This window comes from Achromobacter sp. 77 (assembly GCF_020541125.1).
GTDB classification, from domain to species: Bacteria; Pseudomonadota; Gammaproteobacteria; order Burkholderiales; family Burkholderiaceae_B; genus Achromobacter; species Achromobacter mucicolens.
The window spans coordinates 4,747,833-4,863,175 of the sequence record NZ_CP059848.1; the positions used below are offsets into that span (position 1 = coordinate 4,747,833).

A 115,343-nucleotide genomic window follows, 5' to 3' on the forward strand; every position below is an offset into this window, starting at 1 on the left:
CCACGTTGAACACGCCATCGGGCAGACCTGCCTCGCGCAGCAGTTCGGCGATGTGCAGCGACGGACTGGGATCCGTCGGGCTGGGCTTGAGCACGAACGTGTTGCCCGCGGCGATCGCCACCGGAAACATCCACATCGGCACCATCACCGGAAAATTGAAAGGCGTGATGCCGGCCACGACGCCCAGCGGCTGGCGCAACGTCCAGTTGTCGATGCCGGTGGAAACCTGTTCGGTATGCGCGCCCTTGAGCAGTTGCGGAATGCCACAGGCGAACTCCACAATGTCGATGCCGCGCGCGACTTCGCCTTGCGCATCGCTGAACACCTTGCCATGCTCGGCGGTAATCAGGCGAGCGAGCTCGTCGCGGTGGCGGTTCAGCAGTTCAAGAAATCTGAACAACACGCGCGCACGGCGGATCGGCGGCGTGTCGGCCCATGCCGGGAAAGCGGCCTGCGCGCTGGCTACCGCGCGCTGCACCTCGTCGGGCGTGGCCAGCGTGACGTGACGGGTGACGGCGCCCGTGGCCGGATTGAAGATGGGCTGGCGCGCGCCTGTCCCATCGACGCGGCTTCCGGCGATAAAGTGTCCGGCGATGGATTCGCCGGCGCTGCGTGGGGTTGCATGCATGGTGTTCTCCTGTGCTCAAGCGTGAAGTGCGGGTGCTGGCACTATGTCGTGCCGCCCGTCGCGCGTCGAGACCAGAAGGCTGGAATCAGTGTTTGCGGTTCTGAACAATGGAAATTGGCATGACAAAGACAAGACGCCTGGAAGACCTGTGGTCGCACATTCACTGCCTGGGCGTGCTGGCCGACACCGGAAGCTTCACGGCCGCCGCGCGCCGGCTGCAGATCAGCAAGGCGTCGGTCAGCCAGCGCATCGTGGAACTGGAGCAGGCGGCCGGCGTTCCCCTCGTGCGGCGAACCACGCGCAGTGTCAGCCTGACCGAGGCGGGGGCAAGCCTGGTCGACCACACCGCGTCGGCCTACCAGCGCATCGAAGCGGGATTCTCCGCGGTCCGCGACTTGTCCGACGGCCCGCGCGGCGTGTTGTCCGTGACGGCACCCGTCGCCTTGGGGCGCCAGGTCATCGCGCCGCTGATACCCGGTTTCCTTGCGCGCTTTCCGGACGTCCGGATTCAGCTTGAACTGAGCGACCACCTGGCTTCCCTGGCCACCGAGGGATTCGACCTGGCGATCCGGCATGTCGCCGGCGTGCCCGACACCCATGTCGCCTCGTTGATCTGCGAGACGCGCTCGGTGCTCGTCGCCACGCCGCAGTATCTGTCGGCGCACGGCACGCCGCGCACGCCCACGGATCTGGAGGGCCACAATTGCCTGCACTACCTGCGTCGCAGCGGCGGCGCGACCTGGTCGTTCGAATCGCTTGATGGGGACAAGCGCGTCGCCGTGCCGGTGCGCGGCAGCTTCACGGCCAACAACAGTGAAGTCCTGCGCGAGGCGGCAGCCGGCTCGGTCGGCATCGCGCTGCTTCCGGATTTCAGCGCGGGCCAGGCGCTGCAGCGCGGCACACTGGTCGAGGTCCTGCCAGGATGGCGCGTCGTCGGCGACTATGCCGAACGGCTCTATGCAGTCAGGCCCTACACGCCGCGCGTGCCCCTGACCGTGACCTCGTTCGTCCAGTATCTGCGCCAGGCGATTCCGGCCGCCGAAGGCCTGGCGGCCGGCATCGCCCCGCATGCCCACGGCTAATTGACCTGCAACCCCGCCTTGGCCACCAGCTCGGCATAAATGGTGGCGCCCTGATCGACGTACTTTGCCGTATCGGCGGGCGACAACACATGCGGAATGCCGCCGAAGTTGGCGTTGCCTTCGATCCACTTCGGGTCCTTCGAGATCTGCTGAAGCGCGGAGGCCCACTTGTCCACCGCTTCGGCGCTCATGCCCGGCGGCCCGAACAGACCGCTCCAGCCGATGACGGCCTCGAGCTGCGGCAGATTCGATTCGCGTGCGGTCGGAATGTCCGGAAACTGCGCAAGGCGTTCCGGCGTCGTCGTCAGCAAGGCGCGCAACTTTCCACCCGCAAGAATTCCGGTCATCGAGCTCAAGTTGTTGCAGGCGAAGTCCACATCGCGGCTCAGCACCGCCATGGCCACCTCGCTGCCGCCCTTGTACGGGACGCTGACGGCCGCGTCGGGCTTCAGTCCCAGACTGCTGAGCAGCAGTTGCGGGGCAAGGTTCTGCACGGTCGCGGGGCCGGAATGGCTGTAGTTCAGCTTGCCGGGCCTGGCCTTCAATGCCTGGGACAGATCGCCGATGGTCCGGTAGGTGCTATCCGGATGCACCACACAGACCACGGGGTTCAGCTCCAGCAGCCCGATGAACGTGAAATCCTTCGAGGTGTAGGGCGTTGTCTTGGGCTGCAACGCGGGCAGGAGGACCTGGGAACCAATGCGTCCCATCAGCAGCGTGTACCCGTCGGGCGCTGCATTCTTGACCGCGGCCGATCCGATCGCGCCGTTGGCCCCGGCCTTGTTGACCACGACCACTGGCTGCCCAAGAACGCCTTGCGCGGCGGCGGACAGATTGCGGGCCGCCATGTCGGCGTCGCCGCCCACGCTGAAAGGCACGATGAGCTGGATCGGTTTGGCAGGGTAAGCCTGGGCAGCGGCCAGGCCGGGACAGGTGAGAAGCAGGCAAAACGCGGCGCGAGCGGACCCGCCCGGGCGGATGCCGGTGAGGCTGATCATGGGATGTCTCCTGGTCGTTCTACGGGACGAAACCGGACTGCGGCAACGCTCGATGCCTTGAGCTCAATGACCGGTCGTGGACTGCATTGATGCTGCGTGGAAAACCGGCGCGGCCTCGCCCGCGAGAGACACGTTGATGCAGGCTGGCAGGCCGCTGGCGGCGGCCTGGCGCAAGGCGGTGGTCAGGCCTGCGGCGTCGTGCGCCGCAAACCCCGCGCCGCCCAGCGCCGAGGCGACATCGTGGTAGCGAGCCGCCGGAGAAAGCTCGCACCCGATCAGCCGCTGCGGGCCGTAGGTGCGCATTTGAATCAGGTGCTCGGCGTTCCAGCGCAAGTCGTTGCCGATCACCGCCGTGATCGCCGCGCCTTCGCGCACCGCCGTGTCCAGCTCCATCAGGTGGAACCCGGCGGTGCCGTCGCCCATCATGACGACCACCGTGGCGCCGGGCCGTGCGATCTTTGCGGCGATCGCATAGCAGACCCCTGCGCCGATCGCCCCGGACATGCCGTTGATGATGCGGACCGGCGCCTGGCAGAAGGCTTGCGCCCATTGGCCAAACTCGCCGCCGTCGCAGATCAGGATCGGATCGGGCGCGGACGCCAGAAACGCCTGCACGGTCTCGCACAGCGCGCGCGGATCCAATGCGCCCTGCGCCGGTGCGGACGGCGTCTTCACCGTCCGGCTTTGCAGCGCTTCATCGACCTGGGCGCGCCACGCAAGGCGTTCGGCCGAGGGTTGCGCCGCCGCCACCGCCGCCAGTGCCGCCGACGGGTCGGCCTGCAATGCCAGGACCAGACGCGCGCCAAGCAGCCGGCCCGCGCGTTCCAGCATCGCGGGGTCGGGGTCGATGACCGCGACGCGGGCCGCTTCTCCAAGCGCGCCGGTGCTGCCGAATCCCAGCGTGAAGTCCAGGCACTTTCCCGCCAGAACGATCAGGTCGGCGCTTGGGATGATGCCGGCCAAGGCCCCCAGCGACGGATCTTTCAGCCCGCGGGGGCTTTCCATCGGGATGATGCGCAGCCCCAGCGCGGCTTCGGCTGCCGCGCGCGCGGAACGTCCTTGCGGCCGCGCGCTCGCCGGGCCGGCCAGCACCAGCGGACGCTGCGCCGAATGCAACAGGTCTGCCAGTTGGTTCACGCTGGAAGTATCCACCGAGGCAACCGGCGGCTGAACGGCTGGCGCGTCGGGAAGGTCCGCCATGCCCGACTCGGCGGTCAGCAGGTCAAAGGGCAACGCCAGGTGGACGGGGCCGCGACGCGGCGCAAGCGCCTGCGAGATCGCCGCTTCAAGCGCAGGGCAAAGCTCTGCCGCGGACCGCGGGCGGACCGACAACTTGGTCAGCGGACGGGTGATGGAGACCTGGTCCAGTTCCTGGAACGCGCCAGAGCCATCTTCCGACACCGAAGAGTCGCCCGAGATGAGCAGCACCGGGCTTTCCGCCTGCGAGGCCGAATAAAGCGGCGCGAGTCCGTTGGTCAGGCCCGGCGCGGCGGTGATCAACGCCACGCCGAGTTCGCCGGTGATCTGCGACCACGCATCGGCCATGAAGACCGCGGCCGCTTCGTGCCGGACGTGGATGATGCGGATGCCTGCGTCGATACAGGCATCGTATAGCGGCATGATCTGGTTGCCGGAGAGGCTGAAAATGGTATTGACGCCCCGCCGACGCAGCGAGCGAATGATCAACTCAGAACCAAGCACGTTTGTCTCCCCCGAGGTTGCGCTTGGCTGTGCCCTGCAACCTTTTATTGATCCGACATGTTTCTTTGACGCATTTGCGGCTCAGTGTATCGGGTAACAGCGGCGTTTAGGTTGATGTTTTTTGAACCAAGGATCACGCCCGCCGACGCGTGGCGGCATGCCCTCACACGCTGAAAGCGGATCCCTCTATACAGATCGGCGCGCCTGGTGTTTCATACCGTCTTGGCGATCCATGACATTGCGCGGCCGTCGCGCGGCACTCTTCGAAGGCGACACCATGGCAAAAAGACACCTTGGCGCGGCACTTGGCCTCATGACCTGGATGATGACGATGACCCCCAGTTTTGCCGGTTCCATTGGTTACCTGGGGCCCGCGGGCTCCTGGACCCATCAGGCGTGCCTGGACCTGTTCGGGCCCAACGCGCTTGTCCCGCTCACGCGCGACGAACTCTTTTCTGGCTACGCATCGGGCAAGCTGACCCAGGCGTGCGTCCCCGTGACGACGTCGGTCGTTGGCGTCACGCCCTATCTGGACGCCGTGCTGGATCTGCCCGATGCCGTGGTGGTCGGCGAATACCCCAAGATGCTGGGCTACAGCCTGCTGGCGCGTCCCGGCGCGACGCTGCAAGACATCAAGGAAGTGTTCGCTCACCCGGTGGCATTCGAGGAAGTGAAACCCTGGCTGGACCGGGAAATGCCCACGGTGAAGCGCACCGAGTCTGCAAGTGGCGGCGCCGCGGCCAAGACCGTTGCGGAAAGCGCCACCCTCGACAAGGCCTCGTTCGGTCCGAAGGTGGGCGCCAGCGTGTATTCGCTGAGCGCGCTGGTCGATGGGATCGAGGAAGGACCGCACAATGTGACGCGCTGGTGGGTGCTGGGCCGCGACCTGCCCGCGCCCACGGGACATGACAAGACCTCGCTGGTGCTCTCGACTGCGGACGACAACCTGAATGATGCACTGCGCGCCCTCGTGCAGGCCAACGTTGCCGTGCTGACGATCTATGAGCGTCCCAGCAAAAAGACGCTGGACACGCATCGGTATCTCGTCGAGGTCGCGGGCCATGCCGCGCAGGAACCCCTGGCCGGGCTTTTGAAGGCGCATCCCGAATTCCGGTTGCTGGGTTCCTATCCGCGCAAGTGAGCGGCGGTTGATTCCCCATGCGGTGTTGCGCGCGCGCCGCGCCCCGCCACCTAACAACTCTAATTAATAGTATTTCTTATTCGCATTCGGTAGACTGCAGGGCATCTTGCAATCTCCCGACTCCCTATCCCTCCCCGCAGTCGAGCAGCTTTATCGCCATCACCATGGGTGGCTGCAAGGCTGGCTCCATCGCAAGCTGGGCGACAGCGGCGACGCGGCCGATCTGGCGCAGGACACGTTCGTTCGGCTGATGGCCGCGCGCCGTCCGCCCGTGCTGCGCGAAGAGCCGCGCGCGCTGATCACGCATATTGCCAAGGGGCTGCTGGTTGACCATTGGCGCCGCCGCGCCGTGCAACAGGCCTACCTGGACGCCATCGCGCACCTGCCTGAGCCGCAGGTACCGTCTCCGGAAACGGGACTCATGATCGTGCAGACGCTGGTGGCGATCGACGCCATGCTGCAGCGCCTGCCCGCGGCCACGCGCGACATGTTCCTGCTGGCGCAACTGGACGGTCTGACGCTGCAAGAGATCTCCGAGCAGACCGGCAAGCCCGTGATCACGGTGCGCCGCCATCTGCGCAAGGCCCTGATGGCCTGCATGACGGCCGCCGCATGAGCGCGCCGGGCGATCTATTGCTGGAGGAAGCGGCCGACTGGGTCATCCGGCTGCGCTACGAGACCTCCGACGCGGCCACGCGGCGGGCATTCGAGCGGTGGCTGGCCCAAGGCGAGGCCCACGCGAAGGCCTGGGCCCGCGCCGAGCAGGTGCTGGGCGTGTTCGAAGACGTACCCTCCTCCATCGGACATCGCGTGCTGCGCGCCACCCGCAAGCGCCAGAGCCGCCGAACCGTGCTGCGCGCGGCGCTGGGGCTGGGCGTGCTCGCCCCGGCCGGCTGGATGGCGTGGCGCGAGGCGCCCGCCTGGCGCGCCGACCTGCGCACCGCGGCGGGCGAGCAACTGACACGTCTGCTCGACGATGGCACGCAGCTGGTGTTGAACAGCGGCAGCGCCGTCGACCTGCGCTACGGCGCGGGCGAACGCCGTCTGGTCCTGGTGGCCGGGGAAGTGCTGGTGACGACCGGCCATGAATCGCAGGCCGCGTACCGGCCCTTCGTGGTGCAAACCCCGCAGGGCGAGGTAGAGGCGCTGGGCACACGATTCTCGGTGCGTCTGACCCACGACCGCACCGAGGTCATGGTGTTCGAGCACGCCGTGCTGGCGCGCCCCGCCAGCGGCACGCCCCTGCGCATCGACGCCGGGCAACGCAGCAGCTTCACGCTTGGCCAGGCCGGCGTGCTGACGCCGGTGGACGACAGCGCGGCGCTCTGGGCGCAAGGGATGCTGGTCGTGCGCGACCAGCGCCTGGCCGACGTGGTGGCCGAACTGGCGCGCCATCGCCCGGGCTTTCTGCGCTGCGCGCCCGAGGTCGCCGACCTGCGGGTCTCCGGCGCGCTATCGCTTCGAGATACCGACGCAGCCCTGCAGGCGCTGGCCGAACGCCTGCCCATCGACGTGCAACGGGTCACCCGCTACTGGGTATCGGTCGGTCCCGCCGGCGCTTGAGCCCCCGCCGGGAAAAATATTTTGCGTCGAGGTGATCACTTTTTCGATGTCGTGCGGAGTAGGAAGTAAGACCGCATCAAGGGGATGCGGGCGCTTCTTGCTTGACGATGTAAGGATGAAAGAGTGATGGCACGTGTACGCGCAGCGCGGGACAGAGGATCCCGCAAGGCAATGATCTGGACGGCGCTCTGGTGCGCGGCAGCGGCAAGCGCGTCGGCGGGCGCACAATCCGCAGCCCCGGCTGGCACGGCGCCGTCCTCGCAGATGCGCTCCGTCGCGATTGGCGCGGGCCCGCTCGACAACGTGCTGGCGCGTTTCGCCGCCGCAGCTGGCGTGCAGATCGTCTACGACCCCTCCTGGCTCGCTGGCCGCCAAAGCCCCGGCATTTCCGGCGAGATGACCGTGCAGCAAGGGTTCGACCGTCTGCTCGCGGGCACCGGCTACCGCGCCCAGCCCAGCGCGGCCGGTACTTACTCCCTGCAGGCCGTCCAGCAAGGCGCGGTCACCCAACTGGCGCCCGTCACCGTGACCGGAACGGCAGAACGCGCCACCAGCGAAGGCACGAACTCGTACACCAGCAATGCGGTCACGCTGGGCAAGGGCGTGCAAACGCTCAAGGAGATCCCGCAGTCCGTGTCGGTCGTGACGCGCCAGCGGCTTGACGACCAGAACCTGAACAGCCTGTCTGACGCAATGCGCAACGTGACGGGCATCACGGTCGAAACGCTCTCCAGCGGCGGCAACATGTCCGGCTTCATCTCACGCGGCTACACGCTCGACTCGATCCAGGTCGATGGCATGCGCGCCCCCGCCGGGGCAGGCAACCTGTCGGCGGGTTTCGACCTCGCCATCTACGACCGCATTGAAGTGCTGCGCGGCCCGTCCGGCCTTTACCAGGGCACGGGCGAACCGGGCGGCAGCGTGAACCTGGTGCGCAAGCGTCCGCTACAGGAATTCGCATTCGGCGCGCAAGCCAGTGTGGGGTCGTGGGACTACTACCGGGCCGTGGCCGACCTGAGCACACCCTTCGATAGCGAAGACAAGGTCCGCGGGCGCTTCATCGCGGCCTACGAGGATCGCGGCTCCTTCGTGGACCGGGTGAGTTCCGAGCGGCCCACGCTGTACGGAATCATCGAGGCCGATCTAACGCCAAGCACCACGCTGGCGGCCGGCCTCACGCATCAGCGCTCCCGCATCAAGCCCGCGTTCGGCCTGCCCGCCTACGCCGATGGCTCGCTGCTCGACGTGCGCCGCGGCACCAATCTCAGCGCGGAATGGAACCGCATCGAAGAAGAGACCGCCGAGATTTTTGCCGACCTCTCGCATCGCCTGGACGGCGGCGGCGCCGTGAACGCAAGCGTGTTCCATCGCGACACCGACACTCCCACCCGCCTGACCACCTGGCCCAACCGCGCCGTCGATCCGCTTACCGGCGACACCAACCTCATCGCCTGGTCGTACCGCAACCACTGGAAGACCACCGGCGCGGACGCGCACGTGAATCTGCCCTTTGAAGCCTTCGGCCGCGAGCACAGCCTGCTCATGGGCGCCGACTACAGCTACACGCGCAAGCAGTTCAACTACGGCGGCGGCACGATCTTCCCGACCAACGTGTACGACCCCGTCATCAACATGCCGCTGCCGGAGATGGAACAGGTCAACGGCAACGACGGACGCACCCGCGAATTCGGCCTGTACACGCGCGCGAACATCCAGGCAACCGACCACCTGAAGGTCATCGCGGGCGCGCGCCTGTCCTGGTGGAAGAACGACGCGCGCAACGATAACCAGTACTTCGGCGACTTCAGCCAGACAACGACCCGCATATCCGCGCGCACATCGCCCTACGCCGGGCTGGTGTACGAGCTGACGCCGCAGCTGTCCGCCTACGCAAGCTACACCAGCATCTTCCAGCCCCAAACCGAGATCGATGCGCAAGGCAACACGCTGTCGCCACGCGTGGGCCGCCAGATCGAAACCGGCCTGAAGGGCGCGTTCATGGACGGCGCGCTCAACGCGCATGCCGCGCTGTTCCAGATCGTGGACCGCAACCGCGCGATGAGCGACCTGAACAATCCCATGTACTCCGTCGCTGCGGGCAAGGTGCGCAGCCAGGGTTTCGAAACCGAAGTCAGCGGCTTGCTGCTGCCGAACTGGGACATCGTGGCCGGCTACGCCTACACGCAGACCAAGTACCTGGAAGCGGCCCAAGCCCAGCAGGGACTGTCGTACAGCACCATCACCCCGCGCCACGCCATCAATCTCTGGACCCGTTACCGCTTCACGCAGCCGGCCCTGGAAGGTTTCAGCGTGGGCACTGGCGTGCGCTGGAACAGCGGCAACTATCTGCAAAGCGGCAACGTGCGTTGGGAACAGGGCAGCTACGCGCTCGTCTCGGCACAGATCGGCTACCGCTACAACCGGCACCTGGAAGGTACGCTCACGGTCGATAACCTGTTCGACCGCAAGTACTACGAAAAGCTGGGCGGCGCCTCCCGGCAAAACTACTATGGGCAACCGCGCAGCGTGATGCTGACCCTGCGCTATCAGTATTGATTCAGCGCGCTTCCTTCAGCAGCGTCCGGACTTCCTCCCGCCTGCCCTCGTCAGCCACTTCGCGGCCGGGGCGGGGCGGCGCCTTCAGCGCCTTTTCCAGGTAAGGAATCGCTTCGGACTTGCGGTTCCGGTACACCAGGTAATCCGCATAGAAGTAGTTCGGATCGATGCCGTCCGGGTTGATGGTCAACGCCTGCTGCAGCAAGGCCTCGGCGCGCTTGTTGTCGCCGAATCCCACCGGCCAGCCGGGCACCTTGTAATACAGCACGCCCAGGCTGTTCAGTGCGGACCCGTCCAGCGCCTTGCTGTCGATCTGGATGGCGGTTTCGTACTCGGCCTTGGCCTGTTTCGCCAGGCTGAGCGCCCCCATGCCGCCCTTGGCGCCTGCCCACGAGCTCAGGATGATGCCTTCCCAGATATGCGGTTCGGCTTTGTTGGCGTAACGCTGCGTCAGGTCGTGGGCCTGCTTGGACAGTGCCTCGAAGCGCTTGGCGCGATCGTTGGGCGGGGTCTTGTACTGAACTTCCGCCCAGCCGTTTTGCAGCTCGCGGATACCCTGGTCCATGTCGGCGGGTGCCGCGAGGGTAAAGGTGGAAAACAAACACGCCACGCCCGCCAGCAAGCCGGCGGCCGCATTGCGCAGGCCGATATTCTGATTCATGACTAGGCTCCAGTAGGAAATTTCAACGACATCAAGGCGCGGCGATGCTTCGCAAACGCGCCGTCCAACCATTCAGGGCAAAGACCATTGACCCGTGCCGCGACGGATTCGATTCCGCCCGCGAAGCGTTGGCGCGATTCGCTTTGCAGCATGCGCGATACCGCCTCTGCGATTTCTTCCGGGCTATCGCTGGCCGAATCGGTTTCTTTGTTGAACGCCAGCACTTCGGGCGAGTTGAACGGCGTGTCGATGGCCCGGGGCGCGTAGTACTGCACCCGGACGGACGAGTCGGCCAGTTCGCGGCGCAAGGCTTCGGAGTACATCCGAAGCGCGGCCTTGCTTGCCGCATAGGCCGAGAACCCCGGCACGCCCAGACTTCCCAGCGTCGATCCGATGTTCAGCACCTGTGCGTGCGGCTGCGCCAGCAACAGCGGCAGCATGCCGGCGGTCAGCATCATGGGCGCGACGACATTCGTGTCCATGAGCTGGCGCAGCGCTTCGGTCTGCAGGGACTGCGCCGGCCCAAATGCGGCCAGCGCCGCATTGTTGATGAGCACGTTGGCATTGCGGGCGCCGGCGGCATCGATGACCGCGTTGCGGCCGGCGTCGGTGGTCACGTCCACCACCAGCGCGTCCACACGCGACCGGTCGCGCGCCCCGGCGCTCAGCGACTGCGCCAGCGCCAGCAAGGGCGCTTCGCTGCGGCCGACCAGCAGCAGGCTCGCGCCTTCGTCGAATAGCCGGCGCGCAATCGCGCTTCCGAGGCCGCCCGCAGCGCCCGTCAACACGACGGAGGCATCGCGCGGGCTCATGCGCCCTGTCCTTGCGAAGACGAGCGCGGCAGGGAACGGAAGATCGCCCCATAAAGCCCGTAGAACATGTTGGCGGCATGGACCACGGCGGCGCGGTCGGCGTCGTCGTCCAGGCGGTTGACCAGATCGGCGAAATGCGCGGTGTGCTCCTGGTCCAGCGTGCCGTGGGACCGCAGATAGCTGAAGGCGCTTGGCGGCAGCGCCAGCGCGCGCTGGATCTGGTCCGCGGCGTTCAAGGCCAGCGTGACGCTGGTGCCCTCCAGCACGTGCACCATGCCGAAGAATCCCACCGGATTCTTGCGCGCGATGGTGTCGTAGGCGTAGGCCACCATGATTTCGGTGGCCGGCCCGGGTCCGGCGCGGCGAACTTCGTCCGCATCGTGTCCCAACGCACGCAGGTCATTGAGGATCCAGGCATCGTGGCCGGTCTCCTCCTCGATGTATTCATCGATCGCGGGCAGCATCCATGCCAGGCGTGCCGGCAAGCGCGCGCGGCACGCGTGCATCAGCGGCACGGTGTGGCTGACGTGGTGATAGGCCTCGCGCAGAAACGCCGCATAGGCGGGCCGCGCAACCTGGCCGCGCAGGCAATCCTGGATGATGGGCGTGGCCACCAGGGACTCCCGGGCCTCGCGCGTCTGTTCAAGCAACTGTTCGAAAAAGGTCATGATGGGTCTACATCGATAGGTGAGCGGTAACCCGCGGAAAAGAGATCGGCATGCAATTGGGCAACGGCCTGCCGGCGCGGACGCCCATTCACCGTCGCCAGGCCGCTGGTGGCAGAAAACCCGGCCCGCGCGCGCATCCAGGATCCGATCCGGGCATAGTCCGGCAGCCCCTGGTTGACCTGGTCGACGCACGCTTGAATGGCGCTATCGCTCGGATTGCCCAGCGGCCAGATCACGGCGCCCAGCGCTGCCTGGCCTTCGCCCAACACGACGCAGTGGGCGATGACGGGCTGGTTCGCCAGGCGCAGCTCGACCCATTCGGGCGACACATTGCGTCCGTATCCGGTAATCAGCACATTCTTCTTTCGACCGCGGATATGCAGGAATCCGGCATCGTCGATGCGGCCCAGGTCGCCTGTCGGCAACCATGTCGAGGGCATCGCGGGCTGCCCCAGATAGCCCAGCGCCAGCGCGCCGGCCACCTCGATTTCACCGTCGGCAGCGACGCGCACGCGCGCATGCGGCAAGGGGCGGCCCGCCGATCCGGGACAGTCCGCGCCGGGCAGGTTCAGGGTCTGCACCGAGCAGGCCTCCGACAGCCCGTAGCCTTCATAGGCGGGTATCCCCTGCGCGCGGGCGCTTTCCAGCAGGTCGCTTCCCACCGCCGCCCCGCCCACCGCGACGAAACGCAGCGTGCCGGGGCCGGCGAGGCCAGCCGCCCGCAGCCAGCCCGCATAAGCGCGCAACATCTGCGGCAGCACGATGACGCTTTGCGCGCGGCCCGCCACGAGGGCTTGGTGAAACACGGCCGGATCGAAGCGCGACGATCCCTGAAGCCCGATGTCCTTCAAGGGGTTGACGCAGATCGCCGCACCCTCGATCAGGGGCGCGTAGACGCCCGCAATGTTCTCCAGCAGCACGGGCAGGGGCAGCGCCGTGAAATGGCGCGCAATGCCTAGCGGCCGCGTGGCGGCCGCAAGCCCCCCCGCCACCGCGAGCATCTGGTCCGCGCCCAGGCACACGCCCTTCGGGCTGCCGGTCGACCCGGACGTAAAGGTGATCTTCGCGGTTCCAGCGGGCAACGGCACCTTGGCGAAAGCGCGCCGGAAAAGCGCCGACTGGCCCTGCGCTTGCGTGGCGATCTCGAACCCGAAGGCTTGCAGCATGGGCTGCAGAGACGCAGGCCCGACGACGGCGTTCACGCCCGCGGCATCCAGGGTCTCGCGCCACTGGCCAGGCGTGAAGAACAGTGGCAGGGGCACGTGCACCACGCCTGCTTGAAGACAGGCCAGATCCCGCACGATCCATTCAAGACCGTTGTCCATCAGCGAGGCCACGACCGTCGCCCCGCGCGCCGCGAGGGCGTCGGCAAGCGAGTCCACGCGGGCGAGCAGCGCCGCGTAGTCCAATCCCTCTGACGGGGTCTGGACCGCAACGGCACGCGCGCGGGCAGGTTCCCTCAACAGCGAGAAAAAGTGGGACACGTTCATACGTCCAACTCCGGAAGGCGGCCAAGAATGGCATTGAGCCGCCCCGCGAACACCGTCGGCGCATGCGCGTAGTAATTGCCCCAGTCCTTGCGCTCGGCTTCGTTCAGGTGGTCCGAGGTGGCCGCCGAGATCGGCTGATGCGCCAACCCCATTCTCTGGAACAGATGGTGCAGTTCGATGGTGAGCGTGCTGACCGCCCAATCAAAACCCTCGGCGTGCAGATGCCGTGCCAGAAGCGGCACCAGCAACCTGCCGCCGCCGGGACGCACGGCGGCGAACTGCCCGGCTTCAACGATGAGACTGCGCGCAACAGGCGCGCCTTGATCGCGCACGTATTGCTCGATGGGCGCGGACAGGTAGCGTTCCAGAAAAAGCGGATCGCTCGCGCTGCGATAGCCCGCCGCCGCCAGGATCTCGCCGTCGCGCTGCACGCTGACCAGCGTGGGCAGCCACTCGGTCAGCCGGGCGCCGAAGCGCTGTTGATAACGTTGGTGAATGTAGGACTCGATCCGCGCGCGCATCGGATCCTCGATGGGATGGATGTGCAGCGTGGCGGGCATGGGCCGAGGCCGCGCGGCCATCGCCGTCCAGGCGGACGGGGCGAAACATTTGTTGTGGGGCATGCGGTATTCCATGCTTAGGAATTGATTTTCCCGATACGATGGAGCGCAGCTTAGGCATGGAACCTTAATGAGAAATTAACCACCCGGGCGGTGTTAACCTCAGTCCTGCACGGCGAAAAGACGATAAATGAGAATTCTCATCATTGAAGACGACCCGCTCATTGGCGATGGTCTTAAATCCGGCTTACGGCTTCTGGGCTATGCGGTCGACTGGTTCTCCAGCAGCCGCGAAGGCGATCAGGCGATCAGCGTCGTGCATTACGACGCCGTGGTCCTCGATCTGGGCCTGCCCGGCGAAGACGGCGTATCCCTGCTGGGCCGCTGGCGCCGCGAAGGGCGCACCGTGCCGGTTGTCATCCTGACGGCGCGCGAAGCGGTCTCAAGCCGCATCGCGGGCCTGGATGCCGGCGCGGACGATTACCTCATCAAGCCCATCACCCTGGATGAACTGGCGGCGCGGTTGCGCGCGGTGACGCGGCGCGTGGCCGGCAAGCCCGAGCCCGTCTGGCGTCATGGCGATCTCGACTACCACCCCGCCCTGCATGAAGTGCACTGGAAAGGCCAGAAGGTGGACCTCACGACACGCGAAGCGCTGCTGCTGGAACTGTTCCTGACGCATCCGAATCGCGTGCTGACGCGCGACTTCATCCGCGACAAGCTCTACGACTGGGAAGCCGAACTCGAAAGCAATGCGCTGGAGGTGTTCGTGCATCATCTGCGCAAGAAGATCCATCCGAAGATCGTGCGCACCGTGCGGGGCTCGGGCTACGCGCTGGGCCAGGTGGAAGTCGACTCATGACGTTGCAACGACGCCTGATCATTGCCGTGCTGCTGGCGGCGCCAGTCGCGTGGCTCATCACCATCGCCGGCACGTACTGGCGGGCCGCCCACGAGATCAACGAGCTCTACGACACCGACATGGTGCGCCTGGCGCAGCAGACCATCGCCATATCCGCGCTGATCCCGCCTTCCGCCCAGACGCAGCCGGCGCGCGCGCAACTGCCCGCGTCGGACAGCGCCGGCGATGCGGGCCTTGGCGATCTGTCGGTGGCCATATGGCGCGGATCGCAAGCCCCCCTGGTGCTCGACCCCGAAGCCCTGCAGTTTCCTCGCAACGAGGACCGCGAAGGGTTTGCGGAAAGCATCGTCAACGGCGAACGCTGGCGCCTCTTTTACCTGGACGATCCCTCGGGCCAGACGCGGGTCGGCGTGGGACAGCGCATCGGAGAACGCGACGACCTCGTGATCGCCTACGTGGCCGGGCAGATCCTGCCGTGGCTGTTGGGCCTGCCGGTGCTGATCGCACTGCTGATCTACGCGGTGCGCCAGGCGATGGCCCCCGTGCGCAGGCTGTCGTCCGACCTGGAACGGCGCAGCCCGGACGACGCCAAGCCCTTGCCGCTGTCCGGCGTGCCGGGCGAGCTCAAGCCGCTGATAACGTCCATGAATGGCCTGCTTGCGCGGGTCGGTACGCTGATCGAACAAGAGCGCCGGCTGACCGCGGATGCGGCGCACGAGCTGCGCACGCCGCTGGCTGCCGTGCGGGCGCAGTGGGACGTGATGCGGCGCACGCAAGACCCGCAGGCGCTGCAACAGGCGCAGACCAGCGTGACGCGCGGGATGGAGCGGCTGGACCGGCTGGTCTCGCAGCTGCTGACGATGGCGCGATTGGACAATGCCAATCACACGGACTTCGGCGGCGCTGTCGACTGGGGCGGCGTGGCCGAGCAGGCCGTCAGCGACTGCCTCTGGATCGCCAACCGGCGGGACGTGGACATCGCGGTGGAATGGCCCGCGCCGGGCGTGCTGCCGCTGCCCATGGCCGGCGATGCCGACGCGCTGGTCATCATGCTGAAAAACATCCTGGACAACGCCATCCGGTACGGCCCGCGCCATGGCCGGGTGCGTCTGGCGTTCTCGCCCTCGCAAATATCGGTCGACGACCAGGGGCCGGGCGTTGCGCCCGAGGTGCTGCCGCGGCTGGGCGACCGGTTCCTTCGCGCCGCCGGCAACGAGGAAGCCGGCAGCGGCCTGGGCGTCTCCATCGCCCGCCGCATCGCCCATGCGCACGGCATGCGCATCGCATTCGCCATGCGCGATGCGCAAAGCGATTTCGGCCCGGGCCTGCGGGTGACGATACGCCGCGGCGCGTAGATGGCAAGCCCGCGCGAAGGCACTAGAATCTGCGCTTCACGTTTCCCTTCAGGCCGGCCCGGACGGCGGCCGCTGGTCTCATCATGACCTCCACGCCCGCACCGCCACCGCCAACGACAGGCACGCAGCTTTCCCTGCGCGAAGCCCTGCAACAGGCCCACGCCCATTGGAACGCCGGACAGGCGGTCCAGGCAGAGGTTCTCTGCCGCCGCATTCTGGCCGCATCGCCAGGACAGGCCGATGCCTCCCACCTGCTGGGCCTGATCGCGCACGCGCACGGCCAGCCCGCGCTGGCGCTCGACCTGCTGCGGCACGCTTGCCGGACCGACGCCGCGCCGGCGGTCTACTTCGGCAACCTGGCTGAAATCTGCCGGCAGCAAGGCCTGCTCGCTGAAGGCGAGGCCGCCGCGCGCCATGCCACGCAACGAGAGCCCGGGCTGGTCATGGCGTGGAACAACCTGGGAATCATCCTGCAGGAATCCGGGCGCCACGCCGACAGCGTCGAGTGTCTTGAACGGGTGGCGCAACTTCAGCCGCACAGCCCCGAAGCCCTCAACAATCTCGGCAACGCGTACACGGGCGTGAATCGCCTGGACGAAGCGCGTCAGCATTACGTCCGGGCGCTCGCATTGCGCGGCGACTACGCCGAGGCGCACAGCAACCTCGCTTTCGTGCTGCGCGAACTGGGCGATTACGAGGCCGCGGCAAACGCCGGGCAGCGCGCCATCGAATGCAACCCGCGCCTGGCGAACGCGTACATCAATCTGGCGGAAATCGAAGCGGCGCGGTCGCAGCCCGCACAAGCGCTGCAATGGACCGAAGCGCTGCTGGCCTTCGCGCCCAGCCACCCGCAGGCGCTTGAACTGCGCACGCGCTTGCGGACGGCATGCGGCTCGCAGGCTGGAACAGCCGAAGCGCAAGACTCGGAAGACTTGGCACGCCGCGTCCGCGATCTGCTGACTGAGCGACAGAACGCCGAAGCCGAGCGGCTACTGCGCGAGAACATGGACCCGCGCGGCGCTCCCGCCGTACTTTGGCGCCTTCTCGGTCTGGCAGTGAAATTTCAAGGGCGCGTTCAGGAAGCCGCTGACATTCAGGCCATGCTCGCCACAGCCATGCCCGGCAACCTGTCCGCCCGATTCGATCTGGCCGAAACGCGCTTGCTGCAAGGGGATTTCGAGCGCGGCTGGACGGAATACCGTTGGCGCTACAGCCTTTCCCATACCGCGGCGATGGACCGCAAGGTGCAGCGGCCGCGCTGGGACGGCAGCCGCATCGATGGCCAGACGCTGCTCATTCATGACGAGCAGGGGTACGGCGACACGCTGCAATTCATGCGGCTGATCGGCGCGGCCCGGAGCCGCAGCGGCGCGCGTGTCGTGCTGGAAGTCCATCCCGACCTGCTGTCTTTCGCCCGGCGCCTCGTCGGCCCGGACGCCTTCCCGCGCGGACAGATCCCCCCGCCGTTCGACCAGCACTGCGAACTGATGTCCCTGCCCATGGCGATCGGCCTGCGCATGGCCGACCTGCCGGGCCAGGTCGGCTACCTGTCGGCCGATGCGGCCCGCGTCGAGAAATGGCGCAAGCGGCTGGCCGGCTTGCCACGGCCGTGGGTGGCGCTGGCCTGGGCAGGCAGGCCCACGCATTCGAACGACGCCAACCGGTCTCTTGCCTTGGCGGACATGGCGCCCCTGGCCGTGCCCGGCATCACGTACCTGGCCATCCAGAAAGGCCCCGCCGCGGCCCAGGCCGCCACGGCCCCGCCCGGCATGAACATCGTGCCGCTGGATGCCGAGATCGCCGACTTCGAGGACACCGCCGCAATCCTGTCCCTGGCCGACCTGCTCGTCTCGGTCGATTCGTCTCCCGTGCATCTGGCCGGCGCATTGAATCGGCCCGCCTGGGTGCTGCTGCCTTTCCTGCCCGACTGGCGCTGGCTGTTGCAGCGGTCCGACTCCCCCTGGTATCCGTCGCTGCAATTGTTTCGCCAGCCCGCGCCGGGCGATTGGAAGCCGGTCATGCACGACGTGGGCCAGGCGCTGGAAAGCCGGTTTCACCGCGGCCAGGCCTGAACATGCGGGCGCAACCGGCGCGCAAGCCGGCACGCCCCCAGTGTCAACCGGAAAAAGGCCTGAATTTCGGCATTATTGCGGCCTTTGAGACCGCGCCATCGCCAGTAATGTGCGGGGTGAGATAGTACGCCCCAGCAAAAGGCCGCCTGTCTAGCCTCATACCCTGGCACCGGCCGCGCGGATAGTCCATAGCTCCAACGGTTGCCGCACATTCCAACCGACATCGCCCCAGGCGGGAGCTTGCCTTGAAGCTGAAACACCGAAAAAAACGTACCCCCTCTTTTCCCGCGGCATCCGCGCGAGCCGGCTCGAGGCCGGCGCTTGCCCGGTCGACGCAGATTCTGCCGGTTGTTTCCCTGGTGGCCGCCAGCCTGCTTCCCGGCATGGTCCAGGCAGCGGCGTGCCTCACATTTGGGAACAACACGACGCTCTTCGGCTCCACCGACTGCATCGAATGGACGGGCGGTAACTTTTTGGTCACCGGGACCGGCACGCTCTCCGGCGCCGACATCGGTCTGCACGCCTCCGGCACCATTTCCGGCCGCACGCTGACGAACCTCGGCACCATCGTTGGCACACTGGCGGGCATGCAGAACGACGCCGTTCTGGCTCAGGTGCAAAACGCTGGCCTGATCTGGTCCACCGGAACGGGCGTCACCGTGGCCGGCATCCTGAATACGGGGTCTGGAAGCATCACCAGCGTGGTCAACAACACGGGCGGCTCCATCGCCGGCGCACGCGCCGGGATCTTCAATGAGGGCAGCATCGCCACGATCAGCAATGCCGGGATGATCAGCAGCAACAGTTCCTTCGGCGGCACGATTGCAGCCATCTGGAACGACGGCGGAACGATCACCAACCTGACCAACACCGGCACCTTGCAAAGCGCCAAGATCGGCAGTTTCCTCACGGGGTTCGGTGTGGTCACCGAAAATGGCGCCATCGAAACGCTGCAAAACGAGGGGACCATCGTCGGCCAGCTAGGCATCCTGGCTCAGGACAACGCCCGGTTAGGCACGCTCACGAATTCCGGGACCCTCTCTGGCGACATCGCAGGCATCTTCATGGATGCCAGCACGGCCGGCACCATCACCAACACGGGCCTGATCGTGGGTGCGCCCAGCAGCGCCATGGGCGGGTCGTTCGATGCCGGCATTTACCTGTCCCGCGCCAGCAGCGTAAGCCTGCTCGCCAATAGCGGCACCATCACCGGCCGGAATGCGGCGATCCAGCTCGATAGCAACAGCTATATCAGCACGATCACCAACAGCGGCCTCATCGCGGGCGACCTGACCTCCGCCAGCGTCATCCCCCTTTCCATCGCAGGCGGCAGCGGCAACGTCTTCGGCACCCTTACCGGCGCGAGCGGCGGCCTGGGCGTGGCCGACAAAGGCCTCATCAAGGTGACGGGCGCAAACCTGGTGTTTTCGGGCGGAAACCTGCTGCTGAACAATGACATCGCTGCGGTGGGCCGTTCCGTCCTCAACTATGGCGCGACCCTTCAGGTCAACAACCCCATCACCATCACAGGCAACTATTCGCAGACCGGCGGCGGACTGGCCTTCAATGTCGTTGACACCAGCAGCTATGGCTACCTGGACGTGAACGGCTCGGCGGCCATCAGCAGCGCGGCGATCAGCCTGGGCGGCACGGGGTTGGCCAATGGCCAGTCCTACACGGTCGTGCGCGCAACCGGTTCCGGCACCTATGCCAACAACACGGCCTTCGTTTCCACCAACAACGGCCTGCTCGCCCAACTGAGCAACGTGAACGGCGCGCTGACCGTGACCATCGCGCCCGATGCCCAGACCCACTATTGGGACGGCGCCAACACCGTGGCCGACGGCACAATTGCCGGTGGCTCCGGCACCTGGACGGCCAACGGCAAGAACTGGACCTCGACCGACGGCACCGCCAACGGCAAGCTCGATCAGACCGACGTGCGACCCGTGTTTGGCGGCGCGGCGGGCACCGTGACGGTCGACGCCAGCCACGGCGCAATCGCCGTGAACGGCATGCAGTTCTCCACCGATGGCTACCGCGTCACCGGCGACGCCATCGGGCTGGCGGCGGCCACCTCGGCCATCGAGGTCGATGCCAACACCACCGCCATCATCGATTCCACGCTGAACGGCAGCGGCGCGCTTGCCAAGACAGGCAGCGGCATGCTGATCCTGAACGGCGTGAACACCTACTCGGGCGGCACCTCGGTGTCCGCGGGCACGTTTGAGATCGGCGATGCCGCGCATCCCACCGCCAGCATCCTGGGCGACGTGGCCGTCGGCAGCGCCGGCACGCTGCGCGGGCACGGCTCCATTGGCGGCAATGTGACCAACGACGGCGTCGTGCGTCCGGGCGGCTCCATCGGCACGCTGACGATCCTGGGCAATTACACGCAGTCCCCGACCGGCACGCTGTTCATCGACGTCAGCCCAACGGCTGCTTCGCAACTGAAGGTGAGCGGCACCGCCACCCTGGCCGGCACCCTGAACGTGCTGTACGGCCCGGGCACCTACAGCGCGACATCCTTCCGCATCGTCGATGCGACCAGCGTCACCGGCCGTTTCGCGTCCGTGACCAGCAACGCGCCGGCCGAACTGGCGCAAAGCGTGCAGAACCTGGCCGACGGCAGCACCCTCACGCTGGCCGCCAGCGGCACGGATAACGGCGGCGGCACAGATACGGGCGGCGGCACGGATAACGGCGGCGGCACCGACACCGGTGGCGGCACGGACACGGGCGGCGGGACGGTCGTCATTGCCCCCACCAACGCCACGATCTTCGGCGCGGCCGCCTCGGCCGCCATCCGCGAAGGCCAGCGCGTGAACGACACGCTGCTCGCGCGCCTGGGTCAGGATTGCGCGGACGCCGCGACGCCCGCCAATTGCGCGCGTCCCGGCCGCCAGGCCTGGGCCCAGATCGTCTCCAACAGCGTCAACGTGCGCGGCAACGACGACGCGCCCAGCTACAAGGATCGCCATTACGGCTTTCTGGCCGGGCTGGATCAGCAGGTTGGCGCCTGGACGCTGGGCGTCGCGGGCGGCTACAGCCACGTCGATGTGACCGAAGATGAGGCCAGCGGCAAGATCGACACCCTGCGCATCGCCGGCTACGGCAGCCGCCGCGTGGGGGCCGTGACGCTCGCCGCGACGGTCGGCGCCGCCTACGACTTCCTCAAGACGAGCCGGTCCTTCCCCGGCCCGGGCAAGGCCCGCGGCGACACCGACGCCCAGGAAATCACGGCCGGCCTGCAAGCCAGCCTGCCGCTGGCCGCCGGCCCGCTCACGATCACGCCGCGTCTCGGGCTGCGCTATCTGTACCTGCACACCGAACGCTTCAGCGAAACGGGCTCCACCAGCCAGAACCTGGATGTCGGCTCGCAGGACTTCAACAGCCTGCAACCCTATGCGCAACTCGTCGTGGGCCTGCCCTTCAGCATGAAGTCGGACAAGCCCGCCGTCGTCGAGGCCCGCGTCGGCTACGCCTACGAAACCCTGGACAGCAACCGCGCATTCCACGCCACGGCGACCGACGGCACCGGCTTCACGCTGCCCGGCGTGTCGCCCTCGCGCGGCATGTTCTCTGCCGGCATGGGTCTCACGATGCCCGTCAGCAAGGGCATGGATCTGACGGCCAGCTACGACCGGCTGTTCGACACGGGCAACGTGTCGGGACAAACGTTCCAGCTGCAGGCGACGTACCGGTTCTAAAGCGCAGTAAATAAAAATAGGCCCACGCCATGGCGTGGGCCTATTTTTTTGGATCAACGCACGCCACGTGGCGTTCTGCCCGGAATTTTCCAGCGTCAGAACGCACCCGGCGTTGGCGCAGGCCTCAGAACGGCACCATGACCTTCAACGTGCCGCTATGGCTGCGCACGTTCTCGGAAAACTGGCCGTCGTACTGAAGCCGGAAGTCGACCCCCCCGGCGCGCATGACGTGCAGCCCCGCCCCCACCTTGCCCACCACATCGTCGATCGGCAGCGACGTATCGAACGATCCGGTGCCGGCCGGCGCCCCGCGCAGGCGTGAGGTGGTCGTCCAATCGTCCTTGGACAGGAACGACACGCCGGCGTACACGAACGGCCGCAGCATCGCGCCATTGGACAGCTTGGCGCGTCCGCCGAACTCGATCATGGGCGACAGGCCCAGGATGAACTGGTCGCTGCCGTCCACCGACAAGGCCAGCGGGTTCGCGCCCGATTCCTTGTAGCCCGGCATGCGGGTATAGCTCGCGTCGAAGTCCAGGTACGGCTTCACGTACACGCTCTCGAAGGCGAAGGTGCGGGCGGCGCGCAAACGTACATTAAAGCCATAGACGTCGGGGCGGCTGGTCAAGGTGTCCTGGTATCCCGCGATGTCGATGTTGCGGTCCATGCGATAACCGCCATAGCCGCCGCCGACCGCGGCCGAGAACACCCACGGCCCTTCCTGGCGCTTGACGACCATGCCGGCGTAGCCGCTGTCGCCATCGCCGCGCACGCTGCCGTCGTTGGCGCGCACCTTGCTGCTTTCGTAGGCCACCGAGCCGCCGACGAACCAGCCCGGACTGACTTCGCGCTGCCCGCCAATCTGGTAGGTCACCGTGTCGTAGTCAAAGCCAGCCGTGCCTTTGCTGCCGTCCTGGCTGGTCGCGCGGCCCGTGACCTGGCCCCAGTAGCAGTTCTGCTCGCCCGAGAAGGCATCGACCCCGGTGAACGTGGGGCAGGACATCATCGCGCCCGTGAAATGCCCCAGGTTTGCGGCCGATTGCGCCGCCGGCGCGCTCGTCACGCCCGGCGACAGGCTGGACACGCGGTCGCGATACGTGCCCGCCCCCTGGCGCGAAGCCTGGTCCAGCTGCCCGAAAAGCGGCGCCAGGGCGGAATTGCCGCCTGCATCCCAGATACGCTGAAGCTGATCGGCGACCTGGCGCTGGTTGGCCTTCAGTTGCATCGACGGCGCATTGAAGTCGGCGCCCGCCACGCGGATGCGCGTGGACTGGCCGACCTGGCGCGTGGCGTAATCGAAGACCGGACTGTCGACGGCGCCCACGCTGCCTTGCGAATCGCCCTGCACCGTCAGAACCGTCAGCTCGCGGTTCGGCATCAGCGTCGCGGCCAGCACGTCGACATTGCCATTCAGGTCGCCATTGCCTTGCACCACCATCTGCGAGGCGCGCATCTGGTCGAAGTCCACGTCGGCGCGAAGGACGCCGCTGGCGGACTGCCTAAAATTGCCGCTGACGGTCAGGGTCTGGAACTGGCCCGGCGAGCCGATCACGACCAGCCCCGAGTTGATGACGTTGGCCTGGTACGCAGTGGCCGCGTTGGCCACGCCGCCCGACTGCACGTAGTAGTTGCAAGCATTGGTGGAATCGCCGTTGCCGCAATAGACGTTGCCGGAGATGGTGCCGTAATCGTTGATGGTGAGGAAAGACCCCGCCGCCGTGGTCGAATCGCCGTTGAACGTCAATGCGGTGCTGGACAGCGCGCTGAGCGAACCGCCTGCGTTGACGTTGACCACGTTGTCCCGGCCGCTCAGTATCCACACGCCTTTGCCGGAGTTGGAGCCGCCCGACACGCTGCCGTTGATGTTGACCGTGACGCCCTGCTCGCTTTGTCCGCCCTGGCTTTGCGCCATGATGCCCGTCGCATCCGAACCCGTCACGCTGAGCGTTCCGCTCTGGTTCACGGTGACGCTGCCGGCATTGCCCGTGGCGCTGCTGACCGACCCGGCAAAGCCGGCCTGCGGCCCGCCAGCCAGCCCGCCGCCCCCGCCGATCGACTGCGCAATGATGCCGTAGGCGTTGGCGCCCGCGGTCGTCAGATTGCCGTCAAAGGAAACCGTCACGTTGCCGGCGGTGCCCGAACTGAACGCGGTCGGCAGGAATCCGGCCGGGTTGGTGGTGATCAGCTTGGTGGTGTCGCCCAGGATGCCCCCGCCGTCCGCGATGGACTGCGCCACGATCCCGTGCGCGCCCGCGCCATGCGTGGCCAGCGTGTAGCGCAGATCCACGTTCACGGCGCTTGCATTGGCGTTCCCGCCGCCCAGCACCGTCGTGCCGACGCCGGTCGCCGTGCCGGACGTCACGATGCCGCCGCCCCCGCCGATCGATTGCGCGATGACGCCGATGGCCCGATCGCCATGGGTGTTCAGGTTCAGGCCGGTGGACAGATTGACCGTGCCGCCCGCGCCGGCCACGCCCGCGCCGCCCGCGTGCAGGTTGAATCGCTGGCTGCCGGGATTCGCGGCCGATGCCGTGCTGCCCGCCATCGCAATGCCGCCGCCCCCGCCGATGGACTGCGCCACCAGGCCGTAGGCGCTGTCGCCGGTGGTCTGGATGGCCGCGTAGCTGCCGCTCGTGACCGCGATGCTGCCGCCCGCGCCACCGCTGCCGCCGGTCGCGCCGGCCCGCAGCGAGCCGTTTGCCAGCGGCGATCCCGTGGCGCCCATGCCGCCGCCGCCGCCGATGGACTGCAAGACGATGCCCATCGCGCCATAGCCGGCCGTGTTGAAGCTGTTGGTCCCGTTGCCGTTCAGGAAGGCGACGATGCTGTTGCCCGCCCCGCCGCTTCCGCCCGAGCCGCCCACCGAAATCGACACGTTGGACGACGAAATGCTGGACGAGGCGGTCGATGCGCCCCCCGCGCCGCCGCCGCCGCCAATGGATTGCAGGACGGCTGCGTCCGCGTAATCCCCGTACGTGTTCGTGGACGCCCCGATGCTCGCGGCATTGGACGTCGTTCCGATCGCGCCGCCATTGCCGCCTGCGCCGCCATTGCCGCCCACGGAGACGTTGAACTGGTAGGTCGTGCCGGAGTCGTCCAGCGCGTCGGAGGAATTGTTCTGGCTGCTGCCGCCGACCGCGCCGCCGAGCCCGCCCGAACCGCCGATGCTCTGCACCAGCAGCCCGTCGGCATCGGCGCCATAGGTGGTGACATTGCCATCACTGTTCAGGTTGATGGCGCCGCCATAGCCCCCGCCGGTGCCGCCGCGGCCAACCGACACGGTGGCCCTGACGTCGGTCGTGCTGTCCTCGCTTTCGCTGTTGACGGCCAGCCCGACCTGGCCGCCTTGCGACGCCCCGCCGCCGCCGCCGATGGACTGCACCAGCACGGCGCGCGCGCCATCGCCGTGCGTGATGATGGTGCTGGCCGGATTGACGGTCAGCGACGCCGTGCCGCCCTGTCCGCCCGATCCGCCGATCCCGCCCACGTTGGCCGTGATCGACACGTTGGCATCCACATTGGGGCTGCGTCCCGTGGCGGAACCCACGCCGCCCGCCCCGCCGCCGCCGCCAATGCTTTGCAGCACCAGCGCATTTGCCGAGTCTCCCCACGTGGTGATGGAACTGCCCGCCAGGCTGAGCGTGGCGTTGCCGCCGTAGCTGCCCGATCCGCCGCTGCCCCCCACCGACGACTGAACCGTGCCGCCGACGGAATCGCCGGTGCCGACTACCGTCGAGAGGGCCGATGCGCTGCCGCCCAGCCCGCCGCCGCCGCCGATCGATTGCACCAGGACGCCTTGCGAATTGGGCCCATACGTGGTCAGGGTGGAATTGTTGATGGCCGACGACGCGGTGCCGCCCGCGCCGCCCGAGGCCCCGGACCCTCCCATGGCAAACGTGACCGCGACGCCAAAGGACGCGTCCTCGTCTGGCACCGCGATCGCCAGGGCCTTGGCGACGGACGCGCCGCCCGCCCCGCCGCCGCCGCCAATCGACTGCACGACCACGCCGTGCGCATCGCCGTTGGTGGTGCCCGACGAACCGGTCGTCAAGGTGGCGTTGGACACGTTGCCCGCGGCGCTGCCGCCCGCACCGCCGTTGCCGCCGGTGCCGCCCACCGCGACGGACATGGCAAAGCCCACGCCGGCGTCGTAGGAAGAGGCTGCCCCGCCGGTTCCCCCGCCGCCGCCGATGGACTGAGACACGATGCCGTACGCATGGTCGCCGCCCGTGGTCAAGGTGTAGCCGTTCAGGCCGACAGTGGACGAGCCGCCGTTGCCGCCACCGCCCCCCTGCCCGCCGATCACGGCAACCCCGCTTGCCGCGCCACCATCCCCGCCGCCGCCGCCGATGGACTGGCCCAGCATGCCGATGGCCGACGTCCCGCCCGTGGTCAGCGTGCCGGACTGGTTGATCGTGACCGTGCCGCCGGAGACCGCCGTGCCGCCCGCCCCGCCCAATGCAACGATGCCGCTGCTGACGCCCGCCGTGCCGCCGCCGCCGCCGATGGCTTGCGCCGATATGCCGTGCGAGGACTGCCCGGTGGTCGTGATCGAGGACTGGCTGTTGATGGAAACCGAGCCGCTGGCCCCGCCAATCCCCGCATCCGCGCCAGCATTGCCGAACAGTTCGAAGTTGGACGTGGTCGTGCCGCCAATGCCGCCCATCGACTGGCCGAGGATGCCGATGGAATAGTTGTTGGAAGTCTGGATGGAGCCGCCGGTAGTCGTCACCGTCACCGCGCCGCCGGCTCCGCCGCTGCCGGCGTTTTCGGGCGTGAAGTCGATGATGCCGCTGCTGGTCTCCACCCCCCCGCCCGCGCCGCCCAGGCTGCTGGCCGAGATGCCGGTGGACTGCACGCCATTGGTGCGGATGGTGGCATTGCCGCTCAGGGTGACGTTCACCGTGCCGCCGTTGCCGCCGGCCGCCCCGTTGCTGTCCTCGCGTCCCGCGCCGCCATTGCCGCCCTGCGTGATCACGTTGACGCCCGGCAGGTAATCGCCCGAGGTCGTGACCGACGACCCGCTGTTCAGGGTGACCGTGGTGGTCGTATTGCCGTTGCCGCCGCCGTATCCGCCGATTTCGCCGCTGGTGTTGGTGATCGTCTGCGGACCCATGCCGCCATTGCCGCCCAGCCCGATCACGACGATCCCGCCGGACACCTTCGACAGGCTCGCGGGCTGCACGGTCGAGGTGCTGGACACGGACACCTGACCCGAGTTCACCACCGTCATCGCGCCAAACTGGCCGCCGGTGCCGCCGTTGTCGCTGCCGTCCTCGGACGTCGTGCCGTTGCCGCCCTGGCTCAGGACATACAGGCCGCGCACGCTGCTCAGGGCCGTCCCGCTGACGTTCACCGTCACGGAGCCCGTATTGGTGATGATCGTCGGATTCGAGTAATTGACCGCGCCGCCGCTGGAACCGCTGCCGTTGTCCAGCCCGCCACTGCCGCTGATGGACTCCGCGCCGATGCCCCATGCATAGCGCGACGTGGAACCGGTGACCGACACGGCCCCGGTATTCGAGATATTGACGATATTGCTTCCGCCGCCATTGCCGCCGACCTGGTCGCCCGTCGCCGCATTGTCCTGGTTTCCGCCCGTCGCGCCGATGCTGGCGCCATAGAGGCCCACGCCGCCATAGGGCAGGTTCAAGACGCTGACGTTGCCGCTATTGGTGATGGTGACGGCAGAGCCATCGCCCCCCTGGCCCCCGTTGCCCCCGCCAATCACCGTCTCGTTGGCATTGGCGCCAATACCCCCGACCGACACGCCGTAGATCCCGAACTGCGCGCCCGAATCCGTCCAAATGCCAGGACCGCTGCCTTGGGTGCTGGAGGTCGGCGCGTTCTGAACGGTGATCGTCCCGCCGTTGTTGTTGATGGTGATGGTGCCGCCGTTACCGCCGTTCGTCGCATTGTTGCTGGTGTCGCTGGACCCCATGCCGCCGGTCAGGCGAACGAAGATGCCGCCCTGCGGGACGCTCGGCTGCAGCACGGCGCCGTTGTTGACCACCGTGTAGTTGCCGCCATAGCCGCCGATGTTGTCGCCCGTGCCGGCGCTGGCAGTGTTGACGACACTGACCTGCGCCCCCGACCCGCCCTGGCTGGACGAAATGGTGCAGGTGGTGGAATTGGAAGGATTGGTGTCGACCGAAGGACAACTCAATGCCGCGACGGCGGGCTGCGACATGACGAGCCCCACGGCAGTGACGGAAAGCATCTCGCGCCAGTCCGGGGGACGTGGCAGCGAACGGCGTGGTTGCAGTGCCCCAACAACAGTGCCCCTGGCTCGCAAAGGTCGCTTTGCGGTCGGCTTTCCCATCGTCTTCCCCTCGGCGCGGACCGTAACAACGGGCCGCATAAGTTTTCTGATTTATTCTGCTCCGGACGTTTTTTACCAGTGACGCTTGCCTTTGCACAGCGATGTTGCACTTCAGTCCGCCCGCCTGTTGCCCCGCCGCCATGCGATCGTCGCGCACCGGTCTGCATGGAATTGCCTCAAGAATTCGGCTTAATTCCGCGAATGACGACCGGCGGCCCGGTGATGTAGTCCGACCGCCTCATGCGAATGCCGGCTCCGGGCCGGCCGGCTAATGGGCGCGCAAGAGGGAAAGCAACGATGAACCGCAAACGGGGTATGCGCGGTTCGAATATCAGTTCTGAAGGCCGGGATCATTCGATCCCGGAAAAGAACGCACATTGCCCCGGATACCCGGGGCGGGCATCGCATGCCTTCAGGCAACCAGGCTTGCCGCCCGGAAAGCGAGCCGCGACCGACATGCTGAACCCGTACGTCGGCGTCGTGACGTCGAATCGGCTTTCGCACACCTTCTTCGTGCTGTAGGCAAACGTCATGCCCTCGCGCCGGCCGTTGACGGCGAACGACACCTGAAAGCTGTTCATGCTGCGCCACCCGGACCGGGGCAAGACCACGAAACGGTAGTGCGTTGCGTCCTGGCGTTCGCCGAAGATCTTCAATTGCGCGGATGTCGTGCGGGTGGCGGGCGACGGATACGGCACGGCCAGCAATGTGCGCGGATCGCCGACCACGCCCAGGTCGAAGCCCACCCCCTTTTGATAGAAGGGGACGTCGAGGCTGGGGTACCCGGCATATTCCACCCGCCTGTCCGTCGATCCGTACTCGATGGTCCGCGGGGCGTAGTCCGGTGCCCGTGCAAACGCCACGTCCAAGGTCAGCACCACGTCAGACGGGTTGGCCTCTTCAGCGCGCACATGCTTTTCATAGACATCCGCAGTGCTTGCGCAGCCGGTCAGCGCGGCAGCGCACGACAGCGCCAGCCAGCGCATGCAATGCGTTGCGAAGACAGCGTGCATCTCAGGGCTCCTCGCGGGGTTGCACGTCAAGCGCGACGGGCTTGAGCTTCTGCCCGATGAATTGCCAGCTGTCGCCCAGCTTTTGCCACCGGAAATTCCGGTTGATCCATTCCGCCTTCAAGTTGGCGTAAAGCCGGCGCTGGTCGATCCGCTTGCCTTCGTCCAGGGCCTTGCGCGCGCGTGCGGCGCTCTCGTCCCAAGCCGCCTTGAAGGCTTCGCCTTGCATTGCCTTGGTGAACGGGATGGTGGCATAGGGACCCTCGTCTGCCACACTCAGCCGGATCTCGTTGTCCAGCAGCACGGCGCCGTGACGATTGTCCGGCGATACCGATACCAGCAACGGGCTGGCGCGCGGGGCTTCTCCGGTGCGCAGGTGCTCGAACCACAGCACCTGCCCCGTCGTCGTCACCAGCGCGCGCGAGCCCGCCGTGAACAGCAGCAGGTCCTGACGCCCGGGTTGCGCCAATCCCATGTCCGGGTCACGCACATCGATGACGGGACTCAACACCCGCGCGAGCGGCGTGTCGTTCTGCACGGCGATCAGGATGGTGCCCACGCCCATGAAATCATTGGAGACTGCCAGCAGCATCGGCTGCCCGCCTTGGGTGGGCCCCAACGCGCTGACGTGGATGAACTGGTAGGCGTTCAAAGGCCGGTAAGGCTTGCCGCGGTACGTGATCCGGTAGAGGCCGGACGCCGGCTCGCCTTCCCGAGCAAAGGCCCCGCCAAGCGGCTGGCTGCCTTTCGCGGCCTGCGGCGCATGTGCTGCCAGCTGCGCCTGTAGGGGAGACGTCATCAACAGGGCCAGCCCCACTGCGACGCTTGCGCACATCCACGCGCGATGGCAATTCGGCTGTACGGTTTTCTTCGGAGACTGCAAAACGTCCTTGGCGGCGCGAGCCGAATGAATTGGGATTCCGCATTCTACGAAACCCGACACCGCATCCAAAGCCCCAAGAATTGTTTCCTTTTTTTCCGAACGGCAAGCTTAGGTCCAAACCGCCGCAAATATAATTTCCAGGACTCAAATTCAGCGGAGGTTTGCCATGCGCCATGCAGAAGCCGGTCGTCGTTTTACCCACCCGTTGCGGCGCGTCGCGCCGTGGGTGGCGTTGGGACTTTTGGGCTTGACGCTGTATGGCTGTGCCGCGACGACACCGCCCAAAGGCGTGACGCCCGTCGGCGCCTTCGACGTGCATCGTTATGAAGGCCGCTGGTTCGAAATCGCGCGGCTGGACCACCGTTTCGAACGCGGCATGACGGACGTCACCGCGCACTACACGCTTCAGGATGACGGCACCGTGCGCGTCGTGAACCGCGGATTCGACCCGGCCAAGGGGTCGAATGGCGATTGGCGTTCGGCAGAGGGGCTGGCCCGCTTCACGGGGGATCCGTCCGTGGCATCGCTGAAGGTGTCGTTCTTCGGCCCCTTCTATGGCGGCTACCATGTGGCCGCATTGGATCCGGATTATCGCTGGGCCCTGGTGGTGGGCCCGGATCGCAGCTATGCGTGGATCCTCGCGCGCGACAAGACACTGAATGCGCAGACGCGCGACGACATCCTGAGCCGCGCCAAGGCGTTGGGCCTGGACACCGACGCGTTCATCTGGGTCAGCCAGGACCGCGAACAGCCGCCGCTGGAACCGGCTTCCTGATGCCGCGTCGCGCGCCATGACATCCAAGAGCGCTGGCGCGCACACCCTGCGCTTGATTCTCGGCGACCAGCTGAACCCGCTGCACAGCTGGTTCGCCCGGACCGACCCGGACGTGGTGTATGTGCTGATGGAAGTGCGTCAAGAGACGGACTACGTGCTGCACCACGCGCAAAAAATCCTGGCGATATTCGCCGCCATGCGCGATTTCGCGCGCCATCTGCGCCAGGCGGGACATCGCGTCAGGTATGTAGCGATCGACAACCCCAGCAACCGGCAGGACATCACCCAGAATCTGACTGCGCTGATGGCGCACTACGGCGCCCGCGAACTGGGCTACCAGCAACCCGACGAATGGCGGGTCAGCCAAGTCCTTGGCGCCTGGACTGCCACGCAGGCATTCTCCGTGCAGCAGACCGACAGCGAGCATTTCCATACGACGCGTGACGAAGTGGCCACGTTCTTCGGCCCCCGCAAGAGCTGGCTCATGGAGACGTTCTACCGCCATATGCGCCGGCGTCACGGCGTATTGATGGATGCCTCTGGCGAGCCAGTGGGCGGGCGATGGAACTTTGATCACGACAACCGCAAGCCCTGGCCCGGCACCCCGCCGCTGCCGCCCGACGTCCGGCCGGTGCACGACCATCGCGCGCTGTGGGAAACGGTGCAGCAGGCAGGCGTGCAGAGCTTTGGAAATCCGCAGGCCGATCAGTTCCGCTGGCCGCTGAATCGCGCGCAGGCGCTTGCATGGCTGGACCATTTCATCCAGCACACGCTGCCCAACTTCGGGGCCTACGAAGACGCCATGAGCGCGGGCAATCCGCGCCTGTTTCACTCGCAGTTGTCGTTCGCCCTGAACACCAAGATGCTGCACCCCGGCGAGCTGGTGCGTCAGGCGCAGGCCGCCTACGAAACGGGACACGCTCCCTTGGCGGCCGTTGAAGGCTTCATCCGGCAGATTCTGGGATGGCGCGAGTATGTTCGTGGCGTGTATTGGGCGCACATGCCGGGGTACGAGACGCGCAACGCGTTGGGGCACACGCGCCCGCTGCCGGCCTGGTTCTGGACCGGGCAGACCCGCATGCGCTGCATGAGCGACGCCATCGGCAATTCGCTGGAGAACGCCTACGCGCACCATATCCAGCGCCTGATGGTCATCGGCAACTTCGCGCTGTTGGCCGGCCTGGACCCTGCCGAGGTGCACCGTTGGTATCTGGGCGTCTACATCGACGCGTTCGGATGGGTCGAGCTGCCCAACACGGTGGGGATGAGCCAGTTTGCCGACGGGGGCTTGCTGGGCACCAAACCCTATGTCAGCAGCGCGTCGTACATCGACCGGATGAGCGACTACTGCCACGCGTGTCCGTACGACAAGAAGCAGAAGACGGGCGAACGCGCCTGTCCGTTCAACGCCCTGTACTGGGATTTTTTTGCTCGCCACAAATCGCAGCTTGAGGACAACCGGCGCCTTGCCATGGTGTACCGGCGATGGCAGGACCTTCCCGAGGAGGCGCAGGCCGCGTTGCGTGAGCAGGCGGCGCTGACGTTGACGCGCCTGGAAGGCCTGTAAGACTCGCTTAACGCCAGAGCGCGAATCATTCCGGCGGCATTCATCCTGCGTTAAGGTCGGGCCGCTATGCTGGGCGCCCAAATACCCCATCGCAAACACCAAGCATCGGAGCTGTACCCATGACACCCCTTCGGCCCGCGCCCGACGCCCCCGAAGATAACGAACACACGCCGGCAGAGCGCGCTGCCGCCGCCTCCCGCAGCACATGGGTCAGCGTGGGCGTCAATGTGGCGCTTGCGACCGCCCAGATCATCCTGGGCATATTCTCGAAATCCCAGGGGTTGATCGCCGACGGCATCCACTCCTTGTCCGATCTGGTCGCAGACTTCATCGTGCTGCTTGCCAACCGGCATAGCCAGAAGGAAGCCGATGCCGGTCATCACTATGGGCATTACCGCTACGAGACCGCGGCGTCGTTCGCGCTGGGCATCTTGCTGCTGCTCGTGGGCGGCGGCATGCTCTGGGCGGCGATCAGCAAGCTGGAGCAGCCCGGCGCGATCCCGCAGGTGCATGGCATTGCCCTCTGGGTCGTGGGCGCCGCCCTGGTCGCCAAGGAAATCCTGTTCCGCTACATGCTCGCTGTGGCCAAGCGCGTGAAGTCCAGCATGCTGGTGGCCAATGCCTGGCACGCGCGCTCGGATGCCGCTTCCTCGTTGGTGGTCGGCATCGGCATCGTCGGCAACCTGCTCGGCTACCCGATCCTGGATCCCGTGGCCGCCGCCATCGTGGGGTTCATGGTGGCAAGAATGGGCTGGAATTTTGGGTGGGATGCCCTGCACGATCTGATGGACCGTGCGGCCGACGAAGACGAAACCGCAGCCATACGCCGGACCTTGCTGGATACCGCCGGCGTTCAAGGCGTGCATGACCTGCGGACCCGAAAAATGGGCGACATGATCCTGGCCGATGCCCACCTGGAAATCGACGCGGCGTTGACCGTGGACGAAGGCCACAAGATCGCGGTCGAGGCCCGCCACCGGGTCATGCAGCGGCACCGTGTATTGAACCTGATGACCCACGTCGACCCCTGGCGGCGCACCGGCGCGCCGGCAAGTTCCGATCAAGGTGCGTCCGGCATCACGCCCGCTATTCAGCAGCAGTCCTGAAAATAAGGAAACCTCATGGCAATCAAGAACACCGATACACAGTTTGGCGGCCTCGTCATTGCGCTGCACTGGCTCATGCTCATCGTGCTGGCGCTGGTCTACGCCTGTATGGAACTGCGCGGCCTGGCCACGAAAGGCACCGATCTCTACAACAACGTCAAGGCGCTGCATTTCTCGCTGGGGCTGTGCGTGATCGGGCTGGTTGCCTTGCGGCTGGCCATCCGCGTGGCCGCTGGCGCCGCGCCTGCCGTCCGGCCGCCGATGCCGCGTTGGCAGGACGTGCTCGCGCGGCTGATGCACTACGCCCTGTATGCGTTCATGATCGCCACCCCCATTCTTGGGTGGCTGACGCTTAGCGCGGGCGGTAAAACCATTCCGTTCTTTGGCCTTGAGGTGCCCGCCTTGGTGGGCGCGGACAAGGCGCTGGCAAGCCAGCTGAAGGAACTGCATGAATTCTTGGCGACGGCCGGCTACTTTCTGGTGGGCATGCACGCCGCCGCGGCGCTGTTCCACCACTACATCCTGCAGGACAATACCCTGGCGCGCATGCTGCCGGGACGTCGCTGACGCTTCTCGTCTCGCGCAAGGCGAACCGCTGAACCTGCGCTAGCCCCTAGGGAAATCCCGGGGCTAGCCTGGACTTTGCCCTTCCCCTAGAATTTGCCCTGCCTTCACGCATTGAAGGCCGGCTCGGCAAGTTCCAAAGGCGCAACTGCCCGCAAGGCCGCTCAGTTTTTCTCGTCGACAACGGCGTCGACATCCTGCCGGGTTCTCGGCATACCCACACACCTACACACGTCTACGCGACTTTCGGCGTCGGCCTCTGCTCGTCCCTGCACTTTGCGCCGGGCGCCAGACCGTGCGCGCCGCAAGCGCTCAAGGGGCCATCAACATGAGCATGAACCGCCGCCAGTTCCTCTCGTCCACCGCTGCCACCGCCGCCTCCGCTACCCTGTTGGGGCTGACGGGCTCGCGCGCCTTTGCGGCCGGCGAGGAAAAAATCAACGTCGCCGCCATCTACGATCTGTCGGGGGGCCTGGACATCTACGGCAAGCCGGTGATGGACGCGCTGCGATTCGCGGCCGAGGAAATCAACGCCAAGGGCGGCCTGCTGGACAAGCAGATCAACTTCATCGCCTATGACGCGCAATCGAACATGCAGCTGTATGCGCAGTTCGCGCAGCAGGCCGCGCTGCGCGACAAGGCCGCCGTGGTCCACGCCGGCATCACGTCGGCCTCGCGCGAGGTCGTGCGCCCGGTGCTCAACCGCTATCGCACCCTGTATTTCTACAACAACCAGTACGAAGGCGGCGTCTGCGACCGCAACTACTTCGCGGCCGGCGTGACGCCTGCGCAGACCGTGCAAAAGCTCGCCCCCTACGCCGTCAAGAACTGGGGCAAGAAGGTGTACATCGTGGCCGCCGACTACAACTACGGCCAGATCGTGTCCAACTGGGTGCGCAAGTACGCGGCCGACGTGGGCGGCAAGACCGTCGCGACGGAATTCTTCCCGCTGGATGTGACCGATTTTGGCGCCGCCATTTCCAAGATCCAGGCAGCCTCGCCCGATTTCATCTGGTCGGGTCTTGTGGGCGGCGCGCACATGTCGTTCTACCGGCAATGGAAGGCCACCGGCATGACGGGCAAGATCCCGCTGGCCTCGACCACCTTTGCCGGCGGCAATGAACACATCGTGCTGTCGCCCGAGGAATGCAACGGCTTCCTGGTCTGCCAGAACTACCTGCAAGAGCTGCCCGGCGCGGCCAACGCCGACTTCGTCAAGCGCTTCCATGCCCGCTACGGCGCCGACTATCCCTACATCACCGAACTGGCCATGGGCGCCTATCAGGGCTTCATGCTGTGGGCCGAAGGCGTGCGCAAGGCCGGCTCGCTGGACCGCATGAAGGTCATCGAAGCGCTGGAATCCGGCATCGCCATCGATGCGCCGAGCGGCCGTGTGTCGCTGGACCCCGCCACTCACCACTGCACGCTGGACGTGCACATCGCCGAAGTGCGCGACCGCAAGCTCAACCTGGTCGAGAGCTTCCCGCAGCAGCAGCCCGGCGATACCGCGGCCGTCTGCGACCTGATCAAGAACCCGGCGGACAACCGTCAATACGCCATCAAGTTCTGAGCGTTCCATGGATCTCGTTGCCATTTATGCCATCGATATCCTGGGTGCGATCGCCATCCTGGCGCTGTTGAGCGTCGGGTTGGCGGTGGTGTTCGGGATGATGAAGATCATCAACCTCGCCCACGGCGAGTTCATGATGCTGGGCGGCTACGTCGCCATCCTTGCCACCAACCAGTGGGGCGTGCCGATCTGGATCTCCATGCTGGTGCTCGCGCCCTTGATCGTCGGCATCTTCGGCGTGCTGGTCGAACACCTGCTGGTGCGCCATCTGTACGGCCGCATGATCGACACCATGCTGGCGACCTGGGGACTGTCGCTGGCCGTCATCGGCCTGGCCACCATGGTCTTTGGCAACACCACGGTCGGCATTTCCTCGCCCCTGGGCGGCATCACGGTCGGCGCGCGCCAGGCAAGCGGCTACACGCTCTTTCTGATTGCGCTGGCCACCGGCGTCATGGTGGCGCTGTGGTGCCTGTTGCGCTTTACCGACTTCGGCCTGCGCGCCCGCGCCTGCATGCAGAACGCCGCGATGGCCAATGCGCTGGGCATGAACCCCAATGGCGTCTACAAGATGACCTTCGGTCTGGGCGCCGCCCTGTCCGGTCTGGCGGGCGCCGTGCTCGCCCCGCTGACCGGCGTCATCCCGACCATTGGCGCGGCCTATATCGCCAAGGCCTTCATCACCGTCATCAGCGGCGGCAGCGCCGTCATCGCCGGCACGGTGAGCGCATCGGGATTCTTCGGCGCCATCAGCCAGGGCGTGACCTTTCTTGCCACGCCCGTTTACGGCCAGGTGGCCTTGCTGCTGGCCGCCATCGTGCTGATCCGTCTGCTGCCGCAAGGCATCACCGGCCGATTCTTCAAGCGAGCGATCTGATGCGTGTACCTGTGATTTCTCTGGCGCTGGGCGCCGCGGCCGTCGCCGCGGCGATCCTGTTGCCCACCGTCGTCGACATGTTCAGCCTCTTGTCCATGACGGTCTACCTCGTCATGGCGTTGCTGGCCCTGAGCCTGGCGTTCGTCTGGGGGCACGGCGGCATCCTGTGCTTCGGGCAGGCCGCCTTCTTTGGCCTGGGCGCCTACGCCTGGGCGATCGGCGCCTTCAACTTCGGCGCAGGTCTGGCCGCGATGGCCGTGGCGGTCGCCGTGCCGGCGGCCTTTGCCGCCCTGCTGGGCTACTTCATGTTCTACGGCAAGATCAGCGACGTCTATCTGGGCGTCATCACGCTGGCCGTGACCTTGATCCTGTTCAACCTGATGAATTCGACCTCGGGCGACAGCTATCGCATCGGCGAGGCGCTGCTGGGCGGATTCAATGGCATTCCGTCCATCCCGCCGCTGACGCTGCCGGGCGCGGCCGACCCCCTGTCGCCCGAAGGCACGTTCACGCTGGCCGCGCTGATTCTGATCGCGGCGTACTTCGGCCTGCGCGCCGTCATGGCCTCGCGCTTTGGCCGCGTGGTAGCCGCCGTCCGTGAAAACGAGCAGCGCGCGCTGCTGCTGGGCTACAACGCCAGCCTGTACAAGCTGGCCGCGTTTACGCTGGGCGGCGCGCTGGCGGGCCTTGCCGGCATGCTCTACGCCAACTGGGGCGCCTTCGTCAGCCCCGGCGTCTTCGGGCTGTCGCAGTCGGCGCAGATCATCATCTGGGTGATCGTCGGCGGCCGGGGCACGCTGATCGGCCCCATCATCGCCTGCGTGGCGCTGCAAGCCATGGTCACGCAACTGGGCGCGCAGCACACCGTCGACACCGGGCTGGTGCTGGGCGTCATCCTGATTCTCTTCGTTCTGTTGATCCCGCGCGGCCTGGCCCCGACGGTGCTCGACGCGTGCCGCCGCGTGGTGCGGCCGGCCAAGGAGCAAGCATGAGCACGCTGCTGTTGGAAACCCAGGGCCTGGGCGTGAGCTTCGGTGGCGTGCACGCTGTCAGGGAGGTCGATTTCCGGCTGGAACGCGGTGAAGTGCGCTGCCTGATCGGCCCCAACGGCGCCGGCAAAAGCACGTTCTTCAAGATGCTGTCGGGCCAGTTGCAGCCCAGCCGCGGCGAGATCCGCTTCAAGGGACGCCCCCTGCGCGGGCTGGCCACGCACGAAGTGGCGCGTTTGGGCATCGGCATCAAGACCCAGGTGCCCAGCGTCTTCGAAGGGCTGGACGTGCGCGAGAACCTGCGCCTGGCCGCGGCGCGGCGCGCGCAGGGCGTGCCGGACGAGATTGCCGCCGAGGTGCTGGGGGAAATCGGCCTGGACGCGGTGGCCGGCACGCCGGTCAACGCGCTGGCCCACGGCCAACGGCAATGGGTCGAGCTTGGCATGATCCTGGCGTCGCGGCCCGAGCTGGTGCTGCTGGACGAGCCGGCAGCCGGCATGACGCACCAGGAGGTGCGCAAGACCGCCGACCTGATCGGCGCCATCAACCGCCACAGCACCGTGGTCGTGGTCGAGCACGACATGGCCTTTATCCGGCTGATCGCCGGCCGCATCACGGTCTTCAACCAGGGCGAAGTGCTGGCCGAAGGCAGCTTCGACGACATCATGGCGCATGCCGAAGTGCGTGCCGCCTATCTGGGCAAGCAAGGAGAGACACATGCTCCAGGCGCGTGACCTGAAGGCCGGGTACGGCCGCATCCCGGTGCTGCATGGCGTGAGCTTCAGCATGGCCGCCGGGGAATTCACCGGCATTCTGGGCCGCAACGGCATGGGCAAGACCACGTTGTTGCGCACATTGATGGGCGAGCTTGCCCTGACCGGCGGCGACCTGACGCTGGCCGACCGGAAGATCGGCGCGCTTGCCCCGCATGCGCGCGCCCGCCAGGGCCTGGGCTTCGTGCCGCAAGGCCGGCAGATCTTCCCGGCGCTGAGCGTGGCCGAAAACCTGCGCATGGGCTGCGTGAAGAACCTGCGCGGCGCCGATGCCATGATCGCCTCGGTGTTGAAGGTCTTTCCGCGTCTGCAACGTCTGCTCGATCGTCCCGGCGGCAGCCTGTCGGGCGGCGAACAGCAATTGCTGGCGCTGGCCCGCTGCCTGTGCGGCGAACCCAGGCTGATGCTGCTGGACGAACCCACCGAAGGCATCCAGCCGTCGATCTGCGATGAGATCGTCGAGGCCTTGCAGACACTCCGCGCCTCGCATGGCATCGCGATCCTGCTGGTCGAACAGGACATCGACTTCCTGTGCGCGTTGTCCGACCGCATTCTGGTGCTGGAAAAAGGCGAGCTGATCGCCGACGTTCCCACCGCCACCACCACTGCCCAAGAGATCGCCCGGCGTTACGGCGGTCTGCAATCCTGATACGGAATCCAAGATGTCCCTTCCCCGTCCCACCCTGGAAGCGCTGGACCAGGCCGCGCGCCGCATCGGCCTGAATCTGGACGATGCCACGCTGCGCGCCTACGGCAGCATTCTGGAGGCCACGTTTGCCGACTATGACCAGGTCGATGCGCTGATCGATCAGCCGCCGGTGGTGCGTTATCCGCGCACGCCCGGCGTGCAGCCCGAAGACAACCCGCTGAACGCCTGGTATGTGCGCACCGAGATCGACGGCCGCCCCGGCGGTCCGCTGGCGGGCAAGCGCGTGGTGCTCAAGGACAACGTCTGCCTGGCCGGCGTGCCCATGATGAACGGCTCGGCCACGCTGCGCGGCTACGTGCCCGATCAGGACGCCACCGTCGCCACGCGCATTCTGGATGCCGGCGGCCGCATTGTCGGCAAGGCCCATTGCGAGTATTTCTGCGTTTCCGGCAGCAGCCATACCAATGCCGCGGGCCCGGTGCGCAACCCGCGCAATCCCGAGCACTCGGCCGGCGGCTCGTCCTCGGGCGCGGCGGCCCTCGTCGGCGCCGGCGAGGCGGACATGGCCATCGGCACGGACCAGGGCGGGTCGGTGCGCATTCCGGCGGCCTACTCCGGCATCTACGGCATGAAGCCCACCCACGGCCTCATTCCCTATACCGGCATCATGCCCATCGAAATGACGCTGGACCACGCCGGCATCATGACGGCCAATGTGGCCGACAACGCCTTGCTGCTGGACGCCATCGCCGGCGCCGACGGACTGGACCCGCGCCAGCAATGCCTTCCCGCCGCGCGCCCGTCCTACCGGGACGCGTTGGACATGCCGCTCAAGGGGTTGCGCGTTGGCGTCGTGCCCGAGGGCTTTGGCTGGGCAAACAGTGAAAGCGAGGTCGACGAAGCGGTGCGCAAGGCGGCCCGGGAGATGGCCGCGCTGGGCGCCGACGTCATCGAGCTGCCGGTACCCCTGCACCGCAAGGGCCATGCCATCTGGACGCCGATCGCGGTCGAGGGCACCACCCAGCAGATGAAGGCCTTCAATTACGGCACCAACTGGAAGGGCCTGTATGTGACCGGCCTGATGCAGGCGCAACGCCATTGGCGCGACCACGCCGACGAGTTCCCGCACGACGTCAAGACCTGCCTGCTGGCCGGCGAATACTTCTACGCGCGCTACGGCGGCCAGTACTATGGCAAGGCGCAAAACCTCGCGCGCCGCCTGCGCCAGGCCTATGATCAGGCTTTGGACCGGGTCGACCTGCTGTTGATGCCGACCGTGCCCATGCGCGCGCCCCGTCTCATCGATGCCGGCGCGGCCCCGGACCTCTTCGTGACCCGCGCCCTTGAAATGAACGCCAACACCGCGCCCTTCGACGTCACCGGCCATCCGGCCATCTCCGTGCCCTGCGCCCTGCGCGACGGCCTGCCCGTCGGCATGATGCTGGTGGGCCGCCATTTCGACGAAACGACGCTGTATCGCGCCGCCCATGCTTTCGAGCAATCGCTCGACTGGACATCGCTGTGACCGCCACCACCGGCCATCGGGTCGGCCTGCTGTTCTCGCACGAGAGCCTGACTGCGGCCACCGAGATCACCCAGGAAAACGCCACGCTGCTGGCCATCGACGAGGTCAATGCCGCGGGCGGCATCGGCGGCGTGCCGCTGGTTCCTGTCAGCGCGCGCGTGGGCGCCCAGCCGGCCGACTATCGCCAAGCCGCCGAATGGCTCTGCGACCGCGAGCGCGTGCCGCTGATCTTCGGCACCCACATGTCCAGCACCCGCAAGGCCGTGCTGCCGGTCGTCGAAAGCCGCCGCGCGCTGCTGTTCTACGCCACGCTCTACGAGGGTTTCGAGTACTCGCCCTATTGCTTCTACGGCGGCTCGGTGCCCAACCAGAACTCGGTGCAGCTGGCCAGTTACGTGATCCGCCACTTCGGCAACCGCGTGCTCTTCATTGGTGGCCAGTACGTTTACCCGCGCGAGTCGAACCGCATCATGCGCGAGCTCTACGAGCAGGCGGGCGGCGAAGTGGTCGACGAGGTCTACCTGCCGCTGAACGCGCCCCAGGAGGACCTGGCCGATGTGCTGAAGCGCGCCGTGGCGTTGCGTCCGGACGCCATCTACTCGACCATGGTCGGCCGGGACATCGTCAAGCTGTACCGCGCCTACCGCGAGCTGGGCCTGGACCCGGCGCGCATGCCCATCGTCAGCCTGGCCACCAACGAGACCGACGTGGCGGCGCTTACCGCTGAAGAGGCAGAAGGCCACATCACGGCCGCGCCCTACTTCGCGTCCCTGAACACCGCGCCCAGCCGCCGGTTCGCCCAGGCCTACCATGCGCGCTTCGGCGAAGACAGCCCGATCACGGCAGGCGCCGAAGCCGCCTATTCCCAGGTCCATCTCGTGGCCGACGCCGCGCGCCGCGCGGGCGGTCTGGCCGTGCCCGACCTGGTGCAGGCCCTGGACGGCGCCCAGTTCGAAGCGCCCCAAGGCCTGGTCACCATCGATGGCGATACGCAGCACACCTCGCTCTGGCCGCGCATCGCGCGCCTCGATGCGCAACGCCAGTTCAAGATCATCTACGCCGCGCGGGCCGCGGTGCGGCCGGTGCCGTACCTCGTGGACCACGCGCTCGACCCCGAGGCCCTGGCGCTACCGTGACCGCCTCTCTGACCCGGCCCGGCCGCAGCACCACGGCGCTGCGCGAACTGAACGGCCTGCGCGTGCTGGTCCTGCACCCGCAGGATGCCGAATCGCGTCTGTTGATGTCGCATCTGAAACGCATCGGCTGCGTGCCGACCCAGCAATGGCCGCTGCCCGATACGCTCTGCACCGATACCGACGTGGTCGTTCTGCCCATCGAAGAAGACTATCGCGATGCCATCCAGACGCTGGCCGACAGCCTGAACGCGCTGAGCCCGCCACTGGTCGGCATCGTCGAGTACGAAAACCCCGCCACGTTGCAACTGGTGCTGCATAGCGGCTGCACCGGCGTCATCGAGCGGCCGATCCGCCCTTTTGGACTGCTGACCCAGCTGCTGCTGGCGCGCACCGCGTGGCGCCAGCAGGCCGCCACGATGGCTCACATGCGCAAGCTGGAAGGGCGTTACGCCGCGGTCAGCAAGGTCGCCACTGCCAAGACGCTGCTGATCGCGCGCGAAGGCATCACCGAAAACGAGGCGCACCGCCGAATCCAGGGGCGCGCCATGGCCACGCGATCGTCGCTCGAAGACGTGGCGCAAACCATCATCAACGAATTCTCCTGATCCCATGTCCGCCTTTTCATTTCAGACCGTCCCCCACATTCTTGTCGAACCGGGCCTGGCTCGCCGCCTGGGCGCCCTGCTGCGCGAGCGCCATGCCGGCGCGCGCGCGGTGCTCGTCACCGACAACTTTCTGAACCGCAGCGGCGCGCTGCAACCGGCGCTGGACAGCCTGGCCGCCAGCGGCTGGCAGACGCTGGTGATCGACGATGTGGTCGCCGACCCGCCCGAAGCCGTGGTGCAGGCGGCCGCGGAACGCGCCCGCGCATTCGACGCCGACGTGGTGATCGGCTTTGGCGGCGGTTCGTCCATGGACGTGGCCAAGCTGGTGGCGTTGTTGTGCAAGAGCGATCAGCCGCTGGCCGCCATGTACGGCGTCAACCAGGTGCAAGGCCAGCGCTTGCCGCTGATTCAGGTGCCGACAACGGCCGGCACAGGCTCGGAAGTCACGCCGATCTCGATCGTGACCACGGGCGCCACCACCAAAAGCGGCGTGGTCGCGACGCAGCTCTATGCCGACGCGGCCTTTCTGGATGCCGAACTGACGGTCGGCCTGCCGCCCGCCGCTACGGCCGCCACCGGCGTGGACGCGATGGTGCACGCCATCGAGGCCTACACCAGCAAACGCCTGAAGAATCCGCTGTCCGATCATCTGGCCATCCTGGCGTTGAAGCTGCTGTCCGCCAACCTGATCACCGTTTGCCGCGACGGCGCCAATCTGCAGGCGCGTTCGGACATGCTGCTGGGCGCGATGCTGGCCGGCCAGGCATTCGCCAATGCGCCCGTGGGTGGCGTGCACGCGCTGGCCTACCCCATCGGCGGCATATTCCATGTGCCGCATGGCCTGTCGAACGCGCTGGTGCTTCCTGCCGTGCTGCACTTCAATGCGCAGGCCGCGGCACCTCTCTACGCCGAGCTGGGGCAGGCGGTGGGCTTGCCGCAGGCCGCGGATGACGCCAGCGGCGCGGCCGCCTTCATCGCCTTCCTGGAAGACCTGATCCGCCAGGCCGAGTTGCCGAAGGGGCTGCGCGCCGTGGGTATCTCGGAAGCCGACCTGCCCACGCTGGCAAGCGCCGCCATGGCGCAGCAGCGCCTGCTGATGAACAACCCGCTACCCATCGATGAGGCGCAGGCGCTGGACATCTACCGCGCCGCCTACTGAGCGGCCTGCCGCGCGGCCCTCGGCGTCATTTCAGCGCCTGGATGATCACGAGCGCAAGCCACATGCCGAGCAGGCCGCCGGCCAGCCAGCGCCACCGGCCCATGCGCCGCCACGCGGCTGCCCACGCAGACGGCTCGCGGGAATGCGGTGCGCCCGCAGGCGCACCGCGGCGCTTGAGCGCGGTGCGCGCCGACTCGGCGATGCGGATACCGTAGAGATACGCACCGGTCAGGGATAGCGTGGTCAACAAGATTCCGAAAAAGCACCACAACGCCCGCACCGGCCAGCCGCCGAACGTGCCGAAATGGAGGGGGTCGGCCGCCTCGCCGATGCGCTGGTGAACATTCATGTCCTGCCCGTCGTTGCGTCCCAGGATGGCGCCCGAGGCGATCTCCACGCCAATGACGTTGGCGCGCTCGCGCAACAGCCATCCGTTTGCCTGCCCTTCCAACAGCAGCGCCTTTCCATTGGGGCTCGGCCGCACGCTGGAGATCTTCAGATCGGGCCACGCCGCCTGCGCCGCGGCGATTGCCCGGTCCACATCCTGGGCGGCCAGCGGCGCGTGCGTGGCCGCGCCCTTGAGCTGCACGATCGTTGGCGGAAGCGGCGCCTTCGCCCCCAGTGACTCAACCAGATACCAAAAGGCGGTCACGCCGATGAGCAGCATGAACCCGAGGCTCCAGACGCCCGCCAGGCGATGCACGTCGCCCCACGTCAGCCGCGGTTTGCCCTTGCGTGGCCAGGCCAGGAATCCGCGCCACCAACGCTTGTAGATGTAGAGGCTGCTGACCAGCATCAACAAAAGCGGGATCGACAGAAGGGCGACCAATGGCACGCCATATTTCGGGGGCAGCATGAGGTTGCGATGCGTGTCCCGCAGCCATCGCTGCGCGCTCCACCACGACGACTGCCCCGTCACTTGCGCGGTATGCGGATTCACCCACACCCGCAGCAATTCACCATTGTCCTGACGCATCAGCGCTTCGGCGGCAAAGCGCTCGCCGTGCGGCGCGGCCAGGCTGCGCAGGCGCAAGCCGGGGTGCGCCCGCTCCGCAGCCGCGAGCATTTCTCCCCAACTGGCCTGGCGGTCCTGGGGTGTCACGCGCATGGCGGGTTCGATCAGCCAATCGACCTCGGTCGCCACCACCGCCAGCGTCCCCGTACAGAAAATGAAGCTGAGCAGGATGCACAACTTCATGCCAATCCAGCTATGCAGATCGAACCAAAGCCTGCGGGCGGACGAACGCGTCTTGGCTGCGACGAGCGTGCCAGCGGAAGATTCAAGCGAAGACGGCATGAGACATGAACGTGATGTAAAGCGACACAAGGACGAAATTTTCGGGCGCATTGCCGCGCCCAACGCGCATTGTAGTGCTTATAATTAATCGTTGTTATTCTCATTCGCAAAGCACGTCGATCATCGATCACGCGTGCCGCCGCGCATGCATACCCACCGCTTCTCCCGCGCCCGCCGTCCTTCCATGTCCTTGAATTCCTATTCGGCACTGGCCGCCGCCATCGTGCTGGCCGCCCCCTTTGCCGCTGTCGCTCAGACTGACGATTCCCCCGTGCAACTGCCCGCCGTGCGCGTCACCGGCGACGATGACGCCGGCCAGGACGGACTCTTCAACCCGGTCGCGCCGCCAGCCGTCAACAAGTCGTCCGTTCCCCTGTCCAAGACCCCGCAGTCGATCACCGTCGTGCCGCGAGCGGTTCTGGACGCGCAGCAGTCGCAGACCCTGGCCGACGCGCTGCATAACGTGCCCGGTGTGGTCGCCAATCAGTTTGGCCGCCGCGGCTGGGACGATCTCATCATCCGCGGGCAGGTCGCCTCCGATTCCCTGTTCCTGGACGGGCTGCGCACGGCGGCAAGCAACCGTGTCGCCGAACAGCTGTTCGGTGTGGAACAAGTGGAAGTGCTGAAGGGGCCGGCCTCGCTGCTTTACGGTCAGGTCCTTCCCGGGGGCCTGGTCAACATGGTCAGCAAGCGCCCGCGCGCCGAAACCTTCGCCGAAGCGGCCACCACACTGGGCAGCCACGACTTCCGGCAGGCCACCCTGGACATGGGCACCCCGCTGTCGGACAACGGCAAGGCGGCATTTCGCGTCAATGCCCTGGCCATGAATTCGAATGACGAAACCGACCACGTGTGGTTCAAAAATCGGTTCATCGCCCCTTCGCTGTCGCTGGATCTGGGGCCGCGCACGGATTTCACCATCCTGACCAGCTACCAGGAACGTCAGTACATCCGCCAGCAGGGACTGCCAATCGTCGGGACGGTGCAGTCCAACCCCAATGGCGCCATCCCGCGTGACCGCTTCACCGGCGAGCCCGGCCAGGACCCCTATCGCGGCTACCAGAGCCGCGTGGGCTACGCGCTGACGCACCGCTTCGACAATGGCTGGACGGTCAACCAGAACGCGCGTTGGCAATCGTTCACGCTCAATGGCCAACTGGTCGCCAATGGCTTGCTGCGCGCCGACAATCGGACGCTGCGGCGCACCGCCACGGACCAGCACTGGGACGGCGACACGATCACGCTGGACACCAACGCGCAGCGCAGATTCGATACGGGATTCGGCGCCCACGACATCACGGTCGGCATGGATTACCTGCGCACGCGCGAGAACAGCCTGTCGTACAACTGCTCGGTGCGGGACCTGGACGTCTACCAACCGGTTTACGGCAGCCCCATCAACTGCCCGGCCAATCCGCGCACCGACAGCAGCACCACCGTGCGCGCGATCGGCGTGTATGCGCGCGATCAGATCGCGCTGGGCGAGCGGTGGAACGCGGTGTTCGGCCTGCGCCATGACACCGCCAGCACCTATTCGACCGACCATCTCACGCAAGCCCGCGAGGACAGCAGCGATAACGCCATCACCGGGTCGGGCGCGCTGATGTACGAGATTGCGCCCGGCGTGCGCCCCTATATCAGCTACGCCACGTCGTTCTATCCCAACAGCGGCACCAACGTCGACGGCAACACCTTCAAGCCCGAAAGCGGCAGGCAATGGGAAGCCGGCGTGAAGATCGATCTTGACGACGGCGCCACCAGCATCACGGTGGCCGCGTTCGACCTGGAGCGGCGCAACGTCCTGCAGGCGGACCCGGTGAATGACGGCTACAGCATCGCAGTCGGCAAACAGCGCACGCGCGGCGCGGAACTGGGATGGGCGTCGGACCTGGGCAATGGCCTGAGCCTCATGGGCGGCTATGCCTATCTATCGGCCGTGGTCGTGGACGACGGCGGCCAAGTGCCCTCCACCAACAACACCCGGCTCAACAGCGTGCCGCGGCACAGCTTCAACGTGACGGCGCGCTATCGGATGCAGGGCAACCTGGCCGGCTGGGAGCTGACGGGCGGCCTTCGCGCAGAAGGAAGCCGCTATACCTACGGCTACGACATTCCCGGATATCTGGTGGCCGATGCAGGCGTGGCCTATGACGCGGGGCGTTGGCGGGCGGCCCTGACGATGAACAACCTGTTCGACAAACAGTATTACGCGGGCGGCGTGCGCAACGCCGTCGCGCTGGGGAATGGACGCACCACGTTGGTCAGCCTGGCCTTGCGCTACTGACGCGACGCCCCTACCGGCAAGGGAACGACCGCGCCAGCGCCTCGCCCACCAGCGGCCCGGCGTTCCCATTCACCCGGCTATCTGGCAGTGCAGTCAGATAGCTGTGCACCCGGTCTTTCAATTCATGCGGCAGGACGCCGGTTCGGGTGCACCAGACCGTACCCTGCGTCTGATCGGCAATCCCGGTCACATAGGCCTGCGCATAGGCCGAAGAAAATTGGCGTGCCAGCGAGGCATCGCGAATCTCCGAGGGCATTTTTCCTTCCATGGCGGCGATCAGATCGGCGCCGGAAAAATGCCAGGTACGGACATCCTGCGCCTGGACGGTCACGCAGGAAAACAGCATGAAGATCGATGCCACGCGTTTCATTGTTCGACGTTCCTCTTTGAACCGGACTTCAGAATCTGACCGGAGAATAGCGTAGTCGCCACCAATCGGCCCAAAGCGGTCTGCTCGGCCTACCGCATGTGGCAGGTATCAACATACCGCGTTCCTCATAGACTCCCCGTTCAAGTCCGGCCTGCGGCCGGGCGCCTCTTGAATGCGGAGCCACTCATGACAGCACCTCGGGCGGGTCTCAGACCCGCCGACTTCCTATCCCCCACCGTCGCAGCCCTGATCTCGGTCCTGGTGAACTACGGCGGCACCTTCGTCCTGGTGTTCCAGGCGGCCGAGCTGGCCCGGTTGTCGCCGGCGCAAACCACCTCCTGGGTATGGGCGGTTTCCGTCGGGGTGGGCGTGACCGGCGCGCTGCTGAGCTGGCGGTACAAGGCGCCGATCATCACGGCATGGTCCACGCCTGGCGTCGCGTTCCTGGCAACCGTCATGCCTTTCACGCCTTATGGCGAAGTCATCGGCGCGTACATGCTTTCGGCGCTGGGCTTCATCGCGCTGGGGCTGTCGGGCGCTTTTGATAAGCTTGTGCGCAGGATCCCGGGCGGCATTGCCGCCGGCCTGCTGGCGGGCATCCTGCTGCAGTTCGGCGTCAATGCCTTCGGCGGCGCCAGCGCCGACCCCCTGCTGGTGATCGTGCTGGTGATCTCCTACGCGCTGCTCAAGCGCTTTACCTCGCGCTTTGCCGTGGTCGGCATCCTGGCCATCGGCCTGGGACTACTCATCGCGCAAGGCCGCATCGACTTCTCGGCCGTCCATCTGCGCCTGGCGGCGCCCGTGTTCGAAATGCCCAGCTTCTCGTTGCAGGCCTTGCTGGGCGTTGCGCTACCCCTTTTCATCATCACACTGACTGGCCAATACATGCCCGGCATGCTGGTGCTGCGCAACGACGGCTACCGGACCAGCGCGAATCCGATCCTGACCGTGACGGGGCTGGGGTCGCTCGTCATGGCGCCCTTTGGCGCGCACGCGTTCAATGTCGCGGCCATCACCGCCGCCATCTGCACCGGCAAGGACGCCCATGAGGATCCCGCCAAGCGATACGTCGCGGGTCTGGCCTGCGGCGTGTTCTACATCCTGGTGGGCACATTCGGCGTCACATTGGCGACGCTGTTCATGGTGCTGCCCAAGGCCTTCATCACCACGCTGGCCGGGCTTGCGCTGCTTGGCGCAATCGGCGGCAGCCTGGCCAACGCCATGGCCGACGCACGCACCCGGGAAACGGCGCTCATCACCTTCCTGGCCACCGCCGCGAACGTGACCCTGCTGGGCGTGGGCGGCGCATTCTGGGGGCTGGTGGCCGGCCTGACCGCACACCTGCTGATGCATGGCGGCCGGGCCTTCATGCTTCCCCGTGAAGGCCAATCAGGCGCATGACAACGCGTTCGACAGACGCAGAACCGCTTCCTCAATCTCGTAGGCCGTCAGCGACGCATAGCCCAACAGCCAGCCCGGCTGCTTGAACTCGCCCGCATACAGGCGGCTCAGCCCGGGCAGGCGCAGACCGGCGCGCTCTGCCAGACGGAGGGTCTTTTCCTCGGTCCAGCCTGGCTGAAGCAGGCATGGAATCTGCAAGCCGCCCGGCGGACGCACGGCCTGCACGACGCCGTCCAGCCGTTTTACCAGCGACGCCAGCAGCACCTCGCGTCGTCCCGCGTACAGCTTGCGCATCGCCCGCACGTGCGTGTGGTAATGACCGTCTTCCATGAAGCGGGCCAGCGTCAGCTGCAGTATCTGCGGCGTGTGTCCGTCCATGATGCTGCGCGCCCGTGAAAAGGCGTCGACCAGTTCCAGCGGCAGCGCCATGTATCCCATCCTGAGGCCGGGATACAGCGTCTTGCTGAACGTGCCCAGGTACAGGGTGCGTTGATGCCGGTCCAGGCCCTGCACGCAAGCGGTTGGCAACCCGTCGTAATGGAATTCGCTGTCGTAGTCGTCCTCGATGATCCACTTGCCATGGCTTGCGGCCCAACCGATCAGCGCCAGCCTGCGTTCCAGCGACAACGTCACACCGGTCGGATACTGGTGCGACGGCGTCACGTACACGCAACTGGCGCCGCTGCGGTCCGCGTGCAACAGATCCGTGCGTATGCCCTGCGCATCGACGTCGATGGGTACGATCCGCGTCTCCGCGGCTTCGAACGCCTTGCGGGCGCCGAAGTAGCCGGGATTCTCCATCAGGATGGGCGTGTCCGCGTCCGCCAGCAGTTGCGCGCACAGATAGAGGGCTTGCCGGGTGCTGCTCAGCACCAGCACCTGCTCGGGCAACACCTTGGCGCCGCGCTCCAGGTTCAGGTAGGCCGCGATCGCGCGGCGCAGCGGTTCGGCGCCCTGCGGGTCGCCATGCAGCAGCACGTGGGCGCGGTTGTCCTTCATGACCTGGCGCTGCAGGCGCTCCCAGACGCCGGTGGGAAACGTGCGCGTCTCGGGCAGTCCGGTGGCGAACGCCTTGATGACCTGCTGGTCGGAAACGCCGCCGCTCTCCAGGATCGCCCGCCCGCGCCGGCTCAGGCCTGTGCCGGGCTGCACGGCGCCCGGCTGGCGCGCAAGCGTTGCCCGCTTGCGCGTCGCGCCCCGCAGCTCGATGCCCACCGTCTCGGACACATAGCTGCCCGAGCCCTCGCGGCGGACGATGTAGCCGTCGCGGTGCAGTTGCACATAGGCGTTTTCGACGGTGTCGCGCGACACGCCCAGCGACTTGGCCAGGCCGCGCGTCGCGGGCAGCTTGACCCCCGGGCCCAGCGCGCCGTCCAGGATCAGCGCCCGCAGCGCCCGTTGGATGCGCTGATGCAGGTCCAATCGCTGGAGCGCCGCCTCGCTCATCCGAATCTTGAGCGTGTCCAGCTGGAATGTCGTTGCCATGAGGTCGCGTAACGGCCTGCCGCCGCCCTCAGCCCCGCTTGCCGAACAGCAGGGCCAGGCCGAACACCGCGCCAAGCCCGCCCACCACCGCCAGCGAAATCGACGGTTCGCGCAGGTTCAGGGCCATGATGGCCGAGCCCGCGCCCAAGGCCGTGATCACGCCGCCCACCAGACGCCCGCCCATCGATCCGTAGAAATGCGTGCGGCGCGCGGCCGCCGTGCCCGCCGGCTGCCGCGCCTGCCACGCCGCCAGCGCCGCTTCAAATTCGCGCAGCAGCCTTTCGCGGCTGGGCAAGTCCGCCGGGCTGACCAGCAGCGTGGGCAGGCCGGGACGGACCAGTTTCAGGTAGTCGTCCGTGCCCCAACTGCTCAGGTCGGCAAAGGGGATGGGCGACCGGCGTGAAAACTCCAGGCCATCCGGCGTCACCCTGACGGCGTTGCGCGTGGGAAAGCCCTTGAATGCCACCAGCGGCGGCACCAGCAGGCCCAGCACGGCCAGCGCCGCGCCCAACCCGATCGGCCCCCGGTTCAGCACCACCAGCATGAAGCTGCCCGCCGCCAGCACGAACGCCAGCGGCACCGACAACTGATGCCATCGCGTGTACACCGCCGCCTGGATCCCTTCACTGCTTTTCATGCTTGCCGCCCATGCTGGTCTGTCGTTTGCGAAATCATCCGGCAAATTGCCGGGTCAATTGCTTGCTTTTATCAGATTGGAGCCGTTGCCGCCCATCGGCACCGAGCGGATGTCGGGCATGCGGTCCGGATCGGGCCAGTATTCGATCTTGATGATCGCTTCCTGGAAGATGTCGTCATCGACCAGCACTTCGGTGCGCAGCACCGCGCAGCCATTGCTGACGTTGAACTTCACGACCTCTTCCCACGGTTTGCTCGTGAACTCGATGGGTTGGCTCCGGTCCTTGCGTATCCAGCGCCACGCATCGGCCCACCCCGGGCGCGAGGCCATGTTGTCCACGTACTTGTCCATGCGGTCGGCCCACGTTTCCGGCTTGGGCCGGCCTTGCACAAGCTGCGCATTGGAGGGACCGCGCGGCTGCAATTCGGGGTCATTCGAACGCATCGACCCCTTGCTGGACACCACGGCGCTCACGCCCTCGCCCACCAGCTTCAGGCTGTAGGCGTAGTCGCTGTGCTCGGTATAACCGGGCATCACCACCTCCAGCACCAGCCGGTCGCGGCCAAAAATTTCGCCTTGCCACAGGCCCTTCCAGTCCAGCGTCACGCGCACGCCGAACACCGCGCGGTTGAACTCGTAAAGTTCCTCTTCGCGGTTCTCGTACAGCGGGCGGTCCTCCACGTTTTCAAACGCCGCCGAGCGCATGCAGCATCGGGTGAACCAGATCTCCAGTTCGCTGTCCTTGGCGCTATCGCCCCAGAACTTGAAGTACAGGCCGGCCGCAAGCAGGCACAGGCCCAGCACGATCCAGCCCCAGACCGGAATCCCCAGCAGCACCGTGCCGCCGCTGGTCAATCCGACCATCGCGCTGCCAAACCCGCCAGCCCCCGCCACCACGCCGGCCGCGCTGAATGCGCCGCCCAGGCTGACCAGCGCCGTCGCCACGCCGGTCAGGCCGGACAACAACAGGAACATCGAGGACGTCGCATACGCGCCGCCGGCCTCGTAGTTCTTGACGTCGTACTGGTCCACGGCGCTGAGCGCGTTGTTGGCGCCATCCACAAACGTGGCCGCCGCCGCGAACACCGCGCCCGCCGTGCGCACAGTGGCCAGACGCATGTTCAGGGTCAGGTTCATCGAATACGCGGTATTCGTGCCCACACGCGCGCCGATCGCGCCCGCCGTGGCTTCGATCGCCACGCTGCCCACGCCCAGCACGCCGGACGTGATGCCGAACCAGGCCTTGCGCGCCGCCTTCGCATCGCCGATGGCGTCGGCCTTGTTCAAGTCCGACACAGACGTGTACAGGGCCACCAGCGTCAACACGCCTGTCGCGCTCGCGTTCTGGCCGTCCCGTGTCTTGGCCCACTTGACCAGCCCGGCCAGCGGCGACATCGTGGGCGCCGGCAAGGCCAGCACCCTGGGCGGCGAAGGCAGGGACAACTGCGGCGAGGCCGCGGGGCGAGAAGGCGGCGGCGCGTTGGCGGCCGCGTTCAACTGCGCATCGACCTCCTCGGGAATGATGTAGTTGATGGTCAGCGGGGTGGAGCGTTCGGCCTGCGTGCCGATCCAGCCGGACTGCATGTGCTTGTTCGCGTAGATCCCGCCTCCGCCACCGACCGTGACCGACGTCAGATTCGGCTCCCAGACGATCTGGTGCATGTCCGCGATCATTCGCGGCAGCGTCGTCGTATGCGTGCGCACCGCCACCACGATGTTCATGCGCGCCGACACGGACAACGTGACGCGCGCCGCCACCCGTTCGGCGATGGGGTCGCCCGACAGGGTCAGGCGCAGAAGCTGCGTGGCCATGAAGCGGCCAATCGCCGAGCCCGCCGCCCGCATGGGCGGCAGCTTGCCGTCGGCCGCCCGCAACTTGATCCAATCGTTGTAGCTCTTGACCATCTTGCGCAGGTTGGACACCTGCTTGGAGATCACCTTGCCTTTGCCCTCCCGGTTCAGGAAGGCCAGCAAGTCGCCATCGTTGCCCGCCAGCGACCGCCATATCGCCTCGTACGTGCCGTCGACCATGTCCTCGTCTTTCAGCGAGTCGTCGATGGCCTTGTGCTCGCTGGCCACCGCGCCCGCGCCATCGACGCACATCGCCATGTCGTCTTCCAGGCGCTCGCCGGCGGCGGCGTCCTTGGGCGAATACGCCTTGCACGCCAGCCAGAACGTATCTCGGCCATACCACCAGGCCCAGTCCTTGCCCGCACCCTCGATCTTGTCGCGCATGCGGGCAATGGCCGCCTTGTTTTCGCTGAGCGTCCTGGTGACCTTGCCGGTATCGATGCGCTCGCGCAAGCGCTGGCGTTCGTCGCTGGACGAGTCCATCTGCTTTTCCAGCCCGTCGATGATCTGCGCCACCGCCACTTCGCGCAGCCGGGTCGGCTCCAGATGATGCTCGGCCAGCTCGCCCATGCACTTGTTGCGCCACGTGGAAATGTCGGCCAGCACGCCCACCGGATCGCGCAGCGCCAGCGCCACGCCGCCCTTGGGGGTCATCTGCCGCATCTTGCCGGCCATCGCCGCGGCCTGCCCGCCAAACAGGCTGACGCCGGGGGTCAGCGTGTTGGAAAACAAGGTCGCCGCGCCGGCGGCGTCCCGGAACTCGATCGAATGCTTGGCCAGATTGGCGCCATCTTCCGCCACGCGAAAGCCCGTTTCGGGCTTGGGGTAGCCCCCCGCCCAGACAGCCTTGGCGTCCAGCTCCACCATGACCTTCTTGCGCCAGCGATCATTGCGCGTCAGCTCGCGGCGGATATCCTGCGTCCACCACACGCGCGAATAGCCGACCCACACGCTGCGCGACGCGTTTGCGGGCGCCTCGACGTTGATCAACGCCGATTCCAGGCCGTGGCCTTCGCGCGTGCACGTGAACGTCGGTTGCTCGGACGGACGGTTGTCGTCGTCAACCGGCACTTCCTTCATCTGCCCCGTTGCCGTGGCCGCGAACGCGCGCCAGCCGTAGCTGCGGCGCGGATCCCAAAGGTACACGTAGCCAGCCGTGATGGCGCGCAGCATGTAGGCGCCCTGGCGCATGGTCTCGTAGTACAGCTCGGGATCCGTGTACACGCCGTCGGGCAAATCGTTCTTGCCGCCCGGCACGTACGCAATTCGCATCGGCAGGATGGGCAGCCCCGGCCGGCCGCAGAACTTGCCCTTGCAGGGCAACGCGTCGTAGTCAGTCGTCATGCTTGCAGATCCTCCCGCGCCTGCGCCTCTTGCGCAAACCGCTGCCAATCCTCGTCGTCCATGTCCTGCGAGGCGCCGCGCAGGCGGCCGCCTTCTTCTTGCACCTCGCGCAGCAAGGCCGCAAACGACGGCGCACGTTCCAGCGGCGCGTCCAGGCGCACTCGCCAGGCGGCGAACAGCGCCGCGTCCTCATCGTCGTCAATCCCGCACTCCGCGGCCGCGTCCAGCGCTCGGCGAACCGCGTCCAGCACGGACGGCCCCACGCACAGGCCTTTCGCATTCAAGCGCTGCAGCACCGCGTTGATACGCCCCAGCCGCGCAAGGCGCGGCCAGTCAGGCGTCACGGTCTGCATCGGACCCGGCACATCCGGCAGCACCTGCCAGCGCGCAAAGCCGTCCACCGTCATCCACGTGACGCCCGGTATCCATGAGGCGGGCGCCGTGCCCGCGTACAGCTCGCTCTGGTATTGCGTGGTGCGCGGGTCCCAGAATCGCAGGATGCGCACGCGCGCCTGCGCGTCGCGCAAACGGGCGCGCAGCGCCAGCCGCTGCGCCACTTCGGCCAGCGGCAGGTCGGTGGCCAGCCACGCCGCCATCGACCGAGGCCGCTTGGCGGCGGGCGCGGGACGCAAGGCTTCGTCCACCGCCACGCGGAGGCTGGCGTTGATCAGCCGCTCATGGCGGATCTCGTCCGGCACCTCTGCCAGATACAGCGGCGGCGCGGCCGCACCCTGCGAGATCAGCTCGACCTCGCGCCGCGCCAATCCCGCAGCCGCGATGTCGTCGGCCAGCGGATCGGCCAACGTGGAATCGCACAAGAGCAGCACGCGCCGGCTGGCGCGGCCGTCCAGCACGGCCCGCAAGCCCGCGATGGCGCGTTCGACACAGTCCTCGGCGCGCGGCGGCTCCCAACGTGCTTGAGACGCTTGCGCCAGGCGGGGCGTTGACGATGCCATCATGCCGCCAATGCGCCGCTGCCGGCCGCGTCTTCGAGCGCCGCGGCGCAGCCTTCCATATCGCCCTGCGGCGGTTGCGCCGGGCCGGTACCGCTTTGCGGTCCCACCCAGTTGTGCACACCCGCCTTCAATTCCACCTTGCCGGGCGCATGCAATTGAATCCCGCCGCCCTCGATCCGCATGTACGCGCCGGCCGCCGTGGCCAGCACCTTTTTCGATGCGTTCACGTCCACCGCGCCTTGGGCCGAGGCCAGCGTCACCGACTTCTCGGCGGCCAGGCGCATGCGCGCCTTCTGGCTTTGCATCCGCAACTGCCCGCCTGCCGCGTGCAACCGGATCCCTTTCTCCGGCACGGCCCGGCCGTCGCCGCCCAAGCCTTTGGTGAACAAGACCACGCCCTGCGCCACGCACAGAGACAGGTGCGCGCCCGCGGCCCAGTTCACATCCGGCGCCACTTGGCACAAGGTGGCGCCCGCCACGGCAAACGCATTTTTCGGCGTGTACTGGCCAATGCCCTTCGGGGCGCTGACCTGGATGTGCGGCAGGCTGTACGCCGGCACCTGCACGTCTTCCTCGGCGCGGGTGCCTTCGATGATCTTGCGCACGGCGTCCAGTTCATCCAGCGGACGCGTCTTGTCGCCGTCACCGTCCAGCTTCGCTTCCTGGCGCGCCGCCGTGGCCGACAGCGCTTTGGCCTGCTCGATGGCCTTTTCCATCTGCTGGATGGCCGGCTCGCTATCGAGCAGGCCGCCTGTCGCGCCTTCGCGCTTGTCCGCGCTGATCAGCAGGCCCTCGCCCGCGCGCAACGCCACGGCCTCGCTGGTCGCCAGTTCCGCGCCATGTCCCAGGTCCGACAGACGCTCGTTGTCGCGCTGCTGCTTCAGGTGGCCCAGGTTCAGCCGCGCCTCCGCCTGCGTGGTCGATGCCGTCAGGCGGGACTGTCCCGGCGTGTCGTCCTGCACCAACTGGTTGTAGCCGCCCATGCCCTGCCCGCTATCGGCCAGCGCCTGTGTCTTGAAGCCCGACATCACCACGTTGTGCGCGTGCCCGGCCTCGCTGCCCGCGAACCAGGCCGGCGCGTTGCCGGTGGCCTTGGCCGCGCCGGCCTGCACCTGGTTGTTGGCGGCGTTCTCGCTGCCCGCGCCGTTATACAGCGCGCCCACCACCACCGGCCGGTCGATGTCGCCGTGCATGAACTGCACCAGCACCTCCTGTCCCAGGCGGGGCACGAAGTGACCGCCCCAGTCCGATCCCGCCACCGGTTCGGCCACGCGCACCCACGTGCCCAGCGCGTCGCTGGCCGGCGCGTTGTCTTCGCCCGCGGGATGATCCTGGCGATTGCTGGACGCGCTGCCGCGCTGCCAATGGAATTGGATCTTGATGCGGTGGTCGCGGTCCGTATGGACCGGATCGTTCGCCCCGACCACCAGCGCCGTCTGCGCGCCGTGCACGGTGGGACGGGGATGCAGGCGTGCGCCGTGGCCATCCACCGTGCTGGGGCGGTACTCCAGCGTGGCGGCAATCGCCTCGAAGCGGTTGCGATAGAAATCCGCTCCGGCGTCTTCGGCGTTGCGCGGGCCCTGGTTTTCCCCTGCCGCGCCCAGGGCGTCGGCCACCGCGCGGCCCAGGCTTTCATCGAAATTGTTGCGGGCCTCGTGCGCGATGCGCAGCACCACAAATTCGGCGCCCGCCCCCTGCGACGGCCCGAAATGCCCCGTCAGCGTAAAACGCTGCCCCGGCGCCAGCGTGCGCACGGTGCCCTCGCCTTCCTGCAACGACTGGCGCACCCGCTGCGCGGCCAACGCGTTGTGCGCAAGCCGCTCGCCCTGGGCGCCGTCTTCGAACAGATACTGACCCGGGTAGTCCGAATCCGCCAGTTCCACGGCGTTGGCCAGTTTGTCCTCGACCTGCGCGCTGACCCGCCGCGCCTGCATCGCGCGGTAATCCCACGTGGCCAGCCGCACGGCGTTGGTGCGCCACGCGCGGCGCTGGCGCCACGCCTGGATGGTGTCTTCGGTTTCGGTCGCGTCCGCGCGCTGGAATTTGATGCTGTCCTGCGGCCCGCCCTTGAATGCGCCGTTGTGGTCGGCAATAACCACGGTATGGCCGCCTGGCGCGCCGTCACCGGCTTCGTGCTCGACCCAATAGAAGAGCCCCTCTTCGGCCAGCAGCCGCTCGACAAAGGCGAAGTCGGTCTCGCGGTACTGAATCGTCAGGCTCCGCTTGGCGTAAGCGTCCCGGTCCTTCACCTCCCAGCGCCACTGCGCCGCCACCGCGCCCTGCCCGTTGTAGTCGCCGAACACGCTGTCCACGATGTCGATCACCGACAAGTCCTGGAAGGCGAAGCTGTCGCGGCGCTGGCGCAGCAGCGCCAGCCACGGCTCGACGCGCAGCCGGTAGCGCGCGAAGCCGCCATTGGCCCCTTCAAAGCGCGCCTCCGTCACCAGGCCGCACCACACGCGGTGCGCGTCGCGGCCCAAGGCCGTTTGCAGCTTTACCTGCGCCGGCTGGCCGATCAGCGACTTCAACGGCACATGCGCATCGTCCGACAGCGCATCGACCATCAGCGCAAAGCCGCCATCGCTCAGTTGCTCGGTGCCCTGAAGACGCTCGGCCAGCAGCTTGTCCGGCCCCAGCGGCGTGCACAGGTCGAGCAGGCGGTCGGCCTGCGTGAAGCCCGCGCCCAACGGGCTGGCGGCGGCAAGTGTCTGAGCCATGTTGGCGTAACCTCTCTGTCTTGAATCAGCTCATGCGGAAGCGGAATTCGCCGTTCTTGCCCGCACTGACACGGATCTTGGCGATCGCCTCTCCTTGCGCCATGCGGCTGAGGACCTGTCCGGCAATCTCGGGCAGCAGCGTTCCATTGAGGATGTGATCGACATTGCGCGCCCCCGTGTCCACTTCGGTGCAGCGGGCCAGCACCGCCTCGACCAGCGCCTCATCCCATTCGAACACCGCGCGGTGCGTGGCCGCCACGCGGCGTGCGATGCGGCCCAGCTTCAGTTCGATGATGTGCGCCAGCGCGTCATCGTCCACGGGGAAAAAAGGAATGGTCTTCATGCGGCCCAGGAAGGCCGGCTTGAAGGCCTTGTACAACTGCGGCATCAACAGCTCGGACAAGGCGTCCGGCGTCGGGCGCTCCGCGGCCGGCTTGTTCAGGCATGCCTGCATGATGGCGCTGGAGCCGACGTTCGACGTCAGGATGATAAGCGTGTTGCGGAAGTCGATCTCGCGCCCCTCCGCGTCGTCCATCACCCCCTTGTCAAAGACCTGGAAGAACAGCTCCAGCACATCGGGGTGGGCCTTTTCGATTTCATCCAGCAACACCACGCTATAGGGCTGGCGGCGCACCGCCTCGGTCAGCACGCCGCCTTCGCCGTAGCCCACATAGCCCGGCGGCGAACCCTTCAGGCCCGAAATGCTGTGGGCCTCCTGGTACTCGCTCATGTTGATCGTGACGAGCTTGCGCTCGCCGCCGTACAGAATGTCGGCCAGCGCCAGCGCGGTCTCGGTCTTGCCCACGCCCGACGGGCCCACGAACAGGAACACGCCCTTGGGCTTGTCCGGGTCTTCCAGCCCGGCGCGCGCCGTGCGAACGCGCTGCGCGATGGCCTCCAGCGCGTGGTCCTGCCCGATCACGCGTTCGGCCAGCAGCGGCTGCAATTGCAGCACCGTGCGAATCTCGTCGTTGACCATGCGGCCCAGCGGAATCCCGGTCCATGCCGAGATGATCTCGGCCACGATCTGCGCGTCCACGCAGGCCGGCACCAAGGGCTGTTCGCCTTGCAACGCCCGCAGCTCGTCCATCAAGCCCGCCAGACGCTGCTGCGCGGGGGTCAGCGGCACCGCTTGCGCGGCCTTGCGGCGCGACGAGGACGGCGGCGGCGGCGCCTTCTCCGCGGACGCCTCAGCGGCCGCTTCCTGCGGCGCGGCTTCCAGCTCCGCACGCAAGGCGTGTATCCGCGCCACCAGGTCCATTTCCGCCGCGTGGCGCGACTCGGCATCGGCCAAGGTCTGCGTGACCGCCGCGATCTCGTCGCGCAATTCATCCAGGCACGCGTGCGACGCGCCCGTGGCGGCTTCGCGCTGCAACGCCGCCTGTTCGGCGCCAAGGCGCGTCAGGCGATGCCGCGCATCATCGATCAAGGCCGGCGTGGCGCTGCGGCCCAACGCCACGCGCGCGCATGCCGTATCCAGCACACTGACCGCCTTGTCGGGCAGTTGGCGGCCGGTGATGTAGCGATGCGACAGTCTGGCCGCCGCGCTGATCGCCTCGTCCAGGATGCGCACACCGAAATGGCGCTCCATCAGCGGCGCCATGCCGCGCAACATCGATGCGGCCAGCGTCTCGTCCGGTTCCTCCACCTTGATCACCTGGAAGCGGCGCGCCAGCGCGGCGTCCTTCTCGAAGAACTTCTTGTATTCGCTCCAGGTTGTGGCGGCGATGGTGCGCAGTTCACCGCGCGCCAGGGCCGGCTTGAGCAGGTTGGCCGCGTCGTTCTGCCCCGCCTGCCCGCCCGCGCCGATCATGGTGTGGGCTTCATCGATGAACAGGATGATGGGCGACGGACTCTTCTTGACCTCGTCGATGACGTTCTTCAAGCGGTTTTCGAACTCGCCCTTGACGCTGGCGCCCGCCTGCAGCAGACCCATGTCCAGCGTGCGCAGCGTCACCTCGGCCAGCGCAGGCGGCACGTCGCCCGACACAATCCGCAGCGCCAACCCCTCGACCACCGCCGTCTTGCCCACGCCCGCCTCGCCGGTCAGGATGGGGTTGTTCTGCCGCCGCCGCGTCAGGATGTCGATCATCTGGCGGATTTCGGCGTCCCGTCCGATCACCGGGTCGATCTTGCCCTCGCGGGCGCGTTCGGTCAGGTTCGTGGTGTATTGGTCCAGGGCCGGGGTCGCCGACAGCGCGGGCGCCGGTTGGCCAGCGTCGCCCTGCGGCCCCGCGCCATCGGCAAAACCCACGGCTTGCCCGGCCTCTTCCGAACCGGCCGTCAAGGCGGCAAAGTCATGCTTTAACGCATCCAGCCGGAACGACTCGAACAGCGTCGAGCCGCGCCGCGCCAATTGCGCCAGATCGGGCTCGGTCAGCAGGGCCAGCAACAGGTGGCCGGACCGGATGCGCGTCGTCTGGGTATCAAGCGACGCAATCAGCCACGCATGTTCAAACAGCTTGGGCAGATGCGGTGAAAACACCGGCGTGCGCGTATTGCCGTTCTTGAAGCGGCCGATCTCCGCATTCAGGTCCGCCTCCAACGCGTCGGTCTTGATGTGGCAACGCTGCGCGATGACGCTCACGTCGCTGGCCGGCTTTTCCAGCAAGGCCAGAAACAGATGCTCCAGATCCACTTCGTAGTGGCCTTGCGCCATGCACAGGCTGGCGGCGCGTTCGGCGGCCTGGCGGCAGGTCTGGTTGAGCTTTCCGATCAAGGTCTTCAGCGGTGTGGCCATAAGTGTCTGAGGGTGATGGGGTCAATGAATGGTGTGCAGTTCGTAACTGGCGTCGTCGCGGTCTTGCCGGGCGGGCTCGGTGCACAGGAACGAATTCCAGCCCAGGCGCACCTCGGCGCCTGCGCCCAACTGGCTGGGGGTGACGCTCTCGCGCGCCAGCACCAGCCGCACCTCGTATTCGAACGTCATCCCGCCGAACATCGTCAGCAGTTTCTCCAGCGCCTGCGCGCGCTCGCCGCCCGGCAGGAAGTCGGTGAACGCCTGGCCCGACAAGGGGCCGATCCAGAGCCGGATGCGCAGGTCGCGCTGCCAGATGCGGTCGCCAGCAAGCGCCGACACGCCCAGCACGGCGCCAGGATGCCCAAGCTGCGTGCGGTTCTGCGGCGGGACGTCATACCAGCGGCCGACGAACTGTTCCACGCGCAGCGGCACGCCAAAGTAATCCTGCAGCACGCGCTGCAGGTACGGCGCCGACACCGGACGCTGACGCGCCGCCGCCGCGTAGTGCGCGATCGATTCGTCATGGACGCGGCCCGCGCCGTTGTGCAGGCGGTCCCGCAGCGCCGGATGGCCGATGCCGCCCAAGGCCAGCAAGAGCGGCAGGTAATGATGGTCCGGTTCGGTTTCGTGCCGCAGCGGCATGCGGTATTTCTTCCACGCCGCGTAGAACAGTGCCGCCGCCCGGTTCGAAAAGATGTCGAAGAACGCTCGGGCGCCCCGGTCGCGCCGCAGGCTTTCGCGGTTGGCCAACATTTCCGAGTAATGCAGCGGCAATGCGCCCTGCCCGCCCAAGAGGCCAAAGAAAGCGGGCGTCACGTCCACGCGGCCCAGCCGGCCTTCGGCCACGGCGGCCTGCCGCGCGGCCTCGTCCGCCAGCACTTCGCCGTTCTTGTCGTACGCCACTGCATCCACGATCTCGCTGGGCGGAAAGCCCAGGCCCGGCGCATTGGGAAAGCGCAGGTGCACCGGCACCGGATGACGCGTCGCACCGCGCTCCTGCCGCGCAAAGCATTGCTCCAGCAGGCGCACCGCCTGGAAAAACTTGAAGCGCTGCGGCTCGGCCAGCAGCGCGTCCATCACGCTAGGATGGCGTCGCCGTTGCAAGGGGGGCATCGTAGAAGTTCCTCCGCGCCGCGGCGCGACAACACAACCAACTGCACGAAACTGTTCGCGTGCACATACAGGCCGAAGAAGCGATTGATGACCGCCACGAACGTGTGCAGGCTGGTGCCCACGAAGTGGTCTTCATTGACGGTCAGCCGGATTTCGATGCCGCGCACGAAGGTGGCGAACGGTTCGCCCGGCATCCAGTGCGTGGCGGGCTTGTAGTCCAGTCCCACCAGCCCTTCGATCTGGCGCGCGGCCACGGCCGAGCCGGACAGGTCGTACAGGCGCAGCGTTTCCTTGAGCGCCGGCAGACCGCTTTGCACCAGGGACAGATGGTTCAACGCCAGATGCGAAATCAGGCGCCAATGCGCTGCGCGGCCCTGCGGGAACCGGTGCGAATGCGTCGGGCGGCGCAGCATGCGGATCGTGCGCGCCACCGAACCGCCTTCCAGGAACAGGTCGCCGCCCGCCTGCCCCACCGCAATCTGCGACGGCAAGTCCCGATTGGTGCAGGTCAGATCCAGGCTCAGCGTTTCGGTCTGCGGCACCGACGGGTCGAAGTCGATATCGACGATCGAAATCTCCGTCTCATAGCCCGGACTGCGCTGCGCCATCGACGCATCGCGCCGCATCGTCCAGTAGTGGCCCGCCTTGTCGGGCGATTCGCCATGGTGCAGCGAATAGAACGGCCTGAATTCCACGACCGCATCGCCCTGCGCGTTCTGACGCACCTGGCGCACGCGGTCGATCGAATAGACCTCGTAGCCATAGGCCCGCCGCGCATCCGCCACCACCGGGTACGACGCCGACGCATGCGTGACGCGGATGGGATCCGCGCGCTGCGAAAACAGGTTGGACACCGGCGTGCAGCCGAGCCGCAGATTGTCGGCGGACGTCGATTCCAGCAGCCGCGCGGTATTGGAATCCGCGCGCAGGCCGCTGACCGGCAGGTGCAGCGTGAACTGGCGCACCGTGCCCAGATAGGGGCGCAGCGCGGCCAGGTCGATGTCCACGAAGTTGAATTTTTCCGAGAACACGAAGTACTCGGCCAGCAGGCGATACGCCGGGTGCGAACTGGCCGGAAAGTCGATCAGCGCATCTTCTTCCGCCAGGCCCACCTGCCCGACCGGAATGGCGGGCAGACGATCCCAGCGTCCCGGTTGCAGCTCCACGTAGGCCGCGGCGGCGCGCAGGAACAGCGCGTCGCGCAATGCCGCCACGAATGACGGTTCACCGTGCAGGTACACCCGAAGCCGGTCCACGCCCAGGGCCCCGAAATGCTGGTTCTCGCCCTGGCAACCCAGAGTGACGGAAAAACGTCCGGTCACGCCGGCCGGCAGCTTGGCCGTGGCGGGCGCATTGGCGCTGGACTCAAAGCCCGCGCGCAACACTTCGACCGGCGCCAGCGTGACGTCATAAGTGGTGCGAAAGCGGCACGACACGCCCCGGACCGGGTGCGACTTCAGTTCCGTGCCGCGCGCAATCCGGACCGGCGCGGTCAGTTGCGCGCCCGCGCCCCCAAGGTCGAACTGCGCGATGCTGCAAGAGGGAAAAGGCCGCAGGTAATGCGGGTACATCACCTCGAACAACGCTTCGGTGAATTCAGGGTAGTCGTCGTCCAGCTTCTTGTTGATGCGGGCGCTCAACAAGGCGAACGACTCGATCATGCGTTCAACGTGCGGATCTTCGCAGGTCTCGCCCGACAGGCCGAGCCGCGCGGCGATCTTCGGGTAGCGTTCGGCGAAGTCGCGCGACGACGTGCGCAGAAAGCCCAGTTCGCGCTCGTAATAAGGCAGCAATTCTTCCATTGTTGTCTTTCCTTCCAGCGCGCCAATGCACCTGCGTTACGAATGGGGCCTCAGACCGTGGCCGGGCTCTTGGCCCAGCCCTTGGTCACGGAGTACTGCAGCGTCGAGGGCTGCAACGTGGCGTCGAAGGTGACGGGCTCGTGGGCGGGTCCCACGTCCAGCATCGCCGTGATCGCGAAATACAGCACCGAGGTCGCGCGGTTGTCCACCTGGAGCATCACCCGCACGTGCGTCAGGCGAGGCTCGTGGCGCGCGATCGCCTGCTCCAGCGAGCGGCAGATGAATTCGCGGTCATAGTGGCTGGCAAGACTCAATCCGGAAAAGTCCGACAGGCCGTATGTCAGCACCGACCGCTGGCAGTTGGGGAAGCGCCGCAAGTCTTCCTCGGTGAACACCATGCGGGTGTTCAGCAAGGCCTCGATGTCGCGCGCCACCGTTTCCTTCATCTCTTCGATCGACAGGCGGCGCAGCGCATAGGGCGATTGGCCCTCCGCCTCGAACAGCTTGTCGAACAGACTCGGTTCGAATCCTTTCATCGGGGCCTGATCAATCCGGAGACAGCAAAAAAATGGACAGCGGCCCGGCTCGGGCCGCGGTCTCTTGGCAACCTGGCAGCGATCAGACCGAGTAGGTCTTGTCGTTCTTGGTCAGGCTCCAGGCGCCCTGGGCGTTGCCGCCCTGGTTGCCGCCGACCTTCTGCTGCGTGTACTTCCACTGCACGGCGGCGTACTTCAGCGAGAACGACTCGTGCGGCAGGCCTTCGGCAACCACTTCCGGCGCCACGCGCGCAATGATCACGTACTTGAGCTTGATTTCCAGGTACTTGACCCGATTGCCCTCACCGTCCGCGCGCAGAAAATCGATGGTGACTTCATCGAACGTCGTGCCGCCGGACGCGTGCTGATACAGCAGCGGGCTGACCACGTCCAGATCCTTGGTGAAGACCATTTCGCCGTGTTCGGTGCGCTCGGCGGTATGGCCGCCCGAGGTCGACGCCGTGGCCGAACGCGGCTGGATGATTTCATGGCGCCACGAGCTGACTTCGATCCAATCCGGGTGGTCCTTGTCTTGCGATTCGCCCTTGAGCGCCGGATTGCCGAACTTGACGTAGATGTCCTTCATTGTTGATAACCTCTTTCAATGGATGAGTGGTCAGTGCAATGACGATCAGGATTTCTGAGCCTGAGCCGGCAGTTCGGCAACCAGGCGCAACGAGATCGAGAGTTCGTCAAGCTGGAAATGCGGCCGCAAAAACGCCACGGCGCGGAAGACGCCCGGACGTCCCGGGACCTCGGCCACCTGCACCGAAGCTTCGCGCAGCGGAAACTGCGCTTTTTGTTCCTGCGTCGCGTTGTCGTCCAGCAGCACGTACTGCGACACCCAGCGATTCAGGAAACTCTCAACGGACTGCGCCGACGCGAAGCTGCCGATCTTGTCGCGCATCATCGCCTTCAGGTAATGCGCCACGCGCGACACCGAGAAGATGTACTGCAGCTGCGCCGACAACACCGCATTGGCGTTGGCGCTGTCCGTGTTGTATTTCTTGGCCTTCTGCACCGACTGTGCACCGAAGAAGGCCGCGTAGTCCGAATTCTTGCAATGCACCAGCGGGATCAGGCCCTGATCGCTCAGTTCCTTTTCCCGGCGGTCCGTGATGGCGATTTCGGTCGGGCACTTGAGCGCGATTTCGCCGTCGTCCGTCTTGAACGTGTGCGTCGGCAGGTTCTCGACCAGACCGCCGCCTTCCACGCCGCGGATCGCGGCGCACCAGCCAAAGTCGGCAAACGCGGCCGTCAGGCGGGCGCCGAACGCCCACGCCGCGTTGCACCACAGGTACTTCGAATGGTCGGTGCCGTCCACGTCCTCAACGAAGTTGAAACCTTCGACCGTGGTGCCTTCCACCGGATCGTAGGGAAGGCGGCCCAGGAAGCGCGGCATGGTCAGGCCCACATAGCGGGAGTCTTCCGAATCGCGGAAGCTGCGCCACTTGGTGTATTCCACGGTGTCGAACACCTTGGCCAGGTCGCGCGGGCGGCCCAGGTCGGCAAAGCTGTCCAGACCCAGCAGTTCGGGCGAGGCCGAGGCGATGAAGGGCGCGTGCGAAGCCGCGGCCACGTGCGACATCTGCTCGATGAAGTACATGTCCTCGGGCTGGCGCGTGATCTCGAAGTTGCCCAGCAGCGCGCCGAACGGCGCGCCGCCAAACGTGCCGAACTCTTCTTCGTAGACCTTCTTGAACATCAGGCTCTGGTCGAAGTCGATGGCGGTCTGGAAGTCGCGAACCAGGTCACGCTTGGTGGTGTTCAACACCTTGATCTTCAGCATCGGGCTGGTGTCGGTCTCCTGGCACAGGTAGTGCAGGCCGCGCCACGTGCTCTCCAGGTTCTGGAATTCCGGCGCGTGCATCACCTCGCTCAGTTGCGCGGAGATCAGGCGGTCCAGCTCGGCCACGCGCGCATCCAGCATCGCGGAAAGATTGTCGGACACCACCACGGTGCCCTTCATGACTTCACGCACCAGCTCACCGATGATGTCTTTGGCGCGATCGTGCTCGGCGGTCGACTTGGCGACCCGGCTCTGCTCGACGATCTGGTCCAGCAGGCCGCCTTGCGCGTCGGCCGGGGCGGCAGCGGCGTTCTGTGCAGTGGCGGAATTACTCATTGCGGCCTCCCTTGTCGGTCTCGCTGGTCAACTGTTGCAGCTTCTCGGTGCTGGACAACACTTCGCCCAGCAGGTCTTCCAGCTTGTCGTTGCCCGCCAGCTTGTTGCGCAGGTCCGCCAGCTTGGTGCGTATGTCGAGCAATTCGCGAAGCGGATCCACCTGCTGGACCACGGCTTCCGGGCGGAAATCCTCGATCGAACGGAACTTCAGGTCCACGCCGAACGTGCCGCCTTCCTCGGTCAGCGCATTCTTGACGCGGTACGCGGCGCGCGGCTCCAACCCACGCATCACGTCGTCGAAGTTGTCGACGTCGATGTTGACGAACTTGCGGTCCTTCAGACGCGGCAGCTCGGCTTCGGATTGCGCCGAAAAGTCCCCCACCACGCCCACGACGAAGGGAAGCTCCTTCTGTTCGATGGCGTCGCCCTTCTCCACGTCATACGTGAGCTGAACGCGCGGCGGACGGACTTTCTGCAATCGTTTCTGAACGCTTTCTTTCTTGGCCATGGATGGCTCCGTGCAAAGGATCGTGGCGGTCGGTCAGGCGCGCCGGGCTAGCCAGCGCTGCCTGGGCGAATCACTTGGTAAGCAGGTCGCCGAACGGGTTCGGCGCGCGGTTGGGCTGCTGGGCGGGCTGGGTTGCGGCGGGCGACGCATGGGACGCGGCCCCCGGCGCGGCGCTGGGAGTCACCTTGGGTGCGGCAGGCGTCGATGCGGCAGGTGCGGCACCCGTCGGTGCAACGCCCGTCGGGGCGGCGCTGGAAGGCGACGCACTCGCCGGGGCGGGGTCGGCCTTGCGCGGCGGCTGACGCGGACGCGGCGGCGGGCGGCGGCCTTCCGGGAACAGCACATCCTGCCCCAGCGTCTCGCGCATTGCCGCGGCCAGGGCCACGGCGTCTGCGCGCGCATTGCCTGCCAGCAACGCATCGGCGCGCAGGTCCGCCAGCGACTGCATGGCCACACGCAGGCCGCCGACGGCGCGCACGCTCTTGGCCACGAAATCATCCGGGTCGCGGCTCAGCGCCTCGTCGGCCGCGACGATGGCTTGACCATATTTCTGTTCGTCGAAACGAATCTTCGCGATGTAGGACCACGGCAATCCCTTGGACGGATTGCGGACCGCAATCTCCTCGAATTGCGCGACGGCCTGGTCGGCGCTCTTTTGCTCAAGCGCCTTTTCCGCTTCGGCCATGGATTGTTTGTATTCGGATTCCGACTGCGGTTTTACCGACGCGCAGCCGGCCATAACGGCAACGACACCTGCGAGAACGACGAGGCGGGGAAAGCGCATTTTTAAGCACCTAGCGGGGTTGTAACTAGGGGCCGTATTTCAACAACCTTTTGTTAGCCCAGCGCTACAGCAAGTGTCTTCATGTTACTTGCGTCGAAATTGCGCCTAACGTGCTGCGATCTGTATTGCTTCACACACTTCCGGTATAAAGGGCCATGTCCAAACATATCCATTTATCACGCTTCTTCGCAGTCGCGGCTTGCTCGCTTGCAAGCACCGTCATTACTGGATGTGCGGCCGTATCAGCCATCGGCGCGGTGGCCGGCTTGACCGGAAATGCGATGGAGATGGCGGGCCTGAAAAAGCCCGAAAACGCGCCTGTCGAGGTGAATTTGACGATCCATGCCGGAGAAAATTTGAATGCCAGCAGCGGACAGTCGATGGCTGTAGTTACAAAAATATACTACCTGAAGAATCCTGAGCAATTCCAACGTGCGCCGCTCACGCAATTGATAGACACTGCTGCCGAGAAAGCCACGCTCGGGGAATCCGTGCTGGGAATACGTGAGCTGACGCTCACACCCGGCCAACGGTTCGAAGCCGTCGAAAAGGTCCCCAAGCAAGCCGATTACATCGCGATCGCCGGGTTGTTCTACGCGCCCGCGCCGATGCGTTGGAAGTATGTATTCAAGGTCGACGACGTGGAAGACAGTGGGATTGTGCTGGGCGCGCACGCGTGTGCGCTCACCGTCGCCACTGGCAAACCCACGTTGCCGGCGGGCCTGCCAGCCTACGACCCGGCACGCCTTTCCGGCGTGCAGTGTCCCGGTTGACGCGCATTGCGCGGAGGCCCGCCTTCTATATGAAGACATGGAAAGACAAGCAAAGGGAGCGCCAACTTGAGTCACTCAGCCAAAGTCCTTTGGGGCGAAGGGTTGTTTCTGCGGCCGCAACATTTTCAGCGGCAGGATGCCTATCACGAAGACCGGCTGGCCGAGATGGCCCGCGCCTTGCATCCCTATGCGTGGGGCCTGCGCGCCGCGCGCTTCGATGCATCGGCATTGGCCAACGGCATGTTGCGCGCCACAGAAATGAGCGCGGTGTTTCCGGACGGTGAACTCTATAACGCCCCCCACGGCGATGAACTGCCGCCGCCGGTTGCACTGACCGCGCTGGATGGCGTCACCGAAGCGGTCTTTTATCTGGCCATCCATCCGCTCAAGGCGATTGGCGGCAATTACCGCGATGGCCAGTCGGCAGCCAGCTTCGATTCACGCTACACGCACAACAATGCGCCGGCCCCCGACCTGTACACGGGCGCCACCACGGCTGAGCTGGCGTTCCTGCGCAAAGACGTGCGCCTGATCTCGGAATTTGAACCGCGCGACGCGCTGCTGGCCATTCCGGTGGCGCGCGTGCGCCGCACCGCCAGCGCGGGCTATGAGCTGGACACCACCTTCGTTGCGCCGAGCCTGTCGTTGACGGCCTCTGGCGCCCTGCATGAACAGCTGCGCCGACTGCTGGACGCGCTGCAGGCCAAGGTGAATGCGCTGTATGGCTTTCACCGCGAACCCAGCAAGAACATCATCGAGTTCCGCTCGGGCGACGTCGCCTCGTTCTGGCTGCTGCACACGGCCAACGAGGCCTACGCCACGCTGTCGCATCTGTTTCACCACCCGCAGCTCCACCCGGAACGCCTATTCCAGGAACTGGCGCGGCTGGCGGGCGCGCTGATGACGTTCTCCAAGCTGCATACGCTGGCCGACCTGCCCGTCTACCGGCATGACGCGCCCGGCCCGGCGTTCGCCCGCATGGACGAAATCCTGCGCGACCTGCTGGAAACGGTGATCTCCACACGCTACTTCTCCATCGTGCTGGAAGAGTTGCGGCCGTCGTTCCACATGGGCAGGCTGGATTCGGAAAAGCTCGACGAAACCACGTCGCTGTATCTGGCCGTGCAGGCCGCGATGCCTGCCTCGGAACTCTCCGAAAGCGTGCCCATGCGCTTCAAGGTGGGCGCGCCGGAAGACGTAGACAAGCTGGTGCTGTCGGCCATGCCCGGCGTGCCGCTGGCCTACACGCCGCAGGTGCCGCCGGCGGTGCCCGTCAAGCCCGGGGCGGTGTATTTCGCGCTACAGGCGCGGGGTTCGCTCTATGACCGCATGCTGCAAGCGCGCAGCATCGCCATCTACGCGCCCGCCGGCATCCCTGAGCTCAAGCTGGATTTGATTGCAGTCACCCGCTGACAGGACACGTACTTCCATGACCGCAGACGCTCCCTCCCTGATGCCCGGCGCCACGCTGCCGCCCCGGGCCGCCGAGTTCCACGCCAGCCGTCCGGCCAGGTCCTTGCTGGACTTGCTGTATGACGGTTTCCTGATGCTTTTCCTGCTCAAGAGCGGACAGGAGCCCACCGACGCCGCGGCGTTCTCGGCGCGGGTGCAGCAGTTTCTGGCGGACTACGAACGCGCCGCCAAGAAAATGGATATTCCCGCGGAAGACGTGTATGCCACCAAGTATGCATTCTGCGCCGCGGTGGACGAGACCGTGCTGAATTCGCAGTTCGCCATTCGCGATGCGTGGATGCTGCAACCCCTGCAGCTCACCTTGTTCGGCGAACAGCTGGCTGGCGAGAATTTCTTTGCCCGGCTGGAAGACCTGCGCGCCCAAGGCGCGCCGCGCCTGCAATCGCTTGAGATCTATTACATGTGCCTGTTGCTCGGCTTTCAGGGCAAGTACCTGATCGAGGGCCAGGAAAAACTCGGCTATCTGACTGCGCGGCTGGGCGACGAGATCGCGCTGCTGCGCGGCAAGCGCACCGGTTTCGCGCCGCACTGGCCGCTGCCCGACAAGGTGGCGCACACGCTGAAACGCGACGTGCCGCTGTGGTCGATCATGGCTGTCTTTGCGCTGCTCGGCCTGCTGGCGTTTCTGGGGATGCGCCACTTCCTGAACACCGAGATGCAGACGGCGATGGCGCCGTACCACGACATCGTCAAGCTGGGTCCGCGCGCCGCGCACCTGACGATTTCGCTGCCATAGCGTCCGGGCCGGCTCCCGGCCCTGCTTTCACCCGCCCCCTCCCGGCGCGTGCCCCGCGCCCCGGCTCTGCCGACCGACATTCGCCACGTCCTATGAACGCCTTGCCTTCGAACGCCCCGGCCTACTCGTCATTGAACATCGCCACGCTGTCGCAGCAGGCGCGCCTGCTGCGCCTGGACACCCCGCTGAACGCCGAGCTCGTGGTCGAACACCTGAACCTGCGCGAAGGCGTGTCGCGCCTGTTCTCGCTGACGCTGGACTGCCTGGCGGCCAGCGCCGAAGTGGACGTGGGCGCGTTGCTGGGCAAGGAGATCAGCGTCAGCCTGCTGCAGGCCGATGGCGCGATGCGGCGGTGGCACGCGGTGGTGGAAGGGGTGGACGCGCTGGGCGCCGACGGCGGGCTGGCGCGTTTCCGCCTGCATGCCGCGCCGTGGATGGCCGCGCTGGCGTTGCGGCGCGACAGCTTCATCTACCAGGACCTGTCGGTGCAGGACATCGTCAGCGAGGTGTTTTCGGATTATCCCCAGGCCGCGTTCGCCTTTGAATTGAGCCAGGCGCTGGAGCCGCTTGCCGTCTGCACGCAGTATCGAGAGTCGGACCTGGCGTTCGTCGAACGCATCCTGACCGAGGCGGGGTTGAGCTATCGCTTCGAACACCAACAGGACGACGGCCAGTCCGCCAGCGGCGGCGCGCGCCACCGCGTGGTGATCTTCGACGCCGACGCCGCGCGTCCGCAGGACCCGGCCTCGCCCTTGCGCTTTCACCGTAGCGACGCGACCGAAACAAGCGACAGCATCACCCGGTTTGCCGCCCGGCAGGCCGTGCGGCCCAACCGCGTGGCGCGCGCCGCCTGGAACGAGCGCACGCTGAACGCGCACGCCGCGCAGAGCCAGTCGCAGGTGCAGGTGAAATCCCTGCCCGTCCTTGAAGACTACGACTACGCCGGCCATGGCCGCTATGGCGATGACGACGCGGCCGAGCAGAGCGCGGCGCGGGCGCTGCGCGCCCATGAATCCGAGGTGGTGCGCTTTGAGGGCGCGGGCACCGCCCGCTCGCTGGCGGCAGGGCACGTGTTCGCGCTGAGCCAGCACGCACGCTACGCCGAAGGCGGCGGCGGACAGGCCGCCGACGAACTGGGCGGCAACCGTTACGTGGTGCTGGACGTGACGCACGAAGCCACGAACAATCTGGGCAGCCAGGCCGCGCAGGTGTTGAACACCCCGGACATGGAGCGCGGCACATATCGCAATGTCTTCGTTGCGCAGCCCGACGCGGCAGCGTTGGTGCCCGCGTGGCGCGCGCGCCCCACGGCGCCGGAAAGCCTGGCTGCCGTGGTCGTCAGCGCGGCCGATGCGCCCATCACCGCCGACCGCGATCTGCGCGTCAAGGTGCAGTTTCCGTGGCAGCGCGGCGAAAAGCCGCTGCCGGGCGGCCTGCCGCATCGCACGCATGGCGATGCCAGCGGCAATGCGCCCGGCGATGACCGCTCGGGCACGTGGCTGCGCGTGGCCAGCGCGCAGGCGGGCCCAAACTGGGGCGCGCATCACCTGCCGCGCGCCGGCACCGAAGTCATCGTTGAATTCATCGACGGCGATATCAACCAGCCCGTTGTCGCGGGGCAGCTCTACAACGATGCGGATCTGCCGCCCTGGTCCGCCGGCGAAGACGGCGACGCCAATCACGCCGGCGTGTTGAGCGGGTGGCACAGCCAGGGCCTGGATGGCGCGGGCCGCAACCAATGGCTGTTCGACGACACCAAGGGCAAACTGCGCACACGGCTGGCCAGCTCCACCGCGGCCACGCAACTTGGGCTGGGCTATCTGGTGGAACAGGATCTGGATGACGCCAGCCGCGGCCAATGGCGCGGCACCGGCTTTGAACTGCGCTCGGATGCGTGGACGGTCGTGCGTTCCGGTCAGGGCATGCTGTTGTCGGCCACCGCGCGGGAACAAGGCAAGTCGACGCAAGCCGATGCAGAGGAAGCCTTGCTGCTGCTGCGCGGCGCGCAGGACGCGTCGCGCCGGTTGAACGACAGCGCGGGCCAGCACAAGGCGCGCCCGCTGGCGGCGTCCGAAGGCTACGAAGACCTGCTCAAGGCGCTGGACCCCAAGCTGGAAGGCCGCTACGCCGCCCAGGTGAACGGGCAGGCCGCGGGCAAGGCCGCCGACGGGAAACGCACCGGCGAGGCCGCCGTCGAGCGCATCAACGGCCCGCATCTGCTGATCGATTCGCCGAACTCGCTGAACCTGGCCACGCCGGCCAGCGCCGTGTTGCACGCGGGCGAACACCTGCACGCCACGGCGCAATCCGATGCGCATGTGGCCGCCACGCAAACCTATGCGGCGGTGTCGGCACGGTCGGCCAGCGTGTTCGCGCAGCAAGGGGCGATACGCGCGGTGTCGGCACACGCGCCCGTGTCGCTGCACGCCCACACCGACATTCTGGAAGCCCTGGCAGGGCAAGACATCACCGTCACGTCATCGGCAGAAGGCATCGAGATCCTGGGCCAGCAGCGCGTCACCTTGCAGGCAGCGGGCGGCAGCGTCATCCTCGACGGCGCCGATATCGTCTTCAAGGGACCGGGGCTGTTTTCGGTCAAGGGCGCCACGCATAACTTCGTCGGCCCCGGCAGCGATGCCGCCGCGCTGCCGGCGCTGCCCAGCACCACGGTCGACGACCCGCTGATCGTCAGCGCAGAGCTTATCCACAAGGACGGCGCCCTGGCCTCGGCCGCCAAAAAAGCCGGAACCAGCCTGATGGCCGGTTTTGGCGGCGCGGGCGCGGCGGGTGCTGACGGGGGCCTGGGCGGATTGGGCGACCTGGCGCCCAGCGGCTTGGGCGACCTGGGCAAGACGGCCGCCGGCGCGGCGGCCAAGCTCTCGCAATTTGCCGGCCAGGCCAACACATTGGCCGGGCTCGCGAAAAATCCCATGAGCGCGTTGTCGCAGGCGCCGGGCTTGCTCGGCGGCATGGGTTCGACGCCCTCCGCCGTGGGAGGCTTGCTGAACACGGCCAAGAACACGATGGGCATGGTGTCGCAGGCGCAAGCCATGATCGCCAACCCGATGTCCGCGCTGCCCGCCGCCTCCGGCATGCTGGCGTCCGTCGCGCCCGGCGCGGGCGGCATGATCGACGGCGCGACGGCAGCCGTTGGCACGGTCTCCAAGGCCGCTGAATGGGTCAAGGACCCCACCGCCGCCCTGCCCGCCGCGACCGACATGCTGGCCTCGGCCGCGCCCGAAGGCGCGTCCAAGATGATCACGAGCGCCGCGTCGATCGCGGGACTGGGCAAGGGTGCAGAGGTAGGTTCGGGCGCAGGGCTTGCCGCCGACGGCGGACTGACGGGCGCGGCCGCGACGCCGTCCTTCGCGCCGACGGGGACCGGCGCTGCGCAATCGGCGGCAGCAGGATCGGCGCCAGCGTCGGCATCAAGCCCGACCACCGTGGCGAGTTCGTCGCCAGCAGCCGACCCGGCAGGCGCCGGTGCATCGGCTACTGCAGGGGCATCGGCAACGGCTAGTGCGTCGGCTACTGCAGGGGCCTCGGCAGGTGCATCGGGAACGGCAGGCGCGTCGGCAACGGCAGGCGCATCGACGCAGGCCACGGCTTCCGCGACCACGGCACCACCGCCATCCGCGGCCCCCTCCGCCGTTTCAGGAACTCCGGCGTCCGCGTCGGCACAGGCCTCGTCACCGGCCTCGCAAACGGTCTCGCAATCGGCCTCGGAAACGGCGTCGGGATCGAGATCGGCCGCGACTTCGGAATCTGCCACGACGCCCACCGCGCAGGCCACGGCGGCCGCAACGCTTCCGTCTTCGGCGGCCACCGCCGCCGCGGCGCCCGCGGCATCGCCCGCAGGCGCCATGGCTGACAACAGTGCGAATCCGGCCAACGGCACCCTGCAAGCGCCGTCCGCATCCGACGCCGCAACACAAACGCCCACGCTTGCCACGGCAGCGGCCGGCAGCAGCGCCGCGTCTGCAATTCCTTCCCAAGCAAGCACCAGCGCCGGCGTGGGAACTAGCTCTGGCGCGGGCGCGGGCATCGCTTCAGTCGCTGGTGCGGGTGTCGCATCGGGCTCAGCCCTGGCAGGCACAAGCATCGCGTCCAATGCGTCGCTCGCCAGTGCGGACACCGGCGTCGCCTCCGGCATGCTCCTGGCAGATGCGAACCCGGGCATTGCATCCAGCACGTCCTTCACAAGCGCGGACGCAGGTATTGCCTCCGGCACGTCCCTTGCAAACGCGGACGCCAGCATTGGCTCCGCCACTTCCCTCGCAAGCGCGGACGCCGGTATAACCCCCGCCGCGTCCCTTGCAAACACAGACGCCGGTATTACCTCCGCCGCGTTCCCCGCAAACACAGACGCCGGGGCACCTGCCGCCGCGTCCGTCGCAAACACAGACGCCGGTGTTGCCTCCGCCGTGTCCTCCGCACGCGCGGACGACCTTCTGGCATCTGGCGCTGCGGCCGCTGGCGCGGATGCGAACATCGCCTCGCCGGCATCTGTTGCTGGCGCGGACGCTGGCGTTGCGTCTGCCATCGCCACCTCAAGCTCCGGCACGGTCGTCCCGTCCATCGCGTCGGCTGCTGGCGGCGCCGCCGCTTTTGCTGCTGGCGCAACGGGAGTCGGCATCCCGGCCACGGGCGCGCTGGCTGCCTCGTTGGCGGGCCGCAGCAGTTCGGCGTCCGCAGCGATGACCATCGCGACCCAATCGGGATCGGGGTCGGAGTCGGGATCGGGGTCCGGATCGGCGTTTGACTCGCAAGCGTCCAAGGCAGGCGAGCCCGCTTTCGGCTCGTCCTCATCAGACACGTCCACGTCCGCTACGCAATCCGACGCTGCCGCCCGCTCGCATCTGTCCGCCAGCTCAGGCACGGAAGCGCCCGGCCGCATCGAGGCGGACGCCAGGACGGCGCCGGGCTCGACCCACGATGCAGCGCCGTCCGCGTCCATGGCCGCGCCGAGCCAAGCCCGTCAGACAGAGGGATCGGGAGCCGCCATCGGCCTGCTCGCCGCCATCGCCGGAACCGTCACTGCGACGACGTCGCGTCGTACGCACGCCCAGGACGGCGATGACGACACGCAGCACGCGCATGACGGCGACGACGCCACCCAGCACGCCAATGACGGCGAAGACACCACGCAGCACGCGCAGGTCGACCCGACACGTATCGGCGCCGCCGCCGCGGGATTGGCGCCCGCGTTCACGCAAGGATCGACAGTGCTGCAACCGGGCGCGTCGCCTGACGCGCATCGCTCGACCGGCCCAGCCCCGCATCTCGATCACACGGCGGAACGGGACGAGCAGACCACCCACGCGGAACACACCGCTCGCGACGCGCGCGACTGGCTTGCGCGCGGCACGTCCGCCCACCGCGTAGGCGGCAGCGACATAGCGTCCGGCGTACACGCAAGCCAGCGGGCCGATGCCCCCTTGGCCACCGGCACGGCCGCTGCGCGCGGGTCGATGAACGCCTCCGCTCATGACGCGGCTGACGCCGCGCAGCAGGACGACACGACCAAGGGGCGCAGCCCGGCTGCGAATGCCGCGCTGCTCGCGTCCATTGCGGCGGGCGCGGGCAGTCTGTTGGGCGCCACCTCTGCCGCGGCCAGCAGCGTCACGCAAGCGGCGTCCGGCTCGACCGCCGCGCCGGGCAGTCTGCCCGATGCTTTGGCGTTGCCGACTGGCGCGCCATCCGTTGCGGCGCCGAGCGTGCCGGTCGCGTCCGACGCGGCGATAAGCAGGTTGCCGGTCTCCTCCGGCGCCACGGACCCGGGCGCTACGCTGGCCGGCGCGCCGTCGCTGCCCGAATCGGCCGGCGTTTTCACCACGCCGCCCTTGTCTGGCGCGGCGCCGCAAACGCCCGGCTTCGTGCCTGCGTCCGGCGAGAGCCTGCCTCAGGGAACCGGGCTGCCCGGTGCGACCGGGGACGGCACTTTCGGGCTTCCTAACATCGAAGCTTCTCCCAGCCCATCCGTTGCCGTCGGCGCGGCGGGCGCGGGAGCGGCAGTTGACGCGGCCGCGACAAGCGGCGCCGCGACCTCGACCCTTCCCGCAGCCACGGGCGGCATCGCCAGCGCGGGTCCGCTCGCAGGAACAGACGCGGTTGCAGGTTCCGCGGGGGCTTCTCCCCGTTTGGCAACTGCCGACGTCAGCGAAGGCACGGCGGCAGGCGCCGGAATAGACACAGGCTCAGCAGATGCAGGTGTTGGCGCAGGTGCTGTTGCTGGTATAGCAGGTACAAGTGCCGACGCAGGTACAGTTGCTGGTGCGGCAGGTACAGGTGCCGATGCAGGTGCAGTTGCTGGTGCAGCAGGTACGGGCGCCGGTGCAGGTTCTGGCACAGGTGCTGGAGCTGGAGCTGGTACAGCAGGTGCGGGCGTAGGCCCGGCAGACGCAGGCGCAGGGGCAACCCCCGGCGCCGACGCGACCGCAAGTTCAACGAACGCCTCGGCGGCCTCCGCTCCCATTGGCGCGAATGGCGCGGCCGCGCCGGTCGGTTCCGCAGCGGCCAATGGCAGTGCACCGGCAACCGTCACAACGCAAACTACCGGCGCGCCCTCCCCGGCGGACGTCTCTTCGACGCAACCCGCCGAGACCACCGCCCCCATCGCTGGCGGCGGCGCCGGCCCAACGCCTCCCCTCGCCGCCGGCAACACCACCAGCGCAACGCCGCCCTTGGCAAGCGCCAGCACCGGCGCCGGTGCCACGGGCGCGATGCCTCCCATCGCAACGGCCGGCGCCGCAAGCGCCACGCCGCCCTTTGCGCCGGCCGGAACCACAGCCCCTGCCGCCCCGCCGGACACCGTGCTCGGCGCCGAGACCGCGCGCGCGGCGGGCATGGCCGACAGCACACCGGCAACCCGCGCGACGGACCTGTCAGCCGCAGGCGGTGCAGCCGGTGCAGCCGGCGCTGCCGCGGGCGGAGGTGGCGGCGCCGGGGCGTCCGGCATTGCCGCCGTGGCTGGCGGAGGCACCCTGGCGGCCATCGCGCAACAGGCCAGCACCGCCTCCAGCGTGCTATCTAGCGCCAGCACGCTCGCCAGCGGCGGCGTCAGCGCCAACGTTGGCGCAGCCATCGTGCCCGTCATGACGCAAGCGCTGAACGCGGCGGGCGACCGCGCCGCCGCGCTGAGTTCAGCCGTGGACACGCTGTTCTCGCTGCCCGACGTGAAGCAGGCCAACATTCCCGCCGTGGCCGGCGCCATTCTCAGCATGCCGGGCCTGTCGTCCTCGTCGGTGCCGGGCGTCATTGGCGCCATCCTGCAATCGCCCACGCTCGCCACCGAAACGCTGCCCAAGGTGGCCGAGGTGTTGATGAAGATCCCGGGCGTGGCGGATTCGCCGCTGCCGCAGATCGCGCGGGACGTGCTGGACACGATCGGACTGGGCCCGGTCGCCCGCACGCAGGGCACCAATCTGCCTGGCGGCCTGCCCGGCCCGTCCGGCTCCGGACGTGTGGTGCCCAGCGTCTCCACGTATCGCGGCCGCCAGGATGGCGCGCGCCTGCAATACGTCAACCTGGAACGCGCGGACGAACGCTGGAACGACGGCAACGCGTTGACCACCACCGAGCGGCAGACCCGCCGCCCGCGGATCCACGTGGAGTTCAACCGTCCGGGCGCGCACCGCTTCACCATCACCGTCAAGGCCGACGCCGGCAACATCGCCTACTCCAGCCGCGAGCGCGGCCGCCGCGCCAGCTACCAGGAGCCGCACGCCAACCCGCGCAGCTACGTCACGGACGCCGACGGCACCCGCATCGTCGATGACATCGACCTGCCCGCCGCCGGCCGCAACGTCTATCTGTTCGAGGTGCGCGACGAACGCGGCCAGCTCATCAAGACGGAGCGCGTCGAAACCGCGCGCCGCCTGTATATCCAGGAAGTGATGTGCATGAGCGCCCGCCCGGCGAACCATCTGGCCGACGTGACGCCGGTCACCGCGGAATTCGCGCTGCACGGCATCGACATGATCCAGCTGCCGCGCCTGCAATTCCGCGGCCGCTCGGCGGTGGATGCGGCGGACAACGTCGACGCGCAGCAGGCCATCATGGACGCCGTGCGCCGCGTATACGCCACCTCGCCTGGCAAGCAGCGCGAGCCTTACACGCTGGTGGTGTGCCACGTCGACCGGCTGGCCGCGCCCGGCACCAGCGGCGACATGCGCCTGCCCGTGCCCGCCGGCCCGGGCGGACGCGTGATGACGGTGCCCATCGTCAACGACGACCGAACCCTTGCCAGCCTCTGGTACGAGTTCGACGACAGCGACGACTGGCTCGTCCACGCCCGGTACCTCTACACCGACGCGTCGGGCGCGGAACGTTCGATTCCCATTCCGCGCCATTTGATGACGCCGCTGCGCGAAAGCTCCGGCGCCGTCTTCTCCGTGAAAGTCGACCTGACCCAGATTTCGTCCACGCCCCTGAACGGCGTGCTGAACATCCAGTTCAACACGGTCGCCGCCAGCTATGCTGGCCTGGCCATCACCGGCACCAACCTGCTGTTCGTGTCCACGCTGGATCCCTACGTCCCTAACTCGCAGGCGTACCTGACGGAAACGCTGGCCCACGAAATGGGCCACCTGCTCGGCATGGTGCCCAGCGGCCCCGATTGGCCCGGCCTGCGCAACGAAGACTCCTCGGCCGACGATTCCAAGCTGGATCCGCCGCAGTACTTCTACTACAACATGGGAGGACACTGCTACTTTGGCCTGCCCAACCGGAACGGCCAGTACAGCGATGAGATCGGGCAGTGCGTGATGTACGGCATCACCTGCGCCAACATCCACTTCTGCCCAAGTTGCAGCAAGGCCGTGCGCAAGGTGGACTGCTCGGAAGGCTGGACCTCATTCTGACGACGCGCCCCGGATCACCTTCGCCCTCTGAAACGACATCGACATGCCCATCATGACTACCGACTGGATCGAGCCCGCCTCCTTTGCCTCGGTGCCCACGCACTCGCAGCAGGAACACGCCTGCATGCCGCCGCTGCAAGGCTACGACGCGCAGATGCGCATCGCCGCGCCCTCGCGCGTAAGGATCCGCGACGGCAGCACTCTGACGATTCCGGTCTGCGCACGCGGCATCCTGCCCGTCATCGACAATCCGCAACTGCCGCGCTTCGTGGCGAAGGATACGCGCACCGGCAAGGTCTACCGCGGCGTCGCGTTCAACTACGTGCGTCCCAAGCTGCCCAATGTCTCGGTGGACCCGCGGGAAGGCGGCCCCCGCCCCCCGAAGATCGCCCTGCCGCCGGGCATGACCGTGGAAACGCGCTTCACCACCGACATGGCCGGCGTGCTGCACTTGCCGGCCACGCCGGCCACGTATGAGGTCTACATCGAGGCCGAGGACGTGAAGTCGAACACGGTGACCATCGAGGTCGAAGAAGGCCAGAAGTAAAACTCGGCCAGAAGTAAAACCCGGCCTGGGAAAGCGCCGGCCGGCAGAAGATCCGGCCGCCTAAGGAACGGGCCGGTCAAATGAAGACGGCCCTGCTCTGCAGGGCCGTCTTTCCATCAACAACAAGCCGCCGCTCAGGGCCGTGCGGGCGTCATCTGCCGGATGTTCTGCTCGTTGCGCGCCGCCATCGCCTCCACCTTCTCAGCGTTGCGCATATCCTTGGCGCGCTGTTCCATCTCGGCCTTCGCGTCGGTCTTGGCGAACACATCCTTGTCGCGCACGCGGAAGTACATGCGGGTGCTGGCCAGCAGATGGTCTGGCCAGCTGCTCAGCATCGCGTCGTGCACCAGCCAGTCGAACAGCGTCATCACCTTGGGCGGCAATTGCGTCTTGCCGTCGCGCGCATCGCGCCAGGCGGTCAGCAGACGCCGCTGCATGGCGCGATCGGCCTTCATGTCGGCAAAGGGGTCCGGCAGCTTCTGAACGTAATCGGGGTCGCCCGGCTTTCTGCCGAAGCGCATGTTTTCCCTGACGACCGCCTCCTGATCCCACCTTTCCATGGCCCGAAGCTGTTCGGGCTGGTTGCGTTCCATGTCCTGCCGCCGCTGCTCCGTCGCCGCATCCTGGCGCTCGGCTTCTTCCAGCCCCTTGTACTCTTCTTCCAGGCGCTCCCACAGCGGCAGGAAGCGCTGCGGCGGCGCTTCGCCCCGGCTGGCATTGGCCCGTTCGCGGCGCTCATTGGCCAGCGCCTCCAGTTCGCGCGCGCGCGCCGTCGTCTCGGGCTTGGCAAGCTCCTCCCGCGGCAGCATGCTCAATCGCCTGCGCTCTTCGATGAGCTCCTGCTCCGGGGTGAAGAAGTCCCGGTCCTTGATCCACGCCTCCGCGGGATCCGACATCCCGGCGCGAAACACGGGGTCCTGATAACGCACCGCCAGCCACCGCAGGAAAACTTCCATGTGCGGTGCGAAATCGCAGCCGGGTTCGTATTTGACGATCTCGCGGTAGGCATCGACCAGTTCCTGGACGTGATAGGTCTGTCCTTCGTCTTCGATCGAGCCGGCCAGGCTCAGCATCCGGTACAGCACCTGATCCCGGGACGCAATGCTCTCCATGCTATACATCGCAGCGCCGTGCGCGAGCGCCAGATTCATCATCTCGCGCAATGGAACCCGGGATAGCGACGCGCGAGTGCCCAGCGATCCCATTGGGGCCACGCCGGTCACGTCACCGCTTGAGCCCGGATAGAGATACTGCAGGCCACGCGTCTTTTCCAGGGAGTCCAGCCGCTGATTGCGGCGCAATTCATGCGCCGCGGCGAAATGCACGGCCTTCTCCACGGCTGCGGGTATGGTCAGCGTGCGGTCCTTGTGCGTCTGTTTGATCAGGTCCGTGAAGGGAATTAACTCAAGGAACCAGTTTTCTTCCATGATGGAAGCGACACTGTCAAACAGTCCCAGGAATCGAATGACAATCTTCGCGTCCGGCGCACCGTCTTTTCCGATGATGGCCAGGTCGGTGTCGTGGCGGCGCTTGTACTTCTTGACGATATCGTTGACGAATTGCTTGGCAATGACCCCGCCACGATCCGCGCCAAAAACGCAGATCTCGATACGCACGACCTTTTCCGTGCCCGCGTTTGCCTTCTGATAGGCTTCCTCGAACTGACGCCTGGCCGCATCCAGGCGCGTGTCAACACCGGTTCCCATCAATTCGGCGACGGCGGCATTGTCCCGCACGACCGGCACGCCCTCCAGCAATGTGGCTTTGGCAGCGTTCTTTCCCGCCGTCCAGGCAACCTTCAACGGATTCTTCTTGAAATCCGACCAGAAGCCGCGCACGGTGGCCTGTGCGCGATTGCGGATTCGCTCGGGATCCAGGGCATTCCAGATTCTTACCGTCTTCTCGGGAAGCGACTGGACATCTTTGACGACGTCTTTGTATGCCTTCACCATGGGGTGGAAGGACCCATCCTTGATGGATTGCTGGACAGCCTTCTTTGCGCGCCCTGTGGCATCCACATCCGGAACTTCATCAAGACGCGTGATGTTCTTTGCCGCGTCCTGCGCGCTGGAGATCGCCTTGTCGGCCACTTTTCCTCCAGCAATCGTCAGCGCGCGGACAACGACGTCAGCCTTTGCGCTCTCGTTCAGCTCGACGCCAAGGCCCGAGTAGTAGAACGGAAACCAGTGCTGCTTGTTCGGCCTGTTTTCGTCGTCTTCGCTGAAGTGGGCCATCCACAGCCTGCTCACATTCGACAGGAACGTCGGATTCTCCTTATCGATATCCTTGTTCCGCCCGAAGCCATCGAAAAAGAAGCCCATGCGCAAAGTGATACCGCACTCGGTGCAGGAATCCTTGGGATAGGCGGCCTCATTAGCCGCCATGGCCTTCAAGACTGAAGCGGGCGTTCTGTCGACTTCAGGAATTTGATCACTGGACATTCTTCTCTCCAGGAGGCGTGCCGGACGCCTTGATCTGTGCAATCTTTTCGCTCGGCAGGGCAAACACGGCACGGCCAAAATCACCCGGCTTGCGATTCGGATCTTTCAAGAGTTTCGCGATCTCGGCCTGCTTGTCAAAATCCGAGGCCACGACAAAGTAGAGATACATGTAGCCGCGCATGTCCTCGGCCTCTTCAATGCGATACCGCGTCCAGGCCTGCCGGGTGACCTTTGCGAGAACATGCTTCAACTGGGTCGCGTTTTCGTAGCCGGTCAACTCGGCGCCGTACTTCCCGTACAGCCATCGCGTGGTTTCCACGATTGGAATTCTGACTTGACCGGTCAGATTGCGACTCAGCGCCAGCTCCATATGCTCGTCAGGATAGATATGCAATTCCAGATAAAGCGAGCCATCTCCGTCGGGTGCCTTGGTGGCGGGAAAATGCACCTTTGTTTCCTTCCTGAACAACAGATCGTCGAACTTGTCGTCGAACAGATGTTTGCGAAGCAACTCGGGGTCCCCCCCGCTCCACTTCACCGTAAAGTCAGTCCCCTTGAATGTGTAGCAGCAGGAAACCCGTCCCTCGCCTCCGCCCGGCACCAACGTACTTGAACTGACCACGTTGCCCGATGCGTCACTCAGCCTAACCGGCTCCAGATTCCAGGGCGTGTAGTTGTACGCGATGAAGCTGACACCCTGGTACGTGGGTTCGCCATTGCACCCCGCCAACAGACCCAGCCACAGCAGTACCCCGATCAAGCCCTTACGCATTCCTTGCTCCCGAGTTGTCCCACGCCATTCCCACTTCTGACATTCTTTTCTCCACGCGATGCACCAGCCGCGTTCAACTGCGCAATCCTTTCTGTCGACAACGACATCACCGCGTTGCCAAATGCGCCAGGCGTTCGGGCCGGGTCCGCCAAGAGGGCCGCAATCTGCGCGTCCCTGTCGAAATCCGAGGCCACGACGAAATAGAGATACATGTACGCGCGCAAGTCCTTCGCGTCTTCAAGCCGATAAGACATCCACGCCTGTTTGGTGACCTTGGCAACGTCGTTGGTCAGATGGTCCGCGCTCTTGTATCTCACAAGCTCGTCACGGCATTTCCCGTACAACCAGCGAGCGGTATCGACGATTGGAATTCTGACTTGCCCTTTCAACTCGCGGCTCAAGGCAAGTTCCATGTGCTCATCCGGATAAATGTGTAACTCCAGAATCAGCGTTCCATCCCCTTCGGGCACTTTCGTGGCCGGGAAGTGCACCGACGTTTCCTTCTTGAAAAGCACCTCGTCGAACTTGCCGTCAAACAGGTGTTTGCGAAGCAGGTCGGGGTCGCCTCCGCTCCATTTCACCTCGAATTCCGTACCGGAAAACGTATAGCAGCAAGAGATGCTTCCCTCGCCGCCGCCCGATGGGAGCGTGCTGGAACTTGCCACGCGACCTGATGCATCGCTGATGCGGACGGGCTCAAGGTTCCACGGGGTGTAGTTGTATGTGACAAAGCTCACCCCCCGATAAATCGGTTCGGCGTTACACCCGCTCAACAGGCCAAGCCAAAGCAGCATGCCGACCAATGCTTTACGCATCGCCGCCATCCCGGCCCGCCCGATGCCGCGCCTGCACCGCATCCCACACCGCATCCGGCACGCCTTCCAGCGCTTTCGACAGCCCGCCTTCTGCGCTTGCCCGATACGCACGCAGCCCGTCGGCGATCGCCGGATGCTCATCGAAGCGCGGCGAGATCGCCACGCCCCACGCGACATAGTCGAACGTGTCCTTATCTCCTGCCACGCCGTGAGCACGCGCGCGATCCAATTGCGCCTGCACGCGCGGCACCAGGGCGTCCTGATCGGGGTTGCCGGGCAGCAGGTTCGGATAAAGCCGGCGCAACTGCACCGCCAGCTTGTCGGGGTAGTCCAGATCGAACAGCATCTGGTGCTGTTCGGGCGTGAAGCGTTCGATGCCGTCAGTCCGCGCGGCGGGTAGCCGGCCCGTGCCAGCCAGCTCGCCCTGCGAACCATCTCGCAGCGCATAACGCAGCGTGATCAAGGGCGCCGCGAAACGCGCGCGCTGCTCGGGAGTCCAGACCTGGACCACGCGCGCGAGGATGCGGCTGTCGTACCAATGCAGGAAGAATTCGCTGGCATCCGGCAAGGCGTAGTCGCAGAACGCGCCGAAGTGCGCGATCAGCTTCTCCAGCGGCACCGCCGACGCGAAGCTCATCATCGCGTAGCAGCCTGCGGCGCGCTCGTGCAGCGCTTCCAGCACGCGCACCAGCACGGTGCTGAAATCCCCGTGACGCGGCCCGCGCAGCACGCCTTGCGAGGCGCCGTCCACCTCAATCAGCAGCGGCGCCACGTCGCCGTATATGTCCAGCCCGGTCTGCGCCCACACCGAGCCGAAACTCAGGTCTTCGGTCGCGGTCAGCCGAGCCAACAGATCCGGATGGCCGCGGAAGTCGACGATCACATACGCGCGCGCGGCCTCTCCATACGGGCCGCGGTGATGGGGCAATTCGGCGAATGTGGACAGCAACGCGTCCTGCCAGGAATAGTGCATCGCCGTCATGCCTTGTCGGTGATGGACTGCACGCTCTCCAGGGCGTCCAGGATGCAGGTCTTGCAGACGGTGAACTGGGGGAGCGGATACGGCATCTGCGTCGGGCCGGCAAATTGCTTGTTGCCGGTCTTGACGTCGATACGGCCCGGGGCGGTGACGGTGATGTTGCCGCCTTCGATCACGATGCTGGCGCCCGCCGCGTTGGCGATGCGGATTCGCGTGGGCGACGCGTACTCGATGCCCGCGTTGGCGCTCACCATGCGCAGATCCTGCTGCGCCTGCACCGTCAGCACATCGTGCTGCGACAGCACCTCGACATCGCCCGTGCCTGCAATCAGATCCAGGCCCGATTCCGTCCCCCCCTGCTGCACCCCGGCCACGATGCCCAGCGCCTGCCCGGTATGCACGCGCAACGACCCGATGACGGCCAGGTTGTGGTCCTGTCCGGAAGACCAATGCACCAGTTCGCCCGCTGCCACCTGCAGGTTGCGTCCGGCCGCCTGCGTCAGGCCAGCCCGGCCCGCCATCAGCACCAGCGGGTCCGTCAGGTGGGGCACCTTGCCGTTCACCACGTCGGTATGTTTGGCCGAGGCGTCGCCCGCCGCGCCGCCCAGCGCCTCGCCGGCCACGGTGCCGGACACGGCGTGCGTCATGGCGGCCAGCGGCGCGCGTTCGCCATCCAGGCGGCTGGCGCCTTCGGACGTCGTGCCGCGCGCGGACGCCAGCCGCACGCCCTGGTGGGCGCCGACCACGCCATCGAACGACTGCGCCATGATGTCGGCCTGCCCGGCCAGCGTCAAAGGCGCCGCGGCCTCGCCCGCCGGCTCGCTGCCGCCCGCGTTATAGGTCGTGAGCAACACGCCGCCTGCGCCGCGCACCGCGCCGAACGCATCGGTGCGCAGCTCTGCGCCCACGCCGCGCACGTTGCCGCGATAGTTGCCGCTTTGATGGATCAAGTGGCCCAGGTTCAACTCCGTGGCGGCCTGCGTCGTCTTGATCTGCATGCGCAGTTGGCCATCGCTGTCGTCGAACACGATCTGGTTGTAGCCGTCGCCGCCGAATTCCTTGCTCTTGAAGCCGCTCAGCGCGGCCGCGTTGCGATGCTGTTCGTCGCCACCGGCCGCGCCATGCCAGGCAGGCGCATTGCCGCTGGCCAGGTTGGCCTGCGCACTGGGCTTGCCGTCCAAGGCGGCGGCGTACACGTCGGTGTTCATCGGTTCGCCGGCCCTGCCGCCGGGCGTGGAGGGAATGCCGCCCTCGCCGCGTCCGTTGTACAGCGCGCCCACCACCAGGGGCTGGTCGATGTCTTCATCCAGAAACCGCACCAGCACTTCCTGGCCGACGCGCGGCACGAAGCTCATGCCCATCCCCGCGCCTGCCTGGCGCTGCGCCACGCGCGCCCATCGGCTTTTTGCCAGGCCCGCGCCTTCGGCCTGCCAATGAAAGCGCACGCGGACATCGCCACGTGCATTGCGGTAGATCTCGTCCTCGCCGCGGGCCTCGGTGGAACCTTCAGCGTCGGTGACGATGGCTGTGTGCACGCCCACCACCGACGGCGCGCCCGCCAGCCGTGCGCCGCGCCCCGCAGCGAAGGCGGCGCGCCAGGGCCGGTCGCAACGCACGGCGCGAAACCGGTTTGCATAGCCCACGTCGTGCGCGCGCGCCAGCACGGCGGCATCGGGCTGCGCCTGGCCAAGGAAGGCGTCGCTGCGCGCAGGCGCATCCCCGTCCGCGGCGTGCGCGGCGGTCTCGTCGTCAAAGCGCAGAAAATCATCCAGCGCGCCCCGCATTGCCGCCATGCCGGCATCGGCCTGGCCAGGCAGATTGTTCACGCCCACCTGCTCCAGCAGATCCAGCGCGAAGACCGGTTCAAAACCCGCCTCACCGGACGGACCCAATGGCGACATGTCTTGCAGCGTGAACCGCGTTCCCGACCGGAAGGTGCGCACATTGCCGCGCCCCACGAACGTTTCCGCGCTTGCCTGCACCGCCTGCATCATCAGCGTGGCCTGAAACTGCGCATGCGCCTGATTCAGCAAGGCGCCGTGGCCCAGCGGCTCGAACCATTCCAGCCCGGCGCTCTCGTCATCGGACCCGCTGGCCGGGCCCGCCAGAGCCTGCCCCGAAATGGCATGCTTGCCGCTGCCGTGCCATCCCAGCACGGTGACGCGTTCCACGCCGCGGCGTTGCCGCCGCGCAAACACCTGCACGCCGTCCTGCGATTCGGTGGCGTGCGCGCGCTGAAAGCGCACGCCCACGCCGGCGGACTGCGCGTCCTCGGCCAGCGTGCGGCTGTCGGCAAAGATCAGCACCGCGTGGCGCGCAGGCGCACTGTCGTCTTCGACGGTGGTCCAGCCCAGGCCGGACTCGGCCAACAGCCGCGACAGAAAGTCGTAATCGGTTTCGCGATACTGCGTGGTGTAGGGGCGCGCGGGCAGATCGGCCAGATGCGTCTCGACCTCGGCGGACACCTTGTACGTGTAGCCCGGGTAGGTATCCAGCACGTGCCGCACGATGTCCAATACGGGCTGGCTTTCATAGATGCGGCTTTCGCGCCGCTGCGTCGCCAGCCACAACCACGGCGCCAAGGTCAGGCGATACCGCGCCATGCCCGGATTGCCGCCCAGCATCTCGGCCTCGCGCACGACGCCGCTGCGCCCGGTTTCGGTGCCGTCCGCACACGTGGTCCACAAGGTGGCCGGGCGCGAGATCATGTCGTTCAGGTCCAGCCCGGCATCTTCGGCCAGCGCCACCACGCGCATCTGACCAATCGTCGACAGCACCTCGCGCGCGGCCCAGCCTTCCACCTGCAAGGACGACATCGCCCCTTCGCCGTCCAGCCGGAAAAGGCGGGTCTCGGCGCTGAAACTGCCGCTGCTTGCGTTGACAGCCATGGAACAAAAACCTCTTGGAAGACGTTGACGACACTCGCCCGCTCCGGGCGATGCGAATTCAGGGTTCGACGTTGGCTTGCGGCGTGGGGCATTCCGGGGCCGTGCCCCACTGCCCCGCGCACACGCGCAGGCGGCATTGCTCGCCTTCGATGAAACTGAGTTTGCGGCACGCCTTCAGCCGGTCGGCCAGCGGCGAGCCGGGCATCTCGCGGATGAATACGCCGTCGGACTTGTAGACGCGCGTGCCCGGCGGAGACGCGGGCGGCAGCCCGTAGCTCATCAACGCCGAGAGCAAGGCGGCGTCGGTATCCGACTGCTTGGCGGCAGTGCGCGGCGTGTTGCTGGCGGGCTTGGCCGCTTGCGGCGCGCCAGACTGGCGCGCGCGTTGCTGTTCGGCTGCCTGACGCGTGGGTCCAGGCGCAGGCGCGGCCGCGGGCGGCGGCGTCATGGCCAGCACGGACAGCGGATTGGTGGGTTCGCCCAGCGGGTCCGGATCGCCCCGGCCGATGTTCGCATCGCGCGCGGGCGGCGCTTCGTCAACGATGGCGGCAACCGCCGGCGGCGTGTCCAACGCAGCGGGTAGCGACGTCTCTGCCGCGGAGGCCGCGCCAGACGCTTGCGGCGGCGCGGAGACTGGGCGCTCGGCCGACGCCACGGCGGGCGCCGGCGCTTGCGCCATCATGGGCGCCGCGCCCTCTTCATGAATGAACCAGGTGACGCCGCCAGCCAGCAAGGCCAGCAACAGCGCCAGCGCCAGCCACCGCCCCGCGCGGCGGCGCGGCGGCGCAAGATGTTTGACCTCGGCTTGCGGTACGCGCCCCTCTAGCGCCGCCAGAATGCGCGCCGATTCGATCTCGCGTGACGAGGACGCCGTGGCGCTGAGCAAACTCGGCGCGGTCTTCGTAGGGCGAGATTCTTGTTTGTCTTCTGCCATGCGGATTCCCGTGTCAGCAGGAGGCGTGTGCAGCCCCCCTGTAACCAAGCCCGCCGAGAATACCCGATCGATCCGTTTCGATCATCGCTCCTTGTTACGATTCCTAAGGGTCGGACGCTACTTGCAACGCCCGAGCACTTGCCTCGTGCGCGAATAGAACAAAAGATTACGCCTTCACATGAGGGACCTATTTTGTTGCTGCTACTGCCCCTGTATTTTTTACTGGCGGTGGGCGTCTCCGCTCTCCTTTTTTTTCCCGCGTTGCGCCACGGCGCAGCCCGGGGTCTGCGCGCCTGCGTACAAGGCGTGGCGCGGGGTGCGACGCGTGGCGCGACCCACGCGGGCGGGGCAGTTGGCGGGACGGCGGGCGTGCTGCGCAGCGGCATGAACGCGTCGAAGGATTGGGTCGGAAGGTACCGCTGGCAAGTTGCAATCGGGCTGACAGTTGTAATGCTTCCGTCACTTTTTGCTTTCTTCATGCGACACAATCACACATTCGTTTACAGCACCCAAACGGCCGGTCCGGACCGCCGGATACAGGCTTTGCTGGAGGGCGAAAGGCTGGCTCCGCCGGCCCCGCTGCCCCCCGACGCATTCACCACCCGCGAAGTGGAATTGGTGCGTCCGAAGCTGGGCGGCGCAAGCCGGAACTGGGATCTGCTGGACGCGGATTTCCGCCAGCGCCTGCTCTTGGCGTATCGCATCATGCGTGAACAGCATGGGTACGAAATGGCGCTGATCGAGGGCTATCGCAGCCCCGAGCGGCAGGAAGAGCTGGCGGGCATGGGCACGCACGTGACGAACGCGGGCGCGTTCCAGAGCTATCACCAATATGGCCTGGCCGCCGACAGCGCATTCTTCCGCGACGGCAAGATCGTCATCTCTGAAAAAGACCCCTGGGCCATGCGCGGCTATGAACTCTTTGGCGAAACCGCCGAACTGGTCGGCCTGACGTGGGGCGGCCGCTGGAAGATGATGGACTTCGGCCACGTCGAGCTGCGCCGTCCCGGGGTCATGCAACGCGCTCGCGAGGGCGCCAAGTGATGGCCCGCGTCGTCAAGAAAGGCCTGTTGGTCCTGATGCTGTTCGCCGTGGTGTGGCTGGCCGTCATCATCTGGTGGCAGGAATCCCGCACGCTGCCGACCGGCGTGGACATCGGGCTGTATCTCTTCGCGTTGCCCCTGGCGATGCTGGCGGCCCTGTGGCTCGGGGCGCGCGCGGTGCGAGCCGCACGCGCGCCCAAGCCTGCCGCGGACGCCGCCACGCCGGCGGCGCAATCGCCGGCGCACGCGCCCGCGCAACTTGTCCAATTGCGCGTGGCCGCCGTGGCGGCGCGTGCCGCCGCCGGCGACGACACCGCCGCCATCGCCGAGGCGCTGGCGGCGCAGAAGCGTCCCGAGCTGGATGCCGAACTGAAAACGCCGCAGGGCTATCCCATCTTCGCCGCGCGCGTGCCGGGCGTGAACGACCTTGCGCTGTACACCGCCGCCCGCGAACGCGGCGCGCCGCCCGAGGCGACGGGCACGGCAACCCTGCGCGTGACGTCCCTGCTGGCCGACGTCGCCCGCACGCTCACCAACGAGGCGCATCGCCACGTCACCGCGCTGGATGTGCCCGCCCGTGATGAGGACTGGCCCCTGCTGCGCCTGGAGCTCGTCCTGCCGGCCGATTGGCCGGACGCGGCGCGTGAACGCGCGTGCCAGGAGATTCAGGCCGCGGCCGGCGTCTGGCCTGATAGCCGCATCAGCGTCGCGCAACACCAGGCGCGCGACACCATGGCAGCCGACGGCCTGCTGCGCGACCTGGCGGCGGCCCCGCACGACGCGCAAACGCCCGAGCCCTGGCGCATCGTGCTGGCTGGCGACGGCTATATCGATCCCGAGCAAGTGGCAATGTGGGATGGCATGTCGACACTGCTCACCCCCGCCAATCCGCAAGGCCGTGTGCCGGGCGAAGCGGCCGCCGGCCTGCTGCTGGGCCCGGCCGGCACCGACGCCCCACTGCGCGTGGCCCTGTCGCCCGTGCTGCACCGCCAGAAGCCGGCCGACGCGCGCGGCGCGCAGGCCGAAGCCCCGCTGGCGGATACCGTGCAAGACCTGCTGCAACGCGCGGACGTCGCACCCGACAGCCTCATCCACGTCATCAGCGATGCCGACCACCGGGGCAGCCGCCCGCTCGAACCGATCAACATCGCGTCACAACTTTTCAGTCACCTGGACGCGGCCAAGGATTGCCAGTCGGTTGGCGTTGCCTGTGGACATACCGGCGTGGCCGCCTCCCTGCTGACGTTGGCCGTGGCCGGGCAAGCCTGCATGCAGTATGCCCAGCCGGTACTGACCCTTACCCTGCAAGACCCCGTATTGCGCTCGGCGGCACTGGTTACCCAGCCCGCCGCCAGCGCTACCGCCTGACCCCATAACAACAGCGAAAACCATGCGTAGCCCATCAGGATTGTTTTCTCGATTTTCCAGCGCCATGAGCGACTTCCGCTACTGGAGCGCTCGCGTGTTCGCCAACCCGCGCACCTTCATGGCCATTGGCCTGATTGCGCTGATCGTGTTCCTGTTCCTGTTTGCCGACACCATGCAGATCGCGATGGTGTGGGCCGGGGCCTTGCTGGGCGTGCTGCTGTTTCTGTGGTTGTGCACCTACCTGTGGCGCCGCCGCAAGGCGCGGCGCGCCAACCAGAAGCTGGGCGACATGCTGGAACAGCAGGTGCAGACGGGCGCGGCCGCCAGCCCCGCCGCCAACCGCAATGAGATCGAGGCGCTGCGCACGCGGCTGACGCAAGCCGTGCGCACCATCAAGACATCGAAGATCGGCCAGACCTCCGGCAACGAAGCGCTGTATGAGCTGCCCTGGTACATCGTCATCGGCAACCCTGCCGCCGGCAAGAGCAGCGCCGTGATCAATTCCGGCTTGCAGTTCCCCTTTGCAGACAAGAACGGCGCAGCGGTGCGCGGCGTGGGCGGCACGCGCAACTGCGATTGGTTCTTCACCACGGAAGGCATCCTGCTGGACACCGCGGGCCGCTACTCGGTGCACGAAGAAGACCGCAACGAATGGATGAGCTTTCTGGATCTGCTCAAGCGCCATCGTCCCAAGGCGCCCATCAACGGCATCATCGTGGCCGCCAGCATCAGTGAACTGACGGATGCCGGCCCCGAGTTCGCGATCAACCTGGCCAAGAATCTGCGCCAGCGCGTTCAGGAACTGACCGACCGGCTGGAAGTGTTTGCCCCGGTGTATGTGATCTTCACCAAGGCCGACCTGATCGCCGGCTTTTCGGAGTTCTTTGCCGACGCGGATGCGCGCGAGCGCGATCGAGTCTGGGGCGCGACGTTGCCCTATGGCGCCGATGAAAGCCGCGACGTCCTGACGCTGTTCGACGAGCGCTTCGACGAACTATACGAGGGGCTCAAGGAAATGGGCACGGCGCAGATGTCGCTGCGCCGCAGCGCCGCCCTGCCCCCGGGCCTGCTGACGTTCCCGCTGGAATTCGCGGGCATCAAGCCGGCGCTGCGCACGTTTCTGTCGACGTTGTTCGAGACCAATCCGTTTCAGTACAAGCCCGTGTTCCGCGGCTTTTACTTCACCAGCGCGCTGCAGGAAGGCGCATCGCGCAGCACATCCACCGACAAGCTGGCCGAACGCTTCACGCTGCGCCCGGCCAACCGCGAGCCCGCGCGCGGCGTCAATTCGCACAACGGCTTCTTCCTGCGCGACCTGTTCTCCAACGTGATCTTTGCGGACAAGAAGCTGGTGCGCCAGCACGCCAGTCCGAACAAGGTCCGCATGCGTTACCTGACCTTCTTCGGGTTGGTGCTGGCGCTGGGGCTGGTGCTGGGCGGATGGAGCTGGTCTTACCTGGGCAACCGGCAACTGGCCACCAACGTGCAGGCCGACCTGGACAAGGTCGTGCGCCTGCAGAGCGAGCGCACGGACCTGCAAAGCCGCCTGGAAGCGATGGAGATCCTGCAGGACCGCATCGAACAGCTGGACCGCTATTCTGCCAGCCGGCCGCTGTCGCTGGGCCTGGGGCTGTATCAAGGCGATGTGCTCAAGCAGCGCCTGCTTGCCGAGTACTACAACGGCCTGCGTCAATTCATGCTGGCGCCCGTCAAGGCCAGCCTGGAGGACTATCTGGGACGCGTGGACGTATCGCAGGCGGCCGCTTCCGGCGAGCGCCCCGCCACCGCACCCGCGCAAGCGCAAACCGTGCGCGCGAACGCGGGCGACACGCTGTTCCAGGACGCCTCGCCCACCAACGTCGACGACGCCTACAACGCGCTCAAGACGTACCTGATGATGGCCAACCGCGAACACGTGGACCCGACGCACCTGTCGGATCAGATCACGCGTTTCTGGCGCGGCTGGCTGGAAACCAACCGGGGCGCGATGCCGCGCGACCAGCTCATCCGCAGCGCCGAACGGCTGATCTCGTTCTACGTTGCGCGCGCGGCCGACAGCGACTGGCCGCAGATCGAAACCAACCTGGCCATGGTCGAGCGCACGCGCGGCAACCTGCGCAGCGTGATGCAGGGCATGCCGGCGCGCGAACGCGCCTACGCCACGCTCAAGGCGCGCGCCGCCACCCGCTTCCCCGCGATGACGGTGGCGCGCATCATGGGCGAGGCCGACGCCGCCGTGGTCGCGGGCAGCTACGCGGTGCCGGGCACCTTCACGCGGGAAGCCTGGGAACAATACATTGAACCGGCCATCGGCGAAGCCGCCCGCAAGGAAGTCCAGACCAGCGATTGGGTGCTGGGCGTGAACGCGCGCGACGACCTCACGCTGGAAGGCAGCCCCGAGCAGATCCAGAAAAGCCTGGCCACGATGTACAAGACGGAATACGCGCAAGAGTGGCAGAAGATGCTGCGCGGCGTCACGATCAAGCCTTTCTCAAGCTTCGATCAGGCGGTGCAAGGCATGAACCGCCTTGGCGATCCGCAGAACTCACCGCTGGTCAAGCTCATCAACACGACGTACGAGCAGACCTCCTGGGACAACCCGTCGCTGATCAACACCGGCCTTTCGCAGGCGCAGACCGGCGTGGTCGCGTGGTTCAAGCGAGTGATCCTGCGCCAGGGCCAGCCCAAGCCCACGGAAGTCGCGCCGGGTGGCGAACAGATGCCGATGGGACCGGTGGGCCGCGAGTTCTCCGACGTGGCGCGACTGGTTGTCACGCGCGACAACCAGTCGCTGCTGGGCAACTACATGAATGCGCTGTCCAAGATCCGCACGCGCTTTAACCTCATCAACAACCAGGGCGATCCGGGCCCCGGCGCGCTGCTCCTGATGCGCCAGACGCTGGAAGGCAAGGATTCGGAACTGGCCGATGCGCTGAAGCTGGTGGATGAGCAGATGCTGGCGGGATTGACGCCCGCGCAGCGCGAGACGCTCCGTCCGCTGCTGGTGCGCCCGCTGATCCAGGGTTACGCCGTCGCGATGCAACCTGCCCAGACCGAGCTGAACAAGGTCTGGAACGCGCAGGTGTACCAGCCCTTCACACAGACGCTGGCCGACAAGTATCCGTTCTCGACCAAGGCCGGCATCGAGGCCAGCGGTGAAGAAATCGGGCAGATCTTCGGCCCGCAGGGCAGCATCGCCAAGTACGTCAACGAGACGTTGGGTCCGCTGACCGTGCGTCGCGGCGACATCCTGACTGCGCGCACCTGGGGCGACATGGGCATCGAGCTGCAACCGTCCTTCACGGCGAACTTTGCCCAGTGGGTGGCGCCGCTGTCCGGCGGCGCAGCCGGATCGGGCGCGGCAAGCCAGCCGCAGACGCTGTTCCAGATCCAGCCCAGGCCCGCCGGCGGCGTGACCGAATACACCATCGAGATCGATGGCCAGCAACTGCGCTACCGCAACACGCCGGCGCAATGGGTGAACTTCGTATGGCCCAACGCGCAGGGCGCGCCGGGCGCGCGCATCACGGCCACCGCCTTTGACGGCACCGTGGTGGAAGTGGTCAACGAACCCGGCCGCTTCGGCCTGGAACGCCTGATCTCGGGTGCGCAGCGCAAGCCCAACCCGGACGGCAGCTTCGAGATGAGCTGGAGCAAATCCAACATCACCGTGCCCGTCCGTCTGCGCATCATCAGCAACGCGCAAGCCGCCAGCGCCGGCGGCGCCGAGCCCGGCAGCCAGGGCCTGCGCAACCTGCGCCTGCCCGCCACGGTGGCCGGCACGTCCCCTCAACCCTCCGTCGCCCCGACGCCTGCCGGAGCGCAGCAATGAGCAATCCGCAGTCTCCCATGTTCCGTACGGCTTACTTTGGCAAGATTCCGTCCCGGGGTGATTTCGTCAAGAACACCTCGCACCCGCAGCTGATGGCGACGCTGGATGCGTGGGTGGCCAACACCATGGAGGTGCTGGCGCAGGACCCGCACTGGAAGACGCTGTACGACGAAGCGCAGCCCGTTCCCTTCGCCGTGCTGGGCTCGCGCGGCAAGCTGGCCATCGCCGGCCATCTGCAGCCCAGCCGCGACCAATCGGGCCGGCGCTTTCCGTTCATTACCGCCACGTCGGTGGAAGTGACCCGTCCGCTGGACTTCATCGCGCGCAGCCCGCTCGCCTTCAGCCGCATGTGGAATCGCATGGGCACGGCGGCGGCGCAGCTCATGCATGACGGCGACCCCGCGCCCGCGCTGCAAACGCTGAACGACCTGGAAGGCGAGATCCGCACCGCCGCCGACGACGGTTTCGATGCCTTCATCGACCTTCAGACGATCGAACGCGTCGAGGCCATGCTGCGCGGCAACGGACACGCGGCCAGCATGCACGACATCGTCCTGGCGCTGGGCATCCTGCTCACGCCCGTGATGTCCAGCGGCTCATCGCAACTGGACACCGGGCTTGCGCTGCCGCTGCCGGACGATCCGCTCTACATCAATCTGGTCGCCAGCTACTGGATGACCTTGATCGCGCCATTCCTGACACGCGCCGATTTCGAGATCGCCATTTTTATCGGGCGCATCGCCGGCAAGCATCGGCTGGTGGTGGGCTTTCGCGGCGCCTCGCCGCGCACGCTGGCAACGCTGCTATCCACCCCGCAGGCGCTGTCGCAGCATTACATCGTGCTGGAAGACGCGCCGTGGGTGCGCGATCACGTCAGCGCCAGCCACGGGCTGGCCAAGCTGGCGAGCTATCTGGATCAACCGCGGCTCTCCTTGCGCCAGGCGCTGGAGACGTTCCGCGAAGTTTTCATCGGAGCCTAGGACATGCGTACGCTTACTCTGGTCCTGGCCGCCTCGCTGGCATTCTCGGCCCACGCCCAGGACGCCGCCACGGTCGTGCCCGCCAACGTCATTCCCCAACCCGGCCAGGTGGTGGCCAGCGGCGCGGTGCCCGACGAGGCCACCAAGGCCGATGTGCTGGCGCGGCTGCAAAAGGTCTATGGCGTGGGCAACGTCATCGACCGCATCGACGTGGGCGGCGTGGTGGCCCCCCCGAACTGGTCCCAACACGTGGGCAAGCTGCTGGACAGCCCGCTCAAGCAGATCAACCGCGGCCAGCTGGAAATCGACGGCACGCAGATCCGCCTGCGGGGCGAAGTCGACAACGAAGCCTCGCGCCAACAGATCGCCAGCAACTTTGCCACGTCGCTGAACCCGACGTACAAGATCGTCAACGGCTTGCGCGTGTCGGCCGGCAAGGATGAGCAGGATGTGCTGGACAACCTGTTGACCAACCGCGTGGTGGAGTTTGAGACCGGCAGCACCCGCTTGACGATGCGCGGCCGGGAATTGCTGGATCGCGTGGCCGACACCGTGCCCAAGCTGCGCGCCGACAAGATCCAGATCATCGGCCACACCGACAGCTCCGGCAGCCGCAGCACCAACCTGGCGCTCAGCCAGGCGCGTGCAGACGCGGTTCGGGACTATCTGGTGGACAAGGGGTTGCCGGCGTCGCGCTTCGAAGCGATGGGAGCGGGCCCGGATCAGCCGGTGGCCACCAACGCCACGGCGGAAGGCCGCGCCAAGAACCGGCGTATCGAGTTCCGGGCGGCGCGGTAGTCAGGGGTGGCGGCGGCGGCCGCTCAGTTGCCGTCGCCCGCCTTCTTGATGCCCAGCAACTCTTCCAGGCCCGACAGCGTCTCGTCGTTCTTGACCACCGTGCGCAGCCACAGGTGCAACGACATCTCGCCCCAGCTTGCCGCCTTGTCGGCCAGGTAGGCCACCGGGCTGTGCGGCTCGGTGCGGCGGAAGAACTCGGCCACGTCCCGCAACTGCGCCAGCGCCTGTTCGCGGGTCTGGATGGGCCCGCGGGCGGTGGCGGGCGGTACGGCGTGCAGCGGTGCAGCGGCTCCCGGCACCGCGGCGCCCGGCGCAGCGGCGCCATCGAAGTGATCGGCGGCAGTCAATGTGGGCTCCACGCGAACAGGGGCGGCGGGCACGGCCGGCGCCGGTGCGGCGGCAAGGTCCGTACGGACCAGAAGGCCCGCATCGCGCGCAAAACGGTGCACCAGTTCGGTCACGTTGCGCAGCGCCTCGCGCACCCGGGAGAACGCCGGGCTTTCGTCGCCCAGTTGCGCATCCAGGGTGCGTTCCAGTTGATCCAGCGCCTGCGCGCAGCCTTGCAGCTGCGCGTCCAGCTCCGAATAGAAAGACGGCGGCGTGTCGCGCCGCGCGGCATCGAAGCGGTCCAGCGTGAGCTTGCCGCGTGTCAGTTCGTGGGCGTTGTCGGGCGTGCGCTTGACCGCATTGGCCAATTGGCTTGCCGCCTCCCATAGCACCGCGCCATAGCGGGCGCCGTCGGCTTGCGTCAGCGGAATCTCGCCGATCAATTGCTGCGACCGCGACAACAGCCACGCCAGATTGCCCACGCGCTGCTGCACATCGCCATCTTCGGGCACCGGGTGCAGCCCGTCCCAATAGTTGCGGCACAGGCCGTCGATCAGCAGGTAGCCGTCGCGCAGCCCCGCGAAGCCGCGGGTCTGGGCCCAGGATTCGGCAAGCCACGATGCGATGCGGATGTCTTTGCTGCGGTCGCGCAGCACGGTGGTGCAGATGCGCGTCACCTCCGGCCAATCGGCTTCTTTCAGGTCGATGACCCAGTCGCCTTGGTCGAGTTGAGGGTCGTCATGCCGGCGCGCCTCGCGTATCGCGTCGAACTCGGGCGAGAACACCAGGTCCACGCCGCAAGGCGCGTCGCCGGGAATGGGTTGCAACAGGGCGTTGATGTCGGTCATAGGCGTCAGGGCTGTTGTAGGCGCAAATCATGCCACATCCGCTTACGTGTAACGTTCAAAGATGACACGTCCTATTACAAGGCGCATCACGATGCTTCGTTATGATTTGCCCTCATCCCCAAGGAGCATTCATGACGTCGAAGACCATTCGTATGTTGCCCGACGGACACTTCATCGCCGGCACGCCGCGCCGCGCGCCCGATGGATCGTACGTGGGCGGCGAAGGCCCCATCACCCGCGCGCCCGACGGCACCTATGTGGCCGGCAAGCCTCAACGCGCGCCCGACGGCAGCTACAAGGGCGGCGGCGGGCCGGTGCGCATGGCGCCGGACGGCACCTTCGTGGCCGGCCCCGCCCGCCTCGCGCCGGATGGCACGTATCTATAAACCTGACTCTCGCGCACCATGTCCCAACGTTCCGTCATCCGCAAGGGCGATAAAACCTCGCACGGCGGCGTCGTCGTCACCGGCGACGAAACCGTCGTGATCTTTGGCCAACCGATGGCGCGGGTCGGCGACCGCGTCACCTGCCCCAAATGCGGCGACAACCACACCATCGTGGAAGGCGTGCAGAACGTCGGCTCCGACCGCCTGACTGCCCTGGAAGGCATGCGCACGTCCTGCGGCGCCACGCTCATCGCCAGCCAGAGTTTCTATCAGCTGGAGTACGGTTGACCCCGCGCAGGACGCCTCACCGGTCGCAGCGCTGCGGCACCTTGCGCGGCGCTTCCGTATAGCCCAGCGCCGTCACCCTGCGCAGCAGGTCGGCGTATACCGCGTCGTCCAGGCACGGCACCCTGGCCATGATCCAGACGTAGTCGCGCTTGGAGCGGCCAATGATGGTGGTCTGGTATGACTCGTCCAGATAGGCGATCACGTACTCGGCCTTGATGGGCCAGATGAACTGCATGCCCCACACCGCGTTGCCGGTGCCGGGCCGCACCGTCGCCACGGGGTGCATGGTGTCGATGGGCGCATCGAAGCTGCCATCGCGATAGCGGAAATCCGTCTGCACCCGGCCGTCGGGCAACAGCCGGTAGCTTTCCACGGCGTCATAGGCGTTGCGCTCGGGCCAGCTGGGAATGTGCGCGATCACATACCAGTCGCCCATGAAACGGTCCAGGTCCACTTGCGCCACCGGCGGCATGGGCGGCGGCGACGCGCAGCCGGCCAAGAGGGCCGTCACGCCGATAAACAGAGTTCGCAACATGATCGTTTCTCCTCAGGGCCGCGTGTATCGATAGTGCGCGACGCCCCATTGCTGTCCGTCGTCGTAGCCGAAGAGTTCGGCGCATGCCATCCAGAACATGCGCCAGCGCTGATGCCACAAGCCGGCCAGGGGTGCGCCGTAAGCCTGCGCCAACGCCGCCCGCGCGGGTTCCGCTCGGGTGTCCTGGTTGGCCAGCCAGTGATTGGCGGTGCGGGCGTAATGCGTGCCGTCGAGAAACCAGCGTTCCTCAAGCGTCAGGTCTTGCTGGAAATGCAGCAGCGTATGGGCCGACGGCATGATGCCGCCCGTGAAGAAGTGCCGCCCCATCCAGTTGCTGGCCCCGTCGGTCTCGAACGGATAGGCGCGCTCGCGGTGCGCGAAGATGTGCACGAAGAGCTTGCCGCCGGGCCGAAGCCACTGCGCGATGCGCGCCAGCAGGTCCTGGTAGTTGCGCATGTGCTCGAACATTTCCACCGAGACGCACCGGTCGAAGGCGGCGCCGGGCAGTGACAGAACATTGACGTCACAGGTCACCACGCGCACGTGCGTCCAGCCGCGCGCGCGGCATTGCGCCTCGATGTGCTGGCGTTGCGTGGCCGAGTTCGACACCGCGGTGATGCGCGCGTTGGGATACTGTTCGGCCATCCACAGCGTCAACGAGCCCCAGCCGCAACCCAGCTCCAGGATGTCCTGGCCGTCGGCCAGCCCGGCGCGCTCGCCATACAGGCGCAGCATCGCGTCTTCGGCCTGGTCCAGCGTTTCGCGGCCCGTCGGGTAATAGCAACTCGAATACTTCATGCGCGCGCCCAGGCACAGCTGGAAGAACGCAGTGGGCAACTCATAGTGCTGCGCGTTGGCGGCGTCGGTATGGATGGCCACGGCGCTGGCGCGCAGGCTGGCGATCAGCTGGCGGTCGCGTTCGGTCCAGGCCTCGATGCCGCCGGCGTATTCCTGCGCCAGGCGCTCGGCGCACAGGCGCCGCATGCCCAGGCGCAGGAGCGCATCGGGCAGCAGGCCGCGCTCGGCCAGGCCAAGCAGGCCGGGCGCCGGACGGTCGGAGGCCAAGGGAGAGTCGTTCAGGATGGCGGTCGTCATGGCATGCCTCGTCAGCGTTTCGGAAACCAGGGAAAGAACGCCGGCGTGCGGCGTTGATAGTCGCGATAGTCGTCGCCGCGCGTGCGCAGCGCCTGTTGCTCGGTGAACGGAATGCCGCTGATCCAGCGCAGGAACACAAACATCAGCACCGGTCCCAGCCACGACAGCCATGCCAGCGGAGAACCCCACGCCAGGGCGACGTAGCCGAACCAATGGCACCACTCGAAGAAGTAGTTCGGATGCCGCGAGTAGCGCCACAGGCCCCGCCTGCAAGTGTTGCCGCGATTCGCGGGGTTATCGCGGAAGCGGTCGAGCTGGCGGTCGGCGATCACCTCGCCCGACAGCGCGGCCAGCCAGATCAGCAGCCCCAGCGCCACGGGCCAGCCCTGCGCGGGACTGACGCCCACCGCCAGGAACGGCAGGCAGAACAGCATCACCAGCCCGGCCTGGAACATGAAGAGCCCAAAGAACTTGCCCTGATGGCCGTCCCAGTGTTCGCGCAGCGCGCGGTAGCGGCCGTCTTCGCCTTCGCGCACGCGGCGCCACAGGTGCCACGCCAGCCGCAGCGACCACACGCCCGCCATCACGGCAAGGGCCAGCCTCGCGGCACCGCTGCCCGCGCCGGTGGCCGCGATGAGCCAGGCCGAAGCGCCCATGCCCAGCGCCCACACCACGTCCACGATGCCCGCATTGGCATGGCGGCGCTGCCAGCCCCAAGCCAGCGCCATGGCGGCGATCATGACGATCGCGATGGTGGACCATTGTTGCCAGATCGTCATGATGCCTCCCGGGTCCATCGCCTCGCCCCTGCCGTCAGCGCGGGCAACGCCAACGCCCAGCCCGCCGCCAGCGCGACGGTGGCGCGCCAGGCGGGCGGTTCAAAATGCACTGATTGCCAGCCGCGGGCAGCGCCCCAATAGGCGAGCGGCGCGCCCACCGCGCCGAACACGCAGGCCAGCCACGGCCGGGAACGCAGGTAAACGAGCGAGTGGTTCAGCGTCAGCGCAAAGGCGGCCCACAACGCCAGGATCCACAGCGGCGCGGGCCAGGCGTCGGCCGCGTAACGCGCCCATCCCAACGCGGACAGCGTGCCCTCCAGCACCAGGCCGCACAGCACGGCAGCGGCCGCCAGTCTGAAGTCGGCACGCGCCGTCGCCGAGACCGCCAGTTGCGCCGCGACGAACACCATGGCAGCAGCCACGCCCGGCCAGGCCAACCCGCGGCCGGCGCCGATGACGGCGCTGAACCAGACGAGCTGGTAGCCGATCAGGTTGGCCCAGAAACGCATCATGCTTCCTCCCGCAACCAGCGCTCGCCATCGGGGCGCGCCTGCGGATGCGTCAGCAGCAGGTGCGCGACGCCGATGGAGCGCTCGCGAAAACCGCCTTCGCAGTACGCCAGGTAGAACTCCCACAAGCGGCAAAAGCGCGCATCGAAACCTTGCGCCCGCACCTCGGGCTGCCGCGCCAGGAAGCGCTCGCGCCAGGCTTGCAGCGTGCGCGCGTACGACAGGCCGAAGTCCTCCAGGTGCACCAGCGCCAGGTCGCAGGCGCGGGTCTTGGCGCGCAGCATCGCCTCGATGGACGGAATGAAGCTGCCCGGAAAGATGTGGCGCTTGATGAAATCCACCGAGGCCAGCGCCTGCTCGTAGCGGTGGTCTTCGATGGTGATGGCCTGGATCAGCGCGCGGCCATGCGGACTGAGCAGGCTGGCGACCTTGGCGAAATACGCTTCCAGGAAATTGGCGCCGACAGCCTCGATCATTTCCACCGACACCACCTTGTCGTACTGGCCCTGCAGGTCGCGATAGTCCCGCAGCACGACGCTGACGCGGTCCTGCAGCCCGGCTGCCCGCACCCGCTCGACCGCCAGGTCATGCTGCTCGCGCGACAGTGTGGCGGTGGTGACATGGCAGCCGTAGTGGCGCGCGGCGTGGATGGCCAGGCCGCCCCAGCCGCTGCCAATCTCGACCACGCGGTCCGACGGCTGCAACGCCAGCTTGCGGCAGATTGCGTCCAGCTTGCGATGGGACGCCGCCTCCAGCGTGTCGTCGCCGTCGGCCCACAGTGCCGACGAATACATCAGGTCGCCGGAAAGAAACAGCGAGAAAAACGGATTGCCCAGGTCGTAATGCGCGGCGATGTTGCGGCGGCTGCCCTCGCGGGTGTTGGCATTGCGCGCATGCCAGCGCCGCAACGCCCAGCCGGCCAGCCGCGCCAGTCCCGATTCCATGGCGTCCAGCGTGTCGCGGTTGCGCACCAGCAGCCGCACCAGCCCGACCAGGTCGTCGCAGCGCCACAGGCCATCGCCGTAGGCCTCGCCCGCGCCGACGCTGCCTTGCGCGGCCACCAGCCGGTAGAACCCCAGGTCGCTGACGGTCAGGCGCACCAGCGGCTCGCCGCGGCCCAGCGTGGCGCTGCCCAGGCAGTCCTCGATCAGCAGTTGGCCGTGGTCCAGCGCCGCCAGGCTGGCGAACAGGCGCTGACGCAACAGGCGGTCGAGCGCCGTCGCGGGGCGGCTGGCCGCGATCGAGGCATGTTCCGAGGACGTCATGGGTTTCATTGCGGTTCTCCGTTGGGCGTGCGGGGATGGTCGTAGACGGGATTGCGCTTGAGCCACAGGCGCAGCGCCTGCCAATGGATCGCGCCGACGACTTGCAGCGTCATCAGCGGATAGCGCCACAGCACGCGCGCCAGCGCCACGCCGTCCAACGCGCGGCGTTGCAGGCTCAGGTGCGCGTCGAACTGCGCCACGCCTTCCCGGCTGACCTGCATATGCACACGCAGGTCGTCGGCGGGCAGGTTGAAGCGCCAGTCGTAGGCGCAGTCCATGGGCATGAAGGGCGACACGTGAAAGCGCTTGTCAAAGCGCCAGGCCAGCGCCCCGCCCTCGCGCTCGGCGGCGGCGGCGGGCAGCACCACGCAATGACGCTGCTTCCAAGGGGTATTGGTGATCTCCGCCACGATTGCCGCCAGCGTGCGGCCGTCGGCTTCAAAGCAGTAATAAAAGCTCACGGGGTTGAAGACGTAGCCGGCATAGCGCGGATGCGCGAGCAGCCGGATGGGCCCGGCCGGCACGTCGCCCAACTGCGTGCGCAGGCGCTGCCGCACCGCCTGCGCCAGCGGCAGGCCCTCGGCGGCGTCCAGATAATCGGCCCGGCGCCACTGCGCCAGGTTGGGCCGCTCCACCGACCATAGCCAGCGGTCCTGAAACACCTGGCCGATTTCGTCCAGGTCCAGGTATAGCTGCGCCATGCGGTAGCCAAAGCCGTGCGCATGCGGGTGGTGGCGCCGGTGGGTCACCCGGCCTTCGTAGACGGCGCTTTGCAGGTTCATGCTGCCTCCCGCGCCCAGACCCCCGGCTGTTCCTGGATGCCGCGCACCACGTCCAGCGCGCTCGCCACCCCGTCTTCGTGAAAGCCCCATCCCCAATAGGCGCCCGCATACCAGCTGCGCCGCTGTCCCGAGATCTCGGCGCGGCGCGCCTGCGCGGCCACCGATTCGTGGGTGTAGACAGGGTGGTGATAACGCATGCGCGCCAGCACCGCCGCGGGATCGATCGCATCGCTGCGGTTCAGCGTCACGATGAAGGGCCGCGGCGACGTGATGCCCTGCAGCAGATTCATGCAGTAGCTGACCGAACAAGGCGCCTCGGGGTCGGCCGGCACGTAAGCGTTCCAGGCGGCCCACGCCTTGCGCTGGCGCGGCAAGAGGCGCGCGTCGGTGTGCAGCACCACGTCGTTGTCCTGGTAGGTGATGGCGCCCAGAACCTCGCGTTCCTGCGGCGTCGGGTCGGCCAGCAGCGACAGCGCCTGGTCGCTGTGGCAGGCGAAGATCACTTCGTCGTGATGTTCCAGGCCCTCGCGCGTCGCCACCTGCACGCCGCCCGGCAGACGCCTGACGGCGCGCACGGCGCAGTTCAGCCGCTCGCGCACCGTCCACCGCTGTCGCATCGCGTCGATATAGCATCGCGACCCGCCCTGCACCACACGCCATTGCGGACGGCCGCTGATGCGCAGCATCTGGTGGTTGGCCATGAACCGCACCAGGTAGCGCGCCGGGAACTCCAGGATGCGCGAGGCTGGCGACGACCACAGCGCCGAGGCCATCGGAATCAGGTGATCGGTGCGAAAGGCGTCGCCATAGCGGTGCTGCGCCAGGTATTCGCCCAGCGTGGGGCCTGGCTCCGGCGCGCGCAGCAGCGCGGGCGACTCCCGGTAAAAGCGCATCAGGTCGCGCACCATGCCCAGGAAGCGTGGGGATACCAGGTTGCGCCGCTGGCAGAACAGCGTGTCCAGCGAGGTGGCGTTGTAGGCCAGGTCATTGGCCTCCTTGTGCACCGAAAAGCTCATGGTGGTGGGCTGCGACGTCACGCCCAGTTCCGTCAGCAATGCCGTGAAATGCGGGTAATTGAGCGGGTTGTGGACGATGAATCCGCTATCAACCGCGTACTGTTGCCCGTCCTGTTCGACCGTGTGCGTATGCGTGTGCCCGCCCAGGTAGTCGTTGGCCTCGTACAGCGTGACCTCGTGATCGCGGCCCAGCTTCCAGGCGCAGACCAGTCCCGAGATGCCCGAACCGATGATGGCGATGCGCATGTTCACTCCTTGGCGGCGGCCAGCGCCCAGGCCGGTACGCCCTTCAAATCCCAGATGAGGCCGGCGGCGGCCAGCAGGCGCAGGCCGTACCAGGTGATGTCGATCTCGCGGGCGCGAAAGCCCTGGCGCGCCGAGCCCGGATAAAAGTGATGGTTGTTGTGCCAACCCTCGCCGAACGTCAGCAGCGCAAGCCAGGCGTTATTGCGGCTGTCGTCGGCGGTGTCGTAGCGCCGCCTGCCGTACCGGTGCGCCAGCGAATTGATGGTGACGGTGGCGTGAAACAGCGCCACGGTGGAAATGAAAAAGCCCCACACCAGCATCTGCGGCCCGTCGGTGCCCAGGCCCGGCGCCACGCGCGCCAGCAGCGCGCCCAGCCCGTAGCACCCCAACGCCAGCGCCAGCGGCACCGCCGCGTCGAAGCGGTCGAGCCAGCGCAGTTCGGGGTAGCTGCGCAGGTCGGGCACCCGCGCCATGTCGGTGGCGAAGGCGCGGCGGGTCAGGAACCAGCCCATGTGGCTCCACCAGAAACCATGGCGGCGCGGCGAATGCAGGTCCTGCGCATCGTCGGCATGACGATGGTGATGACGATGATGGGCCGCCCACCACAACGGTCCACGCTGCGCGCACGAGGCCCCCAGCACGGCGAAGACCAATTGCATGCCCCGCGAGGTGCGGAACGTGCGATGCGAGAAGTAGCGGTGGTAGAAGCCGGTCAGGGCGAACATGCGCACGGCATACAACGCCGCCGCAAGCGCCAGCGCGGCTGGGGACACGCCGGTCCACAGCACGCCCAGGCAGCCGGCGTGCAACAAGGCGAAAGGCAAGGCGCGGGTCCAGTCGATGCGATCGGGGTCGCCGCCCGGCGCATCCTGCGCCTGCGTATCGACCCAGCGTCGTATCGAAGCGGTCCAGCCGGTAAGAACGGAGCGCATCATGCTGTCCTGTGGGAAACGTATGGGCATATACGGTCCCGGCGCTGCGTCGGATGCGTAGGTGAAAACCCTTACGCGCAGCGCGCATCAGCAACACGCTGACGCCATCGGACAGGAGGGCGCGCCGGCACTTCGCGGCCAAATGCGCCCCGGCAAGCGGTGCGGCCCGCTTTGGATACCGCTCAGATCTTGAGCACGTCGCCCTTCATGATGACCGGTCCGGTGGGCTTGCCCGACGGCGAGCCGCCCGGCGGCTCCAGGGTGATGGCCAGCGTCTGCACCCCTTCCAGCCCTTGCGCGCGCGGCAGCGCCGTCTGGCCATCGGGCGCCACGACCCCGACGGATATCGGCGCTTGCCCCGGGGGAATCACCCAGAGCTCCAGCGCCTTGCCGTCGGCGCGCGAGGCCAGATCCTGCAGGGCATGCACATGCAGGCCGCCGCGCTCGTCGGCGCGCACCACCAGCATCGCTTGCGCCTCGGGGCTTTGCAGCACCGCCATCAATTGGGTGCGCGCGGCGCGGTCGACCTGCATCGGGTAGACCACCACGCCGGCCACCAGCATGGCCGCCAGCGCGCCGCTAAGCACGCGCCAGAACGTCAGGCCCTGCCAGCCGTGGCTGCCGCCGGGTTTCAGGCGCGCTTCGATGGCGCGCCACACGCGGCGCGGGGGAACCCGCGGCGGCAGCGACCATAACAGCGGATAGATATCGTTTTCCCAGTCGCGCACCTGGCGGCGCAGGTTGGCGTCGGCGGCCATCAGGCCCTCGAAACGGCGGCGCGCGCCACCGCGCATGGCGCCGGCCACGTAGTCGGCGGCAAGCCGCTCGCGCAGTTGAGGATTGCTGTAGTTCATGACAGGCACCTCTTGAGCCGGTCCATGCCGCGCCGCACCCAGCTCTTGATCGTGCCCAGCGGCGCCTGGAGGCGCCGGGCGATCTCGCTGTGGCTGAGGTCGTCGAAAAAGGACAGCGCGATGGCGGTGCGTTGCTGCCCCTCGAGCTGTTTCAGGCAGTCCGCCAGGCGCTGGCCGTCCTGATCGCGTTGCAGCCGCTCGAACGGGCCGGGCGCGTCATCGGCCCAGGCCTGCGTCAACGCGCCGTCGGCGTCGGGGCGTTCCAGGTCCGGCCTGCGTAGCAGGTCGATGCAGCGGTTGCGCACGATGCGCGTCATCCAGGTCATGACTTGGCTCTGCTCCGAGGAATAGCGGGCGGCATTGCGCCAGATATTGATGAAGCTGTCCTGGAGGACTTCTTCCGCCCAGTCGCTTCGCCGCAATATACGTACGGCAAGCGCAAACAGATGCGGGGAGGTCTGACGATAGAGTTCCGCCAGCGCGGACTCCTGGCCGCGGGCGCACTCCTGTATCAAAGCCTGCAGACGTAGCGGGTCGGGCATGGCGGCTATCCGGGGTCACTGGCAATCAGGCCGCGCGGCGGTATACGGCGCTCGGGGGACGGATGTCTTGCAGCGGATGATACAGGCAAGTCCGGGGCGCGGGCGTGGTGGACACCGGCCCGCCGCAACGGCGCATGTGGCCCCTCAATCGAACACGTCGATCAGGATATCGGCGACCACGGCGGTTGCAACCGCGACCAGGACGAGATCCGATCCGGCCACCCTCCACTCATACCCGGGATAGGCGGGGAGCCGGGCCAACATCGGACCGGGGACCATTTTCTTCGCAATTCCGGGAGGCAGCGGTTTGCCACGGGCGAGGTTCTTGCGGACACCCGGCGGCAGCTGACCGTAGCCCGACAGGCCATACTCCTGCGCGTACGATCTGGCGGTGGAGACGGTGATGCCCGCATAACGCAGCGTGACGCTGGCATCGTTGGACTTGGAAGGCGCATCTCCGTGACCGGCGTTGCCCTTTCCGGAAGCATTTCCGTTGCTGCCCTGTCCGCGTCCCTTGCTCTGCCCTTGCCCCTGGCCAGCGTTATCGGGTTTGCCCTTTCCCTCTGGCGGCGCCGCCAATGCGCTGGCCGCGATAAACACACATGAGATGCCTGCAAGCAAGGTTTTTTTGGCATTACCCGCCATGGCTGGCTCCCCTCAATCGAAAGTTGGTGACCGATTCTAAGTCGGTTCAAGTCCAGGAGAGGTAACGGAACCTTGAAGGGCGAAGGCGCACGTCACCGCGCCCGTGACCGCACATAGGCCATCGGGCTGCATTGCATTTCAGACCTGAACGCAAAGATGAACGAGGACGTAGAGCCATAGCCAAGTTCCAATGCGGTCCGCGTCACATCAAGACCGTTTTCCAATAGCTCGATGGCTCTGAACAACTTCAGCCGGCGACGCCAATCACGCAGCGTGAGACCGGTTTCCGCAAAGAACTTGCGGGCCAGTGCCCGGCCCGACATCCCCAGATCCCGCCCCCAGTCGTCCGGGCTTCTGGGGTCGGCCGGCTGGTTGTACAAGGTCTCGCAAAGGGTCAGTAAGGGGGGGCTGGTCGGCCATGCCAGGATCAATGAAATCGGGCTCGCACGACAGAGCTGGTCGAGCACCAGTCTGTAGATCCGGCCGAAATACCCATCCGCGTCCGATTTGCCTTGAAGCGTCGCCGCCTCGACGACAAGCGCCTTCAAAAGGGCGGATACGCCAAACACCGCCACGCCGCCCTCGGAAAGCGTCCCACCAGGGTGATCGGCAAGCCAAAGACTGCGGTATTCGGCGCCAAGAAAGGACCCCACGCTATGCACGGTTCCAGACGGAATCCACGCAGCCTGATTCGGAGAAATGGCGAAAGAATGCCCGTCTGCCGTCACCATGAGGACACCGGATACCGCGTAGACCACCTGGTTCCATTCATGCGTATGCGCGGCGAAATAATTCCGCGCGCCGATGGACTGCACCCTCATGGTCATTGGCAAAGGCGGCAGGACATCTGGCGGCGCGGTAATGGCTTCCCACGGCACGAGCGCTTTCATATGTCGCCGATTCTATATAACTTGGCAGGCTGTCGATAGATCGCCTTCGTAACTTTGAGTTGTAATGCCACCTCAACGTAACGCCATTGATCATAATGACAAAAAATAGCGCCGCTTCCGCGCATGACCGCCCCGCTGTTCTGCCCGAAGGTGTTCAACAAGGCAACATCTGGCGACTGACCGCCGCCCAAGCCCTGGCGGGCGCGAATTCGGTGGTCGTCTATGCAACGGGCTCCATCGTCGGCAATACGCTTGCCCCGACGCCCATGCTCGCGACGCTGCCGATTTCCATCTTTGTGGTGGGCATGGCGACATGCACGCTGCCCATGGGCGCCGTTGCCAGGCGCCACGGCCGGCGCGCGGCCTTTCTGCTGGGCACCGGCGCTGGCGTGCTCACCGGCCTGCTGGCGATACTGGCGGTCATGATCGGAAGCTTCTGGCTGTTCAGCCTGGCTACGTTCTTCGGCGGTGTCTATGCTGCGGTCGTCCTGTCGTTCCGCTTCGCCGCCGCGGACGGCGTGGAGCCCAAGCGACGGGCGCGCGCGCTATCCCTGGTCATGGCGGGCGGCGTCGCGGCCGGGATCGTCGGGCCACAGCTCGTCAACGGCACGATGAACCTGTGGCCGCCGCACATGTTTGCCGCCACCTTTCTGGCGCAAGCAGCGGTTGCAGCGATTTCCGCGTTCATTCTTATCGGTGTCAGGTTGCCCGCCCCCACTGCCGCGGAGGTCGCAGGCGGGCGGCCGCTTTCCGAGATTGCGCTGCAGCCGCGCTTCATCGCCGCAGTGATCGCCGGTGCCGTCTCCTACATGCTCATGAACTTCCTCATGACGGCCGCACCGCTGGCAATGCACATCTGCGGCCACTCGCAGGAGTCCGCCAATCTGGGACTGCAGTGGCATGTCATTGCCATGTACGCGCCAAGTTTTTTCACCGGCAGACTGATATCGCGCTTTGGTGCGGGACGGGTCGCGACCATGGGCCTGATGTTGATTGGGGTCGCGGCCGCGGTGGGCCTGGGCGGTATCGATGTCGCGCACTTCTGGTGGTCACTGGTCCTGCTCGGCGTGGGATGGAACTTCGGGTTTCTGGGCGCGTCCGCGCTGGTGCTGGAATGCCATCGGCCCGAGGAGAGAACGCGTGTCCAGTCCCTGAACGACTTCATCGTCTTCGGCTTGATGGCGATCGGATCGTTCTCGTCCGGGGGCCTGCTGTCGGCGTTCGGCTGGAACACCGTGCTGTGGGTGTCATTCGTTCCGCTGGCGCTGTCCGTCGCCGCCCTTGGCGTTGCCATGCGTAGAAAGCGCGCTGAAATGAGCCGAAGCGGGGCTTGAGCCATTCAGCGCGGCCTCCCCGATATCAAGGCGTGCCGTTACTATCCTTCTTTTCGCCGGTCTGACCTGCAAGGGCTGCCGGCGTCTTGCGTCCCACCTCTACCCTTCGATCCCCCTTATGGCGCCACGCGTTGCAATCATCGAGACCATGGACGACACGCAGCTTGGGCTGCTGTTGAGCGCGCTGCAAAGCGCCCATGCCGAAATCACCTGGTTCCGCGCGCACCGCGATGGGCTGGGCGACATCTGCCTGGACGACTTCGATGCGTTGATCGTGCCGGGCGGCTGGCCAAGCGCGCGAGACGACGAACTCCATCCCTACCTGCCCAAACTGGCGGCGCTGATGCGCAAGTTTGGCGATGCTGGCAAATCCGTGCTGGGCATCTGCCTCGGGGCGCAGGTGCTGGCCCGCGCTTACGGGGCCGACAACCTGCTCGGGGTGGCCCGGGAGTTCTCCTGGACGCCGCTTACCGTGACGGAAGATGGGCGCCAGGACCCGTTGTTTGCCGAGTTGCAGCCGGGTTTCGTCAGCTTTCAATGGCATGTGGACACCTACACGCTGCCGGATTCCGCCGCGCTGCTTGCCGAGAGCCGCCTGGTCAAGAATCAATGCTTTCGCGTGGGCCGCGCCGCGTACGGCATGCAGTTTCACTTCGAAGCCAGCGGCGATGTGGTGCAGCGCTGGACCAGCAGCAACAAGGAACGCGTCGATCGCATCGCGCCCGGCTGGCTTGAATCCCAGGCCGATGCCGACCGCGCCCTGCACGCGGACGACGCCGATGCGGCGGGCGCGAGGATCGCACGCGCCTTCGTCCAGACGATTCAGCGTCCTGACAACCTGCGCTGATCCGGACCCCACAGCGACCAAGGGCCACCATGCGGCGAGAACTCCAGACTTTCATGGCCGTTGTGCGTTACGGCACATTCGCCAATGCGGCGGCTCACATCGGTCTGACGCAGTCCGCCGTCAGCGCGCAGATCCAGCGCCTGGAAGAAGAACTGGGCTATCCGCTCTTTGACCGCACGGGACGTTCGGCAAACCTCAATAGCAATGGCCGCGAAGCCTTGGCCATTGCCGAAGAGGTGATGTCCGTCTACGCCAAGTTCGGCAAGAACGTAAGCAGCCCCAAGACCGGCCTGATCCGGGTCGGCTCCATCGCGTCGGCGCAAACAACGTTTTTGACCGATGCCCTGACCGAGTTCTGGAGCATCAACCCCGGCTATCGCATCCGGCTGGTCCCGGGCCTGTCGCTGAACCTGCTGGGACAGGTCGACTCGGGCGAAGTGGACATTGCGGTGATGATCAAGCCCCCCTTCGCCCTGCCCGCCGACTTGCGCTGGCGCGTGCTGTTCAGCGAGCCGTTCGTGCTGCTGGCTCCCCGCAAGCACGGGCAGCGCGAGTGGCTCGATCTGCTGGAAAACGAGCCCTTCATTCGGTACGACCGGGGTTCCTTCGGCGGCAGACTCGTCGATCAGTTCCTGCGGCATTCGCGCATCACGCCCAAGGAAGCGATTGAACTGGATGAACTGCAGGCCATCGCGCAACTCGTGCGCAAGGGCGTGGGCGTTGCGCTGCTTCCGCTAAGCAAAGCGCTATCGCTGCCACGGGGAGTCGTCGTCAAGACATTGGGCGACGCCACCTTCTTTCGCGAGATCGGACTGGTTGAACGTCCTTCCGACATCCGCCAGCCCGTGGCCGCGCTGCTCGCGCAACGCATCGTGGAAGCGGCCGAACGATTCAGCCGCTGAAGGCGCAGGTGCATCTGCGCTGAGGTGGCGGAGTTGAATCCGGACACCAAACGCTGCAAACTCTTGTGACAGCTTTGAATGACTTTGTAGCCTGTTGGGAAATCGAAGGGAATATCATCCGTCCCCTTCACAACCACCCCCCGACAGGAAACAAAGATGTTTATGCCGCGCCCCCTGCGCATCTCCGCAGTTCTGATCTTCACGGTGGCGCTCGCCGCGTGCGGCGACGATAGCGCCAAACAGGAAGCGAAGGCGCCCGAGGTGGCCACCGCTCAGGCAGAGATCATCAAGTACAACCTGTACGTCGATACCGCGAACAGCATCTCCACGACGTTCGCGCAGGCGCTGGACCGCTACGAGACCCATGCCGTCCCGGCCCTCAAGAGCGGCAAGCCGCTCAAGGACTTTGTCATCAGCAACGACACGGCAATTCTGCGCACCAAGGAAAAACTCGACCGCGCGCTGGCGATGCCGACGCCCATCGCCGAGATCGACGCACCGGCCAAGGCGTTCTCGGACGCGCTGGGCAAGCTGGCGCCGCTGAGCACCGAACTGCAAAACTATTCGGCAGCCAAGACCTTCCTGTCGGACAACGGCGCACTGGCCCGCGAGAAAAGCCCGGCCTATGTCGCCGCGCTGACGGACGTCGCAAAAGCCGAAAACAATTTCTACCGCGGCATCTCGATCAAGGACACCGCCAACACCAAGGAAGCCTTCGAAAAGGCCAAGAAAGACACGGTCGCCTACTACCGCGCCGGCATGGTGTATTACGGCAAGGCCACGATGGACAAGGCCTCGGGCGTGTTCGACGGCCAGGGACTGGGCGCCGACCAGGAAGCGTTCAAGCAGCAGCTGGACAAGATGAACGAAATGGCGCTGGGCTTTGACAAGAAAACGCGCGAAGCCGACCCCAAGGGCTGCAGCGGCATGATGATGAACGTCAACAGCTTCCTCGCCTCCGGCCGCCAGATTCTTGAGCACACCAACAACGGCCGTTACAAGGAAGACGCCGCCCGCACCGGCGCGTTCAAGATGATGCGCCCGACGATCGAAAACGACGCCAACAGCCTGCGCCAGGATTTCAACAACCTGATTGCGGACTTGAATACCGGGCGCTGCTGATCGCCATTGCCGAGAGCAGATCCAGTCCCATGTGAAGACCCGGCATCGCGCCGGGTTCGCACAAGCTGAGCGGTGACCCGTCGAAAGTCTCCGTGTCCCGCTCAGTCGACGATACGTCCCGGGTTCAACGTGTCATTGGGGTCCAGCGCATGCTTTAAGCGCCTCAGCAATGCGATTTCGCCGTCGCTGCGCGTATACCCCAGAAACGGCTTTTTCAAGAACCCAATGCCATGCTCGGCACTGATCGTTCCCTGCCGGCCGCGCAACGCGCCATACACGATTTCCTCAACGCCCAGCCATTCGCTTTGGGCGTGCGGCCCCGTCAGGATATGAATGTTGTTGTCGCCCAGGTGCCCCATGAACAAATGCGCTGCATCCGGATATCGCTGCTTCAGCGCGGCCTCGACCTCGGCCACATATCCCGCCATCTCGGCCCAGGGCAAGCCGCAGTCGAAGTTCACCGTTGGTTTGAGCGCCGTCAGCAATTCCGGAATGCATTCCCGCAACCGCCAGAATTTCTGCGCGTCGGACAGACTGCTCGCCACCGCGCAATCACTGATCGTGCCAGCTTCGAGCGCCTGTTCCAGTGCGCTTTCCAGCGCGGCTTGCGGATCCATGCCGGCCAGTCCACTGGCCTGTATCAGCACATTCCAAGGCGCATCGCCGGTCAACGGCAGCGCTACGCCCGCCAAACCGCTGGCGTGCCGCAAAAATTCTGCCGACATGAATTCATAAGCGGTCAGTTGCGGACCGAGCGTCTTTTTCAATTGACGCAGCAGCAATGCCATGGATGGCGTGTCCGGCACCTGCACCAACGCCGTGGCCGGCGCACCGGGATCGGGCTGTAATCGCAACGTCAGTCGCGTAATCACGCCCAGCGTGCCTTCGGACCCGATGAACAAGAACCGCAAATCCAGGCCGGAACTGTTCTTGACCAGACGCGTCAGCGATGTCACCACAGACCCATCGGGCAGCACCGCTTCCAGTCCCAAAACGGAATCTCGCATCGTGCCATAGCGCACGACCTGCGAGCCGCCCGCGTTCGTCGCCGCGTTGCCACCCACCTGACAACTGCCGCGCGCACCCAGGTCCACCGGGAAAAACCAGCCGGCCTCAGCGGCTGCTTCCTGCACCTGCTGCAAGGTGGCGCCGGCCTGCACCTGCATGACTCCCTCAACCGCGTCGATGGATTCAATGCGGTTCATGCGCTCCATGTTGATGACCACGTCGCCATCGGCCGGCACCGCGCCGCCCGCCAGACCGGTCAGGCCGCCCTGGATCGTTATCTTCAGGCCTTGCTGATCGGCATGTCGAACCAGGGCGGCCACTTCATCCGTGGTCACGGGCCTGTGCACCACACGAGGCACGCCCCGCGTCAGGCCACTCCAGTCCTTGAGGTAACGGTCCTCGACGTTCATGCTGCCCTCTGCGCCTTGGGTGCGGGCGTTGCCCCGCTTGCGCCCATCGTCGAGGCCACATCCACGCCACCGAGGCGTTCAATCATCGCAGCCTGGTCTGCCTTGGCCTGCCGGTCCACGTCTTCCGGATCACAGATCGCGTAGAGCGCGGCCTTCATGTCCGCCAGCACGTCGGAATAAGCCGGGTCGCCTGCCAGATCGTGCAGTTCCCCGGGATCCGAGTCCAGGTTGAACAGTTCAGGCTCGAAGCGCACGTAGTGGTGATACTTCCAAGGCCCCTTTCGCAACATGAATCCCGCAGTGTTGCTGCCTGCCGCGTGATATTCGCTCAGGATGGCGCGGCGCTTGTCCGCCGGTTGCGCCGCTATGGCGAACAGTGACTTCCCTGGCCGTGACCCCATGTGCTGCAACGGGTCCACACCCACCGCCTGCAATAGCGTCGGATACAGGTCGAGCAGATCCACCGGCGTCTCGCAAATCGTGGACGTCACGTCCGGGCCGGCCAATATCATGGGAATTCCCACACTCTCCTGGTACAGCGTGGACTTTCCCCACAAACCACGGGCTCCAACATTGTCGCCATGGTCCGATGTGTAGACCACGTGCGTGGAATCCGCCAACCCCAGCGTGGCCAGTTCATCGACGATGCGACCAACGTTGCTGTCCAGGAAACTGCACAACCCGTAATACGCCAGGAAAGCATTCACGCGCTCGTCCTCGTCCTGGAAGGTCTCTTCGCTGCGCTCGAACGCCGCATAGGCCTGCACCCACGGGTGACGTTCGTAGCCATTTTTTGGATGCAACTTGGCCTCAGGAATCTGGCGCGCGTCGTACAAGCTGAAGAACTCCTGCGGCGCGATCAAAGGGAAGTGCGGCGCAACCAGTCCCACGTACAACACGAAGGGCTGGCCGCGTTCAGCCGCCGCGCGTAGCCATTGCAACGTGCGCCCCGTGACCGAGCGATCGTAGGACGTATAAGGCGATTCGCCCATGCCAATGCGGTCGCCAAGCATGCGCTTGCGCCCCGCAACGGGCAAGTAAGGATCGCGAATGGACGCCCACACCATGCCGTGCCCGCCGACGACATGCATGGGAATATGCTCCGCGTCGAACCCAACGGGATCCTCTTCATTGCGGTAGTGCAGCTTGCCTATGCTCTCGACGTTGATGCCGCGCTGCTGCAACACATGGCCCCAACCTTGCGGATCGCCCACATATGGCA

Annotated in this window: 87 protein-coding genes (2 of these 87 cut by a window edge); 40 read left to right on the forward strand and 47 right to left on the reverse strand. The window is 66.6% G+C overall.

Annotated features, from left to right (window positions below):
• Window positions 1–628, reverse strand: partial view of a CoA-acylating methylmalonate-semialdehyde dehydrogenase gene (locus H4P35_RS22060; protein WP_226847017.1) — the start only. Its footprint begins 902 nt before the window's first position; the window shows 628 of its 1,530 coding nt (coding positions 1–628); the start codon lies at window positions 626–628; its stop codon lies beyond the left edge, outside the window.
• Window positions 629–747: 119 nt separating this feature from the next.
• On the opposite strand from H4P35_RS22060, the gene H4P35_RS22065 reads away from it, so the two are divergent.
• The gene (locus tag H4P35_RS22065) at window positions 748–1,710 is read left to right on the forward strand and encodes a LysR family transcriptional regulator (RefSeq protein ID WP_152382496.1); all 963 of its coding nucleotides are present in this window, start codon (window positions 748–750) and stop codon (window positions 1,708–1,710) included.
• Here H4P35_RS22065 and H4P35_RS22070 read toward each other — a convergent pair.
• Together H4P35_RS22070 and H4P35_RS22075 are read right to left on the reverse strand one after the other, a co-directional pair.
• Window positions 1,707–2,708 (reverse strand): tripartite tricarboxylate transporter substrate binding protein, encoded by a 1,002-nt coding sequence (locus H4P35_RS22070; RefSeq protein WP_152382497.1) that lies wholly within the window; start codon window positions 2,706–2,708, stop codon window positions 1,707–1,709. The genes H4P35_RS22065 and H4P35_RS22070 overlap by 4 nt on opposite strands.
• Before the next feature lie 63 nt (window positions 2,709–2,771).
• Window positions 2,772–4,409 carry a thiamine pyrophosphate-binding protein gene (locus H4P35_RS22075; RefSeq protein WP_226847018.1) on the reverse strand — a complete coding sequence of 546 codons (1,638 nt, stop codon included), beginning with the start codon at window positions 4,407–4,409 and terminating at the stop codon, window positions 2,772–2,774.
• A 313-nt stretch (window positions 4,410–4,722) separates the two neighbouring features.
• Between H4P35_RS22075 and H4P35_RS22080 the strand changes: the two genes are divergently transcribed.
• From H4P35_RS22080 to H4P35_RS22095, 4 genes are all read left to right on the forward strand, one after another.
• On the forward strand, window positions 4,723–5,550 hold the full coding sequence (locus tag H4P35_RS22080) for a prephenate dehydratase (protein ID WP_226849519.1): 828 nt from the start codon (window positions 4,723–4,725) through the stop codon (window positions 5,548–5,550).
• A gap of 106 nt (window positions 5,551–5,656) precedes the next feature.
• Window positions 5,657–6,166 carry a sigma-70 family RNA polymerase sigma factor gene (locus tag H4P35_RS22085; RefSeq protein WP_062839808.1) on the forward strand — a complete coding sequence of 170 codons (510 nt, stop codon included), beginning with the start codon at window positions 5,657–5,659 and terminating at the stop codon, window positions 6,164–6,166.
• A complete protein-coding gene (locus tag H4P35_RS22090) occupies window positions 6,163–7,113 on the forward strand; it encodes a FecR domain-containing protein (protein ID WP_226847019.1) in 951 nt (316 codons plus the stop codon). The genes H4P35_RS22085 and H4P35_RS22090 overlap by 4 nt, the downstream gene beginning before the upstream one ends.
• Window positions 7,114–7,284: 171 nt before the next feature.
• Window positions 7,285–9,669: a TonB-dependent receptor gene (locus H4P35_RS22095; RefSeq protein WP_226847020.1), complete on the forward strand. Its 2,385-nt coding sequence runs from the start codon at window positions 7,285–7,287 to the stop codon at window positions 9,667–9,669.
• Window position 9,670: 1 nt separating this feature from the next.
• Here the strand turns inward: H4P35_RS22095 and H4P35_RS22100 are convergent, their stop codons facing one another.
• The 5 genes from H4P35_RS22100 to H4P35_RS22120 are packed head-to-tail and all read right to left on the reverse strand — an operon-like array spanning window position 9,671 to window position 13,923.
• Complete coding sequence (locus H4P35_RS22100) at window positions 9,671–10,330, reverse strand: hypothetical protein (protein WP_226847021.1); 660 nt, start codon at window positions 10,328–10,330, stop codon at window positions 9,671–9,673.
• Between the two features lie 2 nt (window positions 10,331–10,332).
• Window positions 10,333–11,142: an SDR family oxidoreductase gene (locus H4P35_RS22105; RefSeq protein WP_226847022.1), complete on the reverse strand. Its 810-nt coding sequence runs from the start codon at window positions 11,140–11,142 to the stop codon at window positions 10,333–10,335.
• The gene (locus tag H4P35_RS22110) at window positions 11,139–11,810 is read right to left on the reverse strand and encodes a TenA family transcriptional regulator (RefSeq protein WP_226847023.1); all 672 of its coding nucleotides are present in this window, start codon (window positions 11,808–11,810) and stop codon (window positions 11,139–11,141) included. The genes H4P35_RS22105 and H4P35_RS22110 overlap by 4 nt, the downstream gene beginning before the upstream one ends.
• On the reverse strand, window positions 11,807–13,300 hold the full coding sequence (locus H4P35_RS22115) for an AMP-binding protein (protein WP_226847024.1): 1,494 nt from the start codon (window positions 13,298–13,300) through the stop codon (window positions 11,807–11,809). Before H4P35_RS22115 ends, H4P35_RS22110 begins: the two co-directional genes overlap by 4 nt.
• Window positions 13,297–13,923: a thermostable hemolysin gene (locus H4P35_RS22120; protein ID WP_180097898.1), complete on the reverse strand. Its 627-nt coding sequence runs from the start codon at window positions 13,921–13,923 to the stop codon at window positions 13,297–13,299. Before H4P35_RS22120 ends, H4P35_RS22115 begins: the two co-directional genes overlap by 4 nt.
• A gap of 127 nt (window positions 13,924–14,050) precedes the next feature.
• Between H4P35_RS22120 and H4P35_RS22125 the strand changes: the two genes are divergently transcribed.
• From H4P35_RS22125 to H4P35_RS22140, 4 genes are all read left to right on the forward strand, one after another.
• Window positions 14,051–14,722 (forward strand): response regulator, encoded by a 672-nt coding sequence (locus tag H4P35_RS22125; RefSeq protein WP_226847025.1) that lies wholly within the window; start codon window positions 14,051–14,053, stop codon window positions 14,720–14,722.
• Window positions 14,719–16,077, forward strand: coding sequence for an ATP-binding protein (locus H4P35_RS22130; protein WP_180097897.1), 1,359 nt, complete (start codon window positions 14,719–14,721; stop codon window positions 16,075–16,077). Before H4P35_RS22125 ends, H4P35_RS22130 begins: the two co-directional genes overlap by 4 nt.
• A gap of 83 nt (window positions 16,078–16,160) precedes the next feature.
• On the forward strand, window positions 16,161–18,149 hold the full coding sequence (locus H4P35_RS22135; protein ID WP_226847026.1) for a tetratricopeptide repeat protein: 1,989 nt from the start codon (window positions 16,161–16,163) through the stop codon (window positions 18,147–18,149).
• Between the two features lie 359 nt (window positions 18,150–18,508).
• A complete protein-coding gene (locus tag H4P35_RS22140) occupies window positions 18,509–21,859 on the forward strand; it encodes an autotransporter domain-containing protein (protein ID WP_226847027.1) in 3,351 nt (1,116 codons plus the stop codon).
• Between the two features lie 124 nt (window positions 21,860–21,983).
• Here the strand turns inward: H4P35_RS22140 and H4P35_RS22145 are convergent, their stop codons facing one another.
• The 3 genes from H4P35_RS22145 to H4P35_RS22155 all read right to left on the reverse strand — a co-directional run bounded on the left by H4P35_RS22145 (window position 21,984) and on the right by H4P35_RS22155 (window position 29,990).
• Window positions 21,984–28,079: an autotransporter outer membrane beta-barrel domain-containing protein gene (locus H4P35_RS22145; RefSeq protein WP_226847028.1), complete on the reverse strand. Its 6,096-nt coding sequence runs from the start codon at window positions 28,077–28,079 to the stop codon at window positions 21,984–21,986.
• Between the two features lie 452 nt (window positions 28,080–28,531).
• Window positions 28,532–29,194, reverse strand: a complete 663-nt coding sequence (locus tag H4P35_RS22150; RefSeq protein WP_180097893.1) for a hypothetical protein — start codon at window positions 29,192–29,194, stop codon at window positions 28,532–28,534.
• 1 nt (window position 29,195) lies between these two features.
• Window positions 29,196–29,990 carry a hypothetical protein gene (locus H4P35_RS22155; RefSeq protein WP_226847029.1) on the reverse strand — a complete coding sequence of 265 codons (795 nt, stop codon included), beginning with the start codon at window positions 29,988–29,990 and terminating at the stop codon, window positions 29,196–29,198.
• Between the two features lie 250 nt (window positions 29,991–30,240).
• On the opposite strand from H4P35_RS22155, the gene H4P35_RS22160 reads away from it, so the two are divergent.
• The 13 genes from H4P35_RS22160 (at window position 30,241) to H4P35_RS22220 (ending at window position 43,369) form a co-directional block, all read left to right on the forward strand.
• Window positions 30,241–30,849, forward strand: a complete 609-nt coding sequence (locus H4P35_RS22160; protein ID WP_056325794.1) for a lipocalin family protein — start codon at window positions 30,241–30,243, stop codon at window positions 30,847–30,849.
• Window positions 30,850–30,865: 16 nt separating this feature from the next.
• Window positions 30,866–32,416, forward strand: a complete 1,551-nt coding sequence (locus H4P35_RS22165; RefSeq protein WP_226847030.1) for a cryptochrome/photolyase family protein — start codon at window positions 30,866–30,868, stop codon at window positions 32,414–32,416.
• Between the two features lie 119 nt (window positions 32,417–32,535).
• On the forward strand, window positions 32,536–33,522 hold the full coding sequence (locus H4P35_RS22170) for a cation diffusion facilitator family transporter (protein ID WP_226847031.1): 987 nt from the start codon (window positions 32,536–32,538) through the stop codon (window positions 33,520–33,522).
• Window positions 33,523–33,537: 15 nt separating this feature from the next.
• Complete coding sequence (locus H4P35_RS22175) at window positions 33,538–34,089, forward strand: cytochrome b (RefSeq protein ID WP_180097889.1); 552 nt, start codon at window positions 33,538–33,540, stop codon at window positions 34,087–34,089.
• Window positions 34,090–34,414: 325 nt separating this feature from the next.
• Complete coding sequence (locus tag H4P35_RS22180; RefSeq protein WP_226847032.1) at window positions 34,415–35,656, forward strand: ABC transporter substrate-binding protein; 1,242 nt, start codon at window positions 34,415–34,417, stop codon at window positions 35,654–35,656.
• A 7-nt stretch (window positions 35,657–35,663) separates the two neighbouring features.
• Window positions 35,664–36,533: a branched-chain amino acid ABC transporter permease gene (locus H4P35_RS22185; protein ID WP_226847033.1), complete on the forward strand. Its 870-nt coding sequence runs from the start codon at window positions 35,664–35,666 to the stop codon at window positions 36,531–36,533.
• Window positions 36,533–37,525, forward strand: a complete 993-nt coding sequence (locus H4P35_RS22190) for a branched-chain amino acid ABC transporter permease (protein ID WP_226847034.1) — start codon at window positions 36,533–36,535, stop codon at window positions 37,523–37,525. Before H4P35_RS22185 ends, H4P35_RS22190 begins: the two co-directional genes overlap by 1 nt.
• The gene (locus tag H4P35_RS22195; protein WP_226847035.1) at window positions 37,522–38,256 is read left to right on the forward strand and encodes an ATP-binding cassette domain-containing protein; all 735 of its coding nucleotides are present in this window, start codon (window positions 37,522–37,524) and stop codon (window positions 38,254–38,256) included. Before H4P35_RS22190 ends, H4P35_RS22195 begins: the two co-directional genes overlap by 4 nt.
• The gene (locus H4P35_RS22200) at window positions 38,240–38,944 is read left to right on the forward strand and encodes an ABC transporter ATP-binding protein (RefSeq protein ID WP_180097884.1); all 705 of its coding nucleotides are present in this window, start codon (window positions 38,240–38,242) and stop codon (window positions 38,942–38,944) included. Before H4P35_RS22195 ends, H4P35_RS22200 begins: the two co-directional genes overlap by 17 nt.
• Window positions 38,945–38,957: 13 nt before the next feature.
• Window positions 38,958–40,469, forward strand: a complete 1,512-nt coding sequence (locus H4P35_RS22205; protein WP_226847036.1) for an amidase — start codon at window positions 38,958–38,960, stop codon at window positions 40,467–40,469.
• A complete protein-coding gene (locus tag H4P35_RS22210) occupies window positions 40,466–41,605 on the forward strand; it encodes a transporter substrate-binding domain-containing protein (RefSeq protein WP_226847037.1) in 1,140 nt (379 codons plus the stop codon). The genes H4P35_RS22205 and H4P35_RS22210 overlap by 4 nt, the downstream gene beginning before the upstream one ends.
• The gene (locus H4P35_RS22215) at window positions 41,602–42,210 is read left to right on the forward strand and encodes an ANTAR domain-containing response regulator (RefSeq protein ID WP_180097882.1); all 609 of its coding nucleotides are present in this window, start codon (window positions 41,602–41,604) and stop codon (window positions 42,208–42,210) included. Before H4P35_RS22210 ends, H4P35_RS22215 begins: the two co-directional genes overlap by 4 nt.
• Window positions 42,211–42,214: 4 nt before the next feature.
• Window positions 42,215–43,369 (forward strand): iron-containing alcohol dehydrogenase, encoded by a 1,155-nt coding sequence (locus H4P35_RS22220; protein ID WP_226847038.1) that lies wholly within the window; start codon window positions 42,215–42,217, stop codon window positions 43,367–43,369.
• Window positions 43,370–43,394: 25 nt separating this feature from the next.
• Here H4P35_RS22220 and H4P35_RS22225 read toward each other — a convergent pair whose 3' ends face one another.
• A complete protein-coding gene (locus H4P35_RS22225; protein ID WP_255616179.1) occupies window positions 43,395–44,567 on the reverse strand; it encodes a PepSY domain-containing protein in 1,173 nt (390 codons plus the stop codon).
• 283 nt (window positions 44,568–44,850) lie between these two features.
• Here H4P35_RS22225 and H4P35_RS22230 point away from each other — a divergent pair, with 283 nt between their 5' ends.
• Window positions 44,851–46,950, forward strand: a complete 2,100-nt coding sequence (locus H4P35_RS22230) for a TonB-dependent siderophore receptor (protein ID WP_226847039.1) — start codon at window positions 44,851–44,853, stop codon at window positions 46,948–46,950.
• Window positions 46,951–46,960: 10 nt separating this feature from the next.
• Here H4P35_RS22230 and H4P35_RS22235 read toward each other — a convergent pair whose 3' ends face one another.
• Window positions 46,961–47,320, reverse strand: coding sequence for a Rap1a/Tai family immunity protein (locus H4P35_RS22235; RefSeq protein WP_226847040.1), 360 nt, complete (start codon window positions 47,318–47,320; stop codon window positions 46,961–46,963).
• A 186-nt stretch (window positions 47,321–47,506) separates the two neighbouring features.
• Between H4P35_RS22235 and H4P35_RS22240 the strand changes: the two genes are divergently transcribed.
• Window positions 47,507–48,721: a benzoate/H(+) symporter BenE family transporter gene (locus tag H4P35_RS22240; protein ID WP_226847041.1), complete on the forward strand. Its 1,215-nt coding sequence runs from the start codon at window positions 47,507–47,509 to the stop codon at window positions 48,719–48,721.
• On the opposite strand, the gene H4P35_RS22245 is transcribed toward H4P35_RS22240, so the two are convergent.
• The 13 genes from H4P35_RS22245 to H4P35_RS22305 all read right to left on the reverse strand — a co-directional run bounded on the left by H4P35_RS22245 (window position 48,710) and on the right by H4P35_RS22305 (window position 67,319).
• Window positions 48,710–50,206, reverse strand: a complete 1,497-nt coding sequence (locus H4P35_RS22245; RefSeq protein ID WP_226847042.1) for a PLP-dependent aminotransferase family protein — start codon at window positions 50,204–50,206, stop codon at window positions 48,710–48,712. The two genes, H4P35_RS22240 and H4P35_RS22245, sit on opposite strands and share 12 nt — an antisense overlap.
• Window positions 50,207–50,234: 28 nt before the next feature.
• Window positions 50,235–50,843 carry a hypothetical protein gene (locus tag H4P35_RS22250; protein ID WP_226847043.1) on the reverse strand — a complete coding sequence of 203 codons (609 nt, stop codon included), beginning with the start codon at window positions 50,841–50,843 and terminating at the stop codon, window positions 50,235–50,237.
• 54 nt (window positions 50,844–50,897) lie between these two features.
• The gene (locus H4P35_RS22255) at window positions 50,898–54,038 is read right to left on the reverse strand and encodes a T6SS effector BTH_I2691 family protein (RefSeq protein WP_226847044.1); all 3,141 of its coding nucleotides are present in this window, start codon (window positions 54,036–54,038) and stop codon (window positions 50,898–50,900) included.
• Window positions 54,035–54,997: a DUF4123 domain-containing protein gene (locus tag H4P35_RS22260; protein WP_226847045.1), complete on the reverse strand. Its 963-nt coding sequence runs from the start codon at window positions 54,995–54,997 to the stop codon at window positions 54,035–54,037. The genes H4P35_RS22255 and H4P35_RS22260 overlap by 4 nt, the downstream gene beginning before the upstream one ends.
• A complete protein-coding gene (locus H4P35_RS22265; RefSeq protein WP_226847046.1) occupies window positions 54,994–57,711 on the reverse strand; it encodes a type VI secretion system Vgr family protein in 2,718 nt (905 codons plus the stop codon). The genes H4P35_RS22260 and H4P35_RS22265 overlap by 4 nt, the downstream gene beginning before the upstream one ends.
• Before the next feature lie 25 nt (window positions 57,712–57,736).
• Window positions 57,737–60,451, reverse strand: a complete 2,715-nt coding sequence (gene tssH, locus H4P35_RS22270; RefSeq protein ID WP_226847047.1) for a type VI secretion system ATPase TssH — start codon at window positions 60,449–60,451, stop codon at window positions 57,737–57,739.
• Between the two features lie 21 nt (window positions 60,452–60,472).
• Window positions 60,473–61,564 (reverse strand): type VI secretion system baseplate subunit TssG, encoded by a 1,092-nt coding sequence (tssG, locus tag H4P35_RS22275; RefSeq protein ID WP_174245419.1) that lies wholly within the window; start codon window positions 61,562–61,564, stop codon window positions 60,473–60,475.
• Window positions 61,528–63,366: a type VI secretion system baseplate subunit TssF gene (gene tssF, locus H4P35_RS22280; protein WP_180097871.1), complete on the reverse strand. Its 1,839-nt coding sequence runs from the start codon at window positions 63,364–63,366 to the stop codon at window positions 61,528–61,530. Before tssF ends, tssG begins: the two co-directional genes overlap by 37 nt.
• A gap of 50 nt (window positions 63,367–63,416) precedes the next feature.
• A complete protein-coding gene (gene tssE / locus H4P35_RS22285) occupies window positions 63,417–63,902 on the reverse strand; it encodes a type VI secretion system baseplate subunit TssE (protein ID WP_226847048.1) in 486 nt (161 codons plus the stop codon).
• An 82-nt stretch (window positions 63,903–63,984) separates the two neighbouring features.
• Window positions 63,985–64,488, reverse strand: a complete 504-nt coding sequence (locus tag H4P35_RS22290) for an Hcp family type VI secretion system effector (RefSeq protein WP_006226591.1) — start codon at window positions 64,486–64,488, stop codon at window positions 63,985–63,987.
• Window positions 64,489–64,533: 45 nt separating this feature from the next.
• Complete coding sequence (gene tssC / locus H4P35_RS22295) at window positions 64,534–66,027, reverse strand: type VI secretion system contractile sheath large subunit (protein WP_226847049.1); 1,494 nt, start codon at window positions 66,025–66,027, stop codon at window positions 64,534–64,536.
• Complete coding sequence (tssB, locus tag H4P35_RS22300) at window positions 66,020–66,535, reverse strand: type VI secretion system contractile sheath small subunit (protein WP_056325727.1); 516 nt, start codon at window positions 66,533–66,535, stop codon at window positions 66,020–66,022. Before tssB ends, tssC begins: the two co-directional genes overlap by 8 nt.
• A gap of 70 nt (window positions 66,536–66,605) precedes the next feature.
• Window positions 66,606–67,319: a M48 family metallopeptidase gene (locus H4P35_RS22305; protein WP_226847050.1), complete on the reverse strand. Its 714-nt coding sequence runs from the start codon at window positions 67,317–67,319 to the stop codon at window positions 66,606–66,608.
• Between the two features lie 155 nt (window positions 67,320–67,474).
• On the opposite strand from H4P35_RS22305, the gene tssJ reads away from it, so the two are divergent.
• From tssJ to H4P35_RS22335, 5 genes are all read left to right on the forward strand, one after another.
• Window positions 67,475–68,092 carry a type VI secretion system lipoprotein TssJ gene (tssJ, locus tag H4P35_RS22310; protein ID WP_081100935.1) on the forward strand — a complete coding sequence of 206 codons (618 nt, stop codon included), beginning with the start codon at window positions 67,475–67,477 and terminating at the stop codon, window positions 68,090–68,092.
• 66 nt (window positions 68,093–68,158) lie between these two features.
• Window positions 68,159–69,505 carry a type VI secretion system baseplate subunit TssK gene (tssK, locus tag H4P35_RS22315; protein WP_056325717.1) on the forward strand — a complete coding sequence of 449 codons (1,347 nt, stop codon included), beginning with the start codon at window positions 68,159–68,161 and terminating at the stop codon, window positions 69,503–69,505.
• 16 nt (window positions 69,506–69,521) lie between these two features.
• The gene (gene icmH / locus H4P35_RS22320; RefSeq protein ID WP_056325715.1) at window positions 69,522–70,301 is read left to right on the forward strand and encodes a type IVB secretion system protein IcmH/DotU; all 780 of its coding nucleotides are present in this window, start codon (window positions 69,522–69,524) and stop codon (window positions 70,299–70,301) included.
• A 92-nt stretch (window positions 70,302–70,393) separates the two neighbouring features.
• A complete protein-coding gene (tssI, locus tag H4P35_RS27240) occupies window positions 70,394–79,162 on the forward strand; it encodes a type VI secretion system tip protein TssI/VgrG (RefSeq protein WP_304518353.1) in 8,769 nt (2,922 codons plus the stop codon).
• Between the two features lie 43 nt (window positions 79,163–79,205).
• Window positions 79,206–79,709: a hypothetical protein gene (locus H4P35_RS22335; protein ID WP_056325710.1), complete on the forward strand. Its 504-nt coding sequence runs from the start codon at window positions 79,206–79,208 to the stop codon at window positions 79,707–79,709.
• A gap of 134 nt (window positions 79,710–79,843) precedes the next feature.
• Here H4P35_RS22335 and H4P35_RS22340 read toward each other — a convergent pair whose 3' ends face one another.
• The 6 genes from H4P35_RS22340 to H4P35_RS22365 are packed head-to-tail and all read right to left on the reverse strand — an operon-like array spanning window position 79,844 to window position 88,538.
• Window positions 79,844–82,150: a phospholipase effector Tle1 domain-containing protein gene (locus H4P35_RS22340; protein ID WP_226847051.1), complete on the reverse strand. Its 2,307-nt coding sequence runs from the start codon at window positions 82,148–82,150 to the stop codon at window positions 79,844–79,846.
• Complete coding sequence (locus tag H4P35_RS22345; RefSeq protein WP_152382528.1) at window positions 82,140–82,922, reverse strand: DUF3304 domain-containing protein; 783 nt, start codon at window positions 82,920–82,922, stop codon at window positions 82,140–82,142. The genes H4P35_RS22340 and H4P35_RS22345 overlap by 11 nt, the downstream gene beginning before the upstream one ends.
• Entirely contained in the window at window positions 82,907–83,737 is an 831-nt protein-coding gene (locus H4P35_RS22350; protein ID WP_226847052.1) for a hypothetical protein, read from the reverse strand. Before H4P35_RS22350 ends, H4P35_RS22345 begins: the two co-directional genes overlap by 16 nt.
• Window positions 83,730–84,719 (reverse strand): DUF4123 domain-containing protein, encoded by a 990-nt coding sequence (locus tag H4P35_RS22355; RefSeq protein WP_226847053.1) that lies wholly within the window; start codon window positions 84,717–84,719, stop codon window positions 83,730–83,732. Before H4P35_RS22355 ends, H4P35_RS22350 begins: the two co-directional genes overlap by 8 nt.
• Window positions 84,716–87,604, reverse strand: coding sequence for a type VI secretion system Vgr family protein (locus H4P35_RS22360; protein ID WP_226847054.1), 2,889 nt, complete (start codon window positions 87,602–87,604; stop codon window positions 84,716–84,718). The genes H4P35_RS22355 and H4P35_RS22360 overlap by 4 nt, the downstream gene beginning before the upstream one ends.
• A gap of 58 nt (window positions 87,605–87,662) precedes the next feature.
• Window positions 87,663–88,538 carry a hypothetical protein gene (locus tag H4P35_RS22365; protein ID WP_226847055.1) on the reverse strand — a complete coding sequence of 292 codons (876 nt, stop codon included), beginning with the start codon at window positions 88,536–88,538 and terminating at the stop codon, window positions 87,663–87,665.
• Window positions 88,539–88,727: 189 nt separating this feature from the next.
• On the opposite strand from H4P35_RS22365, the gene H4P35_RS22370 reads away from it, so the two are divergent.
• The 5 genes from H4P35_RS22370 (at window position 88,728) to H4P35_RS22390 (ending at window position 96,559) form a co-directional block, all read left to right on the forward strand.
• The gene (locus H4P35_RS22370) at window positions 88,728–89,582 is read left to right on the forward strand and encodes a M15 family metallopeptidase (protein ID WP_180098203.1); all 855 of its coding nucleotides are present in this window, start codon (window positions 88,728–88,730) and stop codon (window positions 89,580–89,582) included.
• Window positions 89,582–90,949: a hypothetical protein gene (locus H4P35_RS22375; RefSeq protein WP_226847056.1), complete on the forward strand. Its 1,368-nt coding sequence runs from the start codon at window positions 89,582–89,584 to the stop codon at window positions 90,947–90,949. The genes H4P35_RS22370 and H4P35_RS22375 overlap by 1 nt, the downstream gene beginning before the upstream one ends.
• 64 nt (window positions 90,950–91,013) lie before the next feature.
• Window positions 91,014–94,781: a type VI secretion system membrane subunit TssM gene (gene tssM / locus H4P35_RS22380; protein WP_226847057.1), complete on the forward strand. Its 3,768-nt coding sequence runs from the start codon at window positions 91,014–91,016 to the stop codon at window positions 94,779–94,781.
• Window positions 94,778–95,761 (forward strand): type VI secretion system-associated protein TagF, encoded by a 984-nt coding sequence (tagF, locus tag H4P35_RS22385; protein WP_056325695.1) that lies wholly within the window; start codon window positions 94,778–94,780, stop codon window positions 95,759–95,761. The genes tssM and tagF overlap by 4 nt, the downstream gene beginning before the upstream one ends.
• 3 nt (window positions 95,762–95,764) lie before the next feature.
• On the forward strand, window positions 95,765–96,559 hold the full coding sequence (locus tag H4P35_RS22390) for an OmpA family protein (protein WP_226847058.1): 795 nt from the start codon (window positions 95,765–95,767) through the stop codon (window positions 96,557–96,559).
• A 23-nt stretch (window positions 96,560–96,582) separates the two neighbouring features.
• On the opposite strand, the gene tssA is transcribed toward H4P35_RS22390, so the two are convergent.
• Entirely contained in the window at window positions 96,583–97,734 is a 1,152-nt protein-coding gene (gene tssA / locus H4P35_RS22395) for a type VI secretion system protein TssA (protein ID WP_226847059.1), read from the reverse strand.
• 131 nt (window positions 97,735–97,865) lie between these two features.
• On the opposite strand from tssA, the gene H4P35_RS22400 reads away from it, so the two are divergent.
• Both H4P35_RS22400 and H4P35_RS22405 read left to right on the forward strand, forming a co-directional pair.
• Window positions 97,866–98,120, forward strand: coding sequence for a hypothetical protein (locus H4P35_RS22400; RefSeq protein WP_063952630.1), 255 nt, complete (start codon window positions 97,866–97,868; stop codon window positions 98,118–98,120).
• Between the two features lie 18 nt (window positions 98,121–98,138).
• Complete coding sequence (locus H4P35_RS22405; protein ID WP_056325685.1) at window positions 98,139–98,408, forward strand: PAAR domain-containing protein; 270 nt, start codon at window positions 98,139–98,141, stop codon at window positions 98,406–98,408.
• Window positions 98,409–98,424: 16 nt separating this feature from the next.
• On the opposite strand, the gene H4P35_RS22410 is transcribed toward H4P35_RS22405, so the two are convergent.
• The 12 genes from H4P35_RS22410 to H4P35_RS22465 all read right to left on the reverse strand — a co-directional run bounded on the left by H4P35_RS22410 (window position 98,425) and on the right by H4P35_RS22465 (window position 108,498).
• A complete protein-coding gene (locus H4P35_RS22410) occupies window positions 98,425–98,943 on the reverse strand; it encodes a lipocalin family protein (RefSeq protein WP_128827562.1) in 519 nt (172 codons plus the stop codon).
• A 12-nt stretch (window positions 98,944–98,955) separates the two neighbouring features.
• Window positions 98,956–100,038, reverse strand: coding sequence for a cyclopropane-fatty-acyl-phospholipid synthase family protein (locus tag H4P35_RS22415; RefSeq protein ID WP_226847060.1), 1,083 nt, complete (start codon window positions 100,036–100,038; stop codon window positions 98,956–98,958).
• A gap of 11 nt (window positions 100,039–100,049) precedes the next feature.
• Window positions 100,050–100,817: a DUF1295 domain-containing protein gene (locus H4P35_RS22420; protein WP_226847061.1), complete on the reverse strand. Its 768-nt coding sequence runs from the start codon at window positions 100,815–100,817 to the stop codon at window positions 100,050–100,052.
• Window positions 100,814–101,329, reverse strand: coding sequence for a DUF2878 domain-containing protein (locus H4P35_RS22425; protein WP_226847062.1), 516 nt, complete (start codon window positions 101,327–101,329; stop codon window positions 100,814–100,816). The genes H4P35_RS22420 and H4P35_RS22425 overlap by 4 nt, the downstream gene beginning before the upstream one ends.
• The gene (locus H4P35_RS22430; protein ID WP_062839629.1) at window positions 101,326–102,600 is read right to left on the reverse strand and encodes a cyclopropane-fatty-acyl-phospholipid synthase family protein; all 1,275 of its coding nucleotides are present in this window, start codon (window positions 102,598–102,600) and stop codon (window positions 101,326–101,328) included. Before H4P35_RS22430 ends, H4P35_RS22425 begins: the two co-directional genes overlap by 4 nt.
• Window positions 102,597–103,373, reverse strand: a complete 777-nt coding sequence (locus tag H4P35_RS22435; RefSeq protein ID WP_226847063.1) for a DUF1365 domain-containing protein — start codon at window positions 103,371–103,373, stop codon at window positions 102,597–102,599. Before H4P35_RS22435 ends, H4P35_RS22430 begins: the two co-directional genes overlap by 4 nt.
• Window positions 103,370–104,635 (reverse strand): NAD(P)/FAD-dependent oxidoreductase, encoded by a 1,266-nt coding sequence (locus tag H4P35_RS22440; RefSeq protein WP_226847064.1) that lies wholly within the window; start codon window positions 104,633–104,635, stop codon window positions 103,370–103,372. Before H4P35_RS22440 ends, H4P35_RS22435 begins: the two co-directional genes overlap by 4 nt.
• 2 nt (window positions 104,636–104,637) lie before the next feature.
• A complete protein-coding gene (locus tag H4P35_RS22445; RefSeq protein WP_180097856.1) occupies window positions 104,638–105,570 on the reverse strand; it encodes an acyl-CoA desaturase in 933 nt (310 codons plus the stop codon).
• 179 nt (window positions 105,571–105,749) lie between these two features.
• Window positions 105,750–106,421 (reverse strand): anti-sigma factor domain-containing protein, encoded by a 672-nt coding sequence (locus H4P35_RS22450; protein ID WP_226847065.1) that lies wholly within the window; start codon window positions 106,419–106,421, stop codon window positions 105,750–105,752.
• Entirely contained in the window at window positions 106,418–106,963 is a 546-nt protein-coding gene (locus tag H4P35_RS22455; RefSeq protein WP_056325661.1) for an RNA polymerase sigma factor, read from the reverse strand. The genes H4P35_RS22450 and H4P35_RS22455 overlap by 4 nt, the downstream gene beginning before the upstream one ends.
• A gap of 144 nt (window positions 106,964–107,107) precedes the next feature.
• Window positions 107,108–107,608, reverse strand: a complete 501-nt coding sequence (locus H4P35_RS22460) for an anti-virulence regulator CigR family protein (protein ID WP_226847066.1) — start codon at window positions 107,606–107,608, stop codon at window positions 107,108–107,110.
• Between the two features lie 92 nt (window positions 107,609–107,700).
• Window positions 107,701–108,498 carry a helix-turn-helix domain-containing protein gene (locus tag H4P35_RS22465; protein ID WP_226847067.1) on the reverse strand — a complete coding sequence of 266 codons (798 nt, stop codon included), beginning with the start codon at window positions 108,496–108,498 and terminating at the stop codon, window positions 107,701–107,703.
• A gap of 95 nt (window positions 108,499–108,593) precedes the next feature.
• Between H4P35_RS22465 and H4P35_RS22470 the strand changes: the two genes are divergently transcribed.
• The 4 genes from H4P35_RS22470 to H4P35_RS22485 all read left to right on the forward strand — a co-directional run bounded on the left by H4P35_RS22470 (window position 108,594) and on the right by H4P35_RS22485 (window position 112,703).
• Window positions 108,594–109,832 carry an MFS transporter gene (locus H4P35_RS22470; protein ID WP_226849521.1) on the forward strand — a complete coding sequence of 413 codons (1,239 nt, stop codon included), beginning with the start codon at window positions 108,594–108,596 and terminating at the stop codon, window positions 109,830–109,832.
• A 118-nt stretch (window positions 109,833–109,950) separates the two neighbouring features.
• Window positions 109,951–110,679: a type 1 glutamine amidotransferase gene (locus H4P35_RS22475; RefSeq protein ID WP_226847068.1), complete on the forward strand. Its 729-nt coding sequence runs from the start codon at window positions 109,951–109,953 to the stop codon at window positions 110,677–110,679.
• Window positions 110,680–110,708: 29 nt separating this feature from the next.
• A complete protein-coding gene (locus tag H4P35_RS22480; protein WP_056325653.1) occupies window positions 110,709–111,581 on the forward strand; it encodes a LysR family transcriptional regulator in 873 nt (290 codons plus the stop codon).
• A gap of 156 nt (window positions 111,582–111,737) precedes the next feature.
• Window positions 111,738–112,703 carry a DUF3829 domain-containing protein gene (locus H4P35_RS22485; protein WP_226847069.1) on the forward strand — a complete coding sequence of 322 codons (966 nt, stop codon included), beginning with the start codon at window positions 111,738–111,740 and terminating at the stop codon, window positions 112,701–112,703.
• 101 nt (window positions 112,704–112,804) lie between these two features.
• Here the strand turns inward: H4P35_RS22485 and H4P35_RS22490 are convergent, their stop codons facing one another.
• Together H4P35_RS22490 and H4P35_RS22495 are read right to left on the reverse strand one after the other, a co-directional pair.
• Window positions 112,805–114,121 (reverse strand): FAD-binding oxidoreductase, encoded by a 1,317-nt coding sequence (locus H4P35_RS22490; RefSeq protein ID WP_226847070.1) that lies wholly within the window; start codon window positions 114,119–114,121, stop codon window positions 112,805–112,807.
• A protein-coding gene (locus tag H4P35_RS22495; RefSeq protein WP_226847071.1) for a sulfatase-like hydrolase/transferase crosses the window boundary here: on the reverse strand, window positions 114,118–115,343 show its 3' portion. 223 nt of this gene lie beyond the right edge of the window; 1,226 of the gene's 1,449 nt are visible here — the last part of the coding sequence; its start codon lies off the right edge, out of view; the stop codon is at window positions 114,118–114,120. Before H4P35_RS22495 ends, H4P35_RS22490 begins: the two co-directional genes overlap by 4 nt.

What these genes read in the sequence shown, in the direction of transcription:
- H4P35_RS22065 (WP_152382496.1), top strand. Translation starts at nt 748, where the DNA reads ATGACAAAGACAAGACGCCTGGAAGACCTGTGGTCGCACATTCACTGC.
- H4P35_RS22070 (WP_152382497.1), bottom strand. Translation starts at nt 2,708, where the DNA reads ATGATCAGCCTCACCGGCATCCGCCCGGGCGGGTCCGCTCGCGCCGCG.
- H4P35_RS22080 (WP_226849519.1), top strand. Translation starts at nt 4,723, where the DNA reads ATGACCTGGATGATGACGATGACCCCCAGTTTTGCCGGTTCCATTGGT.
- H4P35_RS22090 (WP_226847019.1), top strand. Translation starts at nt 6,163, where the DNA reads ATGAGCGCGCCGGGCGATCTATTGCTGGAGGAAGCGGCCGACTGGGTC.
- H4P35_RS22095 (WP_226847020.1), top strand. Translation starts at nt 7,285, where the DNA reads ATGATCTGGACGGCGCTCTGGTGCGCGGCAGCGGCAAGCGCGTCGGCG.
- H4P35_RS22100 (WP_226847021.1), bottom strand. Translation starts at nt 10,330, where the DNA reads ATGAATCAGAATATCGGCCTGCGCAATGCGGCCGCCGGCTTGCTGGCG.
- H4P35_RS22105 (WP_226847022.1), bottom strand. Translation starts at nt 11,142, where the DNA reads ATGAGCCCGCGCGATGCCTCCGTCGTGTTGACGGGCGCTGCGGGCGGC.
- H4P35_RS22110 (WP_226847023.1), bottom strand. Translation starts at nt 11,810, where the DNA reads ATGACCTTTTTCGAACAGTTGCTTGAACAGACGCGCGAGGCCCGGGAG.
- H4P35_RS22115 (WP_226847024.1), bottom strand. Translation starts at nt 13,300, where the DNA reads ATGAACGTGTCCCACTTTTTCTCGCTGTTGAGGGAACCTGCCCGCGCG.
- H4P35_RS22120 (WP_180097898.1), bottom strand. Translation starts at nt 13,923, where the DNA reads ATGCCCCACAACAAATGTTTCGCCCCGTCCGCCTGGACGGCGATGGCC.
- H4P35_RS22125 (WP_226847025.1), top strand. Translation starts at nt 14,051, where the DNA reads ATGAGAATTCTCATCATTGAAGACGACCCGCTCATTGGCGATGGTCTT.
- H4P35_RS22130 (WP_180097897.1), top strand. Translation starts at nt 14,719, where the DNA reads ATGACGTTGCAACGACGCCTGATCATTGCCGTGCTGCTGGCGGCGCCA.
- H4P35_RS22135 (WP_226847026.1), top strand. Translation starts at nt 16,161, where the DNA reads ATGACCTCCACGCCCGCACCGCCACCGCCAACGACAGGCACGCAGCTT.
- H4P35_RS22145 (WP_226847028.1), bottom strand. Translation starts at nt 28,079, where the DNA reads ATGCTTTCCGTCACTGCCGTGGGGCTCGTCATGTCGCAGCCCGCCGTC.
- H4P35_RS22150 (WP_180097893.1), bottom strand. Translation starts at nt 29,194, where the DNA reads ATGCACGCTGTCTTCGCAACGCATTGCATGCGCTGGCTGGCGCTGTCG.
- H4P35_RS22155 (WP_226847029.1), bottom strand. Translation starts at nt 29,990, where the DNA reads ATGACGTCTCCCCTACAGGCGCAGCTGGCAGCACATGCGCCGCAGGCC.
- H4P35_RS22160 (WP_056325794.1), top strand. Translation starts at nt 30,241, where the DNA reads ATGCGCCATGCAGAAGCCGGTCGTCGTTTTACCCACCCGTTGCGGCGC.
- H4P35_RS22165 (WP_226847030.1), top strand. Translation starts at nt 30,866, where the DNA reads ATGACATCCAAGAGCGCTGGCGCGCACACCCTGCGCTTGATTCTCGGC.
- H4P35_RS22170 (WP_226847031.1), top strand. Translation starts at nt 32,536, where the DNA reads ATGACACCCCTTCGGCCCGCGCCCGACGCCCCCGAAGATAACGAACAC.
- H4P35_RS22175 (WP_180097889.1), top strand. Translation starts at nt 33,538, where the DNA reads ATGGCAATCAAGAACACCGATACACAGTTTGGCGGCCTCGTCATTGCG.
- H4P35_RS22180 (WP_226847032.1), top strand. Translation starts at nt 34,415, where the DNA reads ATGAGCATGAACCGCCGCCAGTTCCTCTCGTCCACCGCTGCCACCGCC.
- H4P35_RS22185 (WP_226847033.1), top strand. Translation starts at nt 35,664, where the DNA reads ATGGATCTCGTTGCCATTTATGCCATCGATATCCTGGGTGCGATCGCC.
- H4P35_RS22190 (WP_226847034.1), top strand. Translation starts at nt 36,533, where the DNA reads ATGCGTGTACCTGTGATTTCTCTGGCGCTGGGCGCCGCGGCCGTCGCC.
- H4P35_RS22195 (WP_226847035.1), top strand. Translation starts at nt 37,522, where the DNA reads ATGAGCACGCTGCTGTTGGAAACCCAGGGCCTGGGCGTGAGCTTCGGT.
- H4P35_RS22200 (WP_180097884.1), top strand. Translation starts at nt 38,240, where the DNA reads ATGCTCCAGGCGCGTGACCTGAAGGCCGGGTACGGCCGCATCCCGGTG.
- H4P35_RS22205 (WP_226847036.1), top strand. Translation starts at nt 38,958, where the DNA reads ATGTCCCTTCCCCGTCCCACCCTGGAAGCGCTGGACCAGGCCGCGCGC.
- H4P35_RS22220 (WP_226847038.1), top strand. Translation starts at nt 42,215, where the DNA reads ATGTCCGCCTTTTCATTTCAGACCGTCCCCCACATTCTTGTCGAACCG.
- H4P35_RS22225 (WP_255616179.1), bottom strand. Translation starts at nt 44,567, where the DNA reads ATGAAGTTGTGCATCCTGCTCAGCTTCATTTTCTGTACGGGGACGCTG.
- H4P35_RS22230 (WP_226847039.1), top strand. Translation starts at nt 44,851, where the DNA reads ATGTCCTTGAATTCCTATTCGGCACTGGCCGCCGCCATCGTGCTGGCC.
- H4P35_RS22235 (WP_226847040.1), bottom strand. Translation starts at nt 47,320, where the DNA reads ATGAAACGCGTGGCATCGATCTTCATGCTGTTTTCCTGCGTGACCGTC.
- H4P35_RS22240 (WP_226847041.1), top strand. Translation starts at nt 47,507, where the DNA reads ATGACAGCACCTCGGGCGGGTCTCAGACCCGCCGACTTCCTATCCCCC.
- H4P35_RS22245 (WP_226847042.1), bottom strand. Translation starts at nt 50,206, where the DNA reads ATGGCAACGACATTCCAGCTGGACACGCTCAAGATTCGGATGAGCGAG.
- H4P35_RS22250 (WP_226847043.1), bottom strand. Translation starts at nt 50,843, where the DNA reads ATGAAAAGCAGTGAAGGGATCCAGGCGGCGGTGTACACGCGATGGCAT.
- H4P35_RS22255 (WP_226847044.1), bottom strand. Translation starts at nt 54,038, where the DNA reads ATGACGACTGACTACGACGCGTTGCCCTGCAAGGGCAAGTTCTGCGGC.
- H4P35_RS22260 (WP_226847045.1), bottom strand. Translation starts at nt 54,997, where the DNA reads ATGATGGCATCGTCAACGCCCCGCCTGGCGCAAGCGTCTCAAGCACGT.
- H4P35_RS22265 (WP_226847046.1), bottom strand. Translation starts at nt 57,711, where the DNA reads ATGGCTCAGACACTTGCCGCCGCCAGCCCGTTGGGCGCGGGCTTCACG.
- tssH (WP_226847047.1), bottom strand. Translation starts at nt 60,451, where the DNA reads ATGGCCACACCGCTGAAGACCTTGATCGGAAAGCTCAACCAGACCTGC.
- tssG (WP_174245419.1), bottom strand. Translation starts at nt 61,564, where the DNA reads ATGCCCCCCTTGCAACGGCGACGCCATCCTAGCGTGATGGACGCGCTG.
- tssF (WP_180097871.1), bottom strand. Translation starts at nt 63,366, where the DNA reads ATGGAAGAATTGCTGCCTTATTACGAGCGCGAACTGGGCTTTCTGCGC.
- tssE (WP_226847048.1), bottom strand. Translation starts at nt 63,902, where the DNA reads ATGAAAGGATTCGAACCGAGTCTGTTCGACAAGCTGTTCGAGGCGGAG.
- H4P35_RS22290 (WP_006226591.1), bottom strand. Translation starts at nt 64,488, where the DNA reads ATGAAGGACATCTACGTCAAGTTCGGCAATCCGGCGCTCAAGGGCGAA.
- tssC (WP_226847049.1), bottom strand. Translation starts at nt 66,027, where the DNA reads ATGAGTAATTCCGCCACTGCACAGAACGCCGCTGCCGCCCCGGCCGAC.
- tssB (WP_056325727.1), bottom strand. Translation starts at nt 66,535, where the DNA reads ATGGCCAAGAAAGAAAGCGTTCAGAAACGATTGCAGAAAGTCCGTCCG.
- H4P35_RS22305 (WP_226847050.1), bottom strand. Translation starts at nt 67,319, where the DNA reads ATGCGCTTTCCCCGCCTCGTCGTTCTCGCAGGTGTCGTTGCCGTTATG.
- tssJ (WP_081100935.1), top strand. Translation starts at nt 67,475, where the DNA reads ATGTCCAAACATATCCATTTATCACGCTTCTTCGCAGTCGCGGCTTGC.
- icmH (WP_056325715.1), top strand. Translation starts at nt 69,522, where the DNA reads ATGACCGCAGACGCTCCCTCCCTGATGCCCGGCGCCACGCTGCCGCCC.
- tssI (WP_304518353.1), top strand. Translation starts at nt 70,394, where the DNA reads ATGAACGCCTTGCCTTCGAACGCCCCGGCCTACTCGTCATTGAACATC.
- H4P35_RS22335 (WP_056325710.1), top strand. Translation starts at nt 79,206, where the DNA reads ATGCCCATCATGACTACCGACTGGATCGAGCCCGCCTCCTTTGCCTCG.
- H4P35_RS22340 (WP_226847051.1), bottom strand. Translation starts at nt 82,150, where the DNA reads ATGTCCAGTGATCAAATTCCTGAAGTCGACAGAACGCCCGCTTCAGTC.
- H4P35_RS22345 (WP_152382528.1), bottom strand. Translation starts at nt 82,922, where the DNA reads ATGCGTAAGGGCTTGATCGGGGTACTGCTGTGGCTGGGTCTGTTGGCG.
- H4P35_RS22350 (WP_226847052.1), bottom strand. Translation starts at nt 83,737, where the DNA reads ATGCGTAAAGCATTGGTCGGCATGCTGCTTTGGCTTGGCCTGTTGAGC.
- H4P35_RS22355 (WP_226847053.1), bottom strand. Translation starts at nt 84,719, where the DNA reads ATGACGGCGATGCACTATTCCTGGCAGGACGCGTTGCTGTCCACATTC.
- H4P35_RS22360 (WP_226847054.1), bottom strand. Translation starts at nt 87,604, where the DNA reads ATGGCTGTCAACGCAAGCAGCGGCAGTTTCAGCGCCGAGACCCGCCTT.
- H4P35_RS22365 (WP_226847055.1), bottom strand. Translation starts at nt 88,538, where the DNA reads ATGGCAGAAGACAAACAAGAATCTCGCCCTACGAAGACCGCGCCGAGT.
- H4P35_RS22375 (WP_226847056.1), top strand. Translation starts at nt 89,582, where the DNA reads ATGGCCCGCGTCGTCAAGAAAGGCCTGTTGGTCCTGATGCTGTTCGCC.
- tssM (WP_226847057.1), top strand. Translation starts at nt 91,014, where the DNA reads ATGAGCGACTTCCGCTACTGGAGCGCTCGCGTGTTCGCCAACCCGCGC.
- tagF (WP_056325695.1), top strand. Translation starts at nt 94,778, where the DNA reads ATGAGCAATCCGCAGTCTCCCATGTTCCGTACGGCTTACTTTGGCAAG.
- H4P35_RS22390 (WP_226847058.1), top strand. Translation starts at nt 95,765, where the DNA reads ATGCGTACGCTTACTCTGGTCCTGGCCGCCTCGCTGGCATTCTCGGCC.
- tssA (WP_226847059.1), bottom strand. Translation starts at nt 97,734, where the DNA reads ATGACCGACATCAACGCCCTGTTGCAACCCATTCCCGGCGACGCGCCT.
- H4P35_RS22400 (WP_063952630.1), top strand. Translation starts at nt 97,866, where the DNA reads ATGACGTCGAAGACCATTCGTATGTTGCCCGACGGACACTTCATCGCC.
- H4P35_RS22405 (WP_056325685.1), top strand. Translation starts at nt 98,139, where the DNA reads ATGTCCCAACGTTCCGTCATCCGCAAGGGCGATAAAACCTCGCACGGC.
- H4P35_RS22410 (WP_128827562.1), bottom strand. Translation starts at nt 98,943, where the DNA reads ATGTTGCGAACTCTGTTTATCGGCGTGACGGCCCTCTTGGCCGGCTGC.
- H4P35_RS22415 (WP_226847060.1), bottom strand. Translation starts at nt 100,038, where the DNA reads ATGACGACCGCCATCCTGAACGACTCTCCCTTGGCCTCCGACCGTCCG.
- H4P35_RS22420 (WP_226847061.1), bottom strand. Translation starts at nt 100,817, where the DNA reads ATGACGATCTGGCAACAATGGTCCACCATCGCGATCGTCATGATCGCC.
- H4P35_RS22425 (WP_226847062.1), bottom strand. Translation starts at nt 101,329, where the DNA reads ATGATGCGTTTCTGGGCCAACCTGATCGGCTACCAGCTCGTCTGGTTC.
- H4P35_RS22430 (WP_062839629.1), bottom strand. Translation starts at nt 102,600, where the DNA reads ATGAAACCCATGACGTCCTCGGAACATGCCTCGATCGCGGCCAGCCGC.
- H4P35_RS22435 (WP_226847063.1), bottom strand. Translation starts at nt 103,373, where the DNA reads ATGAACCTGCAAAGCGCCGTCTACGAAGGCCGGGTGACCCACCGGCGC.
- H4P35_RS22440 (WP_226847064.1), bottom strand. Translation starts at nt 104,635, where the DNA reads ATGCGCATCGCCATCATCGGTTCGGGCATCTCGGGACTGGTCTGCGCC.
- H4P35_RS22445 (WP_180097856.1), bottom strand. Translation starts at nt 105,570, where the DNA reads ATGATGCGCTCCGTTCTTACCGGCTGGACCGCTTCGATACGACGCTGG.
- H4P35_RS22450 (WP_226847065.1), bottom strand. Translation starts at nt 106,421, where the DNA reads ATGAACTACAGCAATCCTCAACTGCGCGAGCGGCTTGCCGCCGACTAC.
- H4P35_RS22455 (WP_056325661.1), bottom strand. Translation starts at nt 106,963, where the DNA reads ATGCCCGACCCGCTACGTCTGCAGGCTTTGATACAGGAGTGCGCCCGC.
- H4P35_RS22460 (WP_226847066.1), bottom strand. Translation starts at nt 107,608, where the DNA reads ATGGCGGGTAATGCCAAAAAAACCTTGCTTGCAGGCATCTCATGTGTG.
- H4P35_RS22465 (WP_226847067.1), bottom strand. Translation starts at nt 108,498, where the DNA reads ATGAAAGCGCTCGTGCCGTGGGAAGCCATTACCGCGCCGCCAGATGTC.
- H4P35_RS22470 (WP_226849521.1), top strand. Translation starts at nt 108,594, where the DNA reads ATGACAAAAAATAGCGCCGCTTCCGCGCATGACCGCCCCGCTGTTCTG.
- H4P35_RS22475 (WP_226847068.1), top strand. Translation starts at nt 109,951, where the DNA reads ATGGCGCCACGCGTTGCAATCATCGAGACCATGGACGACACGCAGCTT.
- H4P35_RS22480 (WP_056325653.1), top strand. Translation starts at nt 110,709, where the DNA reads ATGCGGCGAGAACTCCAGACTTTCATGGCCGTTGTGCGTTACGGCACA.
- H4P35_RS22485 (WP_226847069.1), top strand. Translation starts at nt 111,738, where the DNA reads ATGTTTATGCCGCGCCCCCTGCGCATCTCCGCAGTTCTGATCTTCACG.
- H4P35_RS22490 (WP_226847070.1), bottom strand. Translation starts at nt 114,121, where the DNA reads ATGAACGTCGAGGACCGTTACCTCAAGGACTGGAGTGGCCTGACGCGG.